Annotated in this window: 96 protein-coding genes (1 of these 96 running past the window's edge); 36 read left to right on the top strand and 60 right to left on the bottom strand. The window is 67.5% G+C overall.

What is annotated here, in order from left to right; translation table 11 throughout:
- A protein-coding gene (locus ABE472_RS02475; protein WP_346465345.1) for a hypothetical protein crosses the window boundary here: on the top strand, window positions 1–420 show its 3' end. The gene continues 1,746 nt to the left of window position 1, outside the view; 420 of the gene's 2,166 nt are visible here — the last part of the coding sequence; the start codon falls outside the window, past its left edge; the stop codon is at window positions 418–420.
- Window positions 417–2,249, top strand: a complete 1,833-nt coding sequence (locus ABE472_RS02470) for a hypothetical protein (protein WP_346465343.1) — start codon at window positions 417–419, stop codon at window positions 2,247–2,249. The genes ABE472_RS02475 and ABE472_RS02470 overlap by 4 nt, the downstream gene beginning before the upstream one ends.
- A 32-nt stretch (window positions 2,250–2,281) precedes the next feature.
- Here ABE472_RS02470 and ABE472_RS02465 read toward each other — a convergent pair whose 3' ends face one another.
- The 3 genes from ABE472_RS02465 to ABE472_RS02455 are packed head-to-tail and all read right to left on the bottom strand — an operon-like array spanning window position 2,282 to window position 4,128.
- A complete protein-coding gene (locus tag ABE472_RS02465) occupies window positions 2,282–2,893 on the bottom strand; it encodes a hypothetical protein (RefSeq protein WP_346465341.1) in 612 nt (203 codons plus the stop codon).
- Window positions 2,890–3,390, bottom strand: coding sequence for a sigma-70 family RNA polymerase sigma factor (locus ABE472_RS02460; protein ID WP_313211196.1), 501 nt, complete (start codon window positions 3,388–3,390; stop codon window positions 2,890–2,892). Before ABE472_RS02460 ends, ABE472_RS02465 begins: the two co-directional genes overlap by 4 nt.
- A 9-nt stretch (window positions 3,391–3,399) precedes the next feature.
- Entirely contained in the window at window positions 3,400–4,128 is a 729-nt protein-coding gene (locus tag ABE472_RS02455; protein WP_346465339.1) for a hypothetical protein, read from the bottom strand.
- 391 nt (window positions 4,129–4,519) lie between these two features.
- Between ABE472_RS02455 and ABE472_RS02450 the strand changes: the two genes are divergently transcribed.
- Entirely contained in the window at window positions 4,520–6,508 is a 1,989-nt protein-coding gene (locus ABE472_RS02450) for an IgaA/UmoB family intracellular growth attenuator (RefSeq protein ID WP_346465337.1), read from the top strand.
- Between the two features lie 4 nt (window positions 6,509–6,512).
- On the opposite strand, the gene ABE472_RS02445 is transcribed toward ABE472_RS02450, so the two are convergent.
- Window positions 6,513–7,019, bottom strand: a complete 507-nt coding sequence (locus ABE472_RS02445; RefSeq protein ID WP_313219836.1) for a hypothetical protein — start codon at window positions 7,017–7,019, stop codon at window positions 6,513–6,515.
- A 145-nt stretch (window positions 7,020–7,164) separates the two neighbouring features.
- Here ABE472_RS02445 and ABE472_RS02440 point away from each other — a divergent pair, with 145 nt between their 5' ends.
- Genes ABE472_RS02440 through ABE472_RS02430 form a run of 3 tightly spaced genes read left to right on the top strand, consistent with a single transcriptional unit; the run spans window position 7,165 to window position 11,138 of the window.
- The gene (locus tag ABE472_RS02440) at window positions 7,165–9,645 is read left to right on the top strand and encodes a DEAD/DEAH box helicase (protein WP_346465335.1); all 2,481 of its coding nucleotides are present in this window, start codon (window positions 7,165–7,167) and stop codon (window positions 9,643–9,645) included.
- Window positions 9,642–10,754: a ribonuclease H-like domain-containing protein gene (locus tag ABE472_RS02435; RefSeq protein ID WP_346465333.1), complete on the top strand. Its 1,113-nt coding sequence runs from the start codon at window positions 9,642–9,644 to the stop codon at window positions 10,752–10,754. The genes ABE472_RS02440 and ABE472_RS02435 overlap by 4 nt, the downstream gene beginning before the upstream one ends.
- A gap of 48 nt (window positions 10,755–10,802) precedes the next feature.
- Window positions 10,803–11,138: an I78 family peptidase inhibitor gene (locus tag ABE472_RS02430; RefSeq protein ID WP_313211190.1), complete on the top strand. Its 336-nt coding sequence runs from the start codon at window positions 10,803–10,805 to the stop codon at window positions 11,136–11,138.
- A 51-nt stretch (window positions 11,139–11,189) separates the two neighbouring features.
- Here ABE472_RS02430 and ABE472_RS02425 read toward each other — a convergent pair whose 3' ends face one another.
- Both ABE472_RS02425 and ABE472_RS02420 read right to left on the bottom strand, forming a co-directional pair.
- Entirely contained in the window at window positions 11,190–13,031 is a 1,842-nt protein-coding gene (locus ABE472_RS02425; protein ID WP_346465331.1) for a M56 family metallopeptidase, read from the bottom strand.
- 3 nt (window positions 13,032–13,034) lie between these two features.
- Window positions 13,035–13,421: a BlaI/MecI/CopY family transcriptional regulator gene (locus tag ABE472_RS02420; protein ID WP_019184134.1), complete on the bottom strand. Its 387-nt coding sequence runs from the start codon at window positions 13,419–13,421 to the stop codon at window positions 13,035–13,037.
- Window positions 13,422–13,626: 205 nt separating this feature from the next.
- Between ABE472_RS02420 and ABE472_RS02415 the strand changes: the two genes are divergently transcribed.
- The gene (locus ABE472_RS02415; protein WP_346465329.1) at window positions 13,627–14,772 is read left to right on the top strand and encodes a serine hydrolase domain-containing protein; all 1,146 of its coding nucleotides are present in this window, start codon (window positions 13,627–13,629) and stop codon (window positions 14,770–14,772) included.
- On the opposite strand, the gene ABE472_RS02410 is transcribed toward ABE472_RS02415, so the two are convergent.
- Entirely contained in the window at window positions 14,729–15,862 is a 1,134-nt protein-coding gene (locus ABE472_RS02410) for an SDR family oxidoreductase (RefSeq protein ID WP_346465327.1), read from the bottom strand. The two genes, ABE472_RS02415 and ABE472_RS02410, sit on opposite strands and share 44 nt — an antisense overlap.
- 207 nt (window positions 15,863–16,069) lie before the next feature.
- On the opposite strand from ABE472_RS02410, the gene ABE472_RS02405 reads away from it, so the two are divergent.
- Entirely contained in the window at window positions 16,070–16,411 is a 342-nt protein-coding gene (locus ABE472_RS02405) for a hypothetical protein (protein WP_313211186.1), read from the top strand.
- 9 nt (window positions 16,412–16,420) lie between these two features.
- Here the strand turns inward: ABE472_RS02405 and ABE472_RS02400 are convergent, their stop codons facing one another.
- On the bottom strand, window positions 16,421–17,485 hold the full coding sequence (locus ABE472_RS02400) for a DNA topoisomerase IB (protein ID WP_313219829.1): 1,065 nt from the start codon (window positions 17,483–17,485) through the stop codon (window positions 16,421–16,423).
- Between the two features lie 134 nt (window positions 17,486–17,619).
- Here ABE472_RS02400 and ABE472_RS02395 point away from each other — a divergent pair, with 134 nt between their 5' ends.
- From ABE472_RS02395 to ABE472_RS02385, 3 genes are all read left to right on the top strand, one after another.
- On the top strand, window positions 17,620–18,021 hold the full coding sequence (locus tag ABE472_RS02395) for an I78 family peptidase inhibitor (protein ID WP_313211184.1): 402 nt from the start codon (window positions 17,620–17,622) through the stop codon (window positions 18,019–18,021).
- Window positions 18,022–18,188: 167 nt separating this feature from the next.
- Complete coding sequence (gltB, locus tag ABE472_RS02390) at window positions 18,189–22,643, top strand: glutamate synthase large subunit (protein WP_346465325.1); 4,455 nt, start codon at window positions 18,189–18,191, stop codon at window positions 22,641–22,643.
- A gap of 127 nt (window positions 22,644–22,770) precedes the next feature.
- Window positions 22,771–24,216: an FAD-dependent oxidoreductase gene (locus tag ABE472_RS02385; protein ID WP_313211182.1), complete on the top strand. Its 1,446-nt coding sequence runs from the start codon at window positions 22,771–22,773 to the stop codon at window positions 24,214–24,216.
- A gap of 24 nt (window positions 24,217–24,240) precedes the next feature.
- Here ABE472_RS02385 and ABE472_RS02380 read toward each other — a convergent pair whose 3' ends face one another.
- Window positions 24,241–24,534 (bottom strand): hypothetical protein, encoded by a 294-nt coding sequence (locus ABE472_RS02380; RefSeq protein WP_313219827.1) that lies wholly within the window; start codon window positions 24,532–24,534, stop codon window positions 24,241–24,243.
- Between the two features lie 173 nt (window positions 24,535–24,707).
- Here ABE472_RS02380 and ABE472_RS02375 point away from each other — a divergent pair, with 173 nt between their 5' ends.
- Complete coding sequence (locus ABE472_RS02375; RefSeq protein ID WP_346465323.1) at window positions 24,708–25,580, top strand: methylglyoxal synthase; 873 nt, start codon at window positions 24,708–24,710, stop codon at window positions 25,578–25,580.
- Window positions 25,581–25,650: 70 nt separating this feature from the next.
- Here ABE472_RS02375 and ABE472_RS02370 read toward each other — a convergent pair whose 3' ends face one another.
- From ABE472_RS02370 to ttcA, 3 genes are read right to left on the bottom strand one after another with little or no spacing between them, the layout of a single operon-like run.
- Window positions 25,651–26,439 carry a SprT family zinc-dependent metalloprotease gene (locus ABE472_RS02370; RefSeq protein WP_313219826.1) on the bottom strand — a complete coding sequence of 263 codons (789 nt, stop codon included), beginning with the start codon at window positions 26,437–26,439 and terminating at the stop codon, window positions 25,651–25,653.
- 57 nt (window positions 26,440–26,496) lie between these two features.
- The gene (locus ABE472_RS02365) at window positions 26,497–27,402 is read right to left on the bottom strand and encodes a recombination-associated protein RdgC (RefSeq protein WP_313211178.1); all 906 of its coding nucleotides are present in this window, start codon (window positions 27,400–27,402) and stop codon (window positions 26,497–26,499) included.
- A 50-nt stretch (window positions 27,403–27,452) separates the two neighbouring features.
- Window positions 27,453–28,364, bottom strand: coding sequence for a tRNA 2-thiocytidine(32) synthetase TtcA (gene ttcA, locus ABE472_RS02360; RefSeq protein ID WP_346462759.1), 912 nt, complete (start codon window positions 28,362–28,364; stop codon window positions 27,453–27,455).
- Between the two features lie 96 nt (window positions 28,365–28,460).
- On the opposite strand from ttcA, the gene ABE472_RS02355 reads away from it, so the two are divergent.
- On the top strand, window positions 28,461–28,664 hold the full coding sequence (locus ABE472_RS02355) for a DUF465 domain-containing protein (RefSeq protein WP_313211176.1): 204 nt from the start codon (window positions 28,461–28,463) through the stop codon (window positions 28,662–28,664).
- 334 nt (window positions 28,665–28,998) lie between these two features.
- Here the strand turns inward: ABE472_RS02355 and plsB are convergent, their stop codons facing one another.
- The gene (gene plsB, locus ABE472_RS02350; RefSeq protein ID WP_313210639.1) at window positions 28,999–31,713 is read right to left on the bottom strand and encodes a glycerol-3-phosphate 1-O-acyltransferase PlsB; all 2,715 of its coding nucleotides are present in this window, start codon (window positions 31,711–31,713) and stop codon (window positions 28,999–29,001) included.
- Window positions 31,713–32,681: a hypothetical protein gene (locus ABE472_RS02345; RefSeq protein ID WP_346465320.1), complete on the bottom strand. Its 969-nt coding sequence runs from the start codon at window positions 32,679–32,681 to the stop codon at window positions 31,713–31,715. The genes plsB and ABE472_RS02345 overlap by 1 nt, the downstream gene beginning before the upstream one ends.
- Between ABE472_RS02345 and ABE472_RS02340 the strand changes: the two genes are divergently transcribed.
- Window positions 32,680–32,805 carry a hypothetical protein gene (locus tag ABE472_RS02340; protein ID WP_313210635.1) on the top strand — a complete coding sequence of 42 codons (126 nt, stop codon included), beginning with the start codon at window positions 32,680–32,682 and terminating at the stop codon, window positions 32,803–32,805. The genes ABE472_RS02345 and ABE472_RS02340 overlap by 2 nt on opposite strands.
- 25 nt (window positions 32,806–32,830) lie before the next feature.
- Here ABE472_RS02340 and pyrF read toward each other — a convergent pair whose 3' ends face one another.
- Together pyrF and ABE472_RS02330 are read right to left on the bottom strand one after the other, a co-directional pair.
- Window positions 32,831–33,556: an orotidine-5'-phosphate decarboxylase gene (pyrF, locus tag ABE472_RS02335; protein ID WP_313210633.1), complete on the bottom strand. Its 726-nt coding sequence runs from the start codon at window positions 33,554–33,556 to the stop codon at window positions 32,831–32,833.
- On the bottom strand, window positions 33,553–34,476 hold the full coding sequence (locus ABE472_RS02330; protein ID WP_313210631.1) for a 5'-nucleotidase, lipoprotein e(P4) family: 924 nt from the start codon (window positions 34,474–34,476) through the stop codon (window positions 33,553–33,555). Before ABE472_RS02330 ends, pyrF begins: the two co-directional genes overlap by 4 nt.
- A gap of 111 nt (window positions 34,477–34,587) precedes the next feature.
- On the opposite strand from ABE472_RS02330, the gene ABE472_RS02325 reads away from it, so the two are divergent.
- Window positions 34,588–35,256, top strand: a complete 669-nt coding sequence (locus ABE472_RS02325) for a DUF480 domain-containing protein (RefSeq protein ID WP_346462761.1) — start codon at window positions 34,588–34,590, stop codon at window positions 35,254–35,256.
- 67 nt (window positions 35,257–35,323) lie between these two features.
- Here ABE472_RS02325 and ABE472_RS02320 read toward each other — a convergent pair whose 3' ends face one another.
- Window positions 35,324–35,854 carry a GNAT family N-acetyltransferase gene (locus ABE472_RS02320; protein WP_346465318.1) on the bottom strand — a complete coding sequence of 177 codons (531 nt, stop codon included), beginning with the start codon at window positions 35,852–35,854 and terminating at the stop codon, window positions 35,324–35,326.
- A gap of 187 nt (window positions 35,855–36,041) precedes the next feature.
- On the bottom strand, window positions 36,042–38,018 hold the full coding sequence (locus tag ABE472_RS02315; RefSeq protein WP_176990295.1) for a UvrD-helicase domain-containing protein: 1,977 nt from the start codon (window positions 38,016–38,018) through the stop codon (window positions 36,042–36,044).
- Window positions 38,019–38,180: 162 nt separating this feature from the next.
- Here ABE472_RS02315 and ABE472_RS02310 point away from each other — a divergent pair, with 162 nt between their 5' ends.
- Both ABE472_RS02310 and ABE472_RS02305 read left to right on the top strand, forming a co-directional pair.
- Window positions 38,181–38,870 carry a hypothetical protein gene (locus ABE472_RS02310; RefSeq protein ID WP_313219821.1) on the top strand — a complete coding sequence of 230 codons (690 nt, stop codon included), beginning with the start codon at window positions 38,181–38,183 and terminating at the stop codon, window positions 38,868–38,870.
- Window positions 38,871–38,917: 47 nt separating this feature from the next.
- Window positions 38,918–39,538, top strand: a complete 621-nt coding sequence (locus ABE472_RS02305) for a thymidine kinase (RefSeq protein ID WP_313210619.1) — start codon at window positions 38,918–38,920, stop codon at window positions 39,536–39,538.
- Here ABE472_RS02305 and ABE472_RS02300 read toward each other — a convergent pair whose 3' ends face one another.
- The 6 genes from ABE472_RS02300 to ABE472_RS02275 form a co-directional block, all read right to left on the bottom strand.
- Window positions 39,539–41,140, bottom strand: a complete 1,602-nt coding sequence (locus tag ABE472_RS02300; protein WP_346465315.1) for a glucan biosynthesis protein D — start codon at window positions 41,138–41,140, stop codon at window positions 39,539–39,541. It lies immediately after the preceding gene.
- A 79-nt stretch (window positions 41,141–41,219) separates the two neighbouring features.
- On the bottom strand, window positions 41,220–44,063 hold the full coding sequence (locus ABE472_RS02295; protein WP_346465313.1) for a protein kinase: 2,844 nt from the start codon (window positions 44,061–44,063) through the stop codon (window positions 41,220–41,222).
- A 30-nt stretch (window positions 44,064–44,093) separates the two neighbouring features.
- Window positions 44,094–44,657 (bottom strand): ECF-type sigma factor, encoded by a 564-nt coding sequence (locus ABE472_RS02290; protein ID WP_088435324.1) that lies wholly within the window; start codon window positions 44,655–44,657, stop codon window positions 44,094–44,096.
- 65 nt (window positions 44,658–44,722) lie between these two features.
- Window positions 44,723–45,535: a bifunctional DNA-formamidopyrimidine glycosylase/DNA-(apurinic or apyrimidinic site) lyase gene (gene mutM, locus ABE472_RS02285; RefSeq protein WP_346465311.1), complete on the bottom strand. Its 813-nt coding sequence runs from the start codon at window positions 45,533–45,535 to the stop codon at window positions 44,723–44,725.
- A gap of 74 nt (window positions 45,536–45,609) precedes the next feature.
- On the bottom strand, window positions 45,610–45,987 hold the full coding sequence (locus tag ABE472_RS02280; RefSeq protein WP_346462766.1) for an EF-hand domain-containing protein: 378 nt from the start codon (window positions 45,985–45,987) through the stop codon (window positions 45,610–45,612).
- Window positions 45,988–45,990: 3 nt separating this feature from the next.
- A complete protein-coding gene (locus ABE472_RS02275; protein WP_123730986.1) occupies window positions 45,991–47,193 on the bottom strand; it encodes a fatty acid desaturase in 1,203 nt (400 codons plus the stop codon).
- A gap of 150 nt (window positions 47,194–47,343) precedes the next feature.
- On the opposite strand from ABE472_RS02275, the gene ABE472_RS02270 reads away from it, so the two are divergent.
- Entirely contained in the window at window positions 47,344–48,174 is an 831-nt protein-coding gene (locus ABE472_RS02270) for an ATP-binding cassette domain-containing protein (protein WP_346462767.1), read from the top strand.
- A 10-nt stretch (window positions 48,175–48,184) separates the two neighbouring features.
- On the opposite strand, the gene ABE472_RS02265 is transcribed toward ABE472_RS02270, so the two are convergent.
- Window positions 48,185–49,393: a DUF4785 domain-containing protein gene (locus ABE472_RS02265; RefSeq protein ID WP_346465310.1), complete on the bottom strand. Its 1,209-nt coding sequence runs from the start codon at window positions 49,391–49,393 to the stop codon at window positions 48,185–48,187.
- Window positions 49,394–49,404: 11 nt separating this feature from the next.
- Window positions 49,405–50,238 (bottom strand): hypothetical protein, encoded by an 834-nt coding sequence (locus tag ABE472_RS02260; protein ID WP_313210650.1) that lies wholly within the window; start codon window positions 50,236–50,238, stop codon window positions 49,405–49,407.
- Window positions 50,239–50,541: 303 nt separating this feature from the next.
- Here ABE472_RS02260 and ABE472_RS02255 point away from each other — a divergent pair, with 303 nt between their 5' ends.
- Window positions 50,542–51,390, top strand: a complete 849-nt coding sequence (locus ABE472_RS02255) for a phosphatase PAP2 family protein (RefSeq protein WP_313219818.1) — start codon at window positions 50,542–50,544, stop codon at window positions 51,388–51,390.
- A 217-nt stretch (window positions 51,391–51,607) separates the two neighbouring features.
- Here the strand turns inward: ABE472_RS02255 and ABE472_RS02250 are convergent, their stop codons facing one another.
- Entirely contained in the window at window positions 51,608–53,875 is a 2,268-nt protein-coding gene (locus ABE472_RS02250; RefSeq protein ID WP_313210599.1) for a TonB-dependent receptor, read from the bottom strand.
- A 239-nt stretch (window positions 53,876–54,114) separates the two neighbouring features.
- Between ABE472_RS02250 and ABE472_RS02245 the strand changes: the two genes are divergently transcribed.
- Window positions 54,115–55,110, top strand: a complete 996-nt coding sequence (locus tag ABE472_RS02245; RefSeq protein ID WP_313219817.1) for a patatin-like phospholipase family protein — start codon at window positions 54,115–54,117, stop codon at window positions 55,108–55,110.
- A 107-nt stretch (window positions 55,111–55,217) separates the two neighbouring features.
- Here the strand turns inward: ABE472_RS02245 and ABE472_RS02240 are convergent, their stop codons facing one another.
- Window positions 55,218–55,700, bottom strand: a complete 483-nt coding sequence (locus tag ABE472_RS02240) for an Lrp/AsnC family transcriptional regulator (protein WP_313210595.1) — start codon at window positions 55,698–55,700, stop codon at window positions 55,218–55,220.
- A 127-nt stretch (window positions 55,701–55,827) separates the two neighbouring features.
- Here ABE472_RS02240 and phhA point away from each other — a divergent pair, with 127 nt between their 5' ends.
- Window positions 55,828–56,724, top strand: coding sequence for a phenylalanine 4-monooxygenase (gene phhA, locus ABE472_RS02235; protein ID WP_346462817.1), 897 nt, complete (start codon window positions 55,828–55,830; stop codon window positions 56,722–56,724).
- Between the two features lie 135 nt (window positions 56,725–56,859).
- Here the strand turns inward: phhA and ABE472_RS02230 are convergent, their stop codons facing one another.
- The 10 genes from ABE472_RS02230 to ABE472_RS02185 form a co-directional block, all read right to left on the bottom strand.
- Entirely contained in the window at window positions 56,860–57,972 is a 1,113-nt protein-coding gene (locus ABE472_RS02230; protein ID WP_346465307.1) for a GDSL-type esterase/lipase family protein, read from the bottom strand.
- A gap of 179 nt (window positions 57,973–58,151) precedes the next feature.
- Window positions 58,152–58,907, bottom strand: a complete 756-nt coding sequence (gene kduD, locus ABE472_RS02225) for a 2-dehydro-3-deoxy-D-gluconate 5-dehydrogenase KduD (protein ID WP_019184096.1) — start codon at window positions 58,905–58,907, stop codon at window positions 58,152–58,154.
- Between the two features lie 66 nt (window positions 58,908–58,973).
- Complete coding sequence (gene kduI / locus ABE472_RS02220; protein ID WP_346465305.1) at window positions 58,974–59,822, bottom strand: 5-dehydro-4-deoxy-D-glucuronate isomerase; 849 nt, start codon at window positions 59,820–59,822, stop codon at window positions 58,974–58,976.
- Between the two features lie 178 nt (window positions 59,823–60,000).
- Window positions 60,001–61,059 (bottom strand): LacI family DNA-binding transcriptional regulator, encoded by a 1,059-nt coding sequence (locus ABE472_RS02215; protein WP_123731196.1) that lies wholly within the window; start codon window positions 61,057–61,059, stop codon window positions 60,001–60,003.
- Window positions 61,060–61,102: 43 nt separating this feature from the next.
- A complete protein-coding gene (locus ABE472_RS02210; RefSeq protein WP_346465303.1) occupies window positions 61,103–62,683 on the bottom strand; it encodes a family 43 glycosylhydrolase in 1,581 nt (526 codons plus the stop codon).
- 38 nt (window positions 62,684–62,721) lie between these two features.
- Complete coding sequence (pelA, locus tag ABE472_RS02205) at window positions 62,722–63,879, bottom strand: pectate lyase (RefSeq protein ID WP_346465301.1); 1,158 nt, start codon at window positions 63,877–63,879, stop codon at window positions 62,722–62,724.
- Window positions 63,852–65,135: a TRAP transporter large permease gene (locus tag ABE472_RS02200; RefSeq protein WP_123730975.1), complete on the bottom strand. Its 1,284-nt coding sequence runs from the start codon at window positions 65,133–65,135 to the stop codon at window positions 63,852–63,854. Before ABE472_RS02200 ends, pelA begins: the two co-directional genes overlap by 28 nt.
- 3 nt (window positions 65,136–65,138) lie before the next feature.
- A complete protein-coding gene (locus ABE472_RS02195) occupies window positions 65,139–65,669 on the bottom strand; it encodes a TRAP transporter small permease (protein ID WP_346465299.1) in 531 nt (176 codons plus the stop codon).
- A gap of 12 nt (window positions 65,670–65,681) precedes the next feature.
- A complete protein-coding gene (locus tag ABE472_RS02190) occupies window positions 65,682–66,686 on the bottom strand; it encodes a TRAP transporter substrate-binding protein (RefSeq protein WP_026069922.1) in 1,005 nt (334 codons plus the stop codon).
- A gap of 37 nt (window positions 66,687–66,723) precedes the next feature.
- Window positions 66,724–67,545, bottom strand: coding sequence for a 2-keto-4-pentenoate hydratase (locus tag ABE472_RS02185; RefSeq protein ID WP_313210576.1), 822 nt, complete (start codon window positions 67,543–67,545; stop codon window positions 66,724–66,726).
- Between the two features lie 176 nt (window positions 67,546–67,721).
- On the opposite strand from ABE472_RS02185, the gene ABE472_RS02180 reads away from it, so the two are divergent.
- The 5 genes from ABE472_RS02180 to ABE472_RS02160 all read left to right on the top strand — a co-directional run bounded on the left by ABE472_RS02180 (window position 67,722) and on the right by ABE472_RS02160 (window position 72,780).
- Entirely contained in the window at window positions 67,722–68,690 is a 969-nt protein-coding gene (locus tag ABE472_RS02180; RefSeq protein WP_346465433.1) for an alpha/beta hydrolase, read from the top strand.
- The gene (locus tag ABE472_RS02175) at window positions 68,683–70,305 is read left to right on the top strand and encodes a carboxylesterase/lipase family protein (RefSeq protein WP_346465296.1); all 1,623 of its coding nucleotides are present in this window, start codon (window positions 68,683–68,685) and stop codon (window positions 70,303–70,305) included. The genes ABE472_RS02180 and ABE472_RS02175 overlap by 8 nt, the downstream gene beginning before the upstream one ends.
- 44 nt (window positions 70,306–70,349) lie before the next feature.
- Window positions 70,350–71,168: a rhamnogalacturonan acetylesterase gene (locus ABE472_RS02170; RefSeq protein WP_313219944.1), complete on the top strand. Its 819-nt coding sequence runs from the start codon at window positions 70,350–70,352 to the stop codon at window positions 71,166–71,168.
- A gap of 116 nt (window positions 71,169–71,284) precedes the next feature.
- Complete coding sequence (locus ABE472_RS02165) at window positions 71,285–71,875, top strand: cysteine dioxygenase family protein (RefSeq protein ID WP_313210570.1); 591 nt, start codon at window positions 71,285–71,287, stop codon at window positions 71,873–71,875.
- 65 nt (window positions 71,876–71,940) lie between these two features.
- A complete protein-coding gene (locus tag ABE472_RS02160) occupies window positions 71,941–72,780 on the top strand; it encodes a PhzF family phenazine biosynthesis protein (protein ID WP_346462777.1) in 840 nt (279 codons plus the stop codon).
- A 45-nt stretch (window positions 72,781–72,825) separates the two neighbouring features.
- Here the strand turns inward: ABE472_RS02160 and ABE472_RS02155 are convergent, their stop codons facing one another.
- The 3 genes from ABE472_RS02155 to ABE472_RS02145 all read right to left on the bottom strand — a co-directional run bounded on the left by ABE472_RS02155 (window position 72,826) and on the right by ABE472_RS02145 (window position 82,993).
- Window positions 72,826–76,644 (bottom strand): LamG-like jellyroll fold domain-containing protein, encoded by a 3,819-nt coding sequence (locus tag ABE472_RS02155; RefSeq protein ID WP_346465295.1) that lies wholly within the window; start codon window positions 76,642–76,644, stop codon window positions 72,826–72,828.
- A 151-nt stretch (window positions 76,645–76,795) separates the two neighbouring features.
- A complete protein-coding gene (locus ABE472_RS02150; protein WP_346465293.1) occupies window positions 76,796–79,975 on the bottom strand; it encodes a TonB-dependent receptor in 3,180 nt (1,059 codons plus the stop codon).
- Window positions 79,976–80,236: 261 nt separating this feature from the next.
- Complete coding sequence (locus tag ABE472_RS02145) at window positions 80,237–82,993, bottom strand: TonB-dependent receptor (RefSeq protein ID WP_346462780.1); 2,757 nt, start codon at window positions 82,991–82,993, stop codon at window positions 80,237–80,239.
- Window positions 82,994–83,264: 271 nt separating this feature from the next.
- Between ABE472_RS02145 and ABE472_RS02140 the strand changes: the two genes are divergently transcribed.
- Both ABE472_RS02140 and eda read left to right on the top strand, forming a co-directional pair.
- The gene (locus tag ABE472_RS02140) at window positions 83,265–84,281 is read left to right on the top strand and encodes a sugar kinase (protein WP_346465292.1); all 1,017 of its coding nucleotides are present in this window, start codon (window positions 83,265–83,267) and stop codon (window positions 84,279–84,281) included.
- The gene (gene eda / locus ABE472_RS02135; RefSeq protein ID WP_346462781.1) at window positions 84,268–84,906 is read left to right on the top strand and encodes a bifunctional 4-hydroxy-2-oxoglutarate aldolase/2-dehydro-3-deoxy-phosphogluconate aldolase; all 639 of its coding nucleotides are present in this window, start codon (window positions 84,268–84,270) and stop codon (window positions 84,904–84,906) included. Before ABE472_RS02140 ends, eda begins: the two co-directional genes overlap by 14 nt.
- Before the next feature lie 19 nt (window positions 84,907–84,925).
- On the opposite strand, the gene ABE472_RS02130 is transcribed toward eda, so the two are convergent.
- Window positions 84,926–86,809, bottom strand: coding sequence for a sigma-54-dependent Fis family transcriptional regulator (locus ABE472_RS02130; protein ID WP_346465291.1), 1,884 nt, complete (start codon window positions 86,807–86,809; stop codon window positions 84,926–84,928).
- Window positions 86,810–87,048: 239 nt separating this feature from the next.
- Between ABE472_RS02130 and adh the strand changes: the two genes are divergently transcribed.
- From adh to ABE472_RS02110, 4 genes are all read left to right on the top strand, one after another.
- Window positions 87,049–88,578: an aldehyde dehydrogenase gene (adh, locus tag ABE472_RS02125; protein WP_313210554.1), complete on the top strand. Its 1,530-nt coding sequence runs from the start codon at window positions 87,049–87,051 to the stop codon at window positions 88,576–88,578.
- A gap of 83 nt (window positions 88,579–88,661) precedes the next feature.
- Entirely contained in the window at window positions 88,662–89,690 is a 1,029-nt protein-coding gene (gene adhP / locus ABE472_RS02120) for an alcohol dehydrogenase AdhP (protein ID WP_346465289.1), read from the top strand.
- An 81-nt stretch (window positions 89,691–89,771) separates the two neighbouring features.
- Window positions 89,772–90,149: a DUF779 domain-containing protein gene (locus ABE472_RS02115; protein WP_346465286.1), complete on the top strand. Its 378-nt coding sequence runs from the start codon at window positions 89,772–89,774 to the stop codon at window positions 90,147–90,149.
- A 56-nt stretch (window positions 90,150–90,205) separates the two neighbouring features.
- Window positions 90,206–90,601: a hypothetical protein gene (locus tag ABE472_RS02110; RefSeq protein ID WP_102788777.1), complete on the top strand. Its 396-nt coding sequence runs from the start codon at window positions 90,206–90,208 to the stop codon at window positions 90,599–90,601.
- On the opposite strand, the gene ligD is transcribed toward ABE472_RS02110, so the two are convergent.
- From ligD to ABE472_RS02095, 3 genes are all read right to left on the bottom strand, one after another.
- The gene (gene ligD / locus ABE472_RS02105; protein ID WP_346465284.1) at window positions 90,602–93,187 is read right to left on the bottom strand and encodes a DNA ligase D; all 2,586 of its coding nucleotides are present in this window, start codon (window positions 93,185–93,187) and stop codon (window positions 90,602–90,604) included.
- Window positions 93,188–93,193: 6 nt separating this feature from the next.
- The gene (locus ABE472_RS02100; protein ID WP_346465282.1) at window positions 93,194–94,135 is read right to left on the bottom strand and encodes a Ku protein; all 942 of its coding nucleotides are present in this window, start codon (window positions 94,133–94,135) and stop codon (window positions 93,194–93,196) included.
- 95 nt (window positions 94,136–94,230) lie between these two features.
- Window positions 94,231–94,626: a hypothetical protein gene (locus ABE472_RS02095; RefSeq protein WP_313210543.1), complete on the bottom strand. Its 396-nt coding sequence runs from the start codon at window positions 94,624–94,626 to the stop codon at window positions 94,231–94,233.
- A gap of 144 nt (window positions 94,627–94,770) precedes the next feature.
- Between ABE472_RS02095 and ABE472_RS02090 the strand changes: the two genes are divergently transcribed.
- Window positions 94,771–95,112 carry a hypothetical protein gene (locus ABE472_RS02090; RefSeq protein ID WP_102788774.1) on the top strand — a complete coding sequence of 114 codons (342 nt, stop codon included), beginning with the start codon at window positions 94,771–94,773 and terminating at the stop codon, window positions 95,110–95,112.
- A gap of 10 nt (window positions 95,113–95,122) precedes the next feature.
- Here ABE472_RS02090 and ABE472_RS02085 read toward each other — a convergent pair whose 3' ends face one another.
- Window positions 95,123–97,249, bottom strand: coding sequence for a TonB-dependent receptor (locus tag ABE472_RS02085; protein WP_346465279.1), 2,127 nt, complete (start codon window positions 97,247–97,249; stop codon window positions 95,123–95,125).
- A gap of 176 nt (window positions 97,250–97,425) precedes the next feature.
- On the opposite strand from ABE472_RS02085, the gene ABE472_RS02080 reads away from it, so the two are divergent.
- The 3 genes from ABE472_RS02080 to ABE472_RS02070 all read left to right on the top strand — a co-directional run bounded on the left by ABE472_RS02080 (window position 97,426) and on the right by ABE472_RS02070 (window position 100,632).
- Window positions 97,426–98,628 (top strand): amino acid aminotransferase, encoded by a 1,203-nt coding sequence (locus ABE472_RS02080; protein ID WP_070474201.1) that lies wholly within the window; start codon window positions 97,426–97,428, stop codon window positions 98,626–98,628.
- A gap of 167 nt (window positions 98,629–98,795) precedes the next feature.
- Window positions 98,796–99,812 carry a class 1 fructose-bisphosphatase gene (locus ABE472_RS02075; RefSeq protein ID WP_070474199.1) on the top strand — a complete coding sequence of 339 codons (1,017 nt, stop codon included), beginning with the start codon at window positions 98,796–98,798 and terminating at the stop codon, window positions 99,810–99,812.
- Between the two features lie 109 nt (window positions 99,813–99,921).
- Complete coding sequence (locus tag ABE472_RS02070) at window positions 99,922–100,632, top strand: 2OG-Fe(II) oxygenase (protein WP_346465431.1); 711 nt, start codon at window positions 99,922–99,924, stop codon at window positions 100,630–100,632.
- Here ABE472_RS02070 and ABE472_RS02065 read toward each other — a convergent pair whose 3' ends face one another.
- The 14 genes from ABE472_RS02065 to recF all read right to left on the bottom strand — a co-directional run bounded on the left by ABE472_RS02065 (window position 100,633) and on the right by recF (window position 114,504).
- Window positions 100,633–100,998 (bottom strand): hypothetical protein, encoded by a 366-nt coding sequence (locus tag ABE472_RS02065; RefSeq protein WP_346465276.1) that lies wholly within the window; start codon window positions 100,996–100,998, stop codon window positions 100,633–100,635.
- Window positions 100,999–101,099: 101 nt separating this feature from the next.
- Complete coding sequence (locus tag ABE472_RS02060; RefSeq protein WP_088435273.1) at window positions 101,100–102,191, bottom strand: PA0069 family radical SAM protein; 1,092 nt, start codon at window positions 102,189–102,191, stop codon at window positions 101,100–101,102.
- A gap of 286 nt (window positions 102,192–102,477) precedes the next feature.
- A complete protein-coding gene (locus ABE472_RS02055; protein WP_346465273.1) occupies window positions 102,478–103,221 on the bottom strand; it encodes a pyridoxine 5'-phosphate synthase in 744 nt (247 codons plus the stop codon).
- A gap of 4 nt (window positions 103,222–103,225) precedes the next feature.
- Window positions 103,226–103,486 (bottom strand): hypothetical protein, encoded by a 261-nt coding sequence (locus ABE472_RS02050; protein ID WP_070474188.1) that lies wholly within the window; start codon window positions 103,484–103,486, stop codon window positions 103,226–103,228.
- Window positions 103,487–103,554: 68 nt separating this feature from the next.
- Entirely contained in the window at window positions 103,555–105,015 is a 1,461-nt protein-coding gene (gene cls, locus ABE472_RS02045; protein ID WP_346465271.1) for a cardiolipin synthase, read from the bottom strand.
- A gap of 115 nt (window positions 105,016–105,130) precedes the next feature.
- Window positions 105,131–105,544, bottom strand: a complete 414-nt coding sequence (locus tag ABE472_RS02040; RefSeq protein WP_046272258.1) for a biopolymer transporter ExbD — start codon at window positions 105,542–105,544, stop codon at window positions 105,131–105,133.
- A gap of 3 nt (window positions 105,545–105,547) precedes the next feature.
- The gene (locus ABE472_RS02035; protein ID WP_046272259.1) at window positions 105,548–105,973 is read right to left on the bottom strand and encodes a biopolymer transporter ExbD; all 426 of its coding nucleotides are present in this window, start codon (window positions 105,971–105,973) and stop codon (window positions 105,548–105,550) included.
- Between the two features lie 57 nt (window positions 105,974–106,030).
- Window positions 106,031–106,789, bottom strand: a complete 759-nt coding sequence (gene exbB, locus ABE472_RS02030; protein WP_019184055.1) for a TonB-system energizer ExbB — start codon at window positions 106,787–106,789, stop codon at window positions 106,031–106,033.
- Window positions 106,790–106,875: 86 nt separating this feature from the next.
- The gene (locus tag ABE472_RS02025; RefSeq protein WP_172407616.1) at window positions 106,876–107,433 is read right to left on the bottom strand and encodes an energy transducer TonB; all 558 of its coding nucleotides are present in this window, start codon (window positions 107,431–107,433) and stop codon (window positions 106,876–106,878) included.
- Window positions 107,434–107,690: 257 nt separating this feature from the next.
- The gene (locus ABE472_RS02020; RefSeq protein WP_313211271.1) at window positions 107,691–108,887 is read right to left on the bottom strand and encodes a tetratricopeptide repeat protein; all 1,197 of its coding nucleotides are present in this window, start codon (window positions 108,885–108,887) and stop codon (window positions 107,691–107,693) included.
- Window positions 108,888–109,029: 142 nt separating this feature from the next.
- Window positions 109,030–109,836: a M48 family metallopeptidase gene (locus tag ABE472_RS02015; protein WP_346462793.1), complete on the bottom strand. Its 807-nt coding sequence runs from the start codon at window positions 109,834–109,836 to the stop codon at window positions 109,030–109,032.
- Between the two features lie 72 nt (window positions 109,837–109,908).
- Window positions 109,909–110,760, bottom strand: a complete 852-nt coding sequence (locus tag ABE472_RS02010) for a CPBP family intramembrane glutamic endopeptidase (protein WP_346462794.1) — start codon at window positions 110,758–110,760, stop codon at window positions 109,909–109,911.
- A 73-nt stretch (window positions 110,761–110,833) separates the two neighbouring features.
- The gene (gene gyrB, locus ABE472_RS02005) at window positions 110,834–113,293 is read right to left on the bottom strand and encodes a DNA topoisomerase (ATP-hydrolyzing) subunit B (protein ID WP_346462795.1); all 2,460 of its coding nucleotides are present in this window, start codon (window positions 113,291–113,293) and stop codon (window positions 110,834–110,836) included.
- Window positions 113,294–113,406: 113 nt separating this feature from the next.
- Entirely contained in the window at window positions 113,407–114,504 is a 1,098-nt protein-coding gene (gene recF, locus ABE472_RS02000; RefSeq protein WP_313211275.1) for a DNA replication/repair protein RecF, read from the bottom strand.
- Window positions 114,505–115,343 lie beyond the last annotated feature (839 nt).

The raw sequence follows: 115,343 nt of genomic DNA, 5'->3' as shown, positions 1-115,343 counted from the left end.
CAGGCCGAGCGCATCTACCTGGCGCGGGTCGGCCCGGAACTGCCGCCGATCGACGAGAGCCGACGCATGAGCGGCGATCGCGCCGACCTGGCCAGCCGCACCTTGCCACTGCGTGCGCTGGAGGCACCCGACCAGGCCATCGTGCAGGTCTGGCAGCAGCTGGCCGATCCGGCCAGCGCCCCCGATCTGGACGCGCTGACCCAGTGGCTCCGACGCAATGAAGCACGCCTGCCGGACCCGCTGAGCCTGGCCGCCGCCATCGAAACACTGCGCATCACCCCCGGCTGCGCCGACTGCCATCAGGCCCTGCGCGCGCAGCTGTGGCGTGCCCTGCTGCGCCCGCTGCCGCAGGTAGCCCGGCGCAGCGCACCCGATGCCATGGGTCAGCGCTACCTGGATGCACTGGAGGCGACACCGTGAGCGACCCGCGCTGGATCCTGTTCGCGCTGCTCGCCGTGCTGCTGCTGAGCAGCGCGCGTCTGTGCTGGCAGCAGTGGCGTGGACCGGCGCGGGCAAGCGGCGTGTTCGCCACCCTGCTGGTGTTGCAGGCCGTGGTGACCGTGCTGCTCTACCTGACCCTGGTGCCACCGATGCAGCGCGTGGCCGGTGGCCAGCTGACCGTGCTGACGGGCGCGGCCGATCAGGTGCGCTGGTCGGCGGCGCCGGGCGAGACCGTGGTCGCGCTGCCGGAAGCGACGAAGGTGGCAGACGCCCTCGCAGCACCCGACCTGGCCACCGTGTTGCGCCAGCATCCGGGTCCCACCTCCCTTCGGCTGATCGGCGATGGCCTGTCGGCCCGCGATCGCGATGCCGCGCTGCCCCGTGGCGTACGTATCGAATTGCCCAGCGCACCACAGGGCTGGATCGCACTGCAGCCGCCGCCGGTCACTGCGCCCGGTGCGGTGTTCACCGTCAGCGCGCGCGCGCAGGGCGTGTCGAAGGCACGCGCCGAGCTGGTGGATCCTGCCGGTGTGGTCATCGACAGGTCTACGCCAGATGCCGAAGGGAAGATGCAACTCAGCGGTGTGGCCCGCGTCGCCGGACAGAGCGTGTTCGGCCTGCGTCTGATCGACGCCGAACAGCATGTGGTCGATACGCTTGCCGTTCCCGTGGACACCGCGGCCGCGGCGACGCCCCGCCTGTTGCTGCTGGCCGGTGCGCCCGGCCCGGAGCTCAAATACCTGCGCCGCTGGGCCACCGATGCCGGGCTGCGGGTGCAGGCGCAGGCCAACGCCGGCGGTGGGGTATCACTCGGCGATGCACCGATCGCGCTTACCGCTGCCACCTTGGCTGAGACCGATGTCGTGGTACTGGATGAGCGCAGCTTGGGCGGGCTGTCGGGCGCGCAACGCAGCGCGCTGCAGCAGGCGATCCGCGGCGGGCTGGGCGTGCTCGTCCGCACCAGTGGCCCGCTCGGCGATGGCGCCCGCCAGACGCTGCGCAGCTGGGGTCTGTCCGTCACCGGCGGCAACCAGGCCGCGCCCCTGTCACTGACGGCCGATGCCGACGCGGCGTTGCTGCAGGCACGTCGTGGCCCACAACGAACCGCATCGGACACCACCGCCTACATCGAGGACGCCGACACGGCCTCGCACCAGGCTGCGCTGCCGGTGTTGGAGCAGCTGGGCCTCAAGGCCAACGATGCGACCGCCCTGCTGCGCGATGACAAGGGCGCTGCCGTCGGCGGTTATCGCGCGCTCGGACGCGGCCGCGTTGCGCTCCTGCCCGTCACCGACAGCTATCGCCTGTTGCTGGCCGGCCGCGACGATCGCCACGCCGAGTTGTGGAGCAGCGTGCTGGCCAGCGTGGCGCGCCCGCTTCCTGCTGCGGATAGGCCACGCATCGGCACCCACACGCCGTGGGCCGGCGAGCGCATGGCGCTGTGCCAGCTGCAGGCGACTGCACAGGTGCGTGCACCGGATGGCGCGGTGCTCCCCCTGCGGCTTGATCCGGCGAGCGGTGCCGAGCGCTGCGCCGGCTACTGGCCGAACCAGCCGGGCTGGCATCAGCTGCAGCAGGGCGAAGACCGCCGCGCGTTCTACGTTTTCGATCCGGCCAGCGCGCGACCGCTGTATCGGCAGCAGCTGCGCGACGCGACGGCCCAACGCCTGGCCACCGGCGCCGCCGCAGCATCGGCTGGCGTGGTCGAGACGCCGGGCGCACGGTGGCCGTGGCTGCTCGCCTTCGTGCTGGCGGCCGGGCTGCTGTGGTGGCTGGAGCGGCGGCGGGTGGCAGCCCCTGCACGGTGATACGCCAAGGGTGTCAGTAATGCCTGCTGAGCTCAGTCAACGTCCATCATCCTCTCCAGTGAATGCAACCGCTGCAGTCGCTGCCGGTGCCGGCGGCATACCACCCAGGCTGCGACCGCAAACACCCCTACGACGACGGCATTGACCACGATGTTCAAGGCCCATGCCGCAGGGGGTGCAACCTGCACCATCGGCATCCGCCCCTGCGCCGTGAACAATGCCCAGAGCGTCATCGCCGTCCACAGCGCCACACTCACCCATGTCGACACGCGCCAGATACGGAGCGCCGTGCGTGAGCGCTCAGCTTCGAACGCCATCAGCGCGCGTGCATCGAGTGCCTTCGCGTACCACTGGCGTCGGCGTTGCCACAGCGTCCAGCCCGTCATGGCGATGATCAGCCCGATCAGGAACCACACCAGTCCGGCGGGCACAGGCAGTCGCTCACCCAGTGACAATGCCCGGACGCAGTTGGCAAGCGACAGTACTGCCAGGACCACCTCAACACTCCAGACCATGCGCAGGCGGCGGCTCCGGCGATGCACCTCGCGCTGAAGTACCTGCACATCGGGCACTCCGCTGGGCTGGGCCTGCCAGCGCATCGCAAGTGCATCCCACCCCGTGTTCTCGTCGTCGATCGCGGTCATCGCGAAGCTCCCATCAGATCTCGCAGCATTCGCCTGGCGCGGCTCAACCGCTGCGCGACCGCATTCTCTTCCAGCCCCAGCGCTTCGGAAATCTCGCGGTGGGCGAATCCCTCCAACGCGAGGGACACGACCTGCCGGTAGCCGAGTGGCAGACTGAGAACGGCAGTCAGCAGGCCATCGCGCTGCTGTTGTGCTTCGGCATGGCGCAGCGGATCGGCATGCGGATCGGGCCAGGTCTCATCCAGATCACTGGCAGACAGGCGCTGCTCCTTGGCGAATACATCGACGCAGCGGTTGTGGGCAACACGTGCGACGAAGGCACGCAACGAGCCGTCGCCCCGCCAGCGCGGGAGCGCCTGCCATACCGCGATGCTGACTTCCTGGAGGAGATCATCGCGGCGGGCGATATCGCGCGTGTAGCTGTGGGCCAGTCGGCTCAGCATCGGCCAGTGCTCACGAAGGATGGACTGCAGGTCAGCGGCGGTCGGCAGCGGCAAGGCGGCGGCTCAGTCAGCGGCAACGGAATCAAATGCATCGCGGTAGGCCCAGTAGCCCACATACCCCAGCTGCAGCAACGGCAACAGCAACCACGGCTGGAACACCACGCTGCCAACCAGCAGCATCGATAGCGCAAGGTACACCGCAAGCGGCCGCCAGCCCACGCCAAGCAGCCGGAGGTTCTCGTGCAATGCCTCCACCACTCCTGCATGCTCCAGCACCACCCGCGGCGCGGTGAAGAACAGCAGCATGCCCGGCAGCGTCCCCGCCGCGAAGACGGTGGCCAGCTGCAGGCGGGTCAGCTGGGTGACCACCGCCGGATCCCCCGTCGCCACGCCGAGCGCCACCGACGGCCCGACCCACATCCACAGCAGCGCGATCTGGAAGGCGAACACACTCGCTGACAACACGGCCAACTGCAGCAGACGGCCGCGCAGCCGGAACGTCCGGGCCATGCCTTGCCTTATGGCGAAGCGGCCATTGCGCACACGCTGGTCCAGGACGATCAGGCACCACACCGATGCGACCGGCACCACGAACTTGGACAGCACCACGCCGGCCACCGGAATGGACACCTGCAGGACGAGTTCGAGCGCCATCGGCACCAGGGACAGCCCGAACCAGCGTATCGGCGCCTGCCGGTACATGCGCCAGGCTGCGGCCCACCAGTGCCACATGCGACGGGCGGGCCAGGCGCTTGCGTGAGGTGACGGCAGAACGGTGTCAGGGGTAAGCATGCGGCTCTCCATGTGGGCGTGCGTCCTTTAGAAGACCGTCAGTGCGTGGAAAACCTGACAGATGGTCTGGATCACCAGGCCCAGAGGTCAGTCGTGATGCTTCCGGCTGGCATGCGCCGCACACTGCTGGCGGCACCCACGTCATTCTCCCGTACGACGTCATGGTGCATTTCAGCGACTGCAACCGCGCGGAGGTGATGCTCGGCAGAAGCGCGTTCCCGTGGTGCCATGAACTACAACTTCTTGCATGGTGAGCGCGCCGGCAAACTGCCAACCTGCCTGGTTTTCCACACGCTGACATGAGCATGACGAATGCACCTGCCATGGTGAAGATCGACTCGATGGGGACATCGGCCTGGTACACCGTCCCCCTTGAGGCAGCCCGCTTGCGATGAAGATCATGGCATTCGGCGTGCTCGTCCTCCTGTTTCTGGCGCCGGTCATACAGTGGCAACGACGGCGTGACGCCCGTCATTTCTTCGAACGGTTATGCGAGCAGGCACCCCTGCGTGTGCTGTCGGTCAAAGAGCGCGCCGCCCTGGCGCCGCTCCATGCCTGCCTTGACCTCACCGTGGATGCCGAGGTGCGCGCACTGAGCGGCCCCCATACCCGCGAAGTGTTGCGCAACCGGGGTATCTCATTCGTGCGGGAGAGCGTGGGCGGCGTGGACGTACTGCTGCCCTTTGATGCGGCGGACCACCTGGCCGAGCAGAACACCGCAGAGGTCGTTCTGGGGCCGGGCTATGCGATCGTGGTGCGGCTCAATGCATTCGATATCACCACAGCAGGGTCACGCGCGCTACGGACGCCCGCACGACACGTGGGCGAGCGCATGGAGCATCCGGAGGAACGCCGGCTCCGTCGCCGCCCCGGTACGCCGTGGGCGGCTGCCGGGTTGGCCCTGCTGGCCAATGCCTGCGGCGTGGCCCTGCTCTGGGACAACGGCCCGTGGGCCTGGGGCGTGCTGGGTGCAGGACTGGCCTTGATGCTGTTGTCGGCCGGCTTCTATCTGCGTCGGCAGGTTGGTCCGGCTGCCCTTCAGCCAATCGACCGGGTGCATGGTCGCCTGAACCGCTTGCAGCTTCTGCGCCCCGGCGATCCTGCGGGCACCGGATGTCACGTGTTGATCGGCAACGACCAGCGGATTCGCCCCTGCCACGACTGGAACGAATCGAAGGGACTGCAGGCGGGTCACCCAATCGAAGCCGAGATATACCGGCACAGCCGGCGCGTACTGTCCCTGGGTCCGGGCTGGTCGATGCTGGATGAGCATCGTCGATATCCACCAGTGCCGCTGGCGCGGCATGCCCTGATGCTCGCGGTAGCGCTGGTGTCGCTGTGCCTTGCGCTGAGTGCCAGCGATGGCCCCACCTACGAAGTGCAGCGCGCGATGCGATTGTTCTCGGCGCACCAGCTCCGTACCGATGCTGACCCCGGCAGCCTGCTGCAACGCCCTCCCGCCATCGGCGATGGTGTGCACCTGCGCGTGCGCGCAACGTGCGAGTTGGTGCCTCAGCAACGGCACGGCCATACCGTGGCCACCGCCGACTGCGACCGGGTCCGCTGGGGAGTGCCCCAGGTGCCGATGGCTGAACTGGAGATCGCAGAACCGATCCTGAGATTGGGGTCCTACGATACGCAGCTGCGTACGCAGTACGCCGGGACCACCGATCTGTTGGCACCCTTTCGCCAGGTAACCGGACTGGGCGACCTGCTGGAGCGCGTCGATGCCGCGTGCGTGCAGGGCCTGGATGCCTGCGGCGACCTTCAGTCAAGGTTGCTGCGTCTGCTGTCCTGGCAGAGCGATCAGACCGCGCATGGCGACCAGGATTGGGCCTCGCTCATGCGCGCCGCCCACCTCGCCAGCGATCAGGCGGGTCAGGAGGGCCTGACGTTTCCCAGCCACGTGATCAGAAAGATCAACACTGCGGTCGAGCAGGCGGCCGATGCGCATGTGCTGTCGCGGTGGGCGGCGCAGACGCCTGCGCTGCTCGCACAGCAGCAGGGCGGCGTGGTCCTGGTGACGGCTTCGCCGGCTGAGTTCCACTCTGTCGGCGACGCCTGGCTCGGCACGGCGCATGACCAGTGGAAGCGCATGCGCGCCACCGCGACCATCGCTCGACCGGTCACCGTCTCTGGCACGGTCACTGCGCGTATCCACGATGGGCGCACCCAGTGGCTGGAGATCGATCCGACCGAGCCCTCCGATGCAGCCATCGCCGGGCTGGGCCGTTGCGCATGGCTGCTGGCAGCGCTGCTGCTGATGCTGTTCCACGCGGTACAGTGCGTGCGCTACGTGCCACGGGCCATCGCACGCCGCAGCGCGCTGGACGCGGACATCCTCCAGCGGCCAGCGCCGATGCACCGCTGGTCGCCCTGACCGATCAGGGCTCCGGCAGCACCGGGCACCCACCCTGCTGCGCACACACCTCCTGCGCGCGACGCTGCTCTTCGTCGGTCAGCTCCGGCGGTGGGCGGGCGCTCGCGGACTGGATCTGGTCGGGTCCGCCGGTAAGTTTGTTCACGCCCTGCGCAGCGGCGGCCAGCCCCTTGTTGATGCCCATCATCAGATAGCCACCGCTCATGCTGACCTGCTCCGGCGAGGGTGGTTCGCTCCAGGTGCGGCTGAAGCGGTTGGGCTGCACCTGTACCGGATTCTTGAAGCGGTACAGGTCCAGCGGTTCGTCGTCGGGCTTGAGGGCGCGCACCTCGCCCAGCGTGGTGACATCCCCCTGCGTTGTCGGGGGCGGCGGCTCCACGGGTTCGGGTGGCGCCACCTGCTGTGCCTGCGCGGCGGCGGCCAGCAGCAGGCTGGCCAGCAGAACTGCACCTTGGTGTCCACGTAATGCCACTGCGGCGCCATCCTTGTGTGTGCGGGCTCCCTCAAGCATACGGACGCCGCCTTCAGATTTCGTTGCTGGCAGCTGTCCAGATAGCGCGGGCGGGCACTGAACCATTCACCGGCCTGCATCGCGATGTCTCAGACATTGAGACGCGGTCATGTTTCCATAGCGTCCTTTGCAGACCGTTGTGACCATGGCTTACGAACTCGCCAAGCGCACCGAGGACGCCGAGCGCAACCTCGCCACCACCGATGGGCTGCCCTCGCGCGATGGTGCGCTGCTGACTGCGCGCCTGCAGCGCCGCTATAACGACCGCATCACCGGCAGCTTTACGATTCCCGCCCGCGAGGGCCAGTACGCGCCGATCCCGGCCGATGTGCCCGATGCCCTGGTCAACGCGCTGAAAGCACGCGGCATCGAGCAGCTGTACAGCCACCAGGCGCAGGCCTGGGAGGCCAGCCAGCGGGGCGAGCACGTGGCCATCGTGACCCCGACCGCCAGCGGGAAATCGCTGTGCTACACCCTGCCGGTGGTCAGCGCCGCCATGCAGGGCAAGGCCAAGGCGCTGTACCTGTTCCCGACCAAGGCGCTGGCCCAGGACCAGGTGGCCGAGCTGCTGGAGCTCAACCGCGCCGGCGACCTGGGCGTGAAAGCCTTCACCTTCGATGGCGACACGCCGGGCGATGCACGCCAGGCGATCCGCCTGCACGGCGACATCGTGGTCTCCAACCCGGACATGCTGCATCAGGCGATCCTGCCGCATCACACCAAGTGGGCACAGTTCTTCGAGAACCTGCGCTACGTGGTGATCGATGAGGTGCACACCTACCGCGGGGTGTTCGGCAGCCACGTCACCAACGTGCTGCGCCGGCTCAAGCGGATCTGCGCGTTCTACGGCGTGGAGCCGCAGTTCATTCTGTGCTCGGCCACCATCGGCAACCCGCAGGCGCATGCCGAGGCGCTGATCGAAGCGCCGGTCACCGCGATCACCGAATCCGGCGCGCCGACCGGGCCCAAGCATGTGCTGCTGTGGAACCCGCCGGTGGTCAATGCCGATCTCGGCCTGCGGGCCTCGGCGCGCTCGCAGAGCAACCGCATCGCCCGCATCGCGATCAAGTCCGGCCTGAAGACCCTGATCTTCGCGCAGAGCCGGTTGATGGTTGAAGTGCTCACCAAGTACCTCAAGGACATCTTCGACCACGACCCGCGCAAGCCGGCCCGTATCCGCGCCTACCGGGGCGGCTACCTCCCCACCGAACGGCGCGAGACCGAGCGGGCGATGCGCGCCGGGCAGATCGACGGCATCGTCAGCACCTCGGCGCTTGAGCTGGGCGTGGATATCGGCAGCCTGGACGTGGTCATCCTCAATGGCTATCCGGGCAGCGTCGCCGCGACCTGGCAGCGTTTCGGCCGCGCCGGCCGGCGCCAGCAGCCCGCACTGGGCGTGATGGTGGCCAGCTCGCAGCCGCTGGACCAATACGTTGTGCGGCATCCGGACTTCTTCGCCGACGCCTCGCCCGAGCATGCGCGCACCGCGCCGGACCAGCCGCTGATCCTGTTCGATCACATCCGCTGCGCCGCCTTCGAGCTGCCGTTCCTGGCCGGCGATCCGTTCGGCCCGATCGATCCGCTGGTGTTCCTGGAAGCCTTGGCCGAAACCGAGGTGGTGCATCGCGAAGGCGACCGCTGGGAGTGGATCGCCGACAGCTACCCGGCCAACGCGGTCAGCCTGCGCTCGGTCGCCGACGGCAACTTCGTGGTGGTGGACCGCAGCGACGGCAAGCAGCAGATCATCGCCGAGGTGGATTACTCCGCCGCCGCGCTGACGCTGTATGAAGGCGCCATCCACATGGTGCAGTCCACCCCCTACCAGGTGGAGCGGCTGGATTGGGAAGGCCGCAAGGCCTACGTCACCCGTACCCACGTGGACTACTACACCGACAGCATCGACTTCACCAAGCTCAAGGTGCTGGACCGCTTCGATGGCTGCATCGCCGGGCGTGGCGATTCGCACCACGGCGAAGTGCACGTGGTGCGCCGCGTGGCCGGCTACAAGAAGATCCGCTATTACACCCACGAGAACATCGGCTACGGCCCGGTCAATCTGCCCGACCAGGAGCTGCACACCACCGCGGTGTGGTGGCAGTTGCCGCAGGCGCTGCTGCTGACCGCGTTCGACAGCAAGCAGGAAGCGCTGGATGGCTTCCTCGGCGCGGCCTACGCGCTGCACATCGTCGCCACGGTGGCGGTGATGGCCGATGCTCGCGATCTGCAGAAGGCGGTCGGCAATGGCGATGGCGCGTGGTTCGCGGTGGCCGACCAGAGCGGACGCGGGCAGCTGCGCGGCGCCGAGTTCGATGCCAGCGCGATCGAGCTGCAGCAGCAGTTCGTGCCGACGGTGTATCTGTACGACAACTTCCCTGGCGGTGTGGGCCTGAGCGAACCGCTCTGGGTGCGCCAGGCCGAGCTGCTGCTGCGCGCGCGCGAGCTGGTGCAGGGCTGCGACTGCAAGGCCGGCTGCCCGGCCTGCGTGGGCCCGGTGCTGGCCGGCCAGGAGGACGATGCCACCACGCCCAAGGCGCTGGCGTTGAAGGTGCTGGATCTGTTCGACAGCGCCGCGCTGCCGTCTGCTGAAGAGCAGGAGCGCCTTAGCGCCGAGGTGGTGACCCCGTGAGCCTGAGCCTGGACAAGCTGCGCCTGCTGCGTCGGCAGGCCGGTGATGCGACAGCGGCGCCTGCCTCTGGTCCGGCCATCGCCGCTGGGCGCGGATCCGCTGCCGATGACACGGGCGCTCCCGGCGACACGGGCAGCACCCCGCTTCCGCCCGCCGCCAACGATGCGCGTGCGCGTACGCCCGCACCGGCCTCCGTCTTCGGCTGGGTCGAGCAGGAGATCCGCCACAAGCCAACCGGTGCGGCCGCACGCGAGACCGCACCGGCGGTTCCCGCTGTTCCTGCTCCCGCGCCGGCGCTGCGCAAGCCCGAGATTGGTGGCCTGCGCCGTCTGCTCGGCCTGCGCGGCCGCGGCATCAGCACGGCCCCCCCGCGCGAGAACGCCAAGGACCGCCATGTGCCGGGTGAGGAGATCGCGCCGGGCCTGTTCCTGATCGAATCGTTCGTTATCCAAGCCATTCCGACCGAACCGTTGTCGCTGGCCTTCGCCAAGCGCGAGGGTGAACAGGTGCAGCCGCAGGACCTGCTGTTCTTCGATACCGAAACCACCGGCCTGGCCGGCGGCACCGGCACCCGCGCCTTCATGATCGGTGCCGCGGACTGGCACACGCATCCCGAACATGGCGACGGCCTGCGCATCCGCCAGTTGCTGATGACCACGATGGCCGCGGAAACCGCGATGCTGCGCGAGTTCGCCGGCTGGCTGCAGCCGAGCACGGTGTTTTCCAGTTACAACGGGCGCTGCTACGACGCCCCGCTGCTCAAGACGCGCTATCGGCTGGCCCGGCAGCGCTGCCCGATCACGCCGCTGGATCACGTCGATCTGTTGTTCCCGACACGCCGCCGCTATCGCGGCACCTGGGAAAACTGCCGGCTGGCCACGATCGAGCGGCAGCTGCTGCAGATCGTGCGCGAGGACGATCTGCCCGGCTCGGAAGCGCCGGCTGCGTGGCTGAACTACCTGCGCGGCGGCAGTGCGGTGAACCTGCGCCGGGTAGCCGAGCACAACCACCAGGACGTGGTGACCCTGGCGCTGCTGATGCGGCGGCTGGTGGCCGAAGAACAGCGCGACCGGGAGACGTTGGCGCTGCAGGCCATTGACGCGGTGTAAAGGCCGGCCCACGGACACTGCGGGTACTTACCGTTGGAGGACCACCACATGCGTCTGAACCTTCTGTTCGCCCTGGGCTGTGCCCTGCCGCTGGCCGCCTGCAGCCCTCCGGCCAAGACCGCCGCGACGCCGCCGGACAGCCCGACCTCGACCGCCCCGCCTGCGGTAGCCGGCAGCGCCTCCCAATGCGACCCGGAAAAGCTCACCGGCCTGACCGGGCAGACTGCCACCGAGGCGGTGATCCAGAAGGCGGTGAAGGACAGCGGTGCCCGCAATGCCCGCGTGCTCAAGCCGGGCATGGCGATGACCATGGATTTCCGCGAAGACCGGCTCAGCATCGAAGTGGACGAACAGAACAGGATCGTGCGGGCCAACTGCGGCTAATCGGTTGAAGCCGGCGGCCTGGCACGCAGGCCGCCGTGGCGAACGGGGCGATCAGTTGCGCACGCGCTCCGCTTTGCCGCTGGCCAGTGCCTGATCGATCGCGGTGCGCACGTCGCGCACCGCACGCGCCGAGGCCACACTCTGCTGCTGTGCCAGGCGCGCCTGTTCCTTGCCCAGTTCGGCCTGCTCACGCGCCACCAGCGCGATCTGGCGGGCGTCCACCGCCCTGGCTGAGGCGGTACGTGCTTCGCGTGCGGCCTGGCTGGCAGCCGACGCCGCTGCACGTGACTGGCGAGCCCCTTGGCGGGCCGCCCGGTCAGCTTCGACAGCGGCATCCAGACCGGCATCGCGGATCGCGCTGTTGACCACCGCGCTGACATCCACCGAGGCCATTGCATCGGCCGTGATCTGCAACGATGCCGCCGCGATCTGTTGACCAATCGCCGCTTGGCGGTTGCCCAGCTCGGCCTGCGCCGTTCCCAGCGCGGCCACTTCCGTCTGGGTGTGTCCCAGCGCTTTGAGCACCGCCGGATCGCGGATCAGATAGCGGTCCTGGCCGCGGCGCACCCACAGCGCCGGTTGATCGTTGCCGGCATCGCGTCGTGCCTGCTTGAGATCAGCGACGGAGGCATCGACGAAATTGCTCTCGCCGCCAATCAACACGAAGGCCTGCGCGGGTTGACGCGTGATGTTGAGTTTACCGTGGGTCACGAAGCTCACGTCGTCAGCCAGGGCCTCGGGCGGCGCCGGTGCGCGCGGTGCAGCAGGGGCCTGCGGGGGCTGCGGGGCGGATACCGGCGGTGGCGCCGGCGGCGGTTCGGGTGCCGGGGCCGGTGGCGCGGGCGGGGTGGGCGCGGTCGGCGCGACCGGTGCCTGGGGTGCGGCCGGCGGCGGCGGTGCAGCCACCAGACGCAACGGTGCAATACCGATCACCACGAACAGCGCGGTGATTGCCAGCGAGGCCACGCGCGGGACGCTGCGGGTCTGCTGCAGCGTCCGCAGCCGGCGCTTGAGACTGCGCAGGTTCGGCGAGGCGCTGGCCACGCCGACGGCGGGACGGGGCGCCACACCCAGCTGCACCAGCAGGCGACCGTAGTCATGGCGGCAGTGATCATGCCCGGCCACCACCGCCCCATCGCAGGCTTCTTCGCGAGCCAGCGCATATTCGCGGGCCGCCACGTGGACCAGCGGATGGAAGAAGAACAGATGCTGCGACAACGCTGGCAGCAACCCCCACCACAGGTCACGGCGCTGCAGATGGATCAGTTCGTGGGTCAGCGCCATGTCCAGATCGTCCGCCGACATCGTCGGCAGCTCGCGGGCCGGCAGCAGCAGCACCGGCCGCCACGGGCCGATCAACTGCGGCGACCGGATCTGCGCGGAAAGCTTCAGCTGCGGTGAGCGCCGCAGGCCATGCGCTTCGGCGGCCAGTTGCAGCGCCTGCTGCAGGCCGGCGTCGGTGCACTCGGTGGCGCTGCGCACCAGCGCGCGGCTGGCGCGGTAGCCGCGCAGGCTGTGCATCAGCATCAGCAGCACACCGGCAGCCCACGCGGCCAGCAGCAGCAAGGGCCAAGAGGCTGTCATCGTCGCCGACTCGAGCGCCGTGGCGGCGTACGTGACCGGCGCGGCCTGCACGGCGGCGTCGAACGCGGGCAGCGCCATCGCCGGTGCCGTCACCGCCGCCGGGGCCGGCAACACCGCCAGTTCCAGCGGGCTGCTCCAGAGCAGGCCGAGCACGGCCTGCGCGGCCACCAGCCACCACAGCCGGCAACGGGTGGCGGACGGCAGCTGCGGCAGCAGCCGGCACACGCCCCAGACCAGCGCCACCAGCACCGCACTCTGTAGGCTGGTCCAGCCCAGCCGCATCAGCACTTCACTCATCATCATGTCCATGACTCAGCCCTCCCGCTTGCGTGACTGCAACTGTGCGACCAGCGCTTCCAGCTCGGCCAGTTCCTGATCGCTGACATCCACCTTGTGCGACATGAACGCCACGAACGGCGAGACCGAGCCCTGCAGCGTCTTCTCCACGAAGCTGGCCACGGCCCCCTGCACCACGCTGTCCTGGCCGCTGGTGGTGGCATAGCGGTAGACACCGTCCACCTGCTTGCGGCTCAGGTACGACTTGGCGCGCAGGCGCTCCATCATGGTCAGCACGGTCGAGCGTGCCAGCCCGCGCGGCTCCCCGAAGCCGGTGGCGACCTCCCCGACACTGGGGCGGTCCTGTTCCGCGATGTACTGCAGCAGGGCCAGTTCCTGGTCCCCGATCGTCTTGCCGCGCATGACGCTCTCCCTATGACTACACGTGTCGCTACCGTGCCAGTGACTACAGGTGTCGTCAAGTGCCGGATGGAGGGTGCCGACGAACGGTAGGCGGCGCAGTGGACAGCCCGTGGGCCTTAAACCTTTTCGCCCCGGCCCGCATCCAAGCCTTCGAGCTGCCGCAGTCCGCCGTGGCATCGCGCCCGCCTCGCCAAGGACCCACCGCATGCGTTCCACCCGTCGCGTGATCATGATCGTCGCCCTGTTGTTCCCGCTGGCCGTGCACGCCCAAGCCGGCAACGTGGACACCGCCAACCAGCAGACCCGGCAGTTCATCGGCCAGACCATGGATGCGCTGCGTATTCCCGGGCTGCAGATCGCCGTGGTCCAGGACGGGAAAGTGGTGCTGTCCGAAAGCCACGGGCTGGCCAATGTCGAGAACAAGCTGCCGACCACGCGCGCCACGCGTTTTCCGCTCAACTCGGCGACGAAGTCATTCACCGCGGTGGCGATGATGCAGCTGGCCGAAGCAGGCAAGGTGAACCTGGATGCGCCGATCTCGGCCTATCTCGCCGACCTGCCCGACGCGTGGCGCGGGGTGCGGGTGCGCCAGTTGCTGGCACATACCTCAGGACTGCCGGACATTCTGGATGCACAGGGCCTGCTCGGCGGCGGGACCGAGGCGGCCGCCTGGACCGCCGTGACGCAACGCCCGGTAGACGCTGCGCCCGGCACCCGCTTCACGTACAACCAGACCAACTACGTGCTGCTGGCACGAATCATCGCCGCACAGTCCGCGATGCCGTACGACCGCTACGTAGCCACGCGCCAGTTCGATCTGGCCGGGATGCCGTCATCCACGTTCGGCGACAGCTACGACCTGATCGCCAACAGCACCACGATCTACAGCTGGTTCCCGCGCCGCACCGATGCGCCGGACGCCGCGCCACGGCTCTCGCACTGGTTCTACGACATGCCCCCCGGGCTGTGGGCTGGCGGCGGCATGCTGACCACTGGCGACGACGTCGCGCAGTGGCTGGTCGCGTTGACCGGCAACCGCTTGGTCAACGCCGCCAGCACCCGCCGGATGTGGACCCCGGAACGGCTCGATGACGGCAGCGACGGCGCATGGGGGGCCGGCTGGGCGGTGCTGCAACGTGCACCGCAGCGCCAGGTGGCCGGCATGGGCGGGGCACGCTCGGCCTTCATCGTCTACCCCGACCAGGGGCTGGCCATCGTGGTGCTGACCAACCTGGTCGGGGCCAACCCGCAGACCTTCATTCCACGGATCGCCGCGTTCTACGGCGTGGACGCGCCCGCGCCGGCGATCAGCCGCGCGGCCCGCCCATCACCGGCAGGATCACGCCGCTGATGTAGCTGGCGGTGATCGGCGAGGCGAGGAAGACGTAGGCCGGCGACAGCTCTTCCGGCTGCGCCGGACGGCCCATGTCGCTGTCCTGGCCGAACTCGGCTACATCCGGCGCCTTCTTGTCGGCCGGATTGAGCGGGGTCCAGACCGGGCCCGGGGCGACCGCGTTGACCCGGATGCCACGTGGCAGCAGCTGGCTGGCCAGCGCCTTGGTGAAGGCATGGATGGCGCCCTTGGTGGCCGAGTAGTCCACCAGCGATTTGCTGCCGAACAGGCCGGTCTCCGAGCCGGTGTTGATGATGCTCGCGTCTTCGCCCAGGTGTGGCAGCACCGCGCGCGCCATCTGGATGTAGCCGCCGATGTTGGTCTGCAGGGTTTCCTGCAGGTGCTCGTCCTCGAGGTCTTCCAGACGATCGCAATGCAGCTGGAAGGCCGCGTTGTTGACCAGGATGTCGACACCGCCGAAGGCCTTGACGACCTGCTTGACGGCCTTGTTGCAGAACGCCGGATCGCGCACGTCGCCCGCGATCACCACGCAGCGGCCACCTTCTTTCTCGACGTGCTCGCGGGTGATCTTCGCGTCCTTCTTTTCATCCAGGTGCAGTACCGCCACATCCGCCCCTTCGCGGGCGAACAGCACCGCCACCGCGCGGCCGATGCCGGAGTCGGCGCCGGTGATGATCGCGCGCTTGCCCTTGAGCTTGCCGCTGCCCTGGTAGTCCGGCGCGAGGAAACGCGGGGCCAGCTGCATCTCGTGTTCGTTGCCCGGTTTGGCCAGCTGCTCGGCCGGCATTTTTTCCGGCTGGCGGCGCGTGCCCGCTTGGGTGGCCTTTTTGGCGGCCTTCGTGGTGGGCGCCTTCGCGGCCTTCTTCGCCGCACGCGCGTCCTTGGCCTTTTCCTGGTCCTGCAGACGGCGCTGGCGGGCCGCCACGCGCGCAGCGCGCGGATCGGTGGCGGCGGCCTTGCGGGTCGCGGTTTTGACGACCGGGGTACGGGCGCGTGGTTCGGCCGCCGCGGCAGCCGCCTCCGCCGGACGCGGACGCTTGCGGGAAGTGGGGGTCTTGGTGGTCTTACGGGTTTTGGCCGTGGCCATGTTCGACTCCTGTTGCCGGATCAGATGCGTGGGTCTCACGCGGGCGCATGTTCGTCGCGGCGATGGCCGCCGTGGAATGCGCAGCCCCACTATGGTCAACCCGGCGGCCAGGGACGGTGAATGGAGCGTGCCCACACCGTGTAGAGATTCATGCGCCGCATACGGGCACCGATGCACCCTGAGCGCAATTCCCATGGAGTGCGTCGCATGCTTCGTTACCTGTCCGCGGCTGTGGCCGTCCTTGCTTTGTCCGCCTGCAGCAGCACCCCTGTCGCGCAGGTCCAGCCGATCGACGGCGTCATTTCCGGCCAGTGCCACGTGGACAAGGTCCGCGGCGCCGTGGGCCTGGCGGCATCGCAAGCCACGGTCGAGCGTGCCCGCGTGGACAGCGACAGCTTGCAGGTCATCGTCGTGCGCAGCGAGCGTGCCGCAAGTGGCGCCACTGCCAGTGGCGCGGCCAATCCCACCCCGGGTGCAGAACAGGGCGGCGAACGGCTGACCATCGAAACCGGTCGTACCAACAACATCACCGCACTCTACTGCGGCTGACCGCTACGCTCATCCCGCGCGGGCACGCCGGACGGTGCGCCGCGCGGCCTTGAGCACTTTCAGCGTGGCCAGTTCCCACTGGCGCTCGCCACGCAGGCCGGCAAGGGCCTTCAATGAGCCGGCCCGCCAGCCATCGAATACGCAAGGATCGATATAGGCCTTGCGGCACACCGACGGTGTGTTGCCCAGCAGGTTGGCGACCTCGCATACCACCTGTTTCTGCAATGCTGCCAGCGCGCGCTCACTGGAGGGTTCGGGCAGCTCGGTCACGGCAAGCTGACGGATCGCCTCCAGCGTGCCGCCCCAGGTGCGGAAGTCCTTGGCGCTGAAATCCTCGCCCATCGCATCGTGCAGATAGTCGTTGACCATGCCCGAGTCCACCGGTTGGACCGCGCCATCGTCATCGCGATACTGGAACAGCGCCTGCCCGGGCAGCTGCTGGCAGCCACGGATCAGCTTGACCAGTTCGCGGTCATCCACATCCACCTCATGCGCCTGCCCGGACTTGCCCCGGAAGCGCATCTGCGCCCGGCCGCCCTTGACCAGCGCGAGGTGGCGGTTGCGTAGCGTGGTCAGCCCGTAAGAGCGGTTGTCACGTGCATAGACTTCATTGCCAACGCGCACCAGCGTCTGTGCCAGCAGCGCCACCACGATCGCCAGCACCTTGTCGCGTGGGAAGCCGGGCAGCTTCAGATCGCGGCGCAGGCGCCGGCGCAGCGTGGGCAGGGCGGTACCAAAGGCAATGATGCGATCGAACTTGCCATCGCCCCTCACCCGCGCCCAATCGGCGTGGTAGCGGTACTGCTTGCGTCCGCGCGCGTCCCGCCCAGTGGCCTGCAGATGGCCGTTGGGCAGTGCGCAGATCCAGACATCGGTGTACGCCGGCGGGATCGCCAGCGCGCGGATCCGGGCCAGGGTGGCGGCATCGCGGACCGTCGCGCCATCGGCATCACGGTAGGCAAAGCCCTTGCCGGCCTTGCGGCGGGCAATGCCCGGCAGTTCATCGCTGACATAGCGCAGGCCGGCCTGGCGGGCGGCGGCGGCTTCGGGGGTAGTGGTGCGGCTCGGGCTCATGGACGCGGCGCGGATCAGGGAAACGCAGTGTTACCGCTGCCGGTGCGGCGCCGCGTCAATAACGCAACACAAACACCTCACGCCGCGCTTGGCGATATCCTCCAGTGTTTACTGGCTCGCTTTCTGGAGTACCGATGTCGTCCCTGTCGTTCCGCCGCGTGCGGCGTTCTTTCGGGCTGATTGCCCTGTTCCCCGCCCTGCTGGTCCTCGGTGCGTGCAGCGCCCCGCCGATGGACGAGCAGGAGGCCGTCGCCACCCATGCGCAGAAGGCGGCCGAAGCCGCCGCCGCGCCGACCGACGAAGCCGGCAAGGCGACCGAAGCGCCGCCGGTCGGCAGCTGCGATGCCACCCAGGTGCAGAGCCTGGTCGGCCAGCCCTATACCGCCGAGCTCGGCAGCCAGGCCCAGCAGGATGCCGGCGCCACCAGCGTGCGCGTGCTCAAGCCGAACGACATGACCACGATGGAGTTCATCGGCGAGCGTCTGAACGTGGAAGTGGATGCCAAGAACGTGGTGGCCGGCGTCCGCTGCGGCTGAACAGGCGACGGAGAAAACCCCTGAAACACAGGGGTTTGGTTGCGCCTGCAACCGTGTATTGCGGCGTTGCAGCAACTATGCTCTAGTCGAGTCATCCGGTGCCTCCAGATGCGCTCAACGGATTGAGCGGGGACGAGTGTCGCCGCTCACCCGACATTGAGGCAGAGATGGCCCCCCGCAACCGCCAAGGGCTTTACGACCCGCAAGATGAGCGAGATGCCTGTGGTTTCGGCATGGTCGCCCAACTCGACGACCAGCCGTCCCGACTGCTGGTCGACACGGCTATCGCCGCACTCTCGCGCATGACCCACCGCGGCGGCGTCGCCGCCGACGGTGTCACCGGTGACGGCTGCGGCCTGTTGCTGCGCCGTCCCGACGTGTTCCTCAAGGCGCTCGCCGTCGAGGCCGGCCTCACCCTTGGCGCGCGGTTCGCCGCCGGCGTGGTGTTCCTGCCGCACGACCCCACCGACGCACAGGCCTGCCGCGACACGCTGGAACAGCAGCTGCGCGACGCCGGCTGCCAGCCGGTCGGCTGGCGCGTGGTGCCCACCGACCCCAGCGTCTGTGGCCAGCTCGCCCGTGACACGCTGCCGCATATCGAGCAGGTGTTCGTCGATGCCGGTGCCACGCAGGACGAGGCCGCCTTCACCCTGGCCCTGTTCCTGGCCCGCCGCCGCAGCGAGCAGCAGCTGCGCGAGCACGCCGATTACTACGTCACCACGCTCAGCCCGAATGCGATCAGCTACAAGGGCATGGTGCTGCCGGACAAGCTGAGCCGCTTCTACATGGATCTGCAGCGCAACGATCTGGCCTCCAGCGCCATCGTGTTCCATCAGCGCTTCTCCACCAACACGCTGCCGCGCTGGCCGCTGGCGCATCCGTTCCGGATGCTCGCCCACAACGGCGAGATCAACACCATCGAGGGCAACCGCCGTTGGGCGCAGGCGCGCAGCAAGGTGTGGAAGACCCCGCGCTTCGACATCGGCGAGTTCGACCCGGTGATCTCCATGCATGGCTCGGATTCGCAGAGCCTGGACAACATGCTGGAGCTGATGGTCAGCGCCGGCATGGACCTGATCCAGGCGCTGCGCATCCTGGTGCCGCCGGCGACCCAGTCGCTGGAGTTCAAGGACCCCGACCTGGCCGCGTTCTACGAGTTCTACGGCCTCAACAGCGAACCGTGGGACGGCCCGGCCGGCATCGTGGCCTGCGATGGGCGCTATGCCGCCTGCACGCTGGACCGCAACGGCCTGCGCCCGGCGCGCTGGATGCTCACCTCCGACCGCCACTTCCTGGTCGCCTCCGAAGCCGGTGTGTGGGAAGTGCCGGCCGAGCGCGTGGTGCGCAAGGGCAAGCTGGGGCCGGGCGAGATGATGGCCATCGACCTCAAGCGCGGTGACCTGCTCGACTCGGACGCCATCGACCGCATCAACCGCGGCCGCGCACCGTACAAGCAGTGGCTGCAGCAGGGCGTGACCTACCTGCAGACCGAGCTGATCGATCCGTCACTGGTGGAAGAGCCGTTCGACGAGCGCACCCTGCGCAGCTATCACAAGCTGTTCCAGCTAAGCACCGAGGAAGTGGAGCAGATCCTGCGGCCGCTGGCCGAAACCGAGCAGGAAGCCACCGGCTCGATGGGCGATGACACGCCCATGGCCGTGCTCAGCCAGCACAGTCGCCCGCTCTACGACTACTTCCGCCAGGCCTTCGCGCAGGTCACCAACCCGCCGATCGATCCGCTGCGCGAAGACTGCGTCATGTCGCTGTCCACCCAGCTCGGCAAGGAAACCAACATCTTCCATGCCGGCGCGGAGACGGTGAACCACGTCATCCTCAATTCGCCGGTGCTCAGCCAGCGCAAGCTGCGCCAGCTGATCAAGATGGAGCAGTACGCCGACAAGAACCGGCTGATCGATCTGTCCTACAGCCTGGACGAAGGCCTGAAGGCGGGCATCGAGCGCATCTGCGCCGAGGCCGAGGCGGCGGCCCGCGAGGGCATCGTGATGCTGCTGCTGAGCGACCGCTACCCGGTCGCCGACCGGCCGATGGTGCATGCGTTGCTGGCCACCAGCGCGGTCCACCACCACCTGTCCAACGCCGGGCTGCGCTGCGACGTCAACCTGATTCTGGAAACCGGCACCGCGCGCGACGCGCACCACATGGCCTGCCTGCTCGGCTTCGGTGCCACCGCGGTGTACCCGTACCTGGCCTACCAGACCCTGTTCGACCTCGGCCGGCGCGGCATCCTGCAGCTGAGCAAGGGCGGCGAGCAGTCTCAGATCGGCCGCCGCTACCGCAAGGGCATCTACAAGGGCCTGTCCAAGATCATCTCCAAGATGGGCATCTGCACCGTGGCCAGTTACCGCGGCGCGCAGCTGTTCGAGATCGTCGGCCTCGATGACGAGGTGGTCGACCTGTGCTTCCCGGACACCGCCTCGCGCGTGGCCGGCGTGGGCTTTGCGCGCCTGGACGACGAAGCCCGCGAACTCACCGTGCGTGCCTGGAACGACCTGCTGCGCCCGGATGTGGGCGGCGTGCTGAAGTACGTGCACGGCGGCGAATACCACATGTACAACCCGGACGTGGTCATGACCCTGCAGCGTGCCGCGCGCAGTGGTGATGCCGCGGACTGGCAGCGCTACTGCGAGGCCGTGCACGGCCGCCCGGTGTCGGCGCTGCGCGACCTGCTGCAGCTCAAGGCCGCGCCCACGCCCACGCCGCTGGACGAGGTGGCCCCGGCCGAAGACCTGTTCCGCCGCTTCGACACCGCCGCCATCAGCCTGGGCGCGTTGTCGCCCGAGGCGCACGAAGCGCTGGCCATTGCCATGAACCGGCTCGGCGGCCGCAGCAACTCCGGCGAAGGCGGCGAAGACCCGGTGCGCTACGGCACCGAGAAGCGCAGCAAGATCAAGCAGGTGGCCTCGGGCCGCTTCGGCGTCACCGCCGAGTACCTGGTCAACGCCGAGGTGCTGCAGATCAAGGTCGCCCAGGGCGCCAAGCCCGGCGAAGGCGGCCAGCTGCCCGGCCACAAGGTCAATGAACTGATCGCGCGGCTGCGCTATGCCAAGCCGGGCATCGGCCTGATCTCGCCGCCGCCGCACCACGACATCTACTCCATCGAAGACCTGGCCCAGCTGATCTACGACCTCAAGCAGGTCAATCCGACCGCGCTGGTGTCGGTGAAGCTGGTCAGCCATGCCGGCGTCGGTACCATCGCCGCCGGCGTGGTGAAGGCCGGCGCCGACCTGATCACCGTGTCCGGCCATGACGGCGGTACCGGTGCCAGCCCGGTCAGCTCGATCCGCTATGCCGGCGTGCCGTGGGAACTGGGCGTGGCCGAGTCGCACCAGGCGCTGGTGGCCAACGACCTGCGTGGGCGCACCCTGCTGCAGACCGACGGTGGCCTGAAGACCGGCCTGGACGTGATCAAGGCCGCGCTGCTGGGCGCGGACAGCTTCGGCTTCGGCACCGCGCCGATGATCGTGCTGGGCTGCAAGTACCTGCGCATCTGCCACCTCAACAACTGCGCCACCGGCGTGGCCACCCAGGACGAGCGCCTGCGCGCGCAGTACTTCACCGGCCTGCCCGAGCGCGTGGAGAACTTCTTCCGCCTGCTGGCCGAGGAAGTGCGGGGCTGGCTGTCCTACCTGGGCGTGCGCTCGCTGGACGAGATCGTCGGCCGCACCGACCTGCTGCTGCAGCTGGAGGTCTCGCCGCGCCCGGGCGTCAAGGTGGATCTGTCGCGCCTGCTCAACCCGGCCGAGTACGCCGGCAGCCACTGCGCCGCGCAGCGCCTGTACGAATCGCCGGACAGCCTGGCCACGCAGATGGACGGCCTGCTGGCCCCGGCCATTGCCGGCAAGCTCGGCGGTGAACACCGCTTCCTGATCCACAACACCGACCGCTCGATCGGCACCCGCCTGTCCGGTGAGATCGCGCGCACGCACGGCAACCAGGGCATGAGTGATGCGCCGCTGACGCTGCGTTTCCGCGGTACCGCCGGGCAGAGTTTCGGTGCGTTCAACGTGGGTGGCCTGCAGCTGGAAGTGGAAGGCGAAGCCAACGATTACGTTGGCAAGGGCATGGCCGGCGGCCGACTGGTCGTGCGCCCGCCGCGTGGCGCGCGCTTCGAAGCACGCAACACCGCGATCATCGGCAACACCTGCCTGTATGGCGCCACCGGCGGCGAGCTGTTCGCGGCCGGGCGTGCCGGCGAGCGCTTCGGCGTGCGCAACTCCGGCGCGCTGGCGGTGATCGAAGGCGCCGGTGACCACTGCTGCGAATACATGACCGACGGCATCGTGCTGGTGCTGGGCAAGGTGGGCCTGAACTTCGGCGCCGGCTTCACCGGCGGCCTGGCCTACGTGCTGGATATCGACCGCGATTTCGTGGACCGCTACAACCACGAGCTGATCGACATCCACCGCATCTCCGCCGAAGGCTTCGAGAACCACCGCCAGCACCTGCATACGCTGATCAGCCGCCACCGCGAGCTGACCGGCAGCATCTGGGCGCAGCAGATCCTCGATGAATTCCGCGATTACGTCGGCAAGTTCTGGCTGGTCAAACCGAAGGCGGCCAGCATCGAATCGCTGACCGAATCCCTGCGCCGCGCCGCCTGACCGGGGTCACGGCGCCAGCCCCACGCCGGCGCTGTACATCCCACCGCTGTAGTGCCGGCCGCTGGCCGGCAACCTCAAATCGTAGTGCCGGCCGTTGGCCGGCAACTCACCACCGCAGGGCCCACCGATGAGCCGCAAGCAAGCTTTCCAGTTCCTCGATCTGCCCCGGACGATGCCGCAGCGCATCCCGGTCGAACTGCGCACCTCCGGCGACTGGGGCGAGCTGTACGGCAAGTTCGGCAAGGAAGACGCGCAGTTCCAGGCCGGCCGCTGCCTGGACTGCGGCAATCCGTACTGCAGCTGGAAGTGCCCGGTGCACAACGCGATCCCGCAGTGGCTGCAGCTGGTACAGGAAAACCGCATCCACGAAGCGGCCACGCTGTGCCATTCAACCAACCCGCTGCCGGAAGTGTGCGGCCGGGTGTGCCCACAGGACCGCCTGTGCGAAGGCAGCTGCACGCTGGAGGAATTCGGCGCGGTCACCATCGGCGCCGTGGAGAAGTACATCGTCGATACGGCGCTGGCCACCGGCTGGCGCCCGGACATGAGCGCGGTGGAAGCCACCGGCAAGCGCGTGGCGGTGATCGGCGCCGGCCCGGCCGGGCTGGCGTGCGCCGACAAGCTGGCGCATGCCGGCATCCAGGCCGTGGTGTATGACCGCTACGAACAGATCGGCGGGCTGCTGCAGTTCGGCATCCCCAGTTTCAAGCTCGACAAATCGGTGATCAGCCGCCGCCGCAACGTGCTGGAGGGCATGGGCGTGCAGTTCCGCCTCGGCGTGGAGATTGGCCGCGATGTGAGCATCGATGCGCTGCTGGCCGAGTACGACGCGGTGTTCGTCGGCACCGGCGCGTACCGCTATACCGATGGTGGCCTGCTCGGCCAGGACCTCAAGGGCGTGCTGCCGGCGCTGCCGTTCCTGGTGCAGAACAGCCGCATCGTCAGTGGCAGCGATGCCCACGGCCGGCCGATTGCCGGCTGGGAAGACCAGATCGCCCTGCCCGACCTGGAGGGCAAGCGCGTGGTGGTGCTGGGCGGTGGCGATACCGGCATGGACTGCGTGCGCAGCGCGATCCGCCTGGGTGCGGCCAAGGTGACCTGTGCCTACCGCCGCGACGAGGCCAACATGCCCGGCTCGGCGCGCGAAGTGGCCAACGCCCGCGAGGAAGGCGTGCGCTTCCTGTTCAACCGCCAGCCGCTCTCGATCGAAGCCGGTGCGGACGATGAAGTGATCGGGGTGATGGTGGTGGAAACGCATCTGGACGAACCGGATGCCCAGGGCCGCCGCAACGCAGTACCGATCGAAGGCAGTGAATCGCTGCTGGAAGCGGACGTGGTGATCATCGCCTTCGGCTTCTCGCCGACTGCGCCGGCCTGGCTGACCGAACAGGGTGTGGAAGCCGGCCACAACGGCCGGATCGTGGCCGGTGGCAGCGGCCGCCTGCCGTTCCAGACCGCCCACCCGCGCCTGTTCGCCGGTGGCGATGCGGTGCGCGGTGCGGATCTGGTGGTGACGGCCGTGGCCGAGGGCCGCGATGCGGCCGGCAGCATCGTGCAGCTGCTTTCGGCGTAACGGCGCCCTACCGAAGCGCGCCTCTCAAGCGGCGCGCGGGACCGCAGGTACCGGCGTGTGACGCACGCCGGCGCGCTCGATCTCCAGTGCCATCAGCAGCTCGATGTTGTCCAGCTGGTCGCGGATGCGGCGGTTGCTGACCACATCATCGTGGCCGCGGCCCATATGCGCATCGAGCATGCGCGCCAGCCCGGCCAGCAGCACCTCGGCATCGGCCCGGGGCGCCTCGCGCAGCACCGTGGCCAGCGCACGGATGCGGCGGCCCGTCTCCGAGGCGGGCGATGATGAGGAGACGATGGGGGAACGGGGGAGGGTCATGGCAGGGGTTTCCTGATTGACGGACGACCACCACTGTCGGATACGGCCCCTCCCGAGACCATGCAACAACTACGAAACTGCGTGAAGACGCGTGATCTCCATCACTGTTCGATGCTTGCTTCTCCGCAACCTGAGCGGATTACACTGGCGCGGTCTTCCTCTGGACTGCCCTCATGCGCATCGGCTTGGCCGCGAACCGCCTGCATCACCACGACAAGCACGCCGCGCTGTTCCGCTGGCTGCGTGCCAGCGATACCGGCCTGCGCGAACTGGGCGTCGAGCTGCATGCGGTCGGGCGCACCTTCGATGCGGTCCAGCGGCTGGGCTTCCTGCAGGACTTCGCCCCGCTGCGCCGCTACCCCAACGGCCGCGAGGGCGGCCTGATGAAGCTGGTCGCCGAGGTGGTCGGGATGGGCACGCCGGAGCGCACGCTGGACGGCGCGATCTACCTGATGGACCCGGTCGATCCGTCCTCGGTCTTTCCCGAAGCGACCGCGCTCAAGCGCCAGTGCGTGATCCACGGTAAACCCTTCATCTCCACCGTCGCCACCGCGCGCGACTGGGTCGAGGTGGAGCGCCTGCATGCTGGCCTGGCGCCGGACCCGGGCGCCGATGACCTGCACGCCTTCGAACAGCACACGCTGGCCCTGATCGCGCATGACGCGATGAAGCCGGCGATGCTGGCCTTCGCCGATGAGCACTTCGCGGTGCTGTCGCGCTTCCGCCGCCGGGTCGGCACCGGCACCACCGGCCAGCGCCTCAACGAACTGGCCTGGAGCCGCGGCTGGCCGCAGGGCGAGGAATGGGTGACGCGCTACCAGAGCGGCCCGATGGGCGGCGATGCGCAGATTGCCGACCGCGTGCTGGAAGGCCACTGCCAGCGCGCGATCTTCTTCGAAGACCCGCACGTGGCCCGCCAGCACGAAGCCGACATCCAGCTGCTGGAGCGCGCGGTCACCACCGTGACCGACCAGGCCGTGTGCATCACCGCGCCACGGGTGGCGGCGCGCTGGGCGCAGGCCGCCACCGCCCGCGCCACCCGGTAGGTACCGACCGTTGGTCGGAACGCCAGGATCGCGGGGTTGGATGTCATGCGCAGCCGACCAACGGTCGGCTCTACGGGGTGGGGGTCAGCAGCTGCCGCAGCATGGCCTTCAACCGCCGTCCTTCGGCCTGAAAATAATCGCGCTCCTGCCGCCACGCCGGGAAGCGCTTCTCCACCTCCGCCCAGAACGCCGGCGAGTGATTGGCCTGGATCAGGTGGCAGAGCTCGTGCACCAGCACGTACTCGAACGCCGAAGGCCGCCCCAACACCAGGGCCAGATCCAGCGCCATGCTGCCGTCCGGGGCCAGCGAGCCCCATTGCGAGGACATCACCTTCAGCCGCAGCCGCGCCGGTGCACGCGGCAGGCCGGGCAGGTAACGCGGCAGCCACTGGCCGACATCGGCACGGGTCTGTGCTTCGTAGAACTCGCGCAGGGTGCGGCGCAGCGTGGCATCGGTCCCGCGCGTGGGCCAGTGCAGGCAGGCGCCCTGTTCGTCCACGCGGATGTTCGCGTAGCGGCCGGTTTCCCAGCGCAGCGGCAGCAGCTCACCGCGCAGCGGCAGCACCCCCGCCTCGCCGATCACCAGCGGTGGCGGCAGGTTGGTGGCCTGGTAGCTGCGCAGTTGTTCGGACAACCAGCCGCGATGCTGGTCGAGAAAACGCTCGCCCATCACCAGGCTGGCGCGCGGTGGCAGGGTCAGGCGTACGCCGCGCTCATCGACGCTGAGCTTGATCCGGCGCGCACGCGGATCGCGCACACGCAGGACATCGATCTCGGCATCCTCCAGGCGCAGCCGTACCGTATCGCGCTGCAGCGTGCTGACAGCCGGCGAAATCAGGCGGCGGAGGAATCCGGACATGGGTACAGCATAGCGCCGGCCGTGACCGGCGCATGACTGGGGACTGATCGGAACCGATCAGTCCGCCTTGCTCAGCTTGAACGCCTCTTCCAGCAGCAGGAACAGGCGGCGCACTTCGCCGCTCTGCAGGGCGAAACGGGCATCCAGTTCGGCGCGGCGGCCGTCATCGTCGGCGTGCTCGAGCTGGTCCAGCGCGCCATCCAGGAACTTCAGCTTGCGCACGATCAGGTCGTCGCCCAGCACGAAGGACAGGTTGTCCTCGAAGACCAGGGCCAGCTTGGTCACCTGCTTGCCGGCGTCCAGGTGCTTGTCGATCTCGTCGCAGCGCAGTTCCTGGTGCTGGCACTTGACCACCGCACCGCCCTCGGCCGGGTCCTTCATCTCGCACTCTTCGCCCAGGCTCAGCCCGGTCGGCAGGGTTTCGCCGGCGATCCAGCCGGTGAGGATCGAGCGCGGCGCCACTTCGGCGTTCAGCGGCATCGCCGGGAAGCTGCCGAGCAGGCCGCGGATGTCGGACATCATGTTCTCGCCCTTCTTGCTGCTCGAGCAGTCCACGGCGACGTACCCGTGGGTCAGGTCGATCAGCGCGTCGGTACGCGAGCTCTTCACGAAGGCACGCGGCATCAGCTCGTGCAGCAGATCGTCCTTCATGCGCTTGCGCTCGCGGCCGCCGGGCTTGCGGCCTTCCTTCTCTTCGATTTCCTCGAGCTTGCGCGCGAGCAGGTCGTTGACCACCGCGCCCGGCAGGATCTTGTCCTCACCGCCGACGGTCAGCCACAGCGCATCGCCGACGCGGTGCGAGAACACGGCCTTTTCTTCACGGCCGAACGGCGAGATGAAGCCGCGCGAATTCATTTCAAGCGGACCGACCGGCTTGAGCAGCACCTGCGGCAGCAGGGTGTCTACCTCGGAGAAATCGGTGGCGGTCGGGAAGCGGAACAGCGTCAGGTTGCGAAAGAACATGGACGTCCAGAGTAAGAGCGTGAAAGGGAGGGCGGGCGCACCGGCGTGGCTCAGGCCGGGCCGGGGGCGTCGCCGAGGTCGTGGGCAGTGCCGGCCCAGGCCGGCGGATCGGGCAGCGGGGCCGCCGCGGCGCGCCCCAGTGCCATGAAATCAAACAGGGCCGGATCGGCCAGCTGCGAGGGATGGATGTTACCCAGCGCGCGTGCGATCTGGTCGATGCGCCCGGGCTGCTCGCGCTCCCACTGCTGCAGCATCTGTTCCACCTGGCGGCGCTGCAGGGTGTCCTGGCTGCCACACAGCGTGCAGGGAATGATCGGGAACGCACGCGCCTGCGCGTAGGCGCTGATGTCTGCCTCGCCCACGTAGGCCAGCGGGCGGATCACGATGTGCTGGCCATCGTCGCTGCGCAGCTTGGGCGGCATTGCCGAGAGCTTGGCGTGGTGGAACAGATTGAGGAAGAACGTGGCCACGCTGTCATCGCGGTGGTGGCCCAGCGCGATCTTGGTGTAGCCGTGTTCGGCCGCATGCCGGTACAGCGCGCCACGGCGCAGACGCGAGCACAGCGAACACATCGTGCGGCCTTCCGGGATCACCCGGCTGACCACCGAATAGGTGTCCTGCTCGATGATCTGGAACGGCACACCGATCGAGGCCAGGTACGTCGGCAGCACCTGCTCGGGAAAGCCCGGCTGCTTCTGGTCCAGGTTCACCGCGACCAGCTCGAACGGTACGGGCGCTTTCTTCTGCAGCTGCAACAGGATGTCGAGCAGGGTGTAGCTGTCCTTGCCACCGGACAGGCACACCATCACTTTGTCGCCCGCCTCGATCATGCCGAAGTCGGCGATGGCCTGGCCGACCTGGCGCCGCAGCTGCCGCGCCAGCCGGTCCTGCACACCGCCGGGCGCACGCGGATCGCGGGCGCGCGGGACGGGATCGGGCAGGCGGATGACAGCAGCGCTCATGCACGCATTCTACCGGCTGCAACGCGCCCTCACAGGGGCCAGGAAGTGACTGCGTTCACTCCCGGCGGTCATCCGGGATGTGTATGCTCGGAGCTTGTGGACACCATGACACCCGCCGATATCACTGCCCGCCTTGCCGTCCTTCGGCAGGAGCATCGTGCGCTGGACGATCAGATCCTGCGCATGGCCGCCAACGGCGACGATGAGCTGGACGCCAAGCGCCTGAAGCGGCGCAAGCTGCAGTTGAAGGACTGCATCGCCAAGCTGGAAGACATGCTGATTCCGGACGAACCCGCGTAGAGCCTACCGTTGGTCGGCTGCCGTTCGCACCGATCACTGCCCATGTTCCGGGGGTAGAGCCGACCGTTGGTCGGCTGCCGTTCGTCCCGGCGACATGAACCCCTGTCATGTGGCTTCGGACGGTGGTCAACGTCGGTCAATCGGTGCACGCCGTGTTGCCTGGTCTGCGGACGCTTGTGCCGCGCTTGCGCGCGGGTACCGACCAACGGTCGGTACCTACGAATTGCTGGCGAACGCAATTAGATTCGGATACGTCCGGATGCGTCCGGATGCGTCCGGATGCGTCCGGATGCGTGCGGATACGTCCGGATGCGCCTCGGCGCATCCGCTTCCGTCAATCCGTGCTGACCGGCTCTTCCGGCTTGGCCGCTTCCGGGCTGACACGCTCGATGGTATGGCGCAGTTCGCGGCCGAGGATGAATTTCGCATCCTTTGCCCACGCGTCCAGGCGCGCATCGAACAGCAGCTTGCTGTTTTCATCGGGCCACACCAGGCGCAGTTCGCGCAGCTTCTGGATGAAACCGCGGAACAGGGTGCGGTCGAAGAACTCCGGCGCGGCCGGCGCATAGAGCAGGCTCAGACGCTGTGCAGCCTGCTGGCACAGGCTTTCCAGCTCGGCCGCGCCCAACGTGCCGGGGCCATTCTTCACCAGCACCGAGATCGCGATGTAATAGCGCTCGAACGCCTGCTGCAGCGAATGGCCGATCGCGCGCAGGCGGAAGACTTCGTCGGTCTGCCCGGTGTTGCGCGCCAGGATGCCGCCGTCGTCATCGTTGATGTTCTGCAGCAGCCCTTCGCGCACGAACACGTTGATGGTCTGCTCGATGCGCTGGGCGAACTCGTCTTCGGTCCACGGCAGGAACAGCTCGGCCTGCAGGAACGGATACACCGTGCGGCCCAGCTGGACCAGCCCGGTACGGCTCATGCGGCGGTTGTTCTGGAAGCAGCAGGCCACCCACGACGAGGCCGTGAACAGGTGGATGACGTTGTTGCGGAAGTAGCTCAGCAGCACCGCGGTGTCGCCGCTCACGCTGAGCACATCGCCCAGCGGGTGCTTGATGCGGGTGAGGACGTTGATCTCCTCGGCGTGGGCGATGATCCGCTCCGGCGAGTGCGGGGTCACCGTGACCCGGTCCGAGTACGGCATCTCGACCAGCAGGGTCTTGCACAGTTCGATCTGCGCGATCAGGTCCGCCTCGCCCATCGCATGCTTGGGCGTGGACAGCAGCGCCAGCGCGAGCAGGTTGATCGGATTGACGTCGGCCGCGCCGTTGATATGCACCTGGATACGTTCGGCCAGGTGATCCACCGTGCCGGACAACCACGAGGGCTTCTCGTCCTCGCCGACCGGTTGGCCGTTCCAGTCCGGCGCACGCTGGGCGAGCACGTCGTTGAGCGCGATCGGCTCGCCGAAGTTCACCACGACCTGGCCGTAGTTCTGCTTGAGCACCTTCGGGATCGACCACAACAGCGACCAGATCGATTCCTTTTCCTTCGGCCGCCCGGACAGTTCGTCCAGGTAGCTGCCGCCTTCCATCAGCTTTTCATAGCCGATGTAGACCGGCTGGAACAGCACCGGCTTGCGCGGCTGGCGCAGGAAGGCGCGCAGCGTCATCGAGATCATGCCGCCCTTGGGCTGCAGCAGGCGCCCGGTGCGCGAGCGGCCGCCTTCGACGAAGTACTCGATCGAGTAGCCGCCGGCGACCAGCTGCGCCACGTATTCGCTGAGCACCGCCGAGTACAGCGCGTTGCCACGGATCGAGCGGCGGATGAAGAACGCACCGCCCTTGCGCAGCAGCGTGCCGACCACCGGCAGGTTGAGATTGATGCCGGCCACGATGTGCGGCGGCACGATGCCGCGGTCGTACAGCAGGTAGGACAGCAGCAGGTAATCCATGTGGCTGCGGTGGCTGGGCACATACACCACTTCGTGCCCGGGCGCGGCCGCCTTGAACTTGTCCAGGTGGTGGACCAGCACGCCGGCATAGATGCGGTTCCAGACATGGCTGAGCATGAAGCTGGCCGAGCGCACCACGGGACTGGAGTAGTCCGCGGCAATTTCCCACGCGTAGGCGTGGGCTTTTTTCCAGGCATCGGCCGGCTTGGAGTTGTCGCGCTTGGCCTGTGAGGCGATCGCTTCGCGCACGGTGTCCGCGTCGAGCACCTTGTCCACCAGCAGGCGGCGGGTCGACAGATCCGGCCCGATCACCGATTCGCGGATGCGGCGGAAATGGGTGCGCAGCACGCGCTGCAGCTTGCGCACGGTGCGCTCGGGGTCCAGCCCCTCATCGACCGTGGTGCGCAGCGAGATCGGCGGGGCAAAGCGCACGATCGTGCTGCGGCCGTTGAGCAGCACCGCCAGCAGGCGACGGAAACGACCCACCAGGGCCCAGTTTTCCGAGAACAGCACCGCGAACCAGCCGCTTTGCTTGTCCGGCGCGCGGCCGACGAAGATCGACACCGGCACCAGGTGCACGTCCAGCTCGCCGCGGGCGCGGTGCGCCTGCAGGACCTTGGCCAACGAGTCCGAGTGGGTCTTGGCACCACGCTGCTCGGGGATCAGCGAGTTGCTGCTGCTCCGGCGCGACAGGGCCAGGTAGGCGCGCTTGCGCCCGGTCGGGTCACCGGCGATCGGCACCAGCGGCGAGGGCAGGCCGGCTTCGCGGCAGGCCTTGTCCAGGATCAGCGCGTTGGACAGACCGTAGTCCTCCAGCACGTAGACCACCGGGCGGCCGTCGTTGTACTGGCCGGGGTGCTCCGGTTCGATCTTCAGCGACAGCCACGGCTCGACCAGACGGCCGAGCAGGCGCGCCCACCACGGCGGGCGACCGCTGGGGGGGCGGGTGCCGGGCACGATCGCGGACGGCGCAACAGTGGACGGCTCCGCCTCGACGGCAACGGCCTCCACGGGCGCGCCAGCGGCCGGTGGAACCGGGGCGGCAGCACCGTCGGACGGCACGGTATCGGGCGACGAGGACGTAGCGTCCGGCGTCTTGGGCGGCTCTTCGCCGGGGAAAGGCAGGGGATTCTGGTTCGGCATCGGCTTCATTATGGCTTAGCCGGTGCAGAAGCACCGTCCTTGACCGTCGCAGCCGCCTCTGCTTCAGCGGCCTGGCGGGCATCATGTTCAGCTTGCGCGGCGTCGGTGGCCTGCAGCAGCGCATCGGTGTCTTCCAGCGTGCGGGTCACATACCAGTGCCCGTCGCGCCGTGTCATCCGCACCTGGGCGTCGATCTGCTCGCCGGCCAACGTGTACTGGATGCGCACCACGGCATCGTCGCCCAGCTCGGACGTCAGCTCGCCACGCAGCTCGGTCAACGCCGCGTCCAGCGACAGCCCGTAACTGGCCAGCGCGGTCTTGAAGGCCTTGATGAAGGGGCCGAGGCGACGCAGGCTCTCTTCCATGCCCGCGGCCTGCAGTTCGGCATCCGTGGACAGCCCCGCAGTGCGCGCGGTAGCGGTGAGCAGGGTGATGGTCGTCTTTGCCCGCTGCTTGTCGGTCAGTGGCGCCGCGGCGGCCCAGCGGCTGAGCGCCTTCACCACCTGGGTGTAATGGGCGCGCTCGCTGTCGCTGTACTCGCTCTGGTTGCTCAGGTACTGCTCGCCGAACAATCCCATCGAGTGGGCCGCCTGGCGGACCTGCGTGGCCTGACCGGCGATCTGGGTATCGAACGAGCGTTGCAGCCGCTGCGGCGCATCCGGCCGCGACAGCGCGGCCAGCATCGGCAACAACTGCCCATCCAGTGGCAGCTCGGTCAGCGGCCAACGGCTGTGCCCCTGGCGCCAGGCGCCCTGCAGGCGGGCGTACTGGGTGGGCGGCACCGCTGCCTTCGCGTAGCCGACCAGATCGTTGTCGGCGACCCGCTGCGCCAGTTGCTGCAGGGCCGCGACCGGCTCGGACGCCGGTGCATCCGGATCGATCTGCTTGTCCCTGCAGGCACTGAGCAGCACCAACCCGCACAGGGCCAGCGCCAACGCCTGCCCTCGGTACTGCCACGGCTTCAACGACATGGACATGAATTCGGACTCCCCGGACCGGTCCGCATCTTGCGGCCTGTTCGGTGACAGCGGCAAGCCGGCAGACCTGCCGACCCTGCGCTCGGTGCGCAAGCCCTTGAATGTACAGAAAAACCGCGTGTGACGGAGCGTCCGGCCCCGTCACCGCCTCAGCGCGCGGCGAGCGCCTGGGCGATCTCGGCCTGGAGGGCGCGCGCGGCGGCCTGCGGGTCGCTGGCGAGCCGGATCGGGCGGCCGACCACGATCGCATCGGCGCCGTCGGCAAAGGCCTGGGCCACGCCGACGGTGCGCTTCTGGTCATCGCCGACCGGCCCCCCGGGGCGGATGCCCGGGCAGACGATCGAGAACCCGGCGCCGGTGGCGGCGCGGATCGGCCCGGCCTCCTGGCCGGAGGCGATCACCCCGTCGATGCCGGCGGCCTGGGCGGCGAGCGCGCGTTCCACCACCACCTCGACCGGCTCGCGGTCGATGCCCATCTGGGCCAGGTCGCTGCGGCCCATCGAGGTCAGCACGGTCACCGCCAGCAGGCGCATGTCGCTGCCGTTGGCGGCCGCGCAGGCCTCCATCATCGCCGGGTGCCAGCCATGGATGGTGGCGTAGCTCACCGGCCACTGCGACAGGCGCTTGATCACCGCCGCGGCGGTGGCCGGGATGTCGAAGAACTTGAGATCGACGAACACCCGCTTGTCGCGTGCGGCCAGTGCATCGAGCACCTCGAAGTACTCGCCGGAGGCCAGCAGTTCCATGCCGATCTTGTAGAACGACACGGCATCGCCGAGACGATCGACCCAGGCCAGCGCATCGTCGCGGCCGGGCACGTCGAGCGCGAAGATCAGGCGCTCCTCGTCCCGCAGCGGCAGCGGCGCGCGGCTCACGGTGCGTAATCCAGCGCGGCGCGCTTGGCGTCGTGGCGGGCCTGGCGCGACTGGCTGTAATCGTTGTTGAACTGCGCCGGCTCGAAGCCGCCGTAGGTCGGGTTGGGCAGCATCCACCAGCGCTCGCCGAACCAGTCGTGGTACTGCTGCAGCAGCGCGTCGCGACCGTCATTGGTGTTGGCGGTGACTTCCACGAAGTCGCCCAGCTGGTCGCCGAACTGCATCAGCACGCGGTACTTCTGGCCGGCCAGGCGGCGGCGGCAGTTCTTCTCGCTGCCGGCCTGCTCGCAGCCGTCCACCACGGTGCCCAGGCCGAGGAACACGCTGTCATCGGCCACCGGCAGGCCCTGCTCGCGCAGGTTGGCCAGGGTGGCCTCCTTGAGGTGGACGGCGCGGTTGGAGATGTACAGCAGGGTCACGCCCTTGGCATTGGCGGCCTTGGCGAAATCGACCACGCCCGGAATCGCCTTGGCCTTCTTTTCAGCCACCCACTGGTCCCAGCTCAGCTCGTCGTATTCCTTGCCATCGCGCACCAGGCGCGCCTGGTAGGGCGAGTTGTCCAGCACGGTTTCATCCACATCCAGCACCACGGCAGGCTTCAGGCCCTTGGCGGCATTGCCGCGTTCTTCAGGCACCAGCGCGTCCCAGTTGGGCTCCTTGAGTGCCTTGTCCAGGTGATCGGCCGCCGAACGGTAGGTCTGCTCGGTGATTGCCCGGTACTCCTGCGAACGCTGCATCCACAGCACCGCGTTGAGGTTGTCATTGGCAGCCACGGCGGCATCGCCGGTGGCGACCGGCGCGCTCGCCGCGGCAGCGGCCGCCGGCGGGGCGGCATCGGCCGGGGTTTCAGTGCGCTTGCAGGCACTCAGTGCCAGCACGGCACAGGCAAGCACGGACAGGGAAACAGCACTACGACGCATGGCATTCACCGGCAACAGATTCGCGCCAGTTTACCGGCTTGTCCCGCGGCATTCATGCCACAGGCGGGGCTCGGCTATGCTGCACACCCCTGAAACACCCCGGAGCGCCCCATGACCGACGACACCCAGACCCCTGCCCTGCCCGTGCTCAGCGCGGCCCAGGCCCGCGCGTTGGGCTGCCTGATCGAGAAGGAGGCGACCACCCCGGACGCCTACCCGCTGACGGTCAACGCCGCCCAGGTGGCGGCCAACCAGAAGACCGCCCGCGAGCCGGTCATGGCCCTGTCGGCCGGCGATGTGCACCACGCGTTGCGCCAGCTGGAGACCCTGGGCCTGGCGCGCCAGCAGTACTCCTCGCGCGCCGAGCGCTACGAGCACCGCGCCGGTGCCGCGCTGGACCTGACCCGCCAGCAACTGGCCATCCTGGGCCTGTTGCTGCTGCGCGGCCCGCAGACCCTCAATGAACTGCTGACCCGCAGCGAGCGGCTGGTCCGCTTCCAGGACGTGGACGAACTGCGCCACCACCTGGAGCGCATGATCCAGCGCGGCATGGCGATCCAGCTGCCGCGCGCCAGCGGCCAGCGCGAAGACCGCTACATGCATTTGATGGCCGGCCCGGTGGACGTGCAGGCCTTGGCCGAGCAGTACCGGTCGGCGCCGTCCGGCGGCGGCGGCAGCGGTGCCAATCCGGCGCTGGAGTCCCGCGTGCAGCAGCTGGAAGCCACCGTGGCCGAGCTGCAGGAACAGCTGGCGGAGCTGCGCGCACAGTTGGGGGGCTGAGAGCAGCCGACCAACGGTCGGCTCTACCGGCCGAGGATCGAGCGCCGCGCCGTGCCCGTCGACGGTGTCAGGGGGCCGGCGCGCCCGGGGTGGCGAACAGCAGCACCACCTCCTCGTGTGGCGGCGGCAGCAGCAGGTCCCCCCGGTCCTCCATGCCCAGCTTGCGCAGCAGCGCGGCGGAGCGCACGTTGTCCGGCGAGACGATGCCGTACAGATCGGCATGACCGAGCACATCGCGTGCGTAGTGCATCACCCCGCGCGCGGCTTCGAATGCGTAGCCGTGGCCTTCGTACTGCGACAGCAGTGCATAACCGATATCCGGTGCCGGCAGCCCGGCGCGGCGGACCAGACCGGCGTTGCCCAGCCATGCGCCGTCCTCGCGGCGGATCACGGCGTACATGCCAAAGCCATTGAGGGTGTAGCTGCCGAGCACGCGCTCGGCGGTGTAGTCGCGCGCCTGCGCCAAGGTGCGTACGCCGCGGTCGGCGATGTTGCGGATGAAGCCCGGCTCGTTGAGCAGGGCCAGCATGTCGGCCGCGTCATGATCGGGATCGATCAGGCGCAGGTGCAGGCGGTCGGTCTGGATCACGGCGGACATGCGGGTACCGGTGGAAGGCGATACACCGATTGTGCAATGCGTGCCCCGAACACGGTAGAGCCGACCGTTGGTCGGCTGCGGGAACACGGTAGAGCCGACCGTTGGTCGGCTGCTCTTCGAGCCGGGGATACGGCAGCCGACGCGCTTTGGGCAGCCGACCAACGGTCGGCTCTACCCATGCGGTGGGTCAGTCGAACAGGGCCTGGATCGCGGCCAGGCCCGCGCTGGCGCGCTCTTTCTTGCGCGCAGCGTCGGCGACGGGGTCGGCACCGTCGCGCTGCATTTCCTCGGCGGGTATCTCATCGAAGAAACGGCTGGGCTTGAGCCGCACGTGCTCGCCGAACTTGCGGGTGAGCTTGCTGTAACTCATCCACAGCTGCACCTTGGCGCGGGTGATACCCACGTACAACAGACGCCGCTCTTCCTGCAGGTTGCCTTCGTCCAGGCTGACCTGGTGTGGCAGTACGCCGTCCTCGCAGCCGATGATGAACACGTACGGGAATTCCAGGCCCTTGGAGGCGTGCATGGTCATCATCCGCACCTGGTTGCCGCCGTCGTCCTTGTCGTTGCGCGAGAGCAAGGCCAGCTGCGCGGCCAGATCCGCCGTGGAGGCACCCCGCGGGCCGCCTTCGAACCACTGCGCCAGTTCTTCCAGGTTGCCGAGGCGGCGCTGGTAGACCGACTCTTCCTTGCACGCACTGCGCAGGTCCGAGACCAGCCCGGAATCCTTCACCAGCTTGCGCACCAGATCGCCGGAGCTGAGCTTGGGCATTTCCGCGCGCAGATCGCGCAGGATATCGGTGAAGCGGCTCAGCCCGTTGGCCGCGCGCGGTGGCAGCTGCGAGAGCGCCCCGATCGCTTCGGCGGCATGCGCCATCGGCAGGTCTTTTTCCGAGGCCAGCTCGGCCAGCTTGGCCAGCGTGCCGGCACCCACTTCGCGCTTGGGTGACTGCACCGCACGCATGAACGCCGTATCGTCATCCGGGTTCACCAGCAGACGCAGCCAGGACAGCGTGTCCTTGACCTCCTGCCGTTCCAGGAACGCGGTGCCGCCGGTGATGTGGTACGGCGCACGCACCAGCTGCAGCGCTTTTTCCAGCGGCCGCGACTGGAAATTGCCGCGGAACAGGATGCAGAAATCGCTCCACGGAATCTTCTTGGAGGTGGCCAGGAAGGAGATTTCCGCCGCGACCTTTTCCGCTTCGTGCTCGCTGTTGCGGCACTCCCACACACGGATGCGCTCGCCGTCGGCCTGGTCGCTCCACAGCTTCTTGAGGTGTTCGTGCGGGTTGTTGGCGATCAGCGCGTTGGCCGCGCGCAGCACGCGGTTGGAGCAGCGGTAGTTCTGCTCCAGCTTGATGATTTCCAGCGCAGGATAATCGCGCGCCATCTGCTGCAGGTTTTCCGGGTTCGCACCGCGCCAGGCGTAGATCGACTGATCGTCATCGCCCACGCAGGTGAAGTTGCCCTTGCTGCCGGCCAGCTGCTTGAGCAGCCGGTACTGCGCATCGTTGGTGTCCTGGCATTCGTCGACCAGCAGGTAGCCGATGCGTTCGCGCCAGGCGATGGCGATCTCCGGATTCTCTTCCAGCACCTGCACCGGCAGGCGGATCAGATCATCGAAATCGACCGCGTTGAACGCAGTCAGGCGCAGCTGGTAGCGCTCGTAGACGCTGGCCGCTTCCTTCTCGCGCGTGCTGCGCGCCGCGGCCATCGCCTGCTCGGGTGAGAGGCCGGCGTTCTTGGCGCGCGAGATCAGGTTCTTCACGTCCTCGATGTCGTCCGGCTTGGCCCCGTACATCAGGTCCTTGACCTGCGCGGTCGAATCGTCGGCATCGAAGATCGAAAAGCCGCGCTTGAGCCCGACGGCCGCATGTTCAATCTGCAGGAACTTCAGCCCCAGCGCGTGGAACGTACAGATCGTCACTTCATCGGCGTCGTCACCGCGCAGGCGCTTGGCCACGCGCTCGCGCATTTCCTTGGCCGATTTGTTGGTGAAGGTGATCGCCGCGATCCGCCGCGCCGGGTAGCGCTTGCTGGCGATCAGCTGGCCGATCTTCTCCACGATCACGCGCGTCTTGCCGCTGCCCGCGCCCGCAAGCACCAGCAGAGGACCTTCGCAGTGCATCACTGCCGCGTGTTGGGGAGGATTGAGACCGTGCATGCCATCTCCAGGGGAGGGGCATTGTACCGGGCCTTGGTCAGCCCGCATCGACGTGCCACCAGCCGGATTGACGCCTTCACGGGGCTGGGGTATCCATTGTCCCGATCAACGCAGAGGACGCGACGCATGGCAATCGTCAGGAAGGCAAGCCGGGTATGCACCATGATCGCCGCCCTGGCCGCGCTGCCAGCGTGGGGGCAGTCGAGTCAGCCGGACCTGCGCGCGCAGGATGCGCAGGACACCCACACCTTTCTGGCCAGCCATCCTGACCTGCGCTACCGCAAACTCGGCAAGGAGGCGCAGGCGCGTGGCCGCCTCGAAGAGGCGCGGCGCTTTTACCGGCTCGGCGCGCGCCATGCCGACAAGTTGTCCCAGGCCGCGCTTGCCGAGATGTGGTGGAACGGCCAGGGCGGCGATCAGGATCGGGCCCTGGCCTATGCCTGGATGGACCTGGCGGCCGAGCGCGGGACCGAATTCCTCCTGGTGCTGCGTGAGCGGTACTGGGCCGCGCTGACCCCGGACGAACAGACCCGCGCAGTGCAGCAAGGCCAAGCCCTGTACGCGGAGTTCGGAGACACGGTCGCCCAGCCCCGACAGGAGCGTGAGCTGCGTCGTGGCCTGCTTGAGGTCACTGGCAGCCGCACCGGCTGGGTCGGAGGCATGCGCATGCTGGTCCGCGATGATCGTGGCAAGCGTTACGTGGAACCGGACGTGTTCTATCGGGACGAATACTGGCAGCCTGACCAGTACTGGCACTGGCAGGCACAGCAACTGGAGGCCGCCGGGCGTACCATCGGCACCGGCAGCGTCGAGGTCGGCATCCCCACCGCCGTACCCGGTTCCCAGGACTGAATGAACACGGCACCATGCCCGGGCGCCCGAGCGGATAAAATCCCGGCATGGCCAAGCTCTATTTCTATTATTCGGCGATGAACGCCGGCAAGACCACCACCCTGCTGCAGTCGGCGCACAACTACCGCGAGCGGGGCATGCGCGTGGCGATCCTGACCCCACGGCTGGATGATCGCGCCGGGCGCGGCGTAGTGGCCTCGCGGATCGGCCTGAAGGCCGACGGGATCGCGTTCCAGCAGGACACCGACCTGCAGCAGCTGATCGCCGAGGACATCGCCACGCACGGCCTGCTGGGCTGCGTCCTCGTCGATGAGGCGCAGTTCCTGACCCGCAGCCAGGTCTGGCAGCTCAGCGAGGTGGTCGACCAGATGCGCATCCCGGTGCTGTGCTACGGCCTGCGCACCGATTTCCGCGGCGAGCTCTTCGAAGGCAGCCAGTACCTGCTGGCCTGGGCCGACGAGATGCAGGAGATCAAGACGATCTGCCACAGCGGCAAGAAGGCCACGATGACCGTGCGCGTGGACGAGCACGGCCACGCGGTGCAGGACGGGCCGCAGGTGGAGATCGGCGGCAACGAGCGCTATGTGTCGGTGAGCCGCGCGGAGTTCAAGAAGATCACGCGCGGCGAGGGAAGAATCGACCCGGCACAGGCCCCACTGCCGCTCTGATCAGTACAACGTGCGCTCCGGCGCACCCTTCGGCGGCGGGCTGTACTGGTACAGCCAGGTTTCGGTCAGCGTCTTGCCGCCACTGCGCAGGTACAGGCGGATGTCGATCTGCTCGGTGGAATCGTCTGGCGGCACCAGATCGAACATGGCGCGGTAGCCCTTGATCTCGCGCAGCGGGCGGGCCGAAACGATCTCGGTGCGGCCACGGCTGACCTGGACCACGGCTTCCACCTCACCCTTGTCGATCAACGCGGCCAGTTCGCCGCCTTCGAAATCGACCGCGAAGCGCCAGGAGAAGTACTCGCGCCGCTTGCCGATCACCCCGCCCAGGCCGGTGCGGCTGGCCACGCAGTGTGCCAGCGGCGTACGCGCCGGCGGCTCGGCGCCCCAGTACAGGCGGTAGCCGAGCAGCAGCTCCTGGCCCGGCTGCGGCTTGGCCTCGGGATTCCAGAACGCCACGATGTTGTCGAAGGTTTCATCCACGGTCGGGATTTCGACCAGCTGCACCGAGCCCTTGCCCCACTGCCCCTTCGGTTCCACCCACAGGCACGGGCGCTTCTCGTAGAAGACGCCGTCGTCCTGGTAGTGATCGAAATTGCGGTCGCGCTGGAGCAGGCCGAAGCCGCGCGGGTTGTTGTCCACGAACATGTTGAAGCGCAGGTGGTACGGGTTGCACAGCGGCCGCCAGATCCATTCACCGGCCCCGGTCCATATCGACAGGCCGTCGGTATCGTGGATCTCCGGGCGCCAGTCCCAGGCCATGCGGCGGTCGTTCTCGCCCACCTGGTACATGCTGGTGCACGGGGCGATGCCGAGCCGCTCGATCGCCTTGCGCGGGTACAGCGCGCAGTCGATGTCCATCAGCAGCACATCGCCGTTGGTGATCGCAAAGCGGTAGGCGCCGGTGGTGCTCGGCGAATCCAGCAGGGCGTACACCACCAGCGTGTTGGAGTCGGCCGCCGGCTGCTCGAGGTAATAGGCGATGAAATCCGGGAACTCCTCGGGCTTGCCCGTGCCGGTATCGATCGCCAGACCGCGCGCGGACTGGCCGTACTGGCCCTCTTTGCCGACTGCGCGGAAATAGCTGGCCCCCAGGAATGCGGCGAAGTCGCGGTCGGTGTCCTTGCGGGTGTTGAGACGGAAACCGGCAAAGCCCAGGTCGGCCGGCAGATGGCTGCCCTTCAGGCCACTCTTGCCGTAGTCGAACGCGGCGCCGTCGTAGGCCAGCTCCTGCGCCTTGCCGTCGGTCACGTCGAACATCCGCACCGGCGAGTGGAAGTACAGGCCGAGGTGGAAGAACTTGGCCTGGTAGCGACCGGGCTGGTCGGCCCACAGCGCGTGATCCTGGCGGTACTGGATCGACTGGTACTGATCCCAGTCCAGCGCTTCGACCGGACCCGGCAGGGTGCGCTTGTGGCTCTGGTAGGCGGCCTGGGACAGCGCGCGGGCCTGCCCCTTCAGCGAGGCGAAATCGAACGGCTGCGGCTCGCCCAGCCGGCGCAGGCCGACCTGGTTGCCCTGCGCGGCACACGCCGGCAGTGCAGGCAGGCCGAAGGCGGCCAGGGCCACGGAGGCATTGCGGAGGAAGTCGCGTCGTTGCATGCAGGCAGCGATGGCAAGGGAGGGCCGGCCATCATAGGCACGCAGACGTTAATTCGCCGAGGTGAATGCGCGGCGGCGTTCAGCCAGCGTGCCCAGGGGCGGCCGCGATCTGCGCCGGTGCGCATGCCTGCCGCATCTGGTTCACCTCCTGCAGCAGCTGCCCACCCTGCGGCCACTGTGCCTGCAGCTCCTGCTGCAGCTGCCCCAGCGCCTCACGCGCACGCGCCGGTGCGCTCGTGCAGTCCAGCTCCGCCATCGCGGCGCGGGCGCGCCAGCGCAGGACGCGGCTGCCCTGATCGGCGGCGTCGCCCACCAGCAACGGGGCCAGCGCGCGGCGTGCTTCCACGGCCTGGCCCATGCGGCCCAGATTGCGGCCCCAGGCCAGTTGCAGCGCGCGCTGCAGCGCCGGGCTGGACGGACCCGCCCGGTCCACCCGGCGCATCAGCGCCGCCAGTTGCTCGCCGGCCTGATGCGGGTCGCCGTAGGCGCTGACCAGTTCGGCCATGCGCCGATCCGCCTGCTGCACGGACGCATCGTCGTCGCCCCGTTGCGCGGCCTGCCACTGCCGGCCCTCATGCAGGGCAGCCAGCGCCGCCTGCCAGCGCCCCGCCTGGGCCAAGGCTTCGCCCAGGTCATACAGGCCCTGCGGCAGCAGCCCCACGCAGTCGGGTTGCCGCCAGATCGCCACCGCCCGGGCGAAGTCATCAATCGCCACGGTCCTGTCACCGCGCTCCAGTGCCAACCGGCCCAGCGCGTGCCAGGTCAGCCCGGTGTCCCGGTGTTGCTCGCCCAGGGCCTGCCGGGTCAGGTGATGGACCTGCTGCAGCTGGGTCTGGGCCTGCTGAAGATCACCGCGCTGCATCGCCAGCAGGGCACGCAAGCGACGGATCGACAGGGTTTCCGGGTGATCCGGCCCATACATGCCCACCGCATCGGCACTGGCGATCTTCAGGGCCCGCTCGGCCGCGTCCAGATCGCCCTGCGCAGCCAGCGTCTCGCCCATGTGCCGGCGCAGCGCGATCAACTGGGGATACCGCACGGTGTCACCGGCCTGCAGCAGCTGCAGCGCTTGCCGGTAGCCGGCCAGTGCCGCCGGGGCGCGGCCATCGTCGCTGTCCAGTGCGGCCAGGTCGGCCAGGCTCTCGGAGGTGCCGGGGGTATCGCGCAGTACATCGCGCCGCAGCACCTGTGCCTGTTCGAAGGCGGCGCGGGCGTTGTCGCGGTACCCCAGAAGTTGTTGGCAGCGCCCGAGTTGGGTGTGGTACTCGGCCACGGCCGCCGGCAGCCGCAGGCGGTACTCGGCGGCCAGCGCCTGCATCGGAGTGAGGTGGGTCACGCACTCGCGCGAGCGGCCCAGCATGCGCAGCGCACGGCCGCGCTGGGTCACCGCTTCCAGCTGCAGGGTGGGCGGCACCTCGCCGGCCTCCTCCAGCAGCGCGCGTTGTCGGTCCAGCGTCTGCAGCGCCAGCTGGTAGTCGCCCATGCCGATCCGCAGCCGGCCGATCACGCCCTCCAGCTCGGCCAGCGACAGCGGTTGATCGCGCAGTTCCGCCTCACCGCGTTGCTGACCGGTGGCCAGCAGCTGCCGCAGATCGAAGCTGCCATGGCGCACGCCGGCGGCGCGATCGAACAGGCCGACCGTGAAATCCTGCATGGCCTGGGCACGCGCGATCTCCCGCCGCGCCTGCTGCATCTGCCACAACGCAGTCAATGCCAATGCGAGCAGCGCCAGCACGGCCATGCTGCCCAACGCTACGCCCCAGCGATGCCGCCCCAGATATTTGCGCAGCCGGTAGCCCACATGCTGCGGGCGCGCGTGGATCGGACGGCCTTCGAGGAAGCGGCGCAGGTCCTGGGCCAGGGCTTCCACCGAGGCGTAGCGCTGCGCAGGTTCCTTCTGCAGGGCCTTGAGCAGGATGGTGTCCAGATCGCCGCGCAGGCGCCGCGACAGTCGCCGGGCTGCCCCGGCCTGTTCGCCACCGGCGGCGGCCACGCGCGCCATGACGGCCGAGGCGCGCGGTGCCTGCACCTCCAGGATCGAGCGCTCCCACTCGGCATCGCTGTGCCGGCGCAGGCGATAGGGCTTCTGCCCGGTGATCACCTCGAACAGCACCACGCCCAGCGAGTACACATCGGTCAGCGTGGACACCGGCTCGCCGCGGACCTGTTCCGGCGCGGCGTAGTGCAGGGTGAACGCCCGCGCTTCGGTGGGGGGATGCACGGGTGGTTTGCCATCGGCATCGTCGAGCAGCTTGGCGATGCCGAAATCCAGCAGCTTCACGTCGCCCTCGGCCGTGACCAGGATGTTGGAGGGCTTGAGGTCGCGGTGCACGATCAGGTTGGCATGCGCATGGCTGACCACCGCGCAGACCTGCAACATCAGCTGCAGCCGCCGCTCCAGCGGGAGCGCCAGGCGCTGGCAGTGCTCGGTGATCGGCTCGCCTTCCACGTAGGCCAGCGCAAGGTAAGGCTGCCCCTGCAGATCCACGCCGGCATCCAGCAGATGGGCCAGGTTCGGGTGCTGCAGCCGCGCCAGAATCTCGCGTTCGCGGCTGAAGCGCTGACGCAGGCCGGGATCGGCGTAGCCGCTGCGCAGCAGCTTCAGCGCGACCTGGCGCTCATACAGGCCATCGGCGCGCTCGGCCAGCCAGACCTCGCCCATCCCGCCCTCGCCGAGGGGCCGGAGCAAGCGGTAGGGGCCGACGCGCGTGCCCACCCGGCTGTCCTCCGGCGCGGCGGTCCACAGCGGCTGGGCCAGGAACTCGTGGCTGTCGCGCTCATGCGCGAGCAGGCGCTCCACATCGTCGGCCAGGCCCGGATCCTCCACACGCAGGCGCGCGAGCCGCTGCTCACGCGCCGGTTCGGGCAGTTCCAGCAATTGATCCAGCAGGCAGGACAACTGCCGCCAGCGTGACGCCTCCATCGGTCCTCTCCCCGGACGATGCGTGGCCTTTCAGGGTTCCCCGACCGAAGCCAGCAGGAACATGCGCGCCTTCTGCCAGTCGCGGCGGATGCTGCGCTCCGAGCGTTGGCACAGATCCGCAATCTCCTGCTCGGACAGGCCGGCGAAGTAACGCAGTTCCACCACCTTGGCCAGGTGTGCATCCACCGCATGCAGCTGGGCCAGCGCCACATCCAGCGCCAGCAGGTCTTCATCCAGACGCACGCCGCTGCTGCTGTTCTCCGGCAGCTCCACCCGCTTGAGATCACCGCCGCGCTTGCGCGCGAGCCGGTTGCGTGCGTAATCCACCACCACGCTGCGCATCGCCGAGGCGGCGTAGGCGAAGAAATGCGCGCGATCCTCGAAGCGGGCCGCGCCGCGGGAGCCGAGCAGCTTCAGGTAGGACTCGTGCACCAGCGAGGTGGCATCCAGGGTGCGCCCCTGCTGCCCGGCCAGCTGCCGGCGGGCCATGCTGTGCAGCTCGTGATAGAGCAGGGTCAGGACCCGGTCGAGCGCGGCGCGGTCGCCCGCCCGGGCCGAATCCAGCCACACGGTGATATCCGGTCCTTCGTCCATCGCACACCCCCGCCGGTGACGTTGGGCGGACTATACCGCCGGGCAGGCGACAGGCGCGCGACGATTCAGCGCTGGCAGTGCCCGCACCAGACGCTGGCGCGCTGGCCGATGGTGGCGTGGCGGAGCAGCCGGCCACACTGGCGGCAGGGCTCGCCTTCACGCCCGTAGACCAGCAGCTCCTGCTCGAAGTAGCCCGGCGCCCCGTCCGGGTTGATGAAATCGCGCAGGGTGGTGCCGCCGCGGGTGATGGCGTAGGCCAGGATCTGTTTCACCGCATCGGCCAGGCGCTGGTAGCGCGCGCGGGAGATCTTGCCGGCCTCGCGCAGCGGGTTGATCCCGGCCATGAACAGGCTTTCGGCGGCGTAGATGTTGCCCACGCCCACCACGATGCCCTGGTCCATCAGGAAGGTCTTCACCGAGGCGCTGCGGCCACGGCTGCGGGCGAACAGGTAGTCGCCGTCGAAGGCCTCATCCAGCGGCTCGGGCCCCAGCGCTGCCAGCAGCTCATGGGTTTCCCCGGCCGGCTGCCAGAGCAGGCTGCCGAACCGGCGCGGGTCGTTGAAGCGCAGCAGGCGGCCGTTGTCCAGGCTGATGTCGACGTGGTCGTGTGCGCGCACCGGGGTGTCGCCGGGCAGTACGCGCAGGCTGCCGGACATGCCCAGGTGCAGCAGTGCGCTGCCAATGGCGGTATCGAGCAGCAGGTACTTGGCGCGGCGGCGCACGCCCTGGATGGCCTGCCCGGGGAGCAGCGTGCTGATCTCCGGCGGGATTGGCCAGCGCAGGTCGGGCCGGCGCAGGATCACGCCGTGGACGTTGCGGCCTTCCAGGTGCGGGGCCAGGCCGCGACGGGTGGTTTCTACTTCGGGAAGCTCGGGCATGGGGGGATTCTAAGGCGTCCCCCGATGAACCGCGGTAGAGAGTGCGCTGCCTCGCGGCGGTCCGGGCGCGACGTTCAGCGCGGCGGCGCAGCCAACTCGCGCGCACTCAGATACCCGTCGCCATTCGCATCCTGTTTGTGGAACCGCTGGATCAGCGTCTGCCGCTGCTGCTCCCGCGTGATCGACGGGCCTTTGCCACCGGGCAGCTCATCGGCGCTGAGCACGCCATCGCCGTTGCGGTCCATGCGGTCAAAGGCGTACAGCAGCCACTGCACGTATTCCTCCACGCTGACCCGGCCGTCGCCGTCGGTGTCCATGCGCTGCAGGTAGCTGCCGGTATCCGTGACCTGCGCCTGTGCCGTCGCGCCGAGCAGGCCCACGGCCAGGCCCACACACGCGAAACGCCGCACAAGGCGGCGTTTCGCGGAGACGTTCCCGGTTGGGAAGCGCATCGATCAGTGCGCCGTCAGTGCGTAGCCTTTCAGGCGCGCGGCGTAGTTCTGCAGCGCGGCGATGCCACTGGCTTCGGCTTCATGGCACCAGGCCTGCAGCAGCTTCAAGCGCTCGGCGGCGTCATTACCGCGCGCTTCCAGCAGGGCCGCCAGACGCGCGCGGTGTTCGACCAGCACGCGGATCCGCGGGCGCTGCTCGACCCACGTGCTGAGCTGGGCGCGGCAATCCGGCTTGAGCCAGCGGCCGTCGTTGACCAGGCCACGGCGCATGCGGCGCGGCAGCAGCTTGCGCAGCTTGGCGCCGGCCATCGCGGCCTCTTCGCGCAGGGCTGGCACGAATACGTTGCGCTGGTAATCGGTCATCGCCTGGAAGCGATGCGACAGCAGGGCCTTGAGGGTTTCCGCATCCGGCACGGCGATGTTCGGGCGCACGTCCATGCTCGGCGCCACGCGCAGCACCTTGGCCAGACGCACCGCCTGCAGGCCGCGGATCACCGCCCAGCCGATGTCGAACTCCCAGCGGCGCATCGAGAAGCGCGCCGAGCTCGGGAAGGCATGGTGGTTGTTGTGCAGCTCTTCGCCGCCCACCCAGAACGCCCACGGCGTCAGATTGGTGGAGGTGTCGGCCGATTCGAAGTTGCGGTAGCCCCACCAGTGGCCCAGGCCATTGATGACGCCGGCGGCCCAGAACGGGATCCAGGCCATCTGGATCGCCCACAGGGCCACGCCGGGCAGGCCGAACAGCACGCTGTTGATCACCAGCAGCGCGACCGGGCCAAGATTGGCGTGCGGGGTGTACAGGTGACGCTCGATCCAGTCGTCCGGAGCACCGCGGCCGTACTGCTCGATGTCCGCGCGCATCGCGCGGGCCTCGCGGTACAGCTCCACGCCCCGCCAGAACACCATGCCGATGCCCTTGGTCACCGGGCTGTGCGGGTCTTCATCGGTTTCCACCTTGGCGTGGTGCTTGCGATGGATCGCCACCCACTCCTTGGTGATCATGGAGGTGGTGAGCCAGGTCCAGAAGCGGAAGAAGTGCGCGATCACCGGGTGGAAATCCACCCCCCGGTGCGCCTGGCTGCGGTGCAGATACAGCGTCACGGCAAAGATGGTCAGCTGGGTGAACACCAGCAGCACCAGACCCATGCCCCACCAGCCGAGGCCGACGACACCGCCGGTCAGGAAGTTGAGGAGCGTATCGAACATCGCAGGACTCCGGGCCGCAGTCGGCCGTCAAGGAAACAGGGATACCTTCGGACATGATGGGGCCAGACGTTGCAAACTTCATCCCTTCGATGCCATTTTTGCGCAGTCATTCAGTTCTCCCCTTACCTTCGTGAGCATGCCCCCGCATTCATGACAGTCGCAGCCTCACCGGCGGTGCCGGCCTCCCCCGTCCCCCTGATCGAGCTCGACCGCGCCTGTGTCATCCGCGGCCAGGTCCGGGTCCTGCACGATCTCAGCCTGCGCATCGAACAGGGCCAGCACACCGCGCTGCTCGGCCCCAATGGCTGCGGCAAGTCGTCCTTCATCAAGCTGATCACCCGCGAGCTGTACCCGCTGGCGCACGGTGATGGCACGGTGGCGGTGCGCGTGCTCGGCCAGAACCGCTGGCAGGTGGACCGGCTGCGCTCGCAGCTGGGCATCGTCACCGGCGACCTGAGCAGCAATCTTTCCGACATGCCCGGGCTGACCGTGGAAGAGGCGGTGCTGACCGGCTTCTTCGCCAGCTTCGTGGTGCCGGCCTTCCGCGAGGTGAGCCCGGAGATGCGCGAGCGCGCGCGTGAAACCCTGGCCATGACCGGTGCCCTGCCGCTGCTGCAGCGCGGCTATGCCGAACTCTCGGCCGGCGAAACCCGGCGCGTGCTGATCGCCCGGGCGCTGGTGAACCGCCCACAGGCCCTGCTGCTGGATGAACCCTCCACCGGGCTGGACCTGATCGCGCGCGAGCAGCTGATCGCCACCATGCGTGAGCTCGCCCGCCAGGGCATCACCCTGGTGCTGGTCACTCATCACATCGAGGAGATCATCCCTGAGATCGAGCGGGTGGTGATGCTGCGCGGCGGCAAGATCCTCGCTGACGGCCCGCGCGCGGAGCTGCTGCGCGATGCACCGTTGTCCCAGCTGTTCGGCGGCCCGATCCGGGTGGTGGATCAGGCCGGCCGATTGAGTGCGTTCGCGGGTTAGGTCACGCAGCCTAGAACCTCACCGCCACCGCACGCGATTCGATCGGTGCCATCCGGCTCTGGTCCTGCAACTGCAGGTCGCGCACTTCGAACGGGGCGGCATAGCCACTCGGCAACGCCACGCTGGCGAACGGCAGGCGCAGCTCACCCGCCCCTGCCGTCGCGAACCACGCCGCACTGTGTGCCTGCGCGACGGGCCGCAGCGTCCCGTCCGGGCCGGTGGCATACAGCGTACCGCGCGCCTCGTAGCGGCCGGGCGCACCGATCTGCAACGGCAGGCGCACCTCGCGGCGGCTGGCATCCGCCTCGACCTGGCCCTGGAAGCGCGCCGTCTGCTGCGCCACCGCAAACGCCACCTTGGCATCGCGCTGCACGCCGTCGGCACTGACGAACGCCTGCAGCTCCCACAGCCCCTGCGCCGTGCCGATGTCCTGCGGCACCGTCACCTGGGCACGCAGACCGTCTTTGGCGGCGACCAGCGGCACCGGCCAGCTGCGGCCATCCGGCGCCACCAGCAGGGCCTCGCCCACGGCCGGCAGCGGCCGCGTACTGGCACGGGCGGGCCGTGCCGCAGCCGCGCCACCGTCGTTGACCAGACGCGCGCTCAGCGCCAGCGTGCCCCCGGCGAGCACCCGTTCGCTGCTCGCCTGCAGCTGCAGGGCGATCGGGCTGTTGGGTTCCAGCACCTGCACCACGTAGCGGCCCTGGGCCTGTGTGCTCTGCAGCCGGTAGCTGCCGACCGCCGATGTGGTGCCCGTGCGGACCATGGCCGTGCCCGTGCCGACCGACATCCCGGCCGCGCGCAGTTGCTGCTCATCGACCACCTGGGCCACCGCCAGCGCACCGGCCGGGTCACGCACCTGCCATTGGGTGGTATCCAGCGCACGCGCGCCCTGCACCGGACTGAGCTGGATCACCGCGTCGGGCGCGGTCAGCGGCAAGGCCAGGCCCTGCTGCAGCGCCGGCGCGTCCACCATCTCCCAGTAGCTGCGGCTGCTGGCCATGAAGGCCGGCGCAGCGGCCAGTGCCTGGGCGGGATCCAGCGCCCACGCAAAGCTCAGCGGTGCCTGCTCCACCGGTCCGGCCGGCAGGGGCGCACGCTCTACCGCACGCGGGACCTGGTCGCTGGCGCGGGCGGCCAGCAACGGTTGTGCCGCCTGCAGTGGCAAGGCTGCCAGGGCGGCGAGCAGGGCCACCGCGATCGTCGTCTGTCGCATCATCGGGAGGCTCCTCACAGGGTCAGGTCGTTGCGCAGGATCGTGCCCAGGCCGAAGCATTCGCGCCGGCTCTGGTTGTGGCTGAGCGGCTCGGCGCCCCGGGTGCGCTGCGTGTCGGTGAACCAGGTCGTACCGGCCGCCTTCTGGCTGCTGCACTCCAGGAAGCCATCCGAGCAGCTGTTCAACCAGTTCTGGGTGAACTCCAGGCCCACGTTCTGCGCATAGCCACCGCAGTAGCTGTTGCTGTCCCACACCGCCGATTCCACATCCGAGCCGACCACGGCGCGGAACGGCTTGGGCAACGCAGGGCGGCCGGCGGTGCCGTACAGGTTCTGCGCGTTGTAGGTGGCCATGTGGCCCACCTGCTGCTGCCGCACGGCATCGCTCTTGTAGCCCAGCAGCCAGCCCACCGAAGTTTCGAACACGTTGCCGTTGAGCACCGCGTCGGCGAGTGGCGTGCCGGCCGAGGACGGCGCCAGCGCAGTGACCTTGCTGACCGTCTGGATGATCTTCGGATAGCGGCTGTCATACGTGGGGTTGGAGAGGATCCAGCGCACCACGTTGCCGCCGTTGGAATGGGTGATCACCACCAGTTTGGTGATGCCCTTGCTGTTGATGAAGGTGGTCAGCTGCCCGGCCAGGCAACCCGCCGCCTCGGGCGTCCACATGTACTGTTCGAAATCACAGTTGATGACCGTGTAGTTGCTGCTGTTGGGCAGCCCCTGGCGCACGGTGTCGATGATGCCCGGCTGCCAGTAGTCCGTACGTGCATCGGTCTGCTTGCCGGTGCCGTGCACGAACGCCACGCCCACCACATCGGCCGCGTGCGTGGTGCCGCACGCCAGCATCAGACCCAGGGCGAGACCGCCACCCCACCTTCCCGCGTTGCTTCGCATCCGCTGTCTCCTTGCAGGTGATCCCCCTGATGACGGCGCTGCCGCGTTGCCATGGGGTGCATATATCCATGGAGATATGACGATCGATGGCGCCTGCGATGACGCTATGTCGTGCGACCCATGAAATCCGTGAACCAGTCGCGGGTTTCCGTCATCCGGGGCACGGCCATGCCGGATCTGGCCGGATGACGAACGGCCGCTGTCGTTGCCAGAGGAAGCTGCGATCATGCGGCTCCCCCTCTTCGAGAACTGCCGATGTCGTCGTCCCTGCGCTCTGCTGCCGTTCGCCCGCTGCTGGTGACCGCCCTGCTCGCCGCCCTCGCCGGCTGTTCGTCAACGGCCGCACCGCGCACCACGGCGGTGGAAGCCTCGGTCACCACCAAGGCGGTCGGCTACCTGCAGAGCACGGCCGTGCCGGACAGCCTGGCACTGGTACCGGCACCGCCGGCCGCCGGTTCGGCCAGCTTCGCACTGGACGAACAGGTCAGCCGTGAAGCCCGTGCCCTGCGCGGCAGCCCGCGCTTCGAACAGGCCCACCGCGACGCCGAACTCGCCTTCCCGGCCGGTGCCAACCAGTTCTCGTGCGCGATCGATGTCGACGTGGATGCGGTGAAGACGCCGGCCCTGTACCGCCTGCTCGAACGCAGCCGGATCGATGCCAGCGCGGCCACCCGCACGGCGAAGAAGCACTACCAGCGCGCGCGGCCGTTCATGGTCAACAACGAACCGACCTGTTCGCCGGAAGACGAGCAGGACCTGCGCGGCAACGGCTCCTATCCGTCCGGCCACACCTCGATCGGCTGGGCCTGGGCCCTGATCCTCTCGGAGATCGCCCCGGACCGCGCCGATGCGATCCAGGCACGCGGCCGCAACTACGGCGAGAGTCGCCTGGTCTGCAACGTGCATTGGCAGAGCGACATCCTGGAGGGCCGTTTCATGGGTGCCGCTGCTGTGGCACGCCTGCATGACAATGCCGCCTTCAACAGCGACCTGCTGGCTGCACGCAAGGAAATCGTGGCGGCACGCAAGGCGGGGCTGCATTCGGCACGGGATTGTGCGGCTGAAGAAGCGGTGTTGAAGGTGCGGCCGGCCAGCGCGTTGTAAGACAGCGCGTGTCGGTGGAGTTGCGTTGCTGGTAGTGCCGGCCGCTGGCCGGCTCCTCACGGCGCCGATCGACAGACAGCAGAGCTGTAACGGGATTGGGGCAGCCGACCAACGGTCGGCTCTACCTCGCAGGACGAAAAACGGCGCGGATTTCTCCGCGCCGTTTTCGTTTCAGGGGCGTGCCCACCCACGGTGGGCACCTACCGCATGACGTGGATCAGAACTTCGCGGTGAACTCCAGACCGAACGTGCGCGGCTCGTTGAGGAAGCCGGTCAGGTTGTTGAAGTCGATTGCGCCCACCACGCGGACCTGGTCGGTCAGGTTGCGGCCGTATACGGCCACGTCGTACTGGCCGTAATCCCAGTTGTAGCCCAGGCGCAGGCCACCTTCCAGCGAGGAGCGGCTGCGGAACTCCGGCGACTCGTACAGGAAGAAGTTCACTTCGCTGCGGTAGGCCCAGTCGGTGTAGACGTAGAACTCGCTGGCATCGTTGACCGGGAAGCCGGCGCGCAACGTCAGGTTGTGGATCCACTTCGGCGCCTGCGGCAGCGGGTTGCCGTTGACCAGTGCGTAAGTGCCGCCATCGATGACCGTGGTCGGGTCGGTGATGGTGCAGCCGCCGCCACAGATCGCCACCGCCAGATCCTTGTCCTTGATCTCGGTGTCGTTGTAGCTGCTGCCCAGGGTCAGCAGGACGTGGTCGGTCAGGTAGGCTTCGAAGTCGAGCTCGGCGCCCTGGCCGAGGGTCTTGTCGGCATTGAGCAGGGTCGCGGTGTTGTTGGTGCCACCCACGGCGATCAGCTGCTGGCCATCAACGTTGTAGCGGAACACGTTGAAGCCCAGGCGCGCGCGACGATCGAACAGGTCGGCCTTGATGCCGGCCTCGTACGAGATCACCTTCTCCGAATCGGCCTGCGAGACGCCACCAAAGGCCAGGCGGCCCTGGATCGACGGCGCGCGGAAGCCCTTGGCCACGCGGGCATACGCGTTGAGGTTGTCGGTGATCTGGTAGACGCCGCTCAGGTCCCAGCTGACGTCGTTGACGTCGGTCCTGGCGATGTACGGGCCGCTGACCGGGGTACCGAACGGCACGGCCTGCAGCACGCTGGCGCTGAAGTCCTTCTTGTCCTGCGTGTAACGCACGCCACCGCGCAGCTTGAAGCGCTCGGTCACGTCAAAATCGCCGGAGGCGAACGCGGCCCACGCCTTGTTGCGCTGCTGCTGCACGGCGTGACCAGTCTGCGGATTGCCCGGGGTCAGCGAGTCGTAGTTGAAGCTGTCGATGGTGACATCTTCATCGAAGTAGAACACGCCGGCCTGCCAGTCGAAGCGGCCCCACTCATTGGATTCCACGCGGAATTCCTGGGTCCACTGGCGGTGGTGCGGCAGGCCATCGGCCGATTCGGAGGCGAACGGGATGTTGCCCGGGCCGTAGTTGCCGGCGCCCAGGAAGCTGGCACCGTAGCCGCCGTCGATGTCGCCGTGGTTCAGCGATTCGGCGGTCTCGTAACCGGTGATCGAGTGCAGCGTCACGCGGCCCAGATCCCACTTCAGGCGCGCGCTGCCGCCCCAGGTTTCCAGGTCGGAGAAGTTCTGGCCATCGGTGGAGACTTCATCGCGGTCGAAGTTCTCGACCAGCTGGTTGGTGCCCGGCTTGAGGATGTTGGCGCGGAACAGGCGCGCGGTGCCGTTGAGCTTGCGCTTGTGCAGGTTGAACAGCGCTTCGACATCGTCGCCTTCGTACAGGAACTGCACGCGGGCGGCGGCTTCGTCATAGCCCTCGAAGCCCTGCGCCGGGGCGCCCTGGCGGGTGTTGGTGACCCAGTCGTCGCGGCGCTGGTACAGCGCGGACACGCGCGCCGACCAGCGGTCGGTCAACGGGCCGCCGTAGGCGCCCTGCGTGTTCCAGGTGTTGTAGCTGCCGTAGGCGACCTTGATGTAGCCGTCGGCATCCTGCGAGGGACGCGCCGAATCGAATTTCACCACGCCGGCCGGGGTGTTGCGGCCGAACAGCGTGCCCTGCGGGCCGCGCAGCACTTCCACACCGGCCAGGTCGAACAGCGGGAAGCCCTTCAGCAGCGGGCTTTCCTGCACCACGTCGTCATACACCAGCGAGACCGGCTGCGAGGCATTGAGGTCGAAATCGGTGTTGCCCAGGCCGCGGATGTAGAACCGCGGGAAGGCACGACCGTAGGACGATTCAATGTTCAGGCTGGGCACACGCGCCGACAGGAAGCGGATGTCATCGCCGGCCGAACCGAGCACGTCGAGCTTTTCACCCTGGATGGCCGAGATCGAGACCGGCACGTCCTTGGCGTTTTCGACGCGGCGTTGCGCCGTGACCTGCAGCGTATCGAGGGCGACCGGATCCTTGGCGGCGGGGGCGTCCTGGGCTGCGGCCGTCAATGGCAGCAGGGCGGCAAGGGCGACAACGAGCGGGTGCACGGACGGGAAACGGCCGTGGGCAGTGCGGTTCGGGAACATGGCGTTTAGGCTGTGTTGGGAGGGGTGGTGGACCGGCGCTACCAGACAATTGTTGCAGTACAGCAACAGAGCCGCAAACAACCGCTATTCATTACGCCCTCCCGGGCACGCGCGTTGTGACGGCCGTCGCGGCCTGACCTCCCCGGTCATGGCCTGAATGCCCTGCCCGGCTGTTCTGCCGGGCGCGCCATCGCTTCGGTATGCTGGCGCCCCTTGATGCCCATTCAGTTGCCACGCCGATGACTTCACTGCGCCGTACCCGCCTGACGCTGTCCGTTGCCCTGCTCGGCCTGCTGGCCGGTTGCGGCGGTGACCCCGTGCGCCCGACCCCGCCGCCGGCGGCTGTGCCGGTGACCCCGGCCAAGCCGGTCAAGATCGGCATCGCGCTGGGCGGCGGCGCGGCCAAGGGCTTTGCGCATATCGGCGTGATCAAGATGCTGGAGGCCAACGGCTTCGAACCGGTGGTGGTGTCCGGCACCAGCGCCGGCAGCGTGGTCGGCGCGCTGTATGCCAGCGGCATGGACGCGTTCCAGATGCAGTCCAAGGCGGTGGCCCTGGATGAAGCCAGCATCCGCGACGTGCGCCTGTTCTCCGGCGGCCTGGTCCAAGGCCAGAAGCTGCAGGACTACGTCAACGCACAGGTCGACAACCGTCCCGCCGAAAAGCTGAGCAAGCCCTTCGCCGCGGTCGCCACCCAGTTGGAAACCGGCGAGCGCACCGTGTTCGTGCGGGGCAACGTCGGCCAGGCCGTGCGCGCCTCCAGCAGCATCCCCGGTGTGTTCGAGCCGGTGAAGATCGGCAAGTACAACTACATCGACGGCGGCGTAGTCAGCCCGGTGCCGGTGGATGCGGCGCGCCAGCTCGGCGCGGACATCGTGATCGCCGTGGACATCTCCAGCAAGGCCAGCGGCAAGGCGCCGACCGGCATGCTCGGCATCGTCAACCAGTCGATCTCGATCATGGGCCAGCGCCTGGGCGAGCAGGAACTGGCGCGCGCGGACGTGATCATCCGGCCGAAGGTGCTGGACATCGGCGCCGCCGATTTCGGCCAGCGCAACAACGCGATCCTGGAAGGCGAGAAGGCCGCGATGGCGGCGATGCCGCAGATCCGCGCCAAGGTCCAGCAACTGCAGAAGGCGCGTGCGGCCGCGCTGGCCCCGCCCCCGCCGCCCAAGTGCGATGAGCCCTCGCGCGTGGGCAAGCTGATGGGGCGCAAGGAAAAGTGCGAGGGCTGAAGCCCTGCCACCGGTAGAGCCGACCGTTGGTCGGCTGCTCCTGGCTCTGGTCTCCACGAACCCGACCAATGGTCGGCTCTACCGTGCGGTCGCGAGGGCGATCCGCGTCATTCCAACTGCGACAACGGCAGCGCGCGGAAATCCTTCACCGTGCGCAGCACGAAGCTGGAATTGACGTCGGCCACGCCGGCGGCATTGAGCAGCTTGTCGAGCAGGAAGCTGGAGAAGTGCTCCAGGTCGCGCACGTAGATGTGCAGCAGGTAATCCATGTCGCCGGTGAGCGCATGGCAGGCCACCACCTCATCCCAGTTCAGCACGCTGTCGGCGAACACGCCGATGGCGTGCTGGTCGTGCTTCTCCAGCTGCACCCGGACGAAGGCCTGCAGGCCCAGGCCAATCTGGCGCGGCTCCAGGCGGGCGCCATAGCCGGCGATCACGCCCTCGCTTTCCAGCCGCTGGACGCGCCGCAGGCAGGCCGACGGAGACAGATTCACCCGTGCGGCCAACTCGGCGTTGGTCGCGCGGCCGTGTTGCTGGATTTCGGCCAGCAAGCGCAGATCCGTGCGGTCGAACTGGGTATCTCCGGCCATTGCTGCCCCGCAACATGAGGTGGACGCAATGATATTGCGCCAACAGGCCATATCCGCGCAACTTTGCAAACCTCTTGCGCGCGCCCTGCCCTAGCATCGACAGATGACTTCCCAGGAGACCACCACGATGGAAACCGCCACCGCCCCCCGCCGCGTCGAACACCAGCAGACCGACAAGGGATACGTGCCGGTCTATACCACCGCCATCGTGGAACAGCCCTGGGACAGCTACACCGCCGACGACCACGCCACCTGGAGCACGCTGTACCAGCGCCAGCGTGCGCTGCTGGAGGGCCGCGCCAGCAAGGAGTTCCTGCACGCGCAGGACGAGATGGGCATGAGCGCGCACATGATCCCGCGCTTCGACCAGCTCAACGAGGTGCTGGGCGCCGCCACCGGCTGGACCCTGGTGGGTGTGGAGGGGCTGCTGCCGGAACTGGATTTCTTCGACCATCTGGCCAATCGCCGCTTCCCGGTGACGTGGTGGATCCGCCGCCCCGACCAGATCGACTACATCGCCGAGCCGGACATGTTCCATGACCTGTTCGGGCATGTGCCGCTGCTGATGAACCCGGTGTTCGCCGACTACATGGCCGCCTACGGCCGCGGCGGCGTCAAGGCGCATGCGATCGGCCCGGAAGCGCTGCAGCACCTGACCCGCCTGTACTGGTACACGGTGGAGTTCGGCCTGATCAACACCGAGGAAGGCCTGCGCATCTATGGCGCCGGCATCGTCTCCTCGAAGGGCGAATCGCTGTACTCGCTGGAGTCGGCGGCGCCGAACCGGATCGGCTTCGATCTGGAGCGGATCATGCGCACCCGCTACCGCATCGACACCTTCCAGAAAACCTACTTCGTCATCGACAGCTTCGAGCAGTTGATGGCCGCGACCGCGGCGGACTTCACCCCGATCTATGCCGCGCTGGAAGCCAAGGACCATCTGCCCGCCGGTGAGGTGCAGGCCAGCGACACGGTGTTCCAGAAGGGCACCGGCGAAGGCTGGGAAGACGGCGGCGACGTGTGATCGGTAGAGCCGACCGTTGTGTGATCGGTAGAGCCGACCGTTGTGCGATCGGTAGAGCCGACCGTTGGTCGGCTGCCGTTCGAGCCACGATGCGGCGGATGCCGTGGAGCTGGAGCAGCCGACCAACGGTCGGCTCTACCGCGGATACGCCAGCAGCACCACCAGATCCATCTCCCCCACCTGCTGCAGCGCATGCGAACTGCCCGTTCGCGTCAGCAGCGCATCCCCCGCCGCCACGTCGTACTGCTTCCCATCCAGCACGTAGCTGCCCTGCCCGCTGACGATGTAGTAGATCTCGTCTTTGTGCTGGGGGTGCAGGCCGATGCCGGCCCCCTTGTGCAGCACGCGCTTGCGAAGCACGAACGGCAGGTCGGTGTCTTCGGCGAAAAACGGATACGCCGTGGTCGGCCCCGCTCCACCATGCGGGCCGGGCTGGGTCACCGCGATGTCACGCTCGTGGACCACGCGCGAGGGTTTGGCGGCCTCACCGCCCTGCCCCGCACTGCGCACCTCGCAGTCGATATCGCGCTTCAGCGCCGACGTGAGGTCAGGCTGCAACGCCAGCCAGTCGCGCATCACCAGGCACGCCACCGCCGTCGCACCGGCCACGCTGAAGTGCGTGCCATCGGCCTTGTTCTGCTCGGGCACGAACATGAAATACGGCTTGGCGCCCTGTTCGCCCAGCCCGCGGATCCAGCGCGTGGAACTGTCGTTGAGATCGATCAGCGCGACCTGCTCGCGGGTCGCCAGCGCTTTCACCGCCTGGGTGTACACACCGTGCGTGTCCAGCAGCGAACCGAAGTCGTACAGCAGCCGCGCCACCGGGGTGATCAGCACCGGCGTGGCGCCCTTGTCGCGGGCCAGCTGCACGTAGCGCATCAGGAACTGCGGGTACGCCGTAGCGGGATCGGTATAGCGGGTGGGATCTTCGAACTTGGCATCGTTGTGGCCGAACTGGATCAGCAGCACGTCCCCGCGCTGGAGCTCGGCGGCGATCGCATCCAGGCGCTTCTCATCGATGAAGCTGCGCGTGCTGCGGCCGCCCTTGGCGTGGTTGCGGACCTCCCACACAGCGGGATCGAGATAGCTCTGCAGGGCCTGGCCCCAGCCGGCCTGTGGCGCGCGCTCCGGGCCGTACGCGGCGGCGGTGGAATCCCCGGCAATGAAGATGCGGTGTGGGGCACACAGCGCGCTGGGGGCCGCGAGCAGGAACGACAGGGACAACAGGGACAACAGCAAACGCAGCATGGTCATGCTCCTGGGTGGAGAGCTGCCGGCCAGCGGCCGGCACTACCGGCGTGCATCTGGTGGAAAGCCCCCTGAGTCAGGGGGCGACCGCGAAGCGGTGGGGGGTCTGGATGCAAAGATTGCCCGGGGCCCACGATCTGCAGCGCAGATCGTGGGAGCGCCAGCGCATAGCGATGGTGTTACCGGGCGAGCCAGCCGCCATCAACCGGCAGGACCGCGCCGTTGACGTAGTCCGAGGCGCTGGAGGCCAGGAACACGGCGGTGCCGCCGAGGTCTTCCGGGGTGCCCCAGCGCGCGGCCGGGATGCGATCGAGGATGGATTTGTTGCGGTCCTCGTCGGCGCGCAGCGCGGCGGTGTTGTCGGTCGCCATGTAGCCCGGGGCGATCGCGTTGACGTTGATGCCCTTGCTGGCCCATTCGTTGGCGAGCAGACGGGTGATGCCGGCGATGCCGCTCTTGCTGGCCGTGTACGACGGCACGCGGATACCGCCCTGGAAGGACAGCATCGAGGCGATGTTGATGATCTTGCCGCGGCCCTGGGCGATGAAATGCTTGCCGGCGGCCTGCGAGATGAAGAACGCGGACTTGATGTTGACGTTCATCACGTCGTCCCAGTCCTGCTCGCTGAACTCCACGGCATCGGCGCGGCGGATCAGGCCGGCGTTGTTGACCAGGATATCCAGGCCGCCCAGGCCTTCGATGGTTTCGCGGATGACGCGCTCGACCGGCTCGATGCTGATCAGGTTCGCTTCGATCGCCAGGCAGCGGCGGCCCAGCGCGGTGATCTTGGCGATGGTCTCGGTGGGCGGCGCGATGCCGGCCACGGCGACGTCGGCACCGGCCTGCGCCAATGCGACCGCGATGCCCTGGCCCAGGCCGGTGTTGCCACCGGTGACGAGGGCGACCTTGCCTTCCAGACTGAACGGATTAGCCATTGCGTATGTAGTCCTTGTCCAATGCGTAACAGACGCCGCCGGCGCGATGCCGGCGGCGCGTCGGGGTCACTTGAGCTGGCAGATGTCCAGCACGTGCATGTCGGTGTAATCCAGGTTCTCGCCGCCCATCGCCCAGATGAAGGCGTAATTGCTGGTGCCGGCGCCCATGTGGATGGACCACGGCGGCGACACGACGGCTTCGTTGTTCTGGATGACGATGTGACGCTGCGCGTCCGGCTCGCCCATGAAGTGGTACACGCGGTCGTTCTGACCCAGATCGAAGTAGAAATACACTTCGCTGCGGCGGTCATGCAGGTGCGGCGGCATGGTGTTCCAGACGCTGCCCGGCTTGAGCACGGTCAGGCCCAGCAGCAGCTGCGAGGACTGGCAGGTGGCCGGCACGATGTACTGGTAGATGGTGCGCTCGTTGCTGGTTTCCAGCGCGCCACGGTCCAGGGCCACGGCGTCCTTGATCGACAGCGCCTTGGTCTCGAAGCGCGCGTGCGCCGGGGTCGAGGCCAGGTAGAACTGCGCCGGGTTGGCGGCGTCATCGGAAGCGAACACCACGTCTTCGCTGCCCATGGCCACGTACAGGCCATCCTTCGGGCCCAGCGTGAACACGGTGCCGTCCACGGTGATGGTACCGCTGCCGGCGCCGACGTTGATCACGCCCAGTTCGCGGCGTTCCAGGAAGGCATGGCCGGCGGCCGAGGCCGGTTCGGTCTGCTTGGGCAGCGAGACCGGGCCGGTGACCGGGGCCGCACCGCCGAGCACGAAGCGCTCGTAGTGGGTGTACTTCAGGGTCACCGCATCGGCGTTGAACAGACCGTCGAGCAGGTACAGGTCGCGCAGGTCGTCATTGCTGGCGCCCTTGATGGCGTCGGGATGGGTGGCGTAATGGGTCTTGCAGTACATGGCGTCTCCAGAGCAGGGGTGGGGCGATGCGTCGGCCCCGGCACGATTTCAGGTGATTGTAGCCAGTTGGTAAACCGGTGTCATTTTGCAGCGCACGATAGGTCGGGTGGCCCGCAGACGGGGTCGGGACGGGAGGCGACAGGACAGGGGGAGGCGCCGAGGATTGACGCCCGGGGCGTCAATCCTCGGGGGGCTGACAGGAGTCGCGCACGATCAGGTGCGGGCGCACGCTGGCGTGCTGCATCACCGCCTGGCCGTCGGGCTGGATCAGCATCGCGGCCGCTGTGCGGCCGGTGTCGCGGGTGTGGCGCCGCACCGAGGTCAGCGACGGCCACAGGCGCGAGGCCAGCGGGCTGTCGTCGTAGCCGATGATCGAGAGCTGGCGCGGAATGTTGATGCCCGCGCGCAGCGCGACCTTGTAGATACCGGCGGCCATTTCATCGTTACCGGTGAAGATGGCGGTCGGGCGCTGCTTGCCCAGCAGCAGCTTTTCGGCGGCGGCCACGCCCGATTCGAAGGTATAGCCGGCCTCGACGATGCGCGCCGGGGGCAGCTCGATGCCGCGCTTGGCGAGGGCATCGATGAAGCCGGCGGTGCGTTCGTGCGCCGAGCGGTACGCACTCGGGCCGGTCACCAGGGCGATATCGCGGTGGCCCAGCGAGAGCAGGTAATCGGCCGCTTCGGCGGCACCGTCGCGGTCGTGGGTGACCACCATCTGCGAGGTTTCGTCCAGCGGCAGCGAGGCGATCCGGGTGAAGCGGCAGCCGATCTCATCGAGCATGTCCACCAGCGCCTGGTCTTCAGAGGCACGCGGCACCAGGATCACGCCGTGCAGTTTCTGTTGCTGCACGAAACGGCGCACGCCGTCGATATACCCGGGGCTGCGCGAATCGCAGGGGTGCACGACCAGCTCGAAACTGGAGCCGCGCAGCGCATCCAGCGCGCCGTACTGCATGTCCACGATGTACTGGGCGGTCGGGTTGTCGTAGACCATACCGATCAGGAACGAGCGGCGGAATGCCAGCCCGCGGGCCAGCGGGTCCGGCGTGTAACCGACCTCGCGCATCAGTGCCTCAACCTTCTCGCGCGTGTCCTTACGCACCAGCGGCGAGTTGTTGATGATGCGCGAGACGGTCTTCTTCGATACCCCGGAAAGACGCGCGATGTCGTTGATCGTGGCGGCCTTGCCTTTGGTCAATCCGTGCGGCGACGGATCGGTTTTGCTGCGCAATGACATGTCGTTCAAACCGGGGATGAGTCAAGGGATTCTAGCGGGGAGCTCAATCGAGGGCGCGGTAGCGGAAATTCCGGAACTCGACCTTGCCGTCGCCGGCAGCATAGATCGCCGGCTTCAGGGCCAGGAACTTGCCCGCCACATTGTGATGGTAGCCGGAGACTTCCATCTGAACCGGGTACTTCTGCCAGGTTTTGCCGTCGGTGCTGGAGTGGATGGTGACGATATGGCGGTTGTTGGTCACCCGCAGCCACAGCGTGCCGCCGGTGGCGCTGGGGGCCAGCCGGGTGGGGCGCTCCTCGCCGTAGCGGTGCATGATGAACTTCTCGCCGTTGCTGCCCACGCCCACATACAGGCGGTCGCTGTAGTAGAGCAGGGCCCCGCCCACCGCGCCCGGGGCGATCTCCATCTCGACCTCGAACTGGTAGGCCTTGTCGCCGGCGATGGCGGTCAGCGGCGAGCTGTCGCGCGGGGTGCTGCCCTTGCCCTGCAGCACCATGCCCTTGCCGGTGAAGGCCAGGCGCTTGTACTCGTCCTGGGCCGGGTTGAAGAACGACCACTGCGCACCGAGCGTGCTGCCGCGGAAATCGTCGGACAACGCCATGCCGTGCTGGCCGACCGAGGTACCCGACGGCTTGGCGAGCGGCTGGCCGAGGTCGCCGCCCTTGGCCACGAACCAGCCATCGGCGGTCCATTCGATCGGCTCCAGCAGGGCCTGGCGGCCCAGCGTCCAGTACCCGTTCTCGTAGCCGTGATACATCATCCACCAGCGCCCGTCGGTGCCTTCGATCACCGTGGCATGGCCGCGCGACCACCACGGCTCGGCGGCCGACCGGGTACGCATGATCGGGTTGTTCGGCGCATTCACCCACGGGCCGTGGATCGAGCGCGAGCGCGCGGTGATCACCATGTGCCCGGTCGGCGGGCCGGCGGTGCCACCCACGGCGGTGGTCATGTAGTACCAGCCATCGCGGAAGTTGATCTTCGGGCCTTCCTGCGCATAGGCCTCCACGTCCCAGCTTTCCGGGTACTTCCAGCCGTCGTAGACGTGCTTGGGCGTGCCGACCACGCTCAGGCCGTCATCGGCCAGCTGCACGTAGTCGCCACCGCTGAGGAACAGGTAGCGCTTGCCGTCTTCGCCCACCGCATGGCCGGGATCGATGTAGCTGCCCAGGCCGATATCGATGGGCTCGCTCCACGGGCCCTTGATGCTGTCGGCCCAGACCACGAAGTTGCTGCGGGTCTCGCCGGTGCGGGCCGGGAAATAGATGTAATAGCGGCTGCCGTGCTTGACGATGTCCGGCGCCCAGATCGCACCGACGTTCTTGGTGATCGCGTGGCCCAGCGGCTGCCAGTTGACCAGATCGCGCGAGTGCCAGATCGGCAGGCCGGGGTAGGCATCGAACGAGGACAAGGTGAGGTAGTAGTCCTCCCCATCCTTGAGCACGGAAGGATCCGGGCGATCACCGGCGAACACCGGGTTGAGGAAGGTGCCATTGCCCAGATCGGCCTGGCGCTGGTTCTCGATCCCGCGCTTCCAGGCGGTGGCCGGCTCGGCGGCGTGACCGGCGCCGGCCAGCAGCAGGCAGGCGGTGGCGAAGCTCGCCAGGGTCTTCCTCAGGTGCATCGTCTTTCTCCCTTGAACGTATCGTGGGCCGGCCGCGCTCAGCGCGCCCCGGTCCCGGCAAGACGCTGTTGCCAGCGTGGGTACTCGGTGGTGATCAGGGCCTGTGGCCAGGTGCCGTACCAGTGATAGCCGGTGCGGCGCTCGCGCGGGATGTCGTTGAACGTGGCGACGCGTTCGCCCTCGCGGTTGGCCAGCAGCACGCCACTGTCGTGCAGGTCGTGGAAGCGGCCCCACAGCAGCGGCGCGCCCGCATCGGCGACCAGGCGGCGGTCGACCGTGGTGCGATGGAACTGGAACTGCGCGGGGGTGGTTTCGAAGGTCTCCAGCCGCCACCCGGTCAACGCATGCGCCTGGAACCACGTCATCGCGGCGTTGACCGAGGCGACCACCTCCGGCGCGGGATCGGGGATCGACATCAGGTAGCGGACCACGCCGACACTCTCGTCGGTGACCAGCGCCGGCAGCTCGAACTTCCGGCCCTGCGCGGGCAGCAAGGTGGTGCGGTCGTACTGCCCGGCCCAGATCGTCGGCACGCCGTCCTGGCGCACCTGCAGGCGCAGCAGGCAGGCATCGCCGGCGGTGACGGCAGCGTCCACGCGGGCGCGCTGACCGGCCGTGATGAAGCCGAACGCCGGCTCGCGCTGGATGCGCCGCAGCGTGGTCAGCACGCCACTGGTGACGTCGTCAGCGAACGTGATGTGGCCGTGGTACGCGGTGCGCGAGGGCACCGAATGCGGCCAGCCACCACAGCCGGGGATCTGCTCGGCGAGAATGAAATCCAGCCCGCGTACGGCCGCGTCGCGGTAACGGGCATCGCCGCTGCGCGCGAAGGCGTCGGCCAGGTAGCTGACCTGGGTGTAGATGTTGCGGTTGTCGAAGCTGCCGCCGGGCGTGGCCTGGTCGGCCAGCACCTGTGCCCTGGCGGCATCATCGAGGATCCGCTGCGGATCCTGGTTGACCGCCCAGCCCCCACCACGCCGCTGCAGCACGACCAGGTTGTCGGCGATCTGCCGGTACTGATCAGGGGAGTAGCGCGGGTAGTCCGTGCCATGCCCGCTCTGCCAATGGTGAATGCCGTCCTGGAAGCCGCGCAGCGGGATGTCCTGGCCCTGCGCCGTGACGGCGCAGGGCAGGGCGATCCACAGCAGGGCTGCCAGCCGCCGCACGCTTACGCGCGCAGCAGGGCAGGCAGCCACAGCGACATTTCCGGGAAGAAGGTGACGATCAACAGCACGCCCAGCGCGGCGAACCAGAACGGCCAGATCGAGCGCATGCTCTCACCGACGCTGATCTTGCCGATTGCCGTACCGATGAACAGCACCGAGCCCACCGGCGGCGTCACCAGGCCCAGGCCACCGGTCAGCACCAGCACCAGGCCGAAGTGGATCGGATCGATGCCGTAGGCCTTGGCCACCGGCAGGAAGATCGGCGTGCAGATCAGGATCATCGGCGCCAGGTCCATGAAGGTGCCCAGCAGCAACAGCATGATCACGATCATCAGCAGCACCATGAACTGGCTGTGCGCGAACGACTGCAGGAAGTTGACCGCGGCCGAGGGCACTTCGAGATAGGCCAGCAGCCAGCCGAACACGGCGGCCGTGGCGATCACGAACAGGATCACACCGGTGCTGCGCGCGGCATGGGTGACCGTGCCGAGGAACTCGCGCCAGTCGAGCTGGCGGTACAGCACGGTGGTCACCAGCAGCGCGTAGACCACGGCGATCGCCGCGCTCTCCACCGCGGTGAAGATGCCGGCCCGGATACCGATGAAGATCAGCGCGACCAGGCCCAGGCCAGGCAGCGCCGAGACCAGGCGCAGCAGCACCGCACGCCAGCCCGGGAAGATCTCCACGCCGTAACCGCGGCGGCGTGCCACCAGATAACCGGTGATCATCAGCACGACGGTCATCAGCAGCGCCGGCACGATACCGGCCGCGAACAGATCGGCGATCGACAGGCCACCACCGGCCGCGGCCGAGAACAGGATCAGGTTGTGCGACGGCGGCACCAGCAGCGCGACCAGCGCGGCGGTGATGCTGACGTTGACCGCGAAGTCACGGTCGTAACCGCGCTTGACCATCTGCGGAATCATCGTGCCGCCGACCGCCGAGACATCGGCGATGGCCGAGCCGGACACACCGCCGAAGAACAGCGAGGACAGGATCGAGACCTGGCCCAGGCCACCGCGCATGCGACCGACCAGCGACGAGGCCAGCGAGATCAGACGCTCGGAGATGCCGCCGCGCATCATGATTTCACCTGCGAAGATGAACAAGGGAATGGCGATCAGCGAGGCCGACCCGGTACCGGCCGAGATCTGCTGGACCAGCACCAGCGTCGGCAGATCCAGGTACCACAGCGTGGCCAGGGCGGCAGCGGCAAGCGCGAACGCAACCGGCACACCGAGCAGCAACAGCACCGCGAACACGGTGAAAAGAATGGTAATACCCATGACTCAGCGATCTCCCTCGGCAACGGCATCGGCCGGCCGTACAGCCAGCGCCATCTGGTTCACGGCGAAGATCGCCATCAAGGCGCCACCGATCGACAGGGGCAGGTAGTTGATGCTCTGCGGCAGGTGGGCGCCGGCGGCCTTGATATCCAGGCCGTCCATCAGCAGCACGGCCGCCCACCAGGCGATGACCACGCCCAGCACGGCCACCACCAGCGCGGTGAACACATCCACCGCGCGGCGCAGGCCCGGGCCCATGTGCGCGGCCAGCAGGAAGAAACCGAAGTGGCGGCGGGTATGCACACCGGTGGCCGCACCCAGGCTCATCGCCGTGGCCAGCAGCAGCAGCGTGACCGGCTCGGTCCAGCTGGGCGAATCATTGATCACATAGCGGGCGAACACCTGCCAGCCCTGCACCACCACCAGGCCCAGCAGGGCGATGACGGCAATGTAGATCGCCACATCGGCGATGACGTTGAGCAGGCGCTGCGGCGCGGTGGGGGTGATGACGGTTTCGGAAGTCGAGTCGGACATCGCGTCGGGGCCTCAGGCGAAGTCGCGGATGCGACGGGTGAGGGCGGCCAGCTCCGGCTGCTGCAGGTAACGCTGCAGGAGCGGATCGGCGGCCTTGCGGAAGGCCGGCATGTCGACCTCGTTGAACTTGATGCCGAAGTCGGCCACGGCCTGGCGGGCGGTGTTTTCCGAGGCATCCCACTGCTCGCGCATCACCTGCACCGATTCACGCGCGGTCTCGATCACCAGGGTACGGTCGGCCGGACTCAGCGCATCGAAGCTCTGGCGCGACATCAGCAGCACGTCCGGTGCATAGGAGTGATCGCTCTGCGACCAGTAGTGCGCGGCCTCGAAATGACGGCTGGAATGGAAGCTGCGCATGTTGTTTTCCGCACCGTCGATCATGTGCGTTTCCATGCCCGAGAAGGTGTCGCCCAGCGACATCGGGGTCGGGTTGGCACCGAGCAGGCGCATCAGCTGGATGAAGATGTCCGAGGACGCCACGCGCAGCTTGAGGCCGTGCAGGTCCTTGGGCTCCACGATCGGGTGCTTGGTGTTGTAGAAGCAGCGCGCGCCGGAATCGTAGATGGCCAGGCCGACCAGATCGCGCGTTTCAAAGCCCTGCAGGACCGTATCGGCGACGCCGCCGTCGAGCGCGCGGCGCATATGCGCCACCGACTCGAACACATACGGCAGGCACAGGCCCTGGGTCAGCGGAAACGCGTTGTTGAGCGCGCCGGAGTAGACGCGGGTGATATCGATGGCGCCGAAGCGGGCCATGTCGATCGCCTCGGACTCACGGCCCAGCTGGCCGGAGTGATACTGGCGCAGCCGCAGCCGGCCGCCGGTTTTTTCTTCCAGCGTCTTCCCGATCCATTTCACCGCGGTGACGGTGGGGTAGTCGGCGACGTGGACGTCGGTGGCGGTCAACAGCTGCGCACCGGCCGGTGCGGCGTTGGATGACCGCGAACAGGCTGTCAGCGCGGGCGCGGCAAGCGCGCCCAGACTGGTAGCCAGGAAACTTCTGCGAGTGAACATCTGCGCCCTCCCAAGCGTGCTCGCCATGTCCGCGCGGTCAACCGGCGGCGATGGCCTTGCAGGTAATGTCGCCGTAACCGACGAAACGGATCAATGCTTCCTGGCCCACGGCGATGTCGTGGATGCCGGTCGCGTTCCCACTGGCGATCAGATCGCCGGCCTTCAACGGGCGGCCACGCTGCGCCGAGCGGCCCAGGGCGAACGCATAGGCGGTGCGCAGTCCGCCGGGCAGCAGGGTCGCGCCACCGGTGCCGACCACCTGGCCTTCGATGCGGGTTTCCGCACGCAGGTCGGCGTCGTCCAGGCGGGTCCAGTCCGGGATTTCCGGGCCGAGCACCAGGCCGTTGTTGTTGCCGAAGTCCGACACCACCACGCGCGGGCCGAGCTTGTTGATCGTCGCCAGCGGGCTGCTCGCCACCTCAACGCCGATGAACAGCTTGGCGGCCAGCGCCTCGGCTTCTTCCGGGGTCCAGTGCAGCTTGTCCGCCGGGGCGTCTTCCTGCAGCTGGATCACGTACTCGGCCTCGACCGCGCCGAAGCCACCGACGAACACCGGAATCTCGACTGTTCCACCGGTAGCATTCCAGAGCTGACGCGAGAAAATCGGCCCCAGCAGACGGTCGTCGCCGGAGACATCGCGGCGCTCGGCAGCGATGTAGCCGACCTTCCAGCCGACCACCTGGTCGTCCCACAGCGCGATGGCCTGGTCCTGTACCTGATAGGCCGTGACCAGGTCTTCCGGGATGGTTCCCGGGAAATCGGGCAGGGATTGGCCGTGTTGGCGGGCGCTGACGAAGTGCCGGGCGATCTCGCCCAACCCCTGGTCGGGCAGGTCCTGTTTGCCGTGGTCGTTGCTCAAGCGGGTCTCCCGGAAAAATTGTTGCACTGCCAATCGACAGTGGCTGGATGAGCTGTATATGGTAAACCGGTGTCATTGGCAATGTGCAGCGCATCAGAACGGCTGCCGGTCAGGCACGATGCCTGTTCCCCTTGCCCGAAGGACGTACCCGGATGCGCCGCTTCCTCGCGTTGCCCATGCTCACTCTCCTGCTGCTGGTCGGCGGTCTGGCCCACGCGGCCGAGCGTGCCGTACCGGAGACCGAACCGGCCCTCGGCGACCCGGACCGCATTGCGCTCTGGCCGCACGGCCGGGTGCCGGGTGAATCCGGCCCGGCCACCGTGCCCAACGTGATCGAGCGCAGCCGCGATCCGGCGCTGCCGGACCGTTACATCGACAACGTCAGTGCGCCTTACCTGGTGGTGTACCGACCGGCGCGCCCGAATGGCACCGCCCTGCTGGTGGTGCCGGGCGGCGGCTATCAGCGCATCGTGCTCGACAAGGAAGGCACCGCGCTGGTGCCGGCGTTCGTCGAGCAGGGTGGGGTGACCCTGTTCGTGCTGCGTTACCGGCTGCCGGCCGGCCGCAGTGATCGCCAGGCCGCACTGGCCGATGCCCAGCGTGCGATGCGGGTGATCCGCGCCGATGCTGCGAGATGGCAGATTGATCCGCAGCGCATCGGGGTGATGGGCTTCTCGGCCGGCGGGCACGTTGCCGCGCAGTTGAGCAACGGCTTCGATGCACCGGTGTATCCGCACCGCGACGCCATCGATGCGCTCAGCGCACGCCCGGATGTCGCGCTGCTGATCTACCCGGTGATCGACATGGGCACGCATGCGCATACCGGCTCGCGTTCGCGCCTGCTCGGGCCGCATCCGGACAGCACGCTGCAGCAGCAGTTCTCGATGCAGGACCAGGTCCGCGCCGATACCCCGCCGACCTTCCTGGTGCATGCGCAGGACGACAACGTGGTCTCGGTGCACAACAGCCTGGTGTATTACCAGGCGCTGCTGCGCGCCGGCGTCACCACCGAAATGCACCTGTTCCCGTTCGGTGGCCACGGCTTCGGCGTGCGCATCCCGGCCGGTCTGACCGTTGCGCAGTGGCCCGAGCTGGCCCTGCGCTGGATCCCTTCGCGCCACACGGAGCCCGCGCGCCATGAGTGAGTCCCCCGCCGACCTGCAGCGTCGACGCTTTCTGCGCGACAGCGCGCGCTACGCCCTGATGCTGGGTGCCACCAGCCTGCCGCTGATGCCGGCGTTCGCCGGCGCGCCCGGGCCGCGCGATGACGCCTCACCGCTGGCCCGGGTACGCAGTGGCCGGGTGCGCGGACAACGGGAGCAGGGGGTGAATGTGTTCCGCGGCATCCCCTATGGGGCCGACACCGCGCCCCGGCGGTTCCAGCCGGCGCTGCCCGAGATGGCCTGGCGTGGCGTGCGCGATGCGCTGGACTATGGCAACGCCGCCCCGCAGACCGGCAAGGAAGGGCCGGGCAGCGAAGACTGTCTCTACCTCAACGTGTGGACCCCGGCGCTGCGCGACGGCGGCAAGCGGCCGATCGTGTTCTACATCCATGGCGGCGCGTACAACAACGGCTCCGGCAGCGACCCGCTGTACGACGGCAGCGCGTTGTGCCGGCGCGGCGACGTGGTCGTGGTCACGGTCAACCATCGGCTCAACGTGTTCGGCTATCTGTACCTGGCGCAGCTGGGCGATGCGCGCTTCGCCGACTCGGGCAATGTCGGCCAGCTCGACCTGGTCCAGGCGCTGCACTGGGTGCGCCAGCATGCCGCCGAATTCGGGGGCGATGCCGACAACATCACCGTGGTCGGGCAGTCCGGCGGCGGCGCCAAGATCGCCACGCTGATGGCCATGCCGGCCGCGCGCGGTTTGTTCCAGCGCGCCTGGACCATGAGTGGGCAGCAGGTCACCGCGGCCGGCCCGCGGGCGGCCACCCAGCGCGCGCAGATCGCGATGCAGGCGGTAGGCGCGGCCGACGCCGAGGCGCTGCGCACGATGCCGATGGAGGCACTGCTGGCCGCCACCCGTGCGCGCGATCCGTCGCGCGTGGAGAACAGCAGCCTGTATGTCGGGCCGGTGCTCGACGGGCGTGCGTTGCCGGTGCATCCGTTCTGGCCGGAGGCGCCCGCGCAGTCCGCCGGGATTCCGATGGTGATCGGCAACACCCACGATGAAACCCGCGCCTTCCTCGGCAACGACCCGGCCAACTTCGCGCTGACCTGGGAGACGCTGCCGGCCAAGCTGGAAAAAGAGCAGTACGTGGACCTGCTGCCCTCGGTGGTGATCGCCGAGTACCGCCGCCTGTATCCGCACTACACGCCTTCGGAGGTGTTCTTCGCCGCCACCACCGCCGGCCGCTCCTGGCGGGGTGCAGTGGAGGAACTGGAGGCGCGTGCGCGCCAGGGCGCCCCCACCTGGGCCTATCAACTCGATTGGGGCTCGCCGCTGGACGGCGGCAGGTTCGGCGCGTTCCACACGCTGGATATCCCGCTGGTGTTCGATACCACCGATCGCCCCGGCTCACGCACCGGTGACGGCGAAGCGGCGACCCGTGTCGCAGCGACCATGAGCGAGGCGTTGATCGCCTTTGCGCGCCATGGCGATCCGAATCATGGCGCACTGCCCCGCTGGCAGACCTATTCGCTGGCCCGCCGCGAAACGATGCTGTTCGATACCCCCTCGCAGCAGGCCGACGACCCGCGCGGTGGCGAGCGCCGCCTCTATCAGCAGGCCCCCTTCATTCAACGAGGTACGTTCTGATGCGCGCGTCGACCTGGCTGCTGGGCAGCGTGCTGTTCGGCCTGATGAGCGTTGCGCACGCCGCCGTGGATCCGGCGGTGCTGGATCGTCCGGCACCGACCCCGATCCGGGCCAGCAAGATCGTGCTGGTCGGCGATTCCACCACGGCCGTGCAGGGCGGCTGGGGCCCGGCGTTCTGCGCACGGCACGTGACCTCGTTCCTGACCTGCACCAACCTGGCCCGTGGCGGTCGCAGCACGTACAACTACCGCGCCGAAGGCTCGTGGGCGTTGGCCGACGCGGAGATGCGCACGCCCGGCTATGCCACCACCTGGGTGCTGGTCCAGTTCGGCCATAACGACCAGCCCGGCAAGCCGGGCCGCTCCACCGATCTGCAGCGCGAATTCCCGGACAACCTGCGCCGCTACGTGCGTGAGATCCGTGCCGCCGGTGCGCAGCCGGTGCTGCTGACCCCGTTGACCCGCCGCCAGTTCGCCGATGGCGTGCTGATCGATGACCTGGCGCCGTGGGCCGAGGCGGTGCGGACCGTGGCGCGCGAGATGAAGGTCCCGCTGGTCGATCTGCACGCGCGCAGCCGCGCGGTGGTCCAGGCGCTGGGGCCGGTGGCGGCCATGCCGCTGGCACAGGCGGCCGCCACGCCCGCACAGGTCAGCGCGGCGCTGGGCGGGACCACCGTGGGCGCCGCGCCCACTGCCGGCGCACCGGCCGCGCAGAACAACGCCCTCACCGAGCCCATGGGACAGGCCAAGGTCGCCTTCGATTACACCCATCTGGGCCCGGACGGCGCAGCGTTGTTCGCCACGCTGGTCACCGAGGAACTGGCCCGGCAAGTGCCATCGTTGCGGCCGCTGCTGATTCCCTGATCGATAGGCAGACCCTTCGAGTTCTTTCGAATGGATCGCTACGTCGGGGATCGTGAGTCGATTGGATGTGATTCAGGTCAAACACGCTGTTCACCGGGATCGCCTAGACTCGGGGTATGCAAGACCAATGCAACCCGTTTCCTCCGTTCCATGGCCGTGATCGATTGATCGCCGCCGTCGACCATGCCGTCCAGCACGAGCACGCGCACCAGATCGCCGCAACGCTGCGCGCGGCGTTGCGCGAGGCGATCGCCGACAGCCGCATCCAGCTGCCGGCCTGCGTGCACCGCCCGATCGAGGATCACTACGCCCGCCGCGAGCTGTATCGCAGCCCGGTGCACGGCTACAGCATCGTCGCGATGAGCTGGGGCCCGGGACAGGGCACGCCGCTGCACGACCACAGCGGGCTGTGGTGCGTGGAAGGGGTGTGGCTGGGCCAGCTGGAGATCACCCAGTACCAGCTGCTGGAGCGCGACGGCGAGCGCTTCCGCTTCCGTGCCGAACCGGCGGTGCTGGGCGACTGCGGCAGTGCCGGCAGTCTGATCCCGCCGCATGAGTACCACACCCTCCGCAACACCAGCGATGACGACCTGGCGATCTCCGTGCACGTCTATCAGGGCGAGATGACCCGCAGCGCCGTCTTCGAACCCGAGGCCGACGGCTGGTACCAGCGCCGCGTGCAGGTGATGGAAACCGACGCGGCCTAGGGCCGCGCTCGACCTGCGGCCTGCGCCGCGCGCATCATCCGGTTCCCACCTTTCGAAGCGCCGCCATGCGTACGTTTCCGTTCCAGCAGGTCAACGTCTTCAGCCAGGACCCGCTGCGCGGCAATCCGCTGGCCGTAGTGCTTGATGCAGAAGGCATCGACGACGCACGCATGGCCGCGTTCGCCCACTGGACCAACCTGAGCGAGACCACCTTCCTGCTGCCGCCGACCGATCCGCAGGCGGACTATCGCGTGCGCATCTTCACCACGCTGGAAGAGCTGCCGTTCGCCGGGCATCCCACCTTGGGCAGCTGCCATGCGTGGTTGGCCCATGGCGGCGTGCCGAAGGGCGCGGAGATCGTGCAGGAGTGCGGGATCGGGCGGGTGCGGATACGGCGCAGCGCGTCCGGCCTGGCGTTCCTGGCGCCGCCGCTGCTGCGGGGCGAGGCGTTGACGCCGGACCTGCGTGAGCGCGTCCGACGCGGCCTGGGCGTGGCGGCAGAGGACGTGGTGGACGCCCGCTGGGCCGACAACGGCACCGGCTGGCTGGCACTGCGCCTGCGTGATCGTGCGGCCGTACTTGCGATCCAGCCGGACTACGCGCAGCTGGAGGGCATGAAGGTCGGCGTGTTCGGGCCTTGGCTGCCCAGTGATGGCGACGAGGCCCAGTACGAAAGCCGTGCCTTCATTGCCGGCGACGGCGCCCCGGAAGACCCGGCCACCGGCAGCCTCAATGCCGGCATCGCGCGCTGGCTGCTGGCCACCGGCGAGGCGCCGGATCGCTATGTGATCAGCCAGGGCACGGCGATCGGGCGCGCCGGCCGGTTGCGGGTGGAGCGGCTGGGCGATGCGCTGTGGATCGGCGGCGACTGCGTGACCTGCATCGAGGGGCAGGTCACGCTGTGAGCCAGACAGGGGCAGGGCGCCGGCAGCGCCATGCACCGCATGGCGTTATGGGTCCAGCGCCACCACGTTGTTGCGCTGGGTCACTTCCGCCGCACCGTCGGCCTGCATCACGCGCACGCGCAGGCCAGCGCGCTCCCCGGCCGGCAGCGGCAGGCTGACGGTCGTGGTCTTCGGCAGCAGGTCGCTCGGCGCCGCCAGACTCGGAATCTCGGCCCGGGCCAGCTCGCGGCCCTTCGCATCCTCCAGCACTGCCACGCCCACCCCGGTGGCGACGTGGCCCAGGCTGTGCACGGTCACCTGCACCTGACGCCCGTCCACGCGCACATCGCCGCGCCCGATGCCGAGGTCGGCACGCTGTTCGACCGGCGTGCCGGCCTGCACCAGCTCGAACTCGAACACCTGGCTCTGGCCCGGCACGAACCGCAGCGTGGTCGAGGCACTGCGCTCCAGGGTGAGATCGCGCGTGGTGGCCTTGCCATCGATGGTGTCATCGCCGTCGCGGTCCACGCCGCTGGTCATCCGCCATTGCCCGGCGGTGACGTTCCAGGTGCTCATCTCCGCATCCACTGCGTGCTTGCCCAGGTTGTAGGCGATCACCTTGAAGCGGTCCGGCGAGGGTGCATGCACCAGCAGCGCGACCTGCTCGGCGGCCTGCGGCTGGGCGAAGCGCCAGCTCACGGTGTGGCCCGGCCAGCTCTGGTTGCGCTTGAGCGCGATGCCACCCAGGCGTGCACGCTGCAGGAATTCGCTTGGCGCTTCGACACGGTCGGACCACCAGTGGCCTTCGGTGTTCATGTATTCGCGCTGCGCCTTGGCCTGGATGCCGTCGGCATGCAGCGCCTCCAGGTACTTCTTGTCGCCGGTCGCCTGCCACGCCATCAGGCTGGCGAAGCCGGTGCTGCCACCGTCGGCATCGCTGATGAAGCGCGGGTTCCACTCGGCACCGCGGCCCAGCGCTTCCACGTAGTTCTCGCCCAGGTTGGACAAGGCGCCCGGGCCACCCCGCTCGACGCGGTAGTCCAGCGCCTTGAGGTATTTGTCATCGCCGGTCCAGCGCCATGCCGCCCAGAAGGTGTGCATGATGTCGCCGCTGCCCGAGCCGTTGTTGAGCTCGCCGCCACGGGTCTTGCCGGTGGCCCAGTTGATCTCGTTCGGCAGCGCCCAGCGGCCCTTGTCGTCGGTGTAGGCGTGGGCCAGGTAGCCATCGGCCAGCCCGGTGACCAGCTTGCGACCGGTCGGATCGGCGTTGTACTGGCCGATCAGGAACGCCGGGTGCAGCACCGGGAAGGAATACGGCTTCTGCCATTGCCAGTTCGGTTCGCGGTACACCTTGTTGCCGCCGAACCAGTTGCTGGAGAACAGCAGATGGCCCTGCGGGTTGGGCAGGATGATGCGTTCGTCGAACGCCTTCACCGTTTCCATCAGACGCTCGACGGTGAGCGGATCGCCCCAGTTGAGGTAGAGCATCGCACTGTTGGTGTTGATGCCTTCCTCGTACGCGTGCAACTCATCGGTTTCGATGGTGCTCAAGCCGTTGCTGAACATGCCATTGCGGTACACCGCATCGGACAGCGCGGTCAGCGAGGCGTTGAGCTTGTCCGGCTGCACGCCCATCAGCGCCAGGCCGGGCCACTGCTGGGTCAGGTCGGAATCGTCGGAGATGCCGCCGCCGAAATCACCGTAGGCGATCTGGCGGTTGTCGATCCACCAGTCGATGAAGCGGCGCACGTAGGTGAGGTCTTCGGTCTGCCGGAACGCCCACAGCGGCACGCCCTTGTGCGGCTCGGGCTGGGTGAATGGCGGCTTGCCCTGGCTGTTGTAGCTGATGTAGTTCCAGTACAGGCGGCCGAGTTCGTGGTCCGGGTCCACCCGCAGCAGATCACTGAGATCGGCATACACGCGCGCGTACAGGCGCTGGCGCTTGGAGGTAGTGTGCTCTTCGACCAGGAAGCCCCAGTTGTCACGCACCTGGTTGAAACGATCGGCGATGTGCTCCTTCTTCGCCTCCTCGCGGTCCTTGTAGACCATGCGGATTTCCGCCCCGTCCAGCGACGCGGCGTTGAAGCCTGGCGCGGCCGAGGCGATGGAGATCCACAGGCTGTCGGCGGTGAGGATGCGGTCGCGCAGATCCAGCCACAGGGTGCGCTTCTGGCCCGGTTTGACCGACACCGACACGTCGATCATGTCGCGCGCCGGCCAGAGCGGGTCCTTGATGCGGATGTTGAGCGGGATCAGCCCGTCGTGGGTGGCGGGCAGGTCCAGCGTGGGCAGATCGATCGCGACGCCGTCCAGGCCGTCATGCATGTTCTCCCAGCTGTGCGCCCAGCTGCGGATCAGCGGTTGTGCCGCCGGGGCATCACTGACGCCGGAGGGAATCAGTACGTGCACGATCGGCAGCGGTTGCGCGGGCAGCGTGTCGGCCGTGCGCTTGCGTGCGCCGGCGCCCTTGGGCAGCGCCATCACCGTGCTGCGTTCGGCCGCCGGGTAGCGGCCGTCGATGTACTCCCGAAGTGCCGCGATGTTGGTGTAGTCCGGCAGCGCCTGGCTGTCGACCAGGTAGCGCTGCTTGACCGTGCCCTCCGGCTCGGCCGCGTCGCTGACCTGGTAGGCCCAGATTTCCTGGATCGGCGTTTCCTGTTCGGTATTGCGGAAGTGCAGGACGCCGCCGGTCTGTGCGGCAATGGCATTCACGCTGCGCACCACGCCCTGCGGGCGCTGGAACAGGGTCTGCGACGGCTGGCCGTCGGTGCTGTGGCTGAGCCCGCCGAACGCGGCGCCACGCACTTCGATGCGATTGACGCTTTCACCGGCCGGCAGGGTCAGGTCCAGCTGCTGGCCGCCCTCGACGTAGGTGTTCCAGTCGGGCAGCTGGAAGTAGTCGTTGCGGCCCGGCAGGCGCGAGCGGTTGTATACGCCCGGCCAGGTGGTTTCGGCAATGCCGTCGGTCGCCTTCCACATCCACTGTTTGTGGTCCTTGGTATCGGCGAACTCGACCTTGCGGATCGTGGTGGTCGGCGCGGTCAGCGCCGGCGGTGGCGCAGCGTCCCAGCCATGGCGGTGGCGCCAGGCGCGCATCGGCTCCGGCACGGCCACGGCGGTGGCGGGCGTGGCATTGCGCGCCAGGGCGGCCATGCCGGCCGGATCGAGCAGGCGGTCGTAGACGCGGATCTCGTCGAAGTCGCTGCCGCGCAGGAAGTTGTAGCGGCTCTGCACCTGGTAGGGCGCCATCACGCGCGCGGCCAGGCCGAGCTGATCGAGTGCGGCGTCGTAGTCGGCGGTGGTCTCCTGGCGGGCCACTTCCTTGCCGTCCACGTACAGGCGCACGCCGTGGTTTTCGTCCCAGCCGAAGGCGATGTGCTGCCACTGCTGCGGCGAGGGAATCTGGTCGAGCTTGAACGACACGCGCGTGCGCGCCAGGTTGGCATCGGTGACGAACGCATCGAAGCCGTGGCCATTCCAGTCGATGCGCAGCCAGGCCATGTCCCAGCTGCTGTGGTCGGCGTAGCCGACCCGGAAGATCACGAACGGTGCTTCGCCCACCGCGTAGCGCGCGCGCCAGAAGAAGCCCAGCGTGCCGCGCTGGGCCTGGATGTTGCCCGGCGCGTTCCACGACAACACGCCATCATCCGCCCACTCAATGGCGCTGCCGTGCGCCCCGTTCGGCACCCGCTTCACCTTGTCCACGAAGTTGGGGACCGGGTCGCCCGCGGCGGTGTCGGCCTGCAGGCCCTGGTCGCCCGAGACGTGGAAGAGCAGCTGCGGCGCGGTCTGCGCCCAGGCGGTGCCACTGCCCGCAAGCAGCAGCGCCAGCAGGCTGGCGGACAGGCGGGAGAGGCGGATCGAGGGGGCGACAACGCGATGCATGAGACCTTCCTTTCGACAGCAGAAACAGTACAGCGGAACCAGCAGCGGGGGTCAGCCGCTTACGGTGGCCTCCCGCCCCGGCACCGCGCCCGCCATCCCGGAGAGAAGGACGGGGACGGGCGCGATAGCGGTGGCGGAAGACGCAGCACGGTCAGAACTTGTAGCGCAGGCCGAGGTAGTACTGGCGGCCAGTGTGGGTGTAGCGGTCCGGCAGCGACAGCGCCGAATCGACATAGCGCTCATCGGCGGTATCGAGCAGGTTGATCGCCTCGAAGGTCAGCGAGAGATTATTGTTGACCTTGTAGGACATGTTGAAATCCACGTTCTCCACGCTGTACTTGCCCTGCACATCGGCGGTGGCGAACTGGTTGCCGTCCAGGTCCCAGACGTTTTCCTGCGAGAGGATGGTGCTGATGTACGCGTCGCGGTAGCTGGTGGAGACGCGCGCGCTGAAGCGGCCGTCGTCGTAGTACAGCGTGGCGTTGTACGAGTTCGGCGAGAGGTTCAGCAGGTCGTTTTCGGTGTACGTGGTGACGATCGTGCTGCCGGTTCCCGAGCTGAACATGTATTTGATCTTGGATTCGACGTGCGTGTAGTTGAGCTGCACGCCGAAGTTGCGCCAGAAGCCGGGCAGGAAGCTGAAAGGCTGCTGGTAGGAGACTTCATAGCCCTTGAGCGGGCCGCCCGGGGTATTGAAGTAGCTCTGCACGTTGAACACCGTGTCCGGGCTGAAGCCGGTCGGCAGCAGATCCAGCGAGTAGCCCATGTCCGCCCAGGTGGTGAGCAGGCGGGTGCGCTGCACGTAGCTCTCGATGTCCTTGTAGAACACCGCGGCCGACAGCAGCGCGCCTTCGTCGAAGTACCACTCCGCGCTCAGGTCGTAGTTGGTCGAGCGGAACGGATCCAGCTTGGGGTTGCCCAGGTTGATCGAGTAGCTGCGATCGTCATCGAAGTACGCGGTGGGGCCACCGCTGACGCTCGGCGACAGGTTGGACAGGGTCGGGCGGGCCATGGTCTTGGCCGCGCCGAAGCGCAGCACGAAGGTATCGCTCAGGTCCCACGCCAGGTTCAACGAAGGCAGCCAGTCGTCGTACTTGTGGCCGACCCGGGTGCCGACCTGCAGGCGCTCGCCGGGATCGGCGGTGGCGCTGGCCACCCCGAAGAACGGTTCGCAGGCCGAGGACAGATCGTTGGCGTTGGCGGCGGTGCACGGCGCATAGCCATCGGCGGTGATGCGGGTCTGCACGTAGCGCACGCCCAGGTTGCCGCGGAACGCGCGGCCCAGCAGGTCGGTGTTGAAGTCCAGCTGCAGGTAGCTGCCGTAGCTTTTTTCGTTGACGTCGAAGTTGTTGTTCGATGCGCCGAAGTGACCGACGCTGGCCAGGCGGTAGTCACCGCCGAGCGTGCCGGTGTTGCAGTTGCAGTAGATGTCCAGCAGCTTGGCGATCTGGTTGAAGTCCGGCACCAGCCAGGCGTTGGGCAGGTTGCCGTCCATGCCCTTGCCGAAGCCGCTCAGGGTGTTGCTCAGGTCACCCACGCCCACACCGGCCGGCAGCGCCTGGGAGAGGCGCCCGTAGCTGATGTTGCGGTACTCCTGCGTGCTCATGTCGTAGTCCTTGTAGGCCAGACCGCCGCGCAGGGTGAAGGTGGGGTTGATGTTGAACGTGAGGTCGACCTTGGCCGTATCGAAGGCATTGTCGACGTACTGCGGGTTCAAGCGCACTTCGCTGATGTTGCCGCCGCGCGCGGTACCGTTGGCATTGACCGGCGTGCTGCCGTAGCCCAGCCACTTCCAGTTGTCCACGGCGTTGAGATCGAACGGGAAGGACATCGCCGGCACCTTGCCGTTGCGCATGTCCAGCACGAAGCCATCCAGGTTGCTGTTGTCGAAGCTGACCATCGAGAAGACCGGCCGCTCATAGTTCGACTCGGAGTGGCCGATCACCGCATCCAGGCGCACCGCGTCGTTGAAGCGATGTTCCAGGTTCAGGCTGAACTGCTTGAATTCGGTGCTCTCTTCGATCGCGGTGGATTCGGTGCGGAAGTCGACGTTGTCGAACACGCCGTAGGTCAGGCGGTTCTGTTCATCGGCCTGCGCCTCGCGGACCACGATCTGGGTCTTGCCGCCGTACTGCGCGGTGCGGTGCAGGTTGGCACCGATCGAATCTTCGCGCACATTCTTGTCGAGCTTGGAGTACAGCATGTCCAGGTTCAACTGCGTGTCGTCGCTGACCTTGAACTGCAGCGCGCCGGTGACACCCAGGCGCTCGATCTCATGTTCGGTGCGGATGTAACGCGGGTAACGCGGGATCCAGGCGTTGGTCGCGGTCTCGTACGCGGCGATGTTCTCGGCGGTCGCGGCCGGGCGATCCAGGCCGGGGCCGCAGTGGGTCGCATCGATGCCGTAGCTGCCCCAGCCGTTGCTGCGCGCCTGGTTGGCGGCGCTGCCGACACCGGCGGCGGTTTCATTGGCCAGCGGATTGCGCGGGGTCTGCGGGTCGTAACCAGCCGGGCTGCAGAAGCCGTAGGTGCCGTTGTTGGCCGCGGTGCTCTGGTTGGAGTTGCGGTAGTTGCCGTGCTCCCAGCGGACCGGGTTGTAGCCTTCTTCGAAGATGGTGCGCTTGCTGTAGGCCACCGACATCAGCGCGCCGACCCGGCCGTCGGCCCAGGTGTTGCTGATCAGCCCGGAGATGCGCGGGTCCTTGTTCCTGGACAGCTCGTTGAAGCCGTACTGGCCGCCGAGCGAGGCCTGGAAGCCCTCGAAATCGAACGGGCGCGAACCGCGAAGATCGACGGTGGCGCCGAGCGAGCCCTCATCGGTCTGCGCCGACTGGGTCTTGTTGATCTTGACCCGGCTGAACAGCTCCGAGGCGAAGGTATTGAAGTCGAAGCCGCGGCTGCGGTTGACGCCGGTGGTACCGCTGCCGGCGGTGGACAGCGCTTCCAGACCGTTGATGCGCACGCGGGTGAAATCCGAGCCCAGGCCGCGCACGGAGATCTGCTGGCCTTCACCGCCTTCGCGATCGATCGAGACGCCGGCGATGCGCTGCATCGACTCGGCCAGGTTCAGATCGGGGAACTTGCCGATGTCTTCGGCGTAGATCGCATCGACCTGCTCGACGCTGTAGCGCTTTTCATCCAGGGATTGCTGCAGGCTTTCGCGGTAGGTCGCCTTGACCTCCACCTTGTCCAGATCCACTGCATTGAGCGAGGCGGCCGCTTCGGGCGTCTGCTGTGCCGCGGCAATGCCGGCCACGCCCTGCAGCGCGAACGCGATTGAGACCGCAAGCAGGGTAACCGGTGTCTTTTTACGGGTGTCGAGTCGATCCATCGTGTGTAACCCCCTCCCAGGGTGCGCCGCCATGCGACTTTGATGTTGATGAGTCATGACGTCCGGCCTCCCCCGGAGCGTCTGTCGCGCCTTGCCGCGTGACACCGCTGGTCATCCGAAACGTAACAAACCCTTCACGGGGCGGCATCTTGCGCCGCAGCAGCGTGCACGTGCTGGCGAGGGTCGGGGATGGCAACGATGGCGGCGAGCGCGCAGCCGGCGGCGTGATCGCTCACGCCGCCGGTGGGTACTGCCGTTGAATCAGAACTTGTAGCGCACGCCCAGCAGGAACTGGCGGCCGGTTTCGGTGTACTGCAGCGGCAGGCGACCCGTGGCCGGCGAGTAGACCCACTCGTCGGAGGCTTCGTTGGTCAGGTTGATGCCTTCCAGGCTCAGTTCGAGCTGGTCGCTGATGGTGTAGCGGATCGAGGCATCGAGGACCGTGGTGCCGGTCATGCCGTGGTAACCGTCGAGGTTGAAGCCGGTTTCCGTACCCGGTGCCTGGGTCAGGTAGTCATCGCGGTTGGTCGCCGAGACGCGGCCGGAGAAGACCTTGCCTTCGTAGAACAGCGTGGCGTTCCAGGACGACTTGGACAGACCGGTCAGGTCGGTCTTCATCACCGGCTGGCCCGCGGCGTTGAGGTACTGGATCTGCGACTCCACCCAGGTGTAGTTCAACTGCACGCCGAGGTTGGACCACTTGCCCGGCAGGAAGGTGAACGGCTGGGTGTAGTTCGCTTCCACGCCGTGCAGTTCACCACCGGGGGTGTTGACCGGGCGGCTGTAGGTGAAGTCGTCGGCAGGCGAGGCACCGGTGCCGATCAGCAGCGAGGCAGGCAGGCCGCTGTCGGAGTACGGACGCACTTCGCGGGTGGTCTGCACGAAGCTCTCGATGTCCTTGTAGAACAGACCGATACCGGCCATCGCGCCTTCGGCGAAGTACCACTCGAAGCCGAGGTCGACGTTGGTCGCGCGGATCGGCTCCAGGTCCGGGTTGCCGCTGGAGATGGTGCGTGCACCACCGGCCACGGCCACCGTTGCGCCCGGCGTCAGGCTGCCCAGACCCGGGCGGCTCATCACCTTGGCCGCGCCGAGGCGGATCAGGAAGTCCGGGGTGACTTCGGCCACCAGGTTGAACGAGGGCAGGGTGTCGTTGTAGGTGCGGTTCTCCGTGGTGGAGACCGTACCGGTGGCCAGCGTGGACAGGCCGGTGGAGCTCTGCTTGGTGCGCACGTAGCGCACACCCACGTTACCCGACAACGGCAGGCTGCCCAGTTCGGTGGAGAACTCGCCCATCAGGTAGGCACCACGGTCCTTCTCTTCGACGCTGCGCACGTTGTTGGCGCGCGGGGCGACGGCGAAGATGCCGCTGTTGCTGTAGATATCGAACTGATCGGCAATCGCGTTCAGATCCGGCACCACCCAGTTGGACGGGCTGCCGTTGATGCCCTTCAGGCCGGCCTGCTCGGTCATGTCCACCGGCACGATCTTGGTGCCATCGGCGAAGTTGGGCACGGCCAGTTCGCTGGCACGGCGCAGTTCGGTGGTCTTGAAGGTGTAGTCCTTGGCAAGCACGCCGCCCTTCAGGCGGAAGCCAGGGCTGATGTTCCAGTTGAAGTCGAGCTGGCCGGTATCGAAGTCGTTGTCCACGTACTGCGGACGCAGGCGGATTTCGGCCAGTTCCCAGCCCGCGGGGTTGGTCGGGTCGATGCCGTAGTTCAGCGTCGGGAACCGGCTGTTGCCCCGGTAGTCGTAGCTGTAATTGTCGACGTCGTACTTGTCCATGATGATCGTGGTCTGCACCGGGTTCTCGTGCTTGGAGCGCGAGATGCCGACCTTGCCGGACAAGGTGAAGTCATCGCCGAAGCGGTGCTGGCCGTTGAGGCTGAGCTGCTTGAACTCGGTGCTCCACTCGTCATGGCGGTTTTCGGTGCGGATGTCGACATTGTCGAACTCGCCGTAGACCAGCGCGTTGTTCTCGATCACGCCGTTCTTGACGATCATCGCCGGCTTGCCGACCAGGCGCGGCGTGGTGCTGGTGCCACGGCTGAAGGAGATCGCCTCGATGTAATGCTCGTCGCGGGTGGCGTCGATCTTGGAGTACAGCGCATCCAGCGAGAACTCGGTGGCGTCGCTCGGCTTCCACTGCAGGGTACCGGTCACGCCCAGGCGCTTCTGCTCATGCTCCATCTGCACGTAGCGCGGGAAGCGCGGGTGGTAGACGTTGGCCGAACGCGCCGCGGCGAACGGCGAGGCCGCATTGAAGTTGCCGTTGCTCGGGCCGTTGGCCCAGCGGCCGGTGTTGGAGCCCTCTTCCAGCGCCTGGCGCTCGGAATAGGCCACCGACAACAAGGCACCGAAGGTGCCATCGGCAAAGGTGTTGGAGATCAGCGCGGCCATGCGCGGGTCGGCCTTTTCGGCCATCGCGTTGTAGCCGGCCTGGCCGCTGGCGGCGAAGGTGAAGCCGTCATAGTCGAACGGGCGCGCGGTGCGCAGGTCGACCGTGGCCCCCAGCGAGCCTTCCTCGACGTCCGCCGAGGCGGTCTTGCGCACCATCAACTGCGAGAACAGGTCCGAGGCGAACACGTTGAAATCGAAGCCACGGCCACGGTTGGTGCCGCCGCTCTGGTCGCCGGCGCCGACGGTGGTCAGCGCTTCCATGCCGTTGATGCGCACGCGGGTGAAGTCCGGGCCCAGGCCGCGCACCGAGATGTTGCGGCCTTCGCCGGCCTCACGGGTGATGACCACGCCGGGAATGCGCTGCAGCGATTCGGCCAGGTTCAGATCCGGGAACTTGCCGATATCCTCGGCGACGATGGCATCGACCACGCCGGCTTCGCCGCGCTTGATGTCCAGCGCCTTCTCGACACTGGCGCGGTAGCCGGTGACGGTGACGGTATCCAGGTCGGTGGGGTTGGTGCCCGCATCCTGGGCCAGCGCGGTACCACTCAGCGCCAGGCCGATCGACAATGCGAGCAAGGTAACCGGTGTCTTTTTCTGCGTGTTCTGGACTTGCATGTTTTCCCTCTCCCAAGGTGCTACATGAAACAGCTATCCAACGACATGTCAGTGCAATGACACCGCTGGTCAGGGCGGACGTTAACAGCCCGTTACTGATCCGGCATCTTGCACCGCAGCAGACTTTTAATGTCCCGCAGACGCTTGCAGGACAATGGTTCCGACATTCGGGACAGGTGGACGGGGCGGCGTCCATCGCTAGAATGACACCGCTAGCCATTGCTGCTGGGCGTCCTTGCGGCGTCCGCGGCCCTCACAAGGATCCAGGACCATGAGTCGTGTTGTCTGTTTCGGAGAGTTGTTGCTGCGCATGAGCGCCCCCGGCCGCGAGCTGTTGCTGCAGCGCGGCCAGTTGGCGGTTCACGCGGGGGGCGCGGAGGCCAACGTTGGTGTCTCGCTGGCCCATCTTGGGCATGCAGTGGCGGCGGTCAGCACGGTGCCGTCCAACCCGCTGGGCGAGTTCGCGCTGGGCGAGCTGCGCCGCCACGGCGTGGACACCACCGCCGTGCGGCGCACCGACGGCCGGATGGGCCTGTACTTCCTGACCACCGGCGCCGTGCAGCGTGCCAGTGAAGTGGTCTACGACCGCGCCGATTCGGCCTTCGCCAACAGCAGTCCCGCCGACTACGACTGGGACACGCTGCTGGCCGGCGCCGACTGGCTGCACCTGTCCGGGGTCAGCCCGGCGCTCAACCCGGCGATGGCCCAGGCCACGCTGGCCGCAGCCCGTGCGGCGTGCGCGCGCGGCGTGAAGGTGTCCTTCGACGGCAACTTCCGCCCGTCGCTGTGGGCGCGCTGGCAGGGCGATGCGCCTGGCATCCTGCGCGAATTGTTCGCCTGCGCCGATCTCGTCTTCGCTGACTACCGCGATATCGGCGTGGTGCTCGGGGGTGCGTTCGAGCAGGCCGATGTGCGTGAGCGCGTCGATGCGGCCGCGGCGCAGGCCTTCGCCGCGTTCCCGCGGTTGCAGTGGATGGCCTGCACCCAGCGCACCCCGCACAGCGTGGACAACCATGCACTCGGGGCGATGCTGATCGGCCGTGATGGCACCCGCGCGGTGGCGCCAACCCGCAAAATGATCGGCATCGTGGACCGCATCGGCGGTGGCGACGCCTTCGCCGCCGGCATCCTGCATGGCATGATGCGCGGCTTCGCGCCAGACGCGATCGTGCGTTTCGGCCTCGCCGCAGGCTGCCTGAAGCACTCGATCCCCGGCGACTTCAACCCTGTCAGCGAGGCTGACATCATGGCCCTCACGGGCGAGGAGCGATTCGATGTCCGGCGCTGATCCACGCGTACGCGCAGTCCTGAAACTGGCCCCGGTGATTCCGGTGTTCACCCCGGAAAACGTCGACGATGCCGTCGAGGTCGCGCGCGCACTGTTCAACGGCGGCCTGCCGGTGATCGAAGTGACGCTGCGCACGCCGATGGCGATGGACGCGATCCAGGCCATGGTGGAGGCGGTGCCTGATGCCGTGGTCGGCGCCGGCACCGTGCTGACCGCCGCGCAGATGGAGAAGGTCAAGCAGGTGGGCGGGCGCTTTGCGGTATCGCCGGGTGCGACCCCGCGCCTGTACGCCGCCGCGCGCGATACCGATCTGCCGTTCCTGCCGGGCGTGGCGACCTCGTCGGAGCTGATGCTCGGCCTGGAGCACGGCCTGGATACCTTCAAGTTCTTCCCGGCCGTGCAGGCCGGCGGCGCGGCCATGCTCTCGGCATGGAACGGCCCGTTCGGCGATGTGCGCTTCTGCCCGACCGGCGGCATCAGCGCGCAGACCGCGCGCGATTTCCTCCACCTGCCCAACGTGCTGTGCGTGGGCGGGTCCTGGCTGACCACCCGGGCCCTGCTGCAGGCCAAGGACTGGACCGGCATCGAGCAGCTGGCACGCGATTCGGCCGCGCTGGTCGGCTGAGCCTGCAGGGCCTGCCGCCTCAGTGGCGGCGGGCCGTTGCGCCGACGCGGCGATACAGCGTGCTGCGGCTGATGCCCAGCGCGCGCGCCGCCTCGGCGACATTGCCGTTGCTCGCGCGCAGCGCGTCGCGCATGGCGGTTTCGGTCATCGCCTCCAGCCCCTCTGCCGTGGATGGCATCACCGCTGCGTGCACCCTGTGCAGATAGGCCGGCAGCATCCCATGCAGGATCACCTCGCCCGGATCGCTCAGCGCCACCAGCGTGCGCAGGCACGAGCACAACTGCCGCACATTGCCTGGCCAGGCATACCCGGCCAGCGCCTCCAGCGCGGCGGACTCCAGTTGCCGGCCCTGGCCAAGGCGTTGCCACAGGCCCTGCACCAGCGCCGCACGGTCGGCATGCTCGCGAAGGGCGGGCAGACGCACGCTGTGATCGGCGATGCGGTAGTAGAGATCGCTGCGGAAGTCACCGGATGTCATCGCCACATCGAGATCGCGGTGGGTGGCGCAGATCAGGGCGAAATCCAGTTGCACCGGCTTGCCGCCGCCCAGCGGTGACAGCGTGCGCTCCTGCAACACCCGCAGCAGGCGCGGCTGCAGCGCCAGCGGCATGTCGCCGATCTCATCGAGGAACAGCACGCCGCCCTGGGCCTGGCGCAGCAGGCCGGTATTGCCGCTCTTGCGCGCACCGGTGAAGGCCCCTTCCTCGTAGCCGAACAGCTCGGCTTCGATCAGCCCTTCCGGCAGCGCCGCGCAGTTGACCGCCACGAACGGTTTGTCGGCACGCGTGCTGCGCCGATGCAGTTCGCGTGCGAACACCTCCTTGCCGGTGCCGGTCTCGCCCTGCAGCAGCACCGGCAACTGCGCGTCCAGCACGCGGCAGGCGCGCTCGAGCACCTGCTGCTGGGCGGCGTCGAACAGGGGGCTGGCATCCACCCGCACCGCTGCCCCGGCGGCACGCGCGGGTGCGGCGGCGGCCGGACGCGCGGGCAGCGGCGAGCGGACCGTGGCGCTGCCGGCAGGGCTCACGTGGCCGTAGAGCGCGCGTCCCTGGCGATCAACCAGCGCGCCATCATCGTGCAGCCGCGAGAGCGGACCATCGAACAGCGCCGCGTAGGGCGCCCTGCCGATGTCGCCGTGGTCCAGACCGAACAGGGCCAGCCCGGCGCGGTTGGCGGCCACCAGGCGGCCATTGCGGAAGCCCAGCACGCCTTCGCGCGCGGTACCGAGCAGGCCGGCGTCGTGATGCAGGCGGACCACCTCGCAATCGCCCAGTCCCGCCTCGAAGTAGCGGTGCTCGATATGCGCCACCGCCTGCCGTGCCAGCACACGGGCGTGCAGGTGCTGCTGGCGCGCGTCGCCGGAGATGTCGAGCACGCCCACACGCTGCCCGTACGGGTCGAAGATCGGCGTCGCCGAACAGGTCAGGATCGCGTGCGGGGCGAAGTAGTGCTCACCGCCACGCACCTCCACCGAGCGACCTTCGACGATGGCGGTGCCGATCGCATTGGTGCCCACCGTGGTTTCATCCCAGCGCACGCCTGGCATCAACGCCACCCGCCCGGCCTTGTCGAGGAAACCCGGGTTGCCCTCCGCATCCAGGATCCAGCCGTCTTCGTCGGTGAGCAGCGCGATGCTGCCGGTCGCGGCGATGTCGGCGGCCAGGCCATCCAGCTCCGGCCGCGCCAACCGCCACAATGTTTCCTGGCGCTGACGCAGCTCGCGCAGGCGGGCGTCCGGCAGCGGTTCGACCTCCGGCTGTGCATCCACCGAGAGCCCGCCGCGCTGGCAGCGCTGCCACGACTGCAGGATGGTGTCGGGCACGATGCCGACCGGCGCCGCGCCGCGCTCGAAAAAGGAGCGTCGCGCATTGCCGACACGGTGCTGGAGCGGGAGCTGGGACACCTGGATTCTCCAGTGTCGCAATCTGCGACAGTTGTAGCGGGGCCTGTTCCGATAAACACCACACCCGGCGTTACCGTGCAATGACCGGCGGTGGTGCACCGCACCAGTTTCCGCGGGCATCCCCAATCGGTGTGCCGGGTGAGGCCATGTCGCACCGCACCACGTCGAACCTGGCATCGTCCTTGCGCCATGGAACAGACCCTTACCGGGCCTGTCCACCGCCATCCGGAGATGCACCCATGAATGCCGTCACGTCCGCCAAGCCGCACGCCACCGACCCGCAGTCCATCTTCAAGCCGCGCTACGGCAATTACATCGGCGGGGAGTGGGTGGCGCCGCGCAGCGGTCAGTATTTCGACAACACCACGCCGGTGACCGGCAAGGTGTTCACCGAGGTCGCCCGCTCCAACGCCGAGGACATCGAAGCGGCGCTGGACGCCGCCCACGCGGCCAAGACCGCCTGGGGCCAGACCTCGACCACCGAGCGCGCCAACATCCTCAACCGGATCGCCGACCGCATCGAAGAAAATCTCGAGCTGCTCGCCCATGCCGAGACCTGGGACAACGGCAAGCCGATCCGCGAAACGCTCAACGCCGACATCCCGCTGATGGCCGACCACTTCCGCTACTTCGCCGGGGCGGTGCGCGCGCAGGAAGGCAGCCTGTCGGAGATCGACAAGGACACCATCGCCTACCACTTCCACGAGCCGCTCGGCGTGGTCGGGCAGATCATCCCGTGGAATTTCCCGATGCTGATGGCCGCCTGGAAGCTGGCGCCGGCGCTGGCCGCCGGCAACTGCGTGGTGCTCAAGCCGGCCGAGCAGACCCCGGCCTCGATCCTGGTGCTGATGGAGGTGATCGGCGACCTGCTGCCGGCCGGCGTGCTCAACGTGGTCAACGGCTTCGGCGTGGAGGCGGGCAAGCCGCTGGCGTCCAACCCGCGCATCGCCAAGATCGCCTTCACCGGTGAAACCACCACCGGCCGGCTGATCATGCAGTACGCCAGCCAGAACCTGATTCCGGTGACGCTGGAACTGGGCGGCAAGTCGCCCAACATTTTCTTCGCCGATGTGATGGCCGAGGACGATGATTTCCTGGACAAGGCCATCGAAGGCTTCGTGCTGTTCGCCTTCAACCAGGGCGAGGTGTGCACCTGCCCGTCGCGCGCGCTGATCCAGGAATCGATCTACGACAGATTCATGGAACGTGCGCTCAAGCGCGTGGCCGCGATCAAGCAGGGCAACCCGCTGGACCCCAACACGATGGTCGGTGCGCAGGCCTCCTCCGAGCAGCTGGAGAAGATTCTGTCCTACTTCGACATCGGCCGGCAGGAAGGCGCGGAGGTGCTGATCGGCGGCGAGCAGGCCACCCTCGACGGCGACCTGGCCGGCGGCTTCTACGTGAAGCCGACCGTGTTCAAGGGCCACAACAAGATGCGCGTGTTCCAGGAAGAAATCTTCGGGCCGGTGGTCTCGGTGACCACCTTCAAGACCGAGGAAGAAGCACTGGAGCTGGCCAACGACACCTTGTACGGCCTCGGTGCCGGCGTGTGGAGCCGCGATGCCTCGCGCCTGTACCGCATGGGCCGCGGCATCCAGGCCGGGCGGGTGTGGACCAACTGCTACCACGCCTATCCGGCGCATGCCGCCTTCGGTGGCTACAAGCAGTCGGGCATCGGCCGCGAGAACCACAAGATGATGCTCGACCACTACCAGCAGACCAAGAACCTGCTGGTCAGCTATTCGCCCAAGAAGCTGGGCTTCTTCTGAGCCCCCGGGCTTGATCCCGATCAAGGCGCCGGCATGCGGCCGGCGCCACAGTGCAGTGATTGGCAATCCACGGAGATCCACGCATGAACAAGACCATGAAGGCCGCTGTCGTCCGCGAATTCGGAAAGCCGTTGCGTATCGAGGAAGTCGAGGTGCCGCGTCCGGGGCCCGGCGACATCCTGGTGAAGATCGAAGCCTGTGGCGTGTGCCATACCGACCTCCATGCGGTGGACGGTGACTGGCCGGTCAAGCCCAATCCGCCCTTCATCCCCGGCCACGAGGGCGTTGGCCACGTGGTGGCGGTAGGCGCCGGGGTCAGCCATATCCGCGAAGGCGACCGCGTCGGCATCCCGTGGCTGTACTCGGCCTGTGGCTATTGCGAGCACTGCCTGGGCGGCTGGGAAACGCTGTGCGAGGCGCAGCAGAACACCGGTTACTCGGTGAACGGCGGGTTCGCCGAGTACGCCCTGGCCAACGCGGCGTATGTCGGGCTGCTGCCCAAGAGTGTGGGCTTCATCGAGGTCGCGCCGATCCTGTGCGCCGGCGTCACGGTCTACAAGGGCCTGAAGGTCACCGATACGAAGCCGGGCCAGTGGGTGGTGATTTCCGGCATCGGCGGGCTGGGCCACATGGCTGTGCAGTACGCCAAGGCGATGGGCCTGAACGTGGCGGCAGTGGATATCGACGACGGCAAGCTCGCCCTGGCCGAGCGGCTGGGCGCGATGATCACGGTCAACGCACGCAACACCGACCCGGCCGCGTTCCTGAAGAAGGAGATCGGCGGGGCACATGGCGCACTGGTCACCGCCGTCTCGCCGAAGGCCTTCGAGCAGGCACTGGGCATGGTCCGCCGCGGTGGCACGGTCTCGTTGAACGGCCTGCCGCCGGGCAACTTCCCGCTGGACATCTTCGGCATGGTGCTCAACGGCATCACCGTGCGTGGCTCGATCGTCGGCACCCGCCTGGACCTGCAGGAATCGCTGGAATTCGCCGAGCAGGGCAAGGTCGCCGCGACGGTCACCAGCGATTCGCTGGAGAACATCAACGACATCTTCGCGCGCATGCAGGCCGGCAAGATCGAAGGCCGCGTGGTACTGGACATGAGCGCGTAAGCACACGGCGCGCTGCCGACCCATCGGCAGCGCCTGTTTCACGGTAGTGCCGGCCGCTGGCCGGCTCGGAGAGCCCCGATCATGCCCGACCTCCCGCTCCAGGTAATGGCCACGCTCCCGGCCCTCCAGCTGATCGAGACATTGCAGGCCCGCCACGGCGACCTGCTGTTCCACCAGTCCGGTGGCTGCTGCGACGGCTCCTCGCCGATGTGTTTCGCCCAGGGCGATTTCATCGTGGGCGACCGTGACGTGCGCATGGGCGAGATCGGCGGGGCGCCGTTCTACATCAGCCCCGCGCAGTTCGAATACTGGAAGCACACCCAGCTGATCATCGACGTGGTGCCCGGCCGGGGCGGCATGTTTTCGCTGGAGAACGGCGAGGGCGTGCGCTTCCTGGTCCGCTCGCGCTTGTTCAGCGATGAGGAGTTCGCGCGGCTCAAGGCAGCCGGGCGGGTCTGAACCACGCCGCGGCAACCCGTCCATAATGGCGGCTCCCCCGCCGTGACGCCCCTGCCATGCCTGTGTGGTCCGCCCTGAAGAATCCACTGCTGTCCGTACTGGCTGTCGTGTTCGCGTTCGCGGTGATGGTGCTGGTCAACAGCCTCGGTTCGTGGCTGGTGCCGTTGCTGCGCATTCCGCCGGGCGGCGAGCCGCAGCTGGCCTGGGACCTGGCCTGGACGATCCTCAGCGGCATCGCCGCGATCGCCTTTGCCAGCCGTTATGCGCCCACCTGGCCGCGTGTGCACGGCGGCGTGGTGTGGGCGGTGATCGCGGCCGCATCGATCTACACCGCGTGGGATTTCGGCAGCGATTTCCCGTTCTGGTTCGTGGTGATCCTGCTGGTCTCGCTGCCGGTGCAGGCATTCGTGGGCCTGTGGGTAGGCACGCGGTTCCGGCCAGCGCGCGCCTGATCAGCTGCCCGGCAGCACCTGCTTCACCTGCTTCATGCCTTCCCACGGGTCCTGCTTCAGCCGCTCCGCGCGCTGCAGCGCCTTCGCCATCGGGAAGGCGTCCGGCGCCGCGATGCGACCCAGTTCTTCCCAACGCAGTGGCACCGCCACGCCGGCACCCGGCCGCGCCCGCAGCGACCACGAGCTCACGCTGGTGGCGCCGCGCGCATTGCGCAGCCAGTCGATGAAGATCACCCCGTCGCGCTTGGCCTTGCTCATCGTCGCCACATAGCGATCCGGTGCCTGGGTGGACATGGCCTGCGCAAACGCCTCGCAGAAGTCCTTGGCCTGCGCCCAGTCGGCCTTGGGCTGCAGCGGCACCACCACGTGCACGCCCTTGCCGCCGGAGAGCCGGACGAAGCTCTCCAGCCCGGCTTCCTGCAGGCGCGCGCGCACGTCGCGTGCGGCGGCCTTTATCTGCGTCCAGTTCACGCCTTCGCCGGGATCCAGATCGAACACCAACCGGTCCGGATGTTCGGGGTCCTCGACGGTGGCGCCCCAGGGATGAAGCTCCAGGGTGTTCATCTGCACCAGCTGCAGCAGGCCCTCCACATCCTCGATGTAGAGGTAGTCCTCGCGCCCGCTCTTCTGCTCCAGCGGGATCGCCTTGACCGCACCGCCCAGCCCGGTGCCGTGGTGCTTCTGGAAGAAGCAGGGCTTGTCCACGCCGTCCGGGCAGCGCAGCACCGACAGCGGGCGGTGCGCCACCTCGGGCAGGATCCAGCGCGCCATGCGGCGGTAGTAGTCGGCCACCTCGCCCTTGGTGATCTTCGCCTTGGCGAACACCACGCGCTCGGGATGGCTGATCGTCACGGTGCTCTCGTCCTGCGCGGCCGTAGCTGCCTTCTTTCGCCCGCGCGTTCCGGCCGGGGTGGCGGAGGCCGCGGTAGTGGAGACGGTAGGGGAGACGGCAGTAGCTGTGGCGCCCAGATCCTTGGCGTGTTTGTCCTCGCGCAGCCGCTTGAAGCTGGCCTGGCGCAGCAACCCTTCCTTGGCCCATCCACGGAACGCGACCTCCGCCACCAGCACCGGCGTCACCCAGTGCACGCTGCGTGCGGTGAACGGCACATGCGCAGGCAGCTCGACCACTGCGTCCTTCACCGTCAGCGGGGTCAGCTGCCTGGTCAGCGCGCGCAGCGCGGCATCGTCGAAGCCCGTGCCGACGCGGCCGACATAACGCAATCCGCGCTTGTCCGGGGTGGCCATCAGCAGCGAGCCGAAGCCACTGCGCGATCCCTTCGGTTCGGTATAGCCGACGATGAGGAACTCATCGGTGTTCTCGTGCTTGATCTTGATCCAGTCGCGTGAGCGTGCGTTGACATAGGGCGCATCGATCCGCTTGCTGATGATGCCTTCGAACCCGGCCTCGCCACTGGCGGCGAACACCGCCGGGCCGTGGTCGCGCACATGGTCGCTGTAGGCCAGGGTGTCCGGCTTGCTGCCCAGCAGGTCCTTGAGCAGCGCCTTGCGCGCCAGCAGCGGCACCCGGCTGACATCCACCCCGGCGATGCCGGGCATGTCGAACACCACATAGCGCAGCGGCTGTTTGGCGGTGCCATCGATGACCTTCTGCAATGCAGTGAAGTCGCTGCGGCCCTGCGCATCCAGCACCACCAGCTCACCGTCCAGGCGCAGATCGCGCACCGGCAGCCGCTCGATCGCCTGCACCACCTCGGGGAAATCGTCGGTCCAGTTCAACCCGCCGCGTGAGCGCAGCGACACCACGCCATCGCGCACATCGGCCAGCAGGCGATAGCCGTCCCATTTGATCTCGTGCAGCCACTGCTCGCCGTCCGGTGCGGTGGCACGGTGATCGGTCAGCTGGGGCTTGAAGTCATGTGGGTAGGGCGTTGTGCGAGCGCCCTGCAGGGCCAGCGCGCGCTTGGACCAGCGCGCATCGGCCTTGCGTTCGGCCTTGCGTGCGGGGCTACCTGTCGCGGCCTTGGCCGGCGCGGTCTTCCTTGCTGGGGCAGCTTTGCTGGCGTTGGCAGCGGCAACCTTCGTCGCGCTTGCGCGCTTGCCTGCCTTGGGCGGTGCCTCCAACAGATCATCAGCCTCCATATCCCTGGCCTCCTCGTCATCGCGTTTGATCAGCAGCCACTGGTGCTGCTTGCCCTTCATCGCGGTGCGCACCAGTTTCCAGCCACCCTTGAGCCGCTCACCGTGCAGCACGAAGTCCACCTTGCCGGCCGCGATCGCCTCCAGCGGATCGCCATCGCAGGCCCAGGTGCCGTGGTCGTAGACGTCCACATGCCCGGCGCCGTAGTGGCCACTGGGGATGTCGCCGGCAAAGGTCGCGTAGGACAGCGGGTGATCCTCGACCTCCACCGCAAGCCGTTTTTCGCCGACGCGCAGCGAGGGGCCTTTGGGTACCGCCCAGCTCTTGAGCACGCCATCGGCTTCCAGCCGGAAATCATAATGGCGCGAACTGGCGTGGTGCAGCTGCACGACGAAGATCGGCCGGCGCGCCGGCGCACCGCGGCGCTCGGCGTCCGGCTCGGGGGTGCCGTCGAAACGACGTTTGCGGCGGTATTCCTGCAAGGACACGTGGGCTTACCCGGCTTTGCGCGCGGGTGCACGCTTGGTGGTTTTCTTGGTCGCCTTGCCTGCTGTCTTGGTCGCCTTTTTGGCCGCCGTGGGTTTGGCGACCTTGGCCGTGGCCTTCTTCGCCGCTGTCTTTTTGGCAGCCGGCGTGCGCTTCTTGGCATCCAGGCTCTTCTGCAGCAGCGACATGAAGTCGACCACGTTGGTCGCATCATCCTCGCGCGGGACCGGCTCTTCCTCCACCTTGGTGGTGCCGCCCTTGGCCTTGATCCGCTTCTTCAGCAGCGTGTGCAGGCGCTCGCGGAACTCATCGTGGTACTCGTCCGGCTTCCACTCGCCGGACATCGACTCGATCAGCTGCTCGGCCATGGCCGTTTCCTTGCTGTTGATCCGGTACTTGGCCAGGCTGCCGCTGGGCAGCTTGTAGTCTTCCGGGTCCACCAGTTCCTGCGGATAGCGCAGGATCATCAGCACCAGCGCGTCGCCGTGCGGCATCACCGCGCACAGGTACTCGCGGGTGCGCACCACGACCCGCGCGATGCCGACCTTGCCGGTGCTGCGCAACGTTTCGCGCAGCAGCACGTAGCCTTTCTCGGCTTTCTTGGCGGGCACCAGCAGGTAGGGCTTCTCGTAGTAGCGCGGATCGATCGTGCCGGCATCGACGAAGGTCTCCACCTCCACCGCTTCATGACTTTCCGGCGCGGCCGAGCGGATGTCGTCTTCTTCCAATACGACGTAGCTGCCCTTGTCGTACTCGTAGGCTTTGACGATATCCTTCCAAGGCACTTCTTCGCCGGTATCCGCGTTGACGCGCTCGAAGCGGATCGGTTTGCGGTCGCGCGAATCCAGCATCCGGAAGTGCAGATCCACATTGCGTTCGCCGGACATCAGCGACACCGGGACATTGAGCAGCCCGAATGACAGCGTGCCGGTCCAGATCGGTCGGGCCATGGTGGCGCCACTCCAACACTTCAGGGAGGGCAGCTGTACCGCGCAGCACGTGAAACGCCTGTGTCCGGGCTGTGCAGGCCGGCTGCACGCCGCGGCTACTGCAGCAGGCCGTGCACCGCCGCCGCCGGCATGTGGTCCAGGGCCAGCCACGCGTCTTCGACCACGGCGCGGGCCTGGTGCCAGCCCAGCCGCGACTGCCCGCGCATCTGTTCCCAGTGCTCGGCGAGCTCACCATCGGTGTCATCGGCACCGCGCGGCCAGTCCGCGTAGTGGGTGGTCAGCGCGAAGGCGTAGGCCGGATACAGGTCGCGCCAGCTGCGGCGGCCGTGGCTGCGGCGCTGCTCATAATCGCTGCGCATGTACTGCAGGTAGTCCTGTGCGATCGCCTGCGCGTCCTCGGCGCGGTCGCGGCGCGCACGGCGCCCGCTCCGTTCCGGCTGCAGGTAGGCGTTGAACAACGCGGGTGCGGCACGGCGGTCCAGGCGGGGCATGACACGACTCCGACAGCGGCGGGGCAGGCAGGAATAGTCCCGCCGCCGTTATCCAGCCGTGACAGATTCGTTGATGCGGCGGGATTCGCAGCGACTTCACCCGCCCCGCGCTGTAGTGGGGCGTACAGCAACTGGAGAACTCCCATGCCCCGCGATCCCCTGCGCGACGCCACCGCCCCGGTCCCCGGCGAGCAGCGCGCCAAACATGACAACCAGGACGCCGAAGACCGCGGCGCCGGCATGTCCGTGCCCGACGACGCACCCGATCACCTGCCGGTGGCGGTCACGCCGGATCCGGTCCCGCGCGACCGCAAGGATTCGGCGGCCGGCGAGAAAGGCCCGGCCGGTCATCATCGCCGCGAAGATGAATACCAGCGCCGCCAGCGCAAGGAACACGCCAGCGACAACCAGGACGAGGCGCTGGAAGAGACGTTCCCGGCCAGCGACCCGACCTCACCCTTCGTCCCGGCCAAGCCGCCCAGGTAAGTCCCTTGGGTCAGGGCGCCCACTGCCACTGCAGGCCCACGTTGTAGCGGCGGTCCGGGCCGGGTTCGAAGAAGCGCTGGTTGCCGTCGTTGACGATCACCGAGCCGATGTAGCGCTGGTCCAGCGCATTGTCGACTTGGGCGAAAGCACGCAGCGTGCCCTGCGCGGTAGTCCAGCGCCGCGATACCTCCAGGTTCAACAGGGCATAGCCCGGCGCGCTGTCGGTGGCCAGATCGTTGACCACGGTGTCGCTGGAGGCCACCACCTCGGCGGCCCACTGCCACGGGCCCGGGCGGTACTGCACCCGCGCGTTCCACTGCTGCCTGGGTACACCCGGCAGGCGTGAGCCGGAGGTCACCGTGTTGCATCCAGCGGCCGCGCACAGCGCATACGGATCACGCACGGTGGCTTCGATCCAGGTGTAGGCCAGCGAAAGATCCGTCTGCGCGCCCAGCGGCTGCACATAGCTGGCCTCCGCGCCCTGCCGGCGCGTGCGGCCGATGTTGCGGTAGGTGCTGCGGCCGCCGCTGTTGCTCGCCACGGCCAGCTCGTCATCGGTATCGGCGCGGAACAGCGCCGCCTCGATCTGGGCGCCACTGCGCCCATGCCACTTGCTGCCGACTTCCAGGTTGCGGCTGCGGGCGGCCGAGAGATCCAGCGCCAGCCCGGCCTGGCCATCGGCGCGATAGCCCAGCTCGTTGAAGGTCGGGGTTTCGAAGCCACGTCCGGCCGACGCGTACAGCCGCCAGGCATCGCTGGCGCGGAACACCACGCCGGCCACCGGCGTGGTCGCTTCGTAGCGACGCGATCCGCTGTCGTCCGGATTGCCGGCGGTGATGTAGTGGTCGTTGGAGCGGAAACGGACGGTGCTGTGGCGCACACCGAGCAGCAACGACCAGCGCGGTGCCCACTGCCACCACGCCTGCGCGAACTGGTCCACGTTCTCGACCCGGTCGCTCTGGTCGCGGCGCAGGCGGCCCTTGATACCGACCTGATCACCCACGAAGTTCTCGTAACCGCGGCGATCCTGCTGCTGACGGTCAGCATTGGCACCGATCACCACATCCAACGGGCGGCCGACCCAGTCACCGTGCCACGCCCAGCGCGCGTCCAGGCCGCCATAGGCCCCGTCCAGATCGATCACCCCGCCGGCGTGCAGCGGGTTGGCCTGCGGCCCCGGTGGGATCGCCAGGTACTGCTCCACGCTGCGCTGGCCGGCATAGCCCATCGCACGCCAGGTCTGCGCGCCCTCCGTTCGGGTGAAGACCAGCCCGGCCTGGGCCTGGCGCACGGATTTGCGGGTGTTGTACTGGGTAGCCACCGCGGTCGCCTGACGCGGGTTCTCGCGCACCTGGGCGCGGGTGAGGCCGAGCGGATCCTGTGCGTCGGGCGCATCGAAGTAGTTCAGGACCAGATCCAGCTGGCCGCCGCCGACATCGGTGCCCAGCCGGGCGTTGACCGACTCGCGCCGGGCCTGGCTGTGATCGCGCCAACCATCGGTGCGGAAGTGGTTGGCGGCCACGTTGTAGCGGATCGGCCCCTGCACGCCGCGCAGCTGGGCGCCGGCGCTGACAGTGTTGTCGCTGCCGGTATCCAGCCGCAGGCGCCACGGGTCGCCCTCGGCGCCATCCGCGCTCCAGACCTGGACCACGCCACCGGACGAGTTGCCGTACAGCGCCGAGAACGGCCCGCGCAACACCTCCACGCGCTGCGCCGAGAGCAGGCTGGCGTGGGAGAGCTGGCCCTGGCCGTCGGGCATGGTGGCCGGCACACCGTCCACCAGCACGCGTACGCCGCGCACACCGAAGGTCGAGCGCGCGCCGAAGCCACGGATCGAGAGCTGGGTGTCCTGCGCGTAGTTCTGGCGATCGCGGGCGACCACCCCGGGGATGCCGTTGAGGGCCTCGGAGAGCTGGGCCAGCGGGCCGGTACGGTCCTCGTCCACCCAGACCGTGGTCAGCGAGGCCGGCAGATCGATATCGGCCACCTGCGCCACGCGGGCGGCCTGGACCTGGACCGTCGGCAGCCGCTCGATCGAGGCAGCGGGAGCGGGGGTGTTCTGGGCCTGCGCCAGCGACGGCAGCAACACGGCCGAGGCCAGCGCACAGTGGCGGGCCAGCGGGGTAAGACGGAGCATGCGGGGCGGGATCCTCGGTAAATGGGCGTGCCGCACGCCATGGTACGGAAGACGACGTGACGACGGCCTCGGCGCCCTCGGCGGGGCTTTGTTACGATGGGTCGGTTTTGGCTGATTCTGCCGCCAACTCCGCGTCGCGCCACCCTCCCCCTTCCGTCATCCGAATGAGTACCGCCGTGTCCTTCTTTGCAAATGTGGAACTGGTCCCAGGCGACCCGATCCTGGGCCTGACCGAGGCTTACAACGCCGACAGCCGCCCGATCAAGGTCAACCTGGGCGTGGGCATCTATTACGACGAGAGCGGCCGCATCCCGCTGCTCCGCGCCGTGAACACGATCGAACAGCAGCTGGCCACTGACGCCAAACCGCGCGGCTACCTGCCGATCGACGGTCTGCCGGCCTACAACCAGGCCACCCGCGAGCTGGTCTTCGGCAAGGATTCGCCGCTGCTGGCCGCAGGTCGCGTGGCCACCTCGCAGACCATCGGCGGCAGCGGTGCGCTGCGCATCGGCGCGGACCTGCTGCACAAGCTGTTGCCACACGCCACCATCGCCATCAGCAACCCGAGCTGGGAAAACCATCGCGCGGTGTTCGGCGCGGCCGGCTTCGAGGTGGTCGATTACACCTACTTCGATGCCGCCACCCATGGCGTGGACTTTGACGGCATGCTGGCCGACCTCGGCAAGCTGCAGCCGGGCACCGTGGTGCTGCTGCACGCGTGCTGCCACAACCCGACCGGTGCCGACCTCACCGTCGCGCAGTGGAAGCAGGTGGCCGAGCTGTTGAAGGACCGCCAGCTGTTCCCGTTCATCGACATGGCCTACCAGGGCTTCGACAAGGGCATCAGCGAAGACGGCGCCGCCGTGCGCATCATCGCCGAGGCCGGCATCGACAGCTTCGTGGTCGCCAACTCGTACTCAAAGTCGTTCTCGCTGTATGGCGAGCGCATTGGCGCGCTGTCGGTGGTCGCCCCGGACGCGAACGCGGCCAAGGCCGTGCAGTCGCAGGTCAAGCGCATCATCCGCACGATCTACTCCAGCCCGTCCAACCACGGTGCGGCACTGGTGGCCGGCGTGCTCAACAGCGTTGAGTTGCGCCAGGTGTGGGAAGCGGAACTGACCGAGATGCGTGAGCGTATCCACGCCCTGCGCCATGGTCTGGTGGAGAACCTGGTCGCCGCCGGCGCACCGGAGTACGCCTTCATCAACGACCAGGCCGGGATGTTCTCGTACTCGGGCCTGAGCCGCGCCCAGGTGGACCGCCTGCGCGACGAGTTCGCGATCTACGCCGTCGGCACCGGTCGCATCTGCGTGGCCGCACTCAACCAGGGCAACCTGGCATACGTGGCCAAGGCCGTGGCGACCGTCAGCAAGGGCTGAGCAGTAGTGCTCCTGTGAAGCAGAACGGCCGCCCTGTGCGGCCGTTTTTCTTTGCCGCGCCGGCAGCGCGTTGCGCGCGGTGGGAACGGTTACGGCGGCCCGCGCCTCGTAATGGCTCCGGCGAAGGGCGACAATAGGCGCTTCTCCTCTGAAGGCCGCCTGATTCCATGTCCCAGACGTCGCTGACCCGCTATCTGATCGAAGAGCAACATGCCGGCCGCATCAACGCCGATCTGCGCCAGCTGATCGCTGTTGTCGCCCGCGCCTGCACCAGCATCTCCATCGCGGTCAGCAAGGGCGCGCTGGGCGGTGTGCTCGGCGAAGCCGGTACCGGCAACGTGCAGGGCGAGGCGCAGAAGAAGCTGGACGTGATCAGCAACGAGATCCTGCTGGAAGCCAACGCCTGGGGCGGCCATCTCGCCGCCTGCGCCTCGGAAGAAATGGATCACTGCCAGCCGGTGCCCGACACCTACCCGCGCGGTGACTTCCTGCTGCTGTTCGATCCCCTCGATGGCAGCTCCAACATCGACGTCAACGTGTCGGTCGGCACCATCTTCTCGGTGCTGCGCTGCCCGCCGGGCACCGAGCAGCCCAACGATGCCAGCTTCCTGCAGCCGGGCACCGCGCAGGTTGCGGCCGGCTACTGCATCTACGGGCCGAGCACGCAGATGGTGCTCACCGTCGGCCACGGCACGCACGCGTTCACCCTGGACCGCGAGAAGGGCGAGTTCGTGCTGACCACGCCGGACATGCAGATCCCGGCGGACACCCAGGAATTCGCGATCAACATGTCCAACCAGCGGCATTGGGAAGCCCCGATGCAGGGCTACGTGCAGGACCTGCTGGCCGGCAAGGAAGGCGCGCGCGGCAAGAACTTCAACATGCGCTGGATCGCCAGCATGGTGGCGGACGTGCATCGCATCCTGACCCGCGGCGGCATCTTCATCTACCCGTGGGACACGAAGGATCCCTCCAAGGCCGGCAAGCTGCGCCTGATGTACGAAGCCAACCCGATGGGCCTGCTGGTCGAGCAGGCCGGCGGCGCCGCCACCACCGGCCGCAAGCGCATTCTCGACATCCAGCCCGATCAGCTGCACCAGCGCGTGCCGGTGTTCCTCGGGTCGCGCAATGAAGTGGAAGAAGCCACCCGTTACCACCGCGAACACGACAGCGCGGCGGGTTGATTTGCTACACAGGGCTGGCCATCCGGTCAGCCCTGTTGATACGTGGCAACGGCGTGACATCGGCCACGGCAGCGTTCACCATCGGCCATTCGTGCCCACGGATGAACCCATGACTGCCGACGCGCCGCTCGATTTCATCGAAGTAATCCACAACGCCGTCCCCAACGAGGTCTGCGCGGCCCTGCAGGCCCAGATGCGATCCAGTGCGCAGTTGCATCCGGGCGAAGTGGGCAGCGGTGTGTTCCCGGAACTCAAGCACAGCAAGGATCTTCGCATCAGCGGGCGCCCCGAGTGGCGGCAGGCCGAAGCAGTGCTGCAGCAGGCGGTTTTCAAGGGTTTGCTGACTTATCTACGCCGTTATCCACAGGCCCTGATCTCGCCATTGATGTTGCAGATCCAGGACAGCCAGGGCCAACCGCGCCGGTTGGCGGCCGAGGATTTCCCCGACATGGACGACGCCACGCTGTCCGACCTGGCCCGCACCTGCCTGCGGCCCGGTGCCATCAATCTGCAATGGTATGCGGCGGGCGAGGGCGGCTATCCGTACTGGCACTGCGAGCTGTACCCACGCGATCCGGCCGGCGAAACGCTGCACCGCCACCTGCTGTGGACGCTCTACCTCAATGACGATTTCGATGCCGGCGAAACCGAGTTCCTGTTCCAGGGCCGCAAGGTCGCACCGCGCACGGGCAGCCTGTTGATCGCACCGACCGCGTTTACCCACACGCACCGGGGCAACCGGCCGCAGGGTGGGGACAAGTTCATTGCGACGAGCTGGATTCTTTTCCAGAGTGCGCAGAAATTGTTTGGTGGGAATTGATCAGCGCGCCGACACCAGCAACACAGCACCGACCACCACTACCGCCGCCAACACCATCACCGTGATCAGCACATTGCGCCCGGTGCGCTTCGCCTTCGCCTTCAACCCGGCCAGCACGTCCAGATCGAGATAGAGACGATCACCGCCTGCGTCGCGGATGACGCCGTTGTCGCGGTAGTACTTCAGTGGCGCATGGAGTGCCGGGTCGATGGTGTCGGCCGCGATCGCGCTCTGCGGAGACAGCGCCTGATGGCCGGTGAAGTGTGCGATCAACGCGTCGCGCTGCTGCTGCACCGCTGCGGTGATGGCGGCATTGATCGCGATGTTGGCCGCGTTCGACGCGGCCGAGGTGGCTGCCGATGACATGTGGTTCCCCCTGGATATCCGATATGGACGTCAGACCACCGCGGCGCGGTGCCTTGGCCCGATTGTTGGTCGGGCGCGCCCTAAAGTCCATCGGGGGCTGATCAGAACAACGAGCCCTGCGGTGAGTCCACCCGCGGGGGCAGCGGCCGCAGGAAGCGGGTGCAGTCCAGTTTCGGCCAGTGGCTGTGCTGCGCATCGAAGCCCAGCCGCTTGCGGGCCAGCTTGAAACGGTTGGACAGCAGATCGGCGTAGACGCCTTCGCCGCGCATGCGCGTGCCGAACTGGCTGTTGTAATCCTTGCCACCGCGCAGCTGGTTGATGGTGCTCATCACGTGCGTGGCGCGGTCCGGGTGGTGGGTGTCGAGCCAGTCGCGGAACAGCGGCGCCACTTCCAGCGGCAGCCGGAGCAGCACGTAGCCGGCGGTGGAGGCACCGGCATCGTGGGCGGCCTCAAGCACGGCTTCCAGTTCGGCATCGTTGATCCACGGGATCACCGGCGCGACCATTACCCCGACCGGGATGCCGGCATCGCTCAGGCGACGCATCGCGCGCAACCGTGCATGCGGGGCCGAGGCGCGAGGTTCCAGCTTTGCCGACAGATGCGGGTCCAGCGAGGTCACCGAGAAGTGCACGCTGACCAGGTGCTTTTCCGCCAACGGTGCGAGCAGGTCGATGTCGCGCTCGACCAGCGCGTTCTTGGTGATCAACGAGAACGGGTGCTGCGTTTCGAGCATCACCTCGATCAGCTGGCGGGTCAGTTTGAGCTTGCGCTCGATCGGCTGGTAGGCGTCGGTGTTGATGCCCAGCGCGATCGGCTGCGGCACGTAGCCGGGGCGCGAAAACTCCTTGCGCAGCAGTTGCGGCGCATTGGTCTTGGCGAACAGCTTGGTCTCGAAGTCCAGCCCGGGCGAGAGATTGAGATAGGCGTGCGAGGGTCGGGCGAAGCAGTACGAGCACCCGTGCTCGCAGCCGCGGTACGGATTGACCGACTGGCTGAAGCCGACGTCCGGCGACTTGTTGCGGCTGATGATGCTGCGCGCGGTCTCGGCACGGACTTCGGTGCGCAGGCGCGGGGCAGCGAACTCTTCACTCTCATCCGGCGCCCAGCCGTCGTCCATCGCTTCGCTGACGGTGACCTCGAAACGGCCCGCCAGGTGCGTGCGGGAGCCCCGGCCTTTGATCGCAATACCCATCGTCAAAGGCTATCGCCGGGAGGTCTCAGGGAATGAGACGTCGTGGCGTGGCAACGGCGGGGATAGGGGATAGCCATGGTTAGTAGTATTACTAACCACAGGCGTAAAGGGAAGTGAAACCCGCGCCGGGTAAGGGTCGGCGGAGGTGGAGACCGATTTGATCCCCCAATTTATCCACAGGGCCAGAGCGCGTGCCTGCGGTGCCACGTCACGGGCGGCCGAGCCGACCAACGGTCGGCGCTACCTGATGCCGGGCGCCCCTTACGCGGCAGGGCTACGCGCCGCATCACAGCAGCCGCAGATAGCCCTTCACCGTGGCATCCAGCCCGTCATACAGCGCCTCGCTGATCAGCGCATGGCCGATCGAGACTTCCAGCACGTCCGGCACGGTCCGCAGGAAATCGGCCAGGTTGTCCTGCGACAGGTCATGCCCGGCGTTGACGCCCAGGCCGGCCGCCTGGGCGCGCCGCGCCGCGTCGGCGAACAGTGCCAGCATGGTGGTGGCATCGCCGGCGGCATGCGCCTCGGCGTAGGGGCCGGTGTAGAGCTCCACGCGGTCGGCACCGATGGCCGCGGCCTGTGCGATGTCGGGGTTGCCCGCGTCCACGAACAGGCTGACCCGGCAGCCGTACGTCTTCAACTCGGCGATCAGCGGTCGCAGCCGCTCGGCATCCCGGGCGAAGTCGACGCCATGGTCGGAGGTCAGTTGGCCGTCGCCATCGGGCACCAGGGTGGCCTGGGCGGGGCGGGTCTGCGCGCACAGCGGCAGCAGCCCGGGATAGCCCTCACGCGGGGGCGCGAACGGGTTGCCCTCGATGTTGAACTCCACGCCGCGCTCGGCCGTCAGCGCGGACAACGCGAGAACGTCCTCGGCGCGGATGTGGCGTCGGTCCGGGCGCGGGTGCACGGTGATCCCATGCGCGCCGGCATCCAGGCAGGCACGGGCGGCCTGCAGCACGTCCGGGTCGGTGCCGCCGCGCGAGTTGCGCAGGACGGCGATCTTGTTCACGTTGACGCTGAGTTGGGTCATGGCACTACGAGGGGTCGGATTCACCCTGAGCAGCCGGGGTGCGCGCCTGGAGGGCGAGCTCCCGCAGCCGACGGAGTTCGTTGGGATCGGTGATGGCCGCGCGGGTGGGCTGCACATCGCCGAAGCGGGCCACGTAGAGGCCGCGGACCCACGCCAGCAGGAACACCAGGGTGCCCAGCAGCGACAGCGCCATCAGCCCCATGTGGGGGGTCTTGAGCGCCATGCCGAAACAGGCCAGCGCGAACAGCAGAAACAGCCAGTACATGTCGTTCTCCCCGATTGACCGGGCCAGTGTAGCGCTGGCGCCGGGTGCGGTTCCACGGGGAGCAGCGGCTACAGCAGCGGCGAGGCCAGGCGGGCGAACGCCTCGGGCACACGGTGCCGCCACAGCGAACGCTGGCGGTCGTTGTAGACCGGCGCGGCGCTGCTGTATTCGGCCAGCAGGATCTCGGCCAGCGCCGCAACGCGGCCGGTGTCGCTGATCATCATCGAGAGCTCGAAGTTGAGCCGGAAGCTGCGGTGATCGAAGTTGGCACTGCCGACGATGCACACGTCGTCATCGGCGATGAAGGCCTTGGTGTGCAGCATGCGTGGGCCGTACTCGTAGATCTTGACCCCGGCCTGCAGCAGCTCGTCGAAATAGGAGCGCGCGGCCTGGGTGACGAACCAGGAGTCGCTCATCTTGGGCACCAGCAGGCGCACGTCCAGGCCACCGAGTGCGGCCGAGGTCAGTGCCATGCGCGCGGCCTCGCCGGGCACGAAGTAGGGCGTCACCAGCCAGACGCGCTCCTTCGCTTCGTGGATCGCCGCCACGTGCAGCCGGTGGATGGTCTCCCACGACGAATCCGGACCGGAGACCAGCACCTGCGCATTGATGCTGCCCTCGCTGCGGCTGGGCATGGTTTCCGGCCACAGCTGGGCGATGTTGAAGCGCGCCGGCTCCTGGCCGGTGGCGTAGATCCAATCCTCGATGAAGACCAGCTGCAGGCTGCGCACCACGTGGCCCCGCAGCCGCATGTGCAGGTCGCGATACGCATCCGGGCGGACGCTCTCATCTTCCTCGTCGGTGATGTTGATGCCGCCGGTGAAGGCCTGCAGGCCATCGATGATGACGAGCTTGCGGTGCGTGCGCAGGTTCAACCAGGGCCGCTTGAACGGTTTGAGCAGCTGTCGCGGGTGGAACCAGACGACTTCGGCGCCTGCATCCAGCAGCGGCTGCAGGAAGCGCTTGCGGATGGACGACGAGCCGACCGCATCGAGCAGCAGGCGCACGCGCACGCCGGCGGCCGCACGCTCGGTCAGCGCATCGCGCAGCGCGGTGCCGGCGTGGTCCGGATTGAAGATGTAGTACTCAAGGTGCAAGTGGTCCTTGGCCGTGGCCACCGCGGCAAGCAGTGCGCTGTAGGTGGCCGCGCCATCGACCAGCCACTCCACCTCGGTGGCCGAGCTCGGTGAGAGCCCGGTGGTGGCCTGGGCGATCTTGGCCAGCTCGGTGCAGTCCGCATCCGGTGGGCAGACGCTGCTGTAATGCTCCATCCCCGAGCGCGAACGACCACGGCGCAGGCGCTGCCGCTTCACCTTCTGCGGGCCGAGCAGGTAGTAGATGAACAGGCCAAGGTAGGGCAGGGCGGCCAGCGACAGGATCCAGCTCAGCGTGGCGACCGGCTCGCGCTTCTGCAGCATGATCCAGCCGGTCAGCCACAGCAGATAGAGAATGTAGGCCGCCACCATCAGGGGGCGCAGGTGGGGGAAGGCATCGAGCCAGTCCCCGAAGACGTCGAAGGTTGCGAGCATGGCCGGATGATAGCGGGCAGCGTGGCGCTGGCGCGTATCCACGGCCGGCGGCACAAAAAAAACGCCCCTGTTTCCAGGGGCGTTTTCCAGTCGCGTCATGACTGCGTCTTGCGTATTACTGCTGTACGAAGCCGATCTTCTTCATCTGAGCATTCTTCGCGGCAGCCAACACCTTGGCCATCACGTCGTACTCGGAGTCCGGGCTGGCATCGATGCGCAGTTCCGGCTGGTTGGTCGGATCGCGCTGCACTTCCTGTTCCATACGCTGCTGCAGTTCGCCCACAGCCACGGGGCTGTTGTTCCACGACACCTGGTTGCTGGCGTCCACCTTCAGCTCGATCGGCGGCGGCGGTTCGACCGTCACCGGCGGTGGGTTGAGCACGCGCTGCGGCAGGTCAACGGCGATCGGGTACGTCATGATCGGCGCGGTGACGATGAAGATGATCAGCAGCACCAGCATCACGTCCACCAGGGGCGTGACGTTGATGTCGGCCATGGGGCCTTTGTTACCACCAGTACTGAACGCCATGGCTTACTGCCCCTTTACTTTGGTGGCGACGAAGCCCACGTCGAGCATGCCCTGTTCCTGCGCGACCTTCGTCATCTCATTGATGACGCGCATCTTGGTGGTGCGATCACCACGCAGGTTGAGGGGCGGCTGCGGGGTCTGCTGGGCGGCGGTCGCCAAGCGCGACTCAAGAGTCTGCTTGTCGATTTCCTCGTCGTTCCAGTAGATCGAGCCGTCTTCCTTGACTGCCAAGGTGATCGGGCTCGCCCGCTTTTCAGCGTCTTCCGGATTCTGCACCAGGTTGGCCTCAGGCAGATCCACCTTGACCTTGTGGGACATCAGGGGCGCCGTGATGATGAAGATGATCAGCAGCACCAGCATCACGTCCACGAGGGGCGTAACGTTGATGTCGGCCATGGGGCCGCCGCTGTTACCACTACTGAAAGCCATAACGGGCTCCGTCTAGATCGTGTTGACTACGTTCTCGCTGGGTGACGCGCGTCGCTATTAGCGAACGCGCGAACCGGTGGCGAAGAAGTCGTGCAGGTCGTGAGCGAACGTATCGAACTTGCTGATCGTGGCGCTGTTGATCTTGCTGAAGAAGTTGAAGGCGAACACGGCCGGGATAGCCACGAACAGACCGATGGCGGTCATGATCAGTGCTTCACCCACCGGGCCGGCAACGGCGTCGATCGAGGCGGAACCGGTGGCACCGATCTTGATCAGCGCGCCGTAGATGCCCCACACGGTACCCAGCAGACCCACGAACGGAGCGGTTGCGCCGACGGTGGCCAGCAGGGTCATGCCCGACTGCAGGTTGTTGCTTTCGCGGGTCACGGCCTGACGCAGGGCGCGATCAACGAACTCCGAACGGCTCAGGTTCTCACCCAGGCCACCCGAGGTGCCGCCTTCCGAACGCTGGTGGTGCGCAGCAGCCTGTGCAGCGTCCAGAGCGATCTTGGAGAAGGGCTCCGAAGCCGGCTGTTCTTCCATCGCACGGATGGCGTCCTGGGCGTTCGGGGTATCCCAGAACAGGCTCACGACCTTGTCGGCAGCAGCCTTCAGACGGGTGGCGCGGAAGATGTTGATGACGGTCCAGTACCAGGACATGGCCGACATGATGATCAGGGTCAGCAGCACGACCCAGGAGACGGCGAAGTCACCCGGCTGGGTGGTCATCTCGTGGATCAGGTGCTCGAAGCCCATCTGCGACAGGGCGTTGGAGTTGCCCCCGGCAGCAGCGGCGATGAAAAGTTCCTGCAGCATGACGCTTACCTTTGTTGTGTGTGGTGATAAAGGGTATTGCTAGAAATAACCGCTAGGGGCGGTGGCCGGCGGGCCACCGGCCACTATCAGTTCAGCGCAAAGTTGACCGGGACGCGAACGCGACCTGCGACCTTCTTCCCGCCCGATTCCGCGGAACGGAAGCTCCACTTGCGAGCTGCGTCCATGGCGGCGCGATCGAGGTCACGGTTACGGCTGGACTTCTCGACCGACACATTGGTGACGTTGCCATTGGCATCGACGTCAATGATCAGGATGACTTCACCCTGGATACCAGCACGGAACGCGGCCGGCGGGTAACGCGGGGGGTTCATGTTCTTCGACGAGATGTCGACGCTTGCCTCAATGGTGCTCGGCGGCTGCGGCGGCGACGGCGGCGAAGGCGGTGTGACGATGTCGGTCGGACGCGGGTCCGGGATATCGACCACGGGAGCCTGCGGCGGCGGCGGAACCGGGGACGGCTTCGGCGGCGACAGGTTCTTGACCGGCGGCGGCGGGGTGTCATCCGGCGGCGGCGGCGGCGGCGGCGGTGGTGGCGGCGGCGGAGCGTCGACCAGGGTCACCATGATGTTGCGTTCTTTCTCCGCCACGGCCTTGGGAGCCACAGCCGGGATCAGAAGCATCATGAAGGCGGCGAGATGCAGTGCGATTACAAAAGCGATACCCACGATACGCGGCCAGGAGAGGCCGGTGTCATCGCGTTGTTCGTACCTGTGAACGACTAGTTGTTCCGTCATGCGCCAAGAGCTCATTAGTGGGGCCGGGATACCCGGGGACAGGTAGCCCATGATCAGCGGTGCATGACACCGCAGGAACCTCCAAGCTTATACCAATCCTGAGCGCCTGCGCATCACTTATGCAGGCGTTCAGGCGTTATTCCTACTTACTTCAGGTTGATGATTTTCTTGGCATCCGCCTGGTTCTTCACACCCTTCGCCAGCGCTTGCTGGGCGGCCTGCTTGGCCTCCGGAATGCGACCTTCCGAATGCAGCACGCGTGCCAGATTCAGGTAGGTCTCGCCATCCTTGGAAAGCGGGGCAGCCTTCTGCCACGCCTCGATCGCCTTGTCCGTCTGCTGCGGGTCGGAGTAGTAGTACGCCTGGGCCAGTGCCAGGTATACCTGATAATCCGGCTTCAGGATGTTTTTCTGCAAGCCATCATTGATAACGGCAATGACGTCCTTTTCTTTGTTCTCGCTGTTGGCGTAGATCGAGTACAGCTGCTTGTACTCGCGCTCGTCGGTCAGCTGGCCGGCGGCGTACAGCTTGGCCATGACAGCGCCAGCCTGGTCCATCTGGTCGGCCTGCATGTACATGCTGGCCAGGTTCAACTGCACCTTCTTGTCGTTCGGGTTCTTGGCCGCCAGCGCTTCGGCCTGCTTGACCGCTTCACCGGTCTGGCCGGCTTCGGCCATGGCAGCCATCAGCAACTGGTTCCAGTTGTCCTTCGGCTCGGGCGAGCCGGCGATGGCCTGCTGCAGCACCGGGATGGCCTCGGCGTAGCGCTCGGCCTGGTACAGCGCCTGGCCCTTGGCGATCAGCTCTTCGGGCTTGTTCGACTTGGTCTCGGCGAAGTACTTGTCCAGCGTCGCCAGGCCTTCGTTGATCTGGTCGTCCTGCAGCTGCAGCTGACCCAGCATCAGCATCGACTGGTAGTGGCCGTTGTTGTCCAGGCCACCGAGCTGCAGCACCTGCTCGAGGTACTTCTTGGCAGCGGCGACGTCATCAAGCTGGTAGGCCGCCTGCGAGGCGAGCTGCGCGGCGAGCGACTTGTCGTAGGCGTTGGCAGCGGGATTGGCCAGGATTTCGTCGGCCTGCGCGCGCGTCTCCGGGAACTTCTGGTCGTTGTAGCTGTCAATCATTTTCTGCAGCTTCGGACCGACCTTGGCCGAGGACTTCTGCTCCGGCTCCTGGCGGGTCGCCTGCGGGTAGAGCACTTCGGCCTTGGCCTGCTTCTTCCCGCCACGCGCGCCACGCTCCGACGAGCGGGCCTGGGCGAAGGCATCGGTGATCATGGCGCCACTTACAGCGGTCGCGATGAGGACGGAAAGGACGGCTTGCTTGTGGTTGCTGAAAATCATCTTTCACCTCGATCGAACCGCCGCAGCGGCATCAAAACGGACTGTCAGAAAAATCTGAGCCGCCAAACGTATCAGAAACTGATGGCGTGAGAAATCGTTTCCGATGCTGCAATACAGCATCTTTGACTCGTATCCGGACGCGTCAACCGCACTTTGGCCTGCGCCCGGCCGCCTGGGCTTGTTGGTATACACCACTCAGGGACGGCGCGTCTCGCTGAAGTTCACGGATACGGTTGGCAGGATCGGGGTGGGTGGACAGCCATTGGGGCGAGCGACCCCCACTGGCGGCCATCATGTTCTGCCACAGATCCACTGCCTGGGCGGGGTTGAAACCGGCCTCGGCCATCAGCCGCTGACCCACGATATCGGCCTCGCTTTCCTGCGTCCGCGAGCCGGGCAGCAGGAACGCGGCTTGGGCGCCGGCGCCGCCGAGCTGGCTGACCGTACTGGCCGCACCCTCACCGTAGGCCGCACCGGCAAGTGCCCCGAGCACCGACAGGCCGGTCTGCGCGCCCATCTGGCGGGTGATGCGCTCTTCGTGGTGGCGGGAGATGACGTGCCCGATCTCGTGACCGATCACCGCGGCCAGCTGATCCTGGTTTTTGGCGACCGTGAAGATGCCGGTATTGACCCCGACTTTGCCACCGGGCAGGGCGAACGCGTTGGGCTCCTTGTCGACCATCAACGCCGTCTCCCACCGTACCCCACGGTACTGTGGCGGCAACTGGGCGACCAGCGCATTGACCACGCACTGCACGTAGGCGGTCTGCTTCGGGTCCTTGCTGAGGGTTCCCTTGGACTTGGTCTCGGTGAACGCCTGCGCGCCCAGCTGGTCCAGTTCCGCCTGCGAAACACCGCCGACCATCTGGCGGCGGCCGGTGGGTGAGGTCGTGGTGGCGCACGCGCTCACCAGCATGGCGACGGCAATTCCCAACAGCACTGGTTTCATGTGCGATCCCCCGTGTTCATGTGCGCAGTGTGGAACGCGGCCACGTAAATTTTCGTCAAGCCGCGTGATCGATCAATGGAGGCCCAGAAACATCAGCGCGACCAGGGCAATGCCGTTGTTCAAGGCATGCGCGGCGATCGGCGCCCACAAGGTTCCGGTGCGTTGGTAGAGCCAGGCGAAGGCCGCGCCCATGCCGCCATAGACGAGCCATAGCTGTGCGATTTCCCACGGGCCGTTGGCACTGGTGCCGGGGATTTCATGTACCAGGGCGAACGCCAGGCTGCTCAGGACGATGCCCAACACCGGGCGACCGGCCTGCCACAGGCGACCGAACAGGACACGGCGGAACAGCAGCTCTTCATAGGCCGGCGCGAGCACCACGGCAAACAGCGCGAGGAACCAGGGGAAGCGCGTGATCGCCTGTTCCATCAGGGCCAGGTTGGTCGGCACCGGTTCGATGCCGCCCTGCTTGGCCAGCCATGCGATCAGATTGCTGCCGATGATCACACCGGTGGCGACCAGCAGCGTCCACCCCCATGTCGAGGGGCGGCGTGCCGCCTGGAAGGACAGCGTACGTTCGGCGGGCGTGGCCCGGCGACGGAAGAAATACAGCACCAGCGCGGCACCACCGGTGGCAACGAGCGCCATCAGGATCTGGGCCAGCGCCCCGGGTTGGCCCAATTGCTGGGCAAGACCGGCAACGGCCGAAGCATCCGCACCGTCGCGAGCGGCCTGGTAGCCAACGATCGCCCCGCGGTACAGCCCCCAGACCAAGCCGCTGATCAGGCTCAGCGACAGCAGCACCAGCACGACAATGCCCAGGTCGATGAAGAAGCCCGCGAGCGGGGAACCCGGCTTGCGCGGCAATGACGGAACGGCAGGGGGCAGCGGAGGCGTCATGGACGCCGGGGGGGTAGCGGACATCGGATTCCTGGCATCGGGGGGCGATGGCCGGCCAGGGTGCAGGTCGCACCCGGCCGGCCCGTCCCCGATTGTGTCAGATATCCAGGTTGGCGACCTTCAGCGCGTTGTCTTCGATGAAGTCGCGGCGCGGCTCGACCACGTCGCCCATCAGCGTGCTGAAGATCTGGTCGGCGGCCACGGCATCCTCGATCCGCACCTGGAGCAGGCGTCGTGTGTCGGGATTGACCGTGGTGTCCCAGAGCTGCTCGGGATTCATTTCACCCAGACCCTTGAATCGCTGGATCTGGCGGCCCTTCTTGGCTTCATCCAGCAGCCAGTTGCGTGCTTCGGCGAAGCTGGCCACCTCGGCCGACTTCGCACCGCGGCTGATCTTGGCACCGGCGCGGACCAGGCCATGCAGCAGCAGCGAGGACTGGTGCAACGCACGCAGCTCGCCGGTCTCGAACGCGGCCAGCGGCAGCACCTGGATCATCTGCTCGCCCATGTGGCGACGCGTGACCAGCACGGCGGCCGGACGCTCGTCGGTGGGTTCCTGCAGTTCCAGCGTGTAGCGCGGGGAACCCAGGCTGCCCTGGTTGAGGCGCGTCGCCAGTGCGGCGAGGCCTTCGTCGGCGCCGGCCTTGCGCAGGTGCTCCAGATCCATCGGCGTGAAATCGATCAGTGCTTCGAGCACCTGGCGATCATAGCGATGGCCGTTGCGCGCAATGGTTTCCTGCGCCGAAGCATAGGAGAGCAACAGCTTCTCCAGCGCTACGCCTTCGATACCCGGCTCGCTTTCGGCCGGGATCAACGACGCGTTCTCCACCGCACTGCTGGCCAGATACGCGTCCAGCGCCGGATCATCCTTCAGGTACAGCTCCTGCTTGCCCTGCTTGATCTTGTACAGCGGGGGCAGGCCGATGTAGATATGGCCGCGCTCGATCAGCTCCGGCATCTGACGGTAGAAGAAGGTCAACAGCAGCGTACGGATGTGCGCGCCGTCGACGTCGGCATCGGTCATGATGATGATGCGGTGGTAGCGCAGCTTGTCCGGGTTGTACTCGTCCCGGCCGATGCCGGTGCCCAGCGCGGTGATCAGCGTCCCGACCTGGTCCGAGGCGAGCATGCGGTCGAAGCGGGCACGTTCCACGTTGAGGATCTTGCCGCGCAGTGGCAGCACCGCCTGGTTCTTGCGGTTGCGGCCCTGCTTGGCCGAACCACCTGCCGAGTCACCCTCGACGATGAACAGTTCGGACAGCGCCGGATCCTTTTCCTGGCAGTCAGCCAGCTTGCCCGGCAGGCCGGCGATATCCAGCGCGCCCTTGCGACGGGTCAGATCGCGCGCCTTGCGGGCGGCCTCACGTGCACGCGCCGCGTCCACGATCTTGCCGGCGATCGCCTTGGCTTCGTTCGGGTTTTCCTGCAGGAATTCTTCCAGCCGCGCACCGAAGGCACTTTCCACGGCGGGGCGCACGTCCGAGCTGACCAGCTTTTCCTTGGTCTGGCTGGAGAAGCTCGGGTCAGGAACCTTCACCGACAGCACCGCGATCATGCCTTCGCGCATGTCATCGCCGGTCAGGTTGATCTTGGCCTGCTTGGCGATGCCGTTCTGCTCGATGTAGTTATTGAGCACACGGGTCAGCGCGCCGCGGAAGCCGGCCAGATGGGTACCGCCGTCCTTCTGCGGAATGTTGTTGGTGAAGCAGTACATCGTTTCCTGATAGGAATCGGTCCACTGCAGCGCCACGTCCACGACGATGCCGTTGGATTCGCCGGTCACCGAGATCACGTTCGGGTGCAGCGGCGTCTTCAACTGCGCCAGATGCTCCACGAAGCTGCGGATGCCGCCTTCGTAATGGAAGTCGTCGCGGCGGCCATCGCCGCGCTCGTCGACCAGCACGATCTTGACGCCGGAATTGAGGAAGGACAGCTCGCGCAGGCGGCGGGCCAGGATGTCGTAGTGGAACTCCACGTTGTCGTGGAACGCCTTCACCGACGGCCAGAAACGCAGGGTCGTACCGCGCTTGGTGCTGGCTTCGACCTGCTTCAGCGAGTTGACGGCGGCACCGTCAGCGAATTCCTGCTGGTAGTGGAAGCCGCCCTGGTAGATATCCAGCAGCAGCTTCTGCGAGAGCGCGTTGACCACGCTGACACCCACGCCGTGCAGACCGCCAGAGACCTTGTAGCTGTTGTCATCGAACTTGCCGCCGGCATGCAGCACCGTCATCACGACTTCGGCTGCAGAGACTTCGCGATCGAGCTTCTTGCTCATCTGCTCGTGCTTGCCGGTCGGGATGCCGCGCCCGTTGTCCGACACCGAGACCGAGCCATCGGCGTGGATCATCACCGACACATGGTCGGCGTGGCCGGCCAAGGCTTCGTCGATGGAGTTGTCGACGACCTCGAACACCATGTGGTGCAGACCGGTGCCGTCATGGACGTCGCCGATGTACATACCAGGACGCTTGCGGACAGCCTCGAGGCCTTCCAGGGCGGTGATGCTGTTGGCGTCGTAGTTGCCGCTGTTTGCGGGGATGTTCTGTTCTTCAGTCATTGCGCTTGCCGTAGGCTCCGCAGGTCGGTCCGCCGCCGTGAGGCGGGGCGCCGAGTAATAAGGGGTTGCAACAGCAATTATACCAGCCGGGCACTGTGGCCCCTGGGGGACCACTATGGCACAGGCAGGACCTGTCCATGTTCCACGTGGAACCGGGTGATATCTGTCGCGTCCACCAGCGCCGCCGGCACCTCGGTGGCGGTGATGAAGATCTGTGCCGGGCCGGCCTTGAGCCGTTCCAGCACCCGCGCCTGGTGATGGCGATCCAACTCGGACGACAGATCGTCCAGGGCGATCACCGGCCATTCGCCGCGCTGCTCGGCATAGTCCTCGGCCTGCGCCAGCAGGCAGGTGAGGGCGGTCAGCTTGGCTTGGCCGCGCGACAGTGCATCCCGGCCCGGAATGGTCTCAAATCCGACGCTCCAGTCGGCCCGGTGCGGACCGACCGACGTATAGCCGGCCATGCGGTCACGTTCCCGGGCCAGCAGCAGGGCGTCGGAGAGCGAAACCTCCTGCTTGCGCCACCCTGGGCTCAAACTCAGCGACTGGATCCCCAGATTGGGCGCCAGTACGGCGGCCAGTTCCACGGTCCGTTCCTGTAGCCGTTCCAGGTAATGCTGGCGGCGGGTGGTCAGCGGTTCGCCGGCCTCGGCGAGTTCCCGGTCCCACGCATCGAGCGCGTTCGGGTGCCCTCCTTGCTTGAGCAGGGCATTGCGCTGTTTCAGGGCCCGCGAGTACCGCCGCCACAGACCCATGAAGTCTGGTTCCACGTGGAACAAACCCCAATCAAGGAACCGGCGACGCGGTTCGCCGCCGCCGCTGACCAAGGCATGGCTACCGGGCTCGAAGGTGACGACCGCCAGTGCGGCGCACAGCGTCCCGAGCTGAGCGACGTCTTCCCCGTCCAGTCGGCCTTTCCATTCCTGGCCGCTGTGGCGAAGCCCGGCCTTGCGACGGGTCGGGGTGTCGGCACCTTCGCGCTGCTCATCCCATTCCACGAACACATCCAGCGCCTCCCGGCCCTGGCGTACCAGGCCATCCCGGACACGGCCGCGAAAACTGCGCCCATACGCCATGACGTGCAGCGCCTCCAGGACACTGGTCTTGCCGGCGCCATTGTCACCGGTGATCAGGTTGATGCCCGGTTGCGGTGCCAGTTCGACGGTATCGAAGCGGCGAACCTGGTGCAGGGTCAAGCGGCGGATGTGCATGCGGACGATCAACGCCGCACGGGGCGGCAGACGGGTAGGGGGAATCGATCAGCTTACTGCATTGCCCAGGTTCCACGTGGCCGGATGCTCCGCGCGCCAGTTGTCGACCTGACCATTCGCCGAGGGCGGAAGGAGCCGGTCGGTGCGTCCCGGTGTTCAGCGCGATGGCGGCTCGGTCTGCCATGCGTGCATTTCGGGTGCGCCAACGATCATCGGGCCAGACAAGCGCGATGTTCGCCGCCGACGTCAGCGCTGCGGCCAGCACCGCCACGTGAAACCTCCGTTTCCCGCCGCATGGCCAGCTGGAGGGGCCTGAATTTATTCAAATCTGCGCCGTACGCAGCACTGAGGTACTGCAGATTTCAATGAATTCGCACCGTTTTTTGCCCGCCTTGCGAGCCAGGACGCGGCCGGTCCCCTGTTTTTCTTGAAATCTGGACGTGAGGTCGAATCGCCGAAGCGTAGAACCCGAGCAGCTCGCGCAGACCCAAACGAGACTGTCCACACCCGCTCTGTATGGCTTATGCACAGCCTATGGGCAATCTGTGGATAAAAAGGGCCTCTTGAACGGCCTCGAAAGATATCCACAGGATCACCCCCAGGCTCAGACCCTGTTTTACCGGGGGTTTCAGGCCTATATTCCTCTTTAAAACCAATCACTTAACCTACTTTTCAACCAAATCTGGCCCTACCACCACCACCAAGCTTTAGATTTATATACAGTTTTTAAAAGCATAGAGCTGTGATCCAGCGGCCAAAAAGCCGGGTACCGCAGCGCTTCGGAGCGGACGTGCAGTTGGCGCAGTTCGCTCGGCTGACGTATGCAGAATCGACACGCA

The organism is Stenotrophomonas sp. TWI809 (genome assembly GCF_039673205.1).
Lineage (GTDB): Bacteria > Pseudomonadota > Gammaproteobacteria > Xanthomonadales > Xanthomonadaceae > Stenotrophomonas.
This window is presented reverse-complemented; position numbering and strand designations above follow the sequence as displayed.

Coding starts and splice junctions, on each gene's coding strand:
- ABE472_RS02465 (WP_346465341.1), bottom strand. CDS start 2,893: ATGACCGCGATCGACGACGAGAACACGGGGTGGGATGCACTTGCGATG.
- ABE472_RS02455 (WP_346465339.1), bottom strand. CDS start 4,128: ATGCTTACCCCTGACACCGTTCTGCCGTCACCTCACGCAAGCGCCTGG.
- ABE472_RS02450 (WP_346465337.1), top strand. CDS start 4,520: ATGAAGATCATGGCATTCGGCGTGCTCGTCCTCCTGTTTCTGGCGCCG.
- ABE472_RS02445 (WP_313219836.1), bottom strand. CDS start 7,019: ATGCTTGAGGGAGCCCGCACACACAAGGATGGCGCCGCAGTGGCATTA.
- ABE472_RS02440 (WP_346465335.1), top strand. CDS start 7,165: ATGGCTTACGAACTCGCCAAGCGCACCGAGGACGCCGAGCGCAACCTC.
- ABE472_RS02430 (WP_313211190.1), top strand. CDS start 10,803: ATGCGTCTGAACCTTCTGTTCGCCCTGGGCTGTGCCCTGCCGCTGGCC.
- ABE472_RS02425 (WP_346465331.1), bottom strand. CDS start 13,031: ATGGACATGATGATGAGTGAAGTGCTGATGCGGCTGGGCTGGACCAGC.
- ABE472_RS02420 (WP_019184134.1), bottom strand. CDS start 13,421: ATGCGCGGCAAGACGATCGGGGACCAGGAACTGGCCCTGCTGCAGTAC.
- ABE472_RS02415 (WP_346465329.1), top strand. CDS start 13,627: ATGCGTTCCACCCGTCGCGTGATCATGATCGTCGCCCTGTTGTTCCCG.
- ABE472_RS02410 (WP_346465327.1), bottom strand. CDS start 15,862: ATGGCCACGGCCAAAACCCGTAAGACCACCAAGACCCCCACTTCCCGC.
- ABE472_RS02405 (WP_313211186.1), top strand. CDS start 16,070: ATGCTTCGTTACCTGTCCGCGGCTGTGGCCGTCCTTGCTTTGTCCGCC.
- ABE472_RS02400 (WP_313219829.1), bottom strand. CDS start 17,485: ATGAGCCCGAGCCGCACCACTACCCCCGAAGCCGCCGCCGCCCGCCAG.
- ABE472_RS02395 (WP_313211184.1), top strand. CDS start 17,620: ATGTCGTCCCTGTCGTTCCGCCGCGTGCGGCGTTCTTTCGGGCTGATT.
- gltB (WP_346465325.1), top strand. CDS start 18,189: ATGGCCCCCCGCAACCGCCAAGGGCTTTACGACCCGCAAGATGAGCGA.
- ABE472_RS02385 (WP_313211182.1), top strand. CDS start 22,771: ATGAGCCGCAAGCAAGCTTTCCAGTTCCTCGATCTGCCCCGGACGATG.
- ABE472_RS02380 (WP_313219827.1), bottom strand. CDS start 24,534: ATGACCCTCCCCCGTTCCCCCATCGTCTCCTCATCATCGCCCGCCTCG.
- ABE472_RS02375 (WP_346465323.1), top strand. CDS start 24,708: ATGCGCATCGGCTTGGCCGCGAACCGCCTGCATCACCACGACAAGCAC.
- ABE472_RS02370 (WP_313219826.1), bottom strand. CDS start 26,439: ATGTCCGGATTCCTCCGCCGCCTGATTTCGCCGGCTGTCAGCACGCTG.
- ABE472_RS02365 (WP_313211178.1), bottom strand. CDS start 27,402: ATGTTCTTTCGCAACCTGACGCTGTTCCGCTTCCCGACCGCCACCGAT.
- ttcA (WP_346462759.1), bottom strand. CDS start 28,364: ATGAGCGCTGCTGTCATCCGCCTGCCCGATCCCGTCCCGCGCGCCCGC.
- plsB (WP_313210639.1), bottom strand. CDS start 31,713: ATGAAGCCGATGCCGAACCAGAATCCCCTGCCTTTCCCCGGCGAAGAG.
- ABE472_RS02340 (WP_313210635.1), top strand. CDS start 32,680: ATGAATTCGGACTCCCCGGACCGGTCCGCATCTTGCGGCCTGTTCGGT.
- ABE472_RS02345 (WP_346465320.1), bottom strand. CDS start 32,681: ATGTCCATGTCGTTGAAGCCGTGGCAGTACCGAGGGCAGGCGTTGGCG.
- ABE472_RS02330 (WP_313210631.1), bottom strand. CDS start 34,476: ATGCGTCGTAGTGCTGTTTCCCTGTCCGTGCTTGCCTGTGCCGTGCTG.
- ABE472_RS02325 (WP_346462761.1), top strand. CDS start 34,588: ATGACCGACGACACCCAGACCCCTGCCCTGCCCGTGCTCAGCGCGGCC.
- ABE472_RS02320 (WP_346465318.1), bottom strand. CDS start 35,854: ATGTCCGCCGTGATCCAGACCGACCGCCTGCACCTGCGCCTGATCGAT.
- ABE472_RS02315 (WP_176990295.1), bottom strand. CDS start 38,018: ATGCACGGTCTCAATCCTCCCCAACACGCGGCAGTGATGCACTGCGAA.
- ABE472_RS02310 (WP_313219821.1), top strand. CDS start 38,181: ATGATCGCCGCCCTGGCCGCGCTGCCAGCGTGGGGGCAGTCGAGTCAG.
- ABE472_RS02305 (WP_313210619.1), top strand. CDS start 38,918: ATGGCCAAGCTCTATTTCTATTATTCGGCGATGAACGCCGGCAAGACC.
- ABE472_RS02300 (WP_346465315.1), bottom strand. CDS start 41,140: ATGCAACGACGCGACTTCCTCCGCAATGCCTCCGTGGCCCTGGCCGCC.
- ABE472_RS02295 (WP_346465313.1), bottom strand. CDS start 44,063: ATGGAGGCGTCACGCTGGCGGCAGTTGTCCTGCCTGCTGGATCAATTG.
- ABE472_RS02290 (WP_088435324.1), bottom strand. CDS start 44,657: ATGGACGAAGGACCGGATATCACCGTGTGGCTGGATTCGGCCCGGGCG.
- mutM (WP_346465311.1), bottom strand. CDS start 45,535: ATGCCCGAGCTTCCCGAAGTAGAAACCACCCGTCGCGGCCTGGCCCCG.
- ABE472_RS02280 (WP_346462766.1), bottom strand. CDS start 45,987: ATGCGCTTCCCAACCGGGAACGTCTCCGCGAAACGCCGCCTTGTGCGG.
- ABE472_RS02275 (WP_123730986.1), bottom strand. CDS start 47,193: ATGTTCGATACGCTCCTCAACTTCCTGACCGGCGGTGTCGTCGGCCTC.
- ABE472_RS02270 (WP_346462767.1), top strand. CDS start 47,344: ATGACAGTCGCAGCCTCACCGGCGGTGCCGGCCTCCCCCGTCCCCCTG.
- ABE472_RS02265 (WP_346465310.1), bottom strand. CDS start 49,393: ATGATGCGACAGACGACGATCGCGGTGGCCCTGCTCGCCGCCCTGGCA.
- ABE472_RS02260 (WP_313210650.1), bottom strand. CDS start 50,238: ATGCTGGCGTGCGGCACCACGCACGCGGCCGATGTGGTGGGCGTGGCG.
- ABE472_RS02255 (WP_313219818.1), top strand. CDS start 50,542: ATGTCGTCGTCCCTGCGCTCTGCTGCCGTTCGCCCGCTGCTGGTGACC.
- ABE472_RS02250 (WP_313210599.1), bottom strand. CDS start 53,875: ATGTTCCCGAACCGCACTGCCCACGGCCGTTTCCCGTCCGTGCACCCG.
- ABE472_RS02245 (WP_313219817.1), top strand. CDS start 54,115: ATGACTTCACTGCGCCGTACCCGCCTGACGCTGTCCGTTGCCCTGCTC.
- ABE472_RS02240 (WP_313210595.1), bottom strand. CDS start 55,700: ATGGCCGGAGATACCCAGTTCGACCGCACGGATCTGCGCTTGCTGGCC.
- phhA (WP_346462817.1), top strand. CDS start 55,828: ATGGAAACCGCCACCGCCCCCCGCCGCGTCGAACACCAGCAGACCGAC.
- ABE472_RS02230 (WP_346465307.1), bottom strand. CDS start 57,972: ATGCTGCGTTTGCTGTTGTCCCTGTTGTCCCTGTCGTTCCTGCTCGCG.
- kduD (WP_019184096.1), bottom strand. CDS start 58,907: ATGGCTAATCCGTTCAGTCTGGAAGGCAAGGTCGCCCTCGTCACCGGT.
- kduI (WP_346465305.1), bottom strand. CDS start 59,822: ATGTACTGCAAGACCCATTACGCCACCCATCCCGACGCCATCAAGGGC.
- ABE472_RS02215 (WP_123731196.1), bottom strand. CDS start 61,059: ATGTCATTGCGCAGCAAAACCGATCCGTCGCCGCACGGATTGACCAAA.
- ABE472_RS02210 (WP_346465303.1), bottom strand. CDS start 62,683: ATGCACCTGAGGAAGACCCTGGCGAGCTTCGCCACCGCCTGCCTGCTG.
- ABE472_RS02200 (WP_123730975.1), bottom strand. CDS start 65,135: ATGGGTATTACCATTCTTTTCACCGTGTTCGCGGTGCTGTTGCTGCTC.
- ABE472_RS02195 (WP_346465299.1), bottom strand. CDS start 65,669: ATGTCCGACTCGACTTCCGAAACCGTCATCACCCCCACCGCGCCGCAG.
- ABE472_RS02190 (WP_026069922.1), bottom strand. CDS start 66,686: ATGTTCACTCGCAGAAGTTTCCTGGCTACCAGTCTGGGCGCGCTTGCC.
- ABE472_RS02180 (WP_346465433.1), top strand. CDS start 67,722: ATGCTCACTCTCCTGCTGCTGGTCGGCGGTCTGGCCCACGCGGCCGAG.
- ABE472_RS02175 (WP_346465296.1), top strand. CDS start 68,683: ATGAGTGAGTCCCCCGCCGACCTGCAGCGTCGACGCTTTCTGCGCGAC.
- ABE472_RS02170 (WP_313219944.1), top strand. CDS start 70,350: ATGAGCGTTGCGCACGCCGCCGTGGATCCGGCGGTGCTGGATCGTCCG.
- ABE472_RS02165 (WP_313210570.1), top strand. CDS start 71,285: ATGCAAGACCAATGCAACCCGTTTCCTCCGTTCCATGGCCGTGATCGA.
- ABE472_RS02160 (WP_346462777.1), top strand. CDS start 71,941: ATGCGTACGTTTCCGTTCCAGCAGGTCAACGTCTTCAGCCAGGACCCG.
- ABE472_RS02155 (WP_346465295.1), bottom strand. CDS start 76,644: ATGCATCGCGTTGTCGCCCCCTCGATCCGCCTCTCCCGCCTGTCCGCC.
- ABE472_RS02150 (WP_346465293.1), bottom strand. CDS start 79,975: ATGGATCGACTCGACACCCGTAAAAAGACACCGGTTACCCTGCTTGCG.
- ABE472_RS02145 (WP_346462780.1), bottom strand. CDS start 82,993: ATGCAAGTCCAGAACACGCAGAAAAAGACACCGGTTACCTTGCTCGCA.
- ABE472_RS02140 (WP_346465292.1), top strand. CDS start 83,265: ATGAGTCGTGTTGTCTGTTTCGGAGAGTTGTTGCTGCGCATGAGCGCC.
- eda (WP_346462781.1), top strand. CDS start 84,268: ATGTCCGGCGCTGATCCACGCGTACGCGCAGTCCTGAAACTGGCCCCG.
- adh (WP_313210554.1), top strand. CDS start 87,049: ATGAATGCCGTCACGTCCGCCAAGCCGCACGCCACCGACCCGCAGTCC.
- adhP (WP_346465289.1), top strand. CDS start 88,662: ATGAACAAGACCATGAAGGCCGCTGTCGTCCGCGAATTCGGAAAGCCG.
- ABE472_RS02115 (WP_346465286.1), top strand. CDS start 89,772: ATGCCCGACCTCCCGCTCCAGGTAATGGCCACGCTCCCGGCCCTCCAG.
- ABE472_RS02110 (WP_102788777.1), top strand. CDS start 90,206: ATGCCTGTGTGGTCCGCCCTGAAGAATCCACTGCTGTCCGTACTGGCT.
- ABE472_RS02100 (WP_346465282.1), bottom strand. CDS start 94,135: ATGGCCCGACCGATCTGGACCGGCACGCTGTCATTCGGGCTGCTCAAT.
- ABE472_RS02095 (WP_313210543.1), bottom strand. CDS start 94,626: ATGCCCCGCCTGGACCGCCGTGCCGCACCCGCGTTGTTCAACGCCTAC.
- ABE472_RS02090 (WP_102788774.1), top strand. CDS start 94,771: ATGCCCCGCGATCCCCTGCGCGACGCCACCGCCCCGGTCCCCGGCGAG.
- ABE472_RS02085 (WP_346465279.1), bottom strand. CDS start 97,249: ATGCTCCGTCTTACCCCGCTGGCCCGCCACTGTGCGCTGGCCTCGGCC.
- ABE472_RS02075 (WP_070474199.1), top strand. CDS start 98,796: ATGTCCCAGACGTCGCTGACCCGCTATCTGATCGAAGAGCAACATGCC.
- ABE472_RS02070 (WP_346465431.1), top strand. CDS start 99,922: ATGACTGCCGACGCGCCGCTCGATTTCATCGAAGTAATCCACAACGCC.
- ABE472_RS02065 (WP_346465276.1), bottom strand. CDS start 100,998: ATGTCATCGGCAGCCACCTCGGCCGCGTCGAACGCGGCCAACATCGCG.
- ABE472_RS02060 (WP_088435273.1), bottom strand. CDS start 102,191: ATGGGTATTGCGATCAAAGGCCGGGGCTCCCGCACGCACCTGGCGGGC.
- ABE472_RS02055 (WP_346465273.1), bottom strand. CDS start 103,221: ATGACCCAACTCAGCGTCAACGTGAACAAGATCGCCGTCCTGCGCAAC.
- ABE472_RS02050 (WP_070474188.1), bottom strand. CDS start 103,486: ATGTACTGGCTGTTTCTGCTGTTCGCGCTGGCCTGTTTCGGCATGGCG.
- cls (WP_346465271.1), bottom strand. CDS start 105,015: ATGCTCGCAACCTTCGACGTCTTCGGGGACTGGCTCGATGCCTTCCCC.
- ABE472_RS02040 (WP_046272258.1), bottom strand. CDS start 105,544: ATGGCGTTCAGTACTGGTGGTAACAAAGGCCCCATGGCCGACATCAAC.
- ABE472_RS02035 (WP_046272259.1), bottom strand. CDS start 105,973: ATGGCTTTCAGTAGTGGTAACAGCGGCGGCCCCATGGCCGACATCAAC.
- exbB (WP_019184055.1), bottom strand. CDS start 106,789: ATGCTGCAGGAACTTTTCATCGCCGCTGCTGCCGGGGGCAACTCCAAC.
- ABE472_RS02025 (WP_172407616.1), bottom strand. CDS start 107,433: ATGATGCTTCTGATCCCGGCTGTGGCTCCCAAGGCCGTGGCGGAGAAA.
- ABE472_RS02020 (WP_313211271.1), bottom strand. CDS start 108,887: ATGATTTTCAGCAACCACAAGCAAGCCGTCCTTTCCGTCCTCATCGCG.
- ABE472_RS02015 (WP_346462793.1), bottom strand. CDS start 109,836: ATGAAACCAGTGCTGTTGGGAATTGCCGTCGCCATGCTGGTGAGCGCG.
- ABE472_RS02010 (WP_346462794.1), bottom strand. CDS start 110,760: ATGTCCGCTACCCCCCCGGCGTCCATGACGCCTCCGCTGCCCCCTGCC.
- gyrB (WP_346462795.1), bottom strand. CDS start 113,293: ATGACTGAAGAACAGAACATCCCCGCAAACAGCGGCAACTACGACGCC.
- recF (WP_313211275.1), bottom strand. CDS start 114,504: ATGCACATCCGCCGCTTGACCCTGCACCAGGTTCGCCGCTTCGATACC.